104 protein-coding genes, 1 tRNA gene and 1 pseudogene (2 of these 106 running past the window's edge) are annotated in these 113,199 nt (G+C 64.7%); 47 read left to right on the forward strand and 59 right to left on the reverse strand.

The window, feature by feature from the left end:
- Together ACV229_RS18890 and ACV229_RS18895 are read right to left on the reverse strand one after the other, a co-directional pair.
- Window positions 1-860: the 5' portion of an MFS transporter gene (locus ACV229_RS18890; RefSeq protein ID WP_448084631.1), read on the reverse strand. 370 nt of this gene lie to the left of the window's left edge; the window shows 860 of its 1,230 coding nt (coding positions 1-860); its start codon is at window positions 858-860; its stop codon lies off the left edge, out of view.
- Window positions 857-2,068: a serine hydrolase domain-containing protein gene (locus ACV229_RS18895; protein ID WP_448084632.1), complete on the reverse strand. Its 1,212-nt coding sequence runs from the start codon at window positions 2,066-2,068 to the stop codon at window positions 857-859. The genes ACV229_RS18890 and ACV229_RS18895 overlap by 4 nt, the downstream gene beginning before the upstream one ends.
- 114 nt (window positions 2,069-2,182) lie before the next feature.
- Here ACV229_RS18895 and ACV229_RS18900 point away from each other — a divergent pair, with 114 nt between their 5' ends.
- Together ACV229_RS18900 and ACV229_RS18905 are read left to right on the forward strand one after the other, a co-directional pair.
- The gene (locus ACV229_RS18900; RefSeq protein ID WP_448084633.1) at window positions 2,183-3,073 is read left to right on the forward strand and encodes a LysR family transcriptional regulator; all 891 of its coding nucleotides are present in this window, start codon (window positions 2,183-2,185) and stop codon (window positions 3,071-3,073) included.
- 229 nt (window positions 3,074-3,302) lie between these two features.
- On the forward strand, window positions 3,303-3,491 hold the full coding sequence (locus ACV229_RS18905) for a hypothetical protein (RefSeq protein WP_448084634.1): 189 nt from the start codon (window positions 3,303-3,305) through the stop codon (window positions 3,489-3,491).
- Window positions 3,492-4,020: 529 nt separating this feature from the next.
- Here the strand turns inward: ACV229_RS18905 and ACV229_RS18910 are convergent.
- The 9 genes from ACV229_RS18910 to ACV229_RS18950 all read right to left on the reverse strand — a co-directional run bounded on the left by ACV229_RS18910 (window position 4,021) and on the right by ACV229_RS18950 (window position 12,663).
- Window positions 4,021-5,130 carry an ABC transporter ATP-binding protein gene (locus ACV229_RS18910; RefSeq protein WP_448084635.1) on the reverse strand — a complete coding sequence of 370 codons (1,110 nt, stop codon included), beginning with the start codon at window positions 5,128-5,130 and terminating at the stop codon, window positions 4,021-4,023.
- A gap of 52 nt (window positions 5,131-5,182) precedes the next feature.
- A complete protein-coding gene (locus ACV229_RS18915) occupies window positions 5,183-5,926 on the reverse strand; it encodes an HAD family hydrolase (protein WP_448084636.1) in 744 nt (247 codons plus the stop codon).
- A complete protein-coding gene (locus tag ACV229_RS18920) occupies window positions 5,923-6,774 on the reverse strand; it encodes a carbohydrate ABC transporter permease (RefSeq protein WP_448084637.1) in 852 nt (283 codons plus the stop codon). The genes ACV229_RS18915 and ACV229_RS18920 overlap by 4 nt, the downstream gene beginning before the upstream one ends.
- On the reverse strand, window positions 6,771-7,715 hold the full coding sequence (locus ACV229_RS18925; protein ID WP_448084638.1) for a carbohydrate ABC transporter permease: 945 nt from the start codon (window positions 7,713-7,715) through the stop codon (window positions 6,771-6,773). The genes ACV229_RS18920 and ACV229_RS18925 overlap by 4 nt, the downstream gene beginning before the upstream one ends.
- A gap of 123 nt (window positions 7,716-7,838) precedes the next feature.
- Complete coding sequence (locus ACV229_RS18930) at window positions 7,839-9,161, reverse strand: ABC transporter substrate-binding protein (RefSeq protein WP_448084639.1); 1,323 nt, start codon at window positions 9,159-9,161, stop codon at window positions 7,839-7,841.
- Between the two features lie 50 nt (window positions 9,162-9,211).
- Window positions 9,212-10,555 (reverse strand): D-tagatose-bisphosphate aldolase, class II, non-catalytic subunit, encoded by a 1,344-nt coding sequence (locus tag ACV229_RS18935; protein WP_448084640.1) that lies wholly within the window; start codon window positions 10,553-10,555, stop codon window positions 9,212-9,214.
- Window positions 10,543-11,499 (reverse strand): sugar kinase, encoded by a 957-nt coding sequence (locus ACV229_RS18940; RefSeq protein WP_448084641.1) that lies wholly within the window; start codon window positions 11,497-11,499, stop codon window positions 10,543-10,545. Before ACV229_RS18940 ends, ACV229_RS18935 begins: the two co-directional genes overlap by 13 nt.
- Before the next feature lie 82 nt (window positions 11,500-11,581).
- On the reverse strand, window positions 11,582-12,358 hold the full coding sequence (locus ACV229_RS18945; RefSeq protein ID WP_448084642.1) for an L-iditol 2-dehydrogenase: 777 nt from the start codon (window positions 12,356-12,358) through the stop codon (window positions 11,582-11,584).
- 14 nt (window positions 12,359-12,372) lie between these two features.
- Entirely contained in the window at window positions 12,373-12,663 is a 291-nt protein-coding gene (locus tag ACV229_RS18950) for a hypothetical protein (protein ID WP_448084643.1), read from the reverse strand.
- 6 nt (window positions 12,664-12,669) lie between these two features.
- On the opposite strand from ACV229_RS18950, the gene ACV229_RS18955 reads away from it, so the two are divergent.
- From ACV229_RS18955 to ACV229_RS18970, 4 genes are read left to right on the forward strand one after another with little or no spacing between them, the layout of a single operon-like run.
- A complete protein-coding gene (locus ACV229_RS18955) occupies window positions 12,670-13,131 on the forward strand; it encodes a Fur family transcriptional regulator (RefSeq protein ID WP_448084644.1) in 462 nt (153 codons plus the stop codon).
- 46 nt (window positions 13,132-13,177) lie between these two features.
- On the forward strand, window positions 13,178-14,107 hold the full coding sequence (locus tag ACV229_RS18960; RefSeq protein WP_448084645.1) for a metal ABC transporter solute-binding protein, Zn/Mn family: 930 nt from the start codon (window positions 13,178-13,180) through the stop codon (window positions 14,105-14,107).
- Window positions 14,104-15,003 carry an ABC transporter ATP-binding protein gene (locus ACV229_RS18965; protein ID WP_448084646.1) on the forward strand — a complete coding sequence of 300 codons (900 nt, stop codon included), beginning with the start codon at window positions 14,104-14,106 and terminating at the stop codon, window positions 15,001-15,003. The genes ACV229_RS18960 and ACV229_RS18965 overlap by 4 nt, the downstream gene beginning before the upstream one ends.
- The gene (locus ACV229_RS18970) at window positions 14,996-15,781 is read left to right on the forward strand and encodes a metal ABC transporter permease (protein ID WP_448084647.1); all 786 of its coding nucleotides are present in this window, start codon (window positions 14,996-14,998) and stop codon (window positions 15,779-15,781) included. Before ACV229_RS18965 ends, ACV229_RS18970 begins: the two co-directional genes overlap by 8 nt.
- A gap of 103 nt (window positions 15,782-15,884) precedes the next feature.
- Here ACV229_RS18970 and fghA read toward each other — a convergent pair whose 3' ends face one another.
- The 3 genes from fghA to ACV229_RS18985 all read right to left on the reverse strand — a co-directional run bounded on the left by fghA (window position 15,885) and on the right by ACV229_RS18985 (window position 19,877).
- Entirely contained in the window at window positions 15,885-16,733 is an 849-nt protein-coding gene (gene fghA / locus ACV229_RS18975; protein ID WP_448084648.1) for an S-formylglutathione hydrolase, read from the reverse strand.
- Between the two features lie 16 nt (window positions 16,734-16,749).
- Window positions 16,750-17,856 carry an S-(hydroxymethyl)glutathione dehydrogenase/class III alcohol dehydrogenase gene (locus tag ACV229_RS18980; protein WP_042586193.1) on the reverse strand — a complete coding sequence of 369 codons (1,107 nt, stop codon included), beginning with the start codon at window positions 17,854-17,856 and terminating at the stop codon, window positions 16,750-16,752.
- A gap of 419 nt (window positions 17,857-18,275) precedes the next feature.
- The gene (locus tag ACV229_RS18985; protein WP_448084649.1) at window positions 18,276-19,877 is read right to left on the reverse strand and encodes a xylulokinase; all 1,602 of its coding nucleotides are present in this window, start codon (window positions 19,875-19,877) and stop codon (window positions 18,276-18,278) included.
- Window positions 19,878-20,303: 426 nt separating this feature from the next.
- Between ACV229_RS18985 and ACV229_RS18990 the strand changes: the two genes are divergently transcribed.
- Together ACV229_RS18990 and ACV229_RS18995 are read left to right on the forward strand one after the other, a co-directional pair.
- Window positions 20,304-21,677 carry a nucleobase:cation symporter-2 family protein gene (locus ACV229_RS18990; protein ID WP_448084650.1) on the forward strand — a complete coding sequence of 458 codons (1,374 nt, stop codon included), beginning with the start codon at window positions 20,304-20,306 and terminating at the stop codon, window positions 21,675-21,677.
- A gap of 24 nt (window positions 21,678-21,701) precedes the next feature.
- Complete coding sequence (locus tag ACV229_RS18995; RefSeq protein WP_448084651.1) at window positions 21,702-22,064, forward strand: hypothetical protein; 363 nt, start codon at window positions 21,702-21,704, stop codon at window positions 22,062-22,064.
- On the opposite strand, the gene ACV229_RS19000 is transcribed toward ACV229_RS18995, so the two are convergent.
- The 3 genes from ACV229_RS19000 to ACV229_RS19010 are packed head-to-tail and all read right to left on the reverse strand — an operon-like array spanning window position 22,010 to window position 28,038.
- Complete coding sequence (locus ACV229_RS19000) at window positions 22,010-23,536, reverse strand: efflux transporter outer membrane subunit (protein WP_448084652.1); 1,527 nt, start codon at window positions 23,534-23,536, stop codon at window positions 22,010-22,012. The two genes, ACV229_RS18995 and ACV229_RS19000, sit on opposite strands and share 55 nt — an antisense overlap.
- A complete protein-coding gene (locus ACV229_RS19005; protein ID WP_448084653.1) occupies window positions 23,536-26,736 on the reverse strand; it encodes an efflux RND transporter permease subunit in 3,201 nt (1,066 codons plus the stop codon). Before ACV229_RS19005 ends, ACV229_RS19000 begins: the two co-directional genes overlap by 1 nt.
- Window positions 26,737-26,751: 15 nt before the next feature.
- A complete protein-coding gene (locus ACV229_RS19010; protein ID WP_448084654.1) occupies window positions 26,752-28,038 on the reverse strand; it encodes an efflux RND transporter periplasmic adaptor subunit in 1,287 nt (428 codons plus the stop codon).
- A 402-nt stretch (window positions 28,039-28,440) separates the two neighbouring features.
- Here ACV229_RS19010 and ACV229_RS19015 point away from each other — a divergent pair, with 402 nt between their 5' ends.
- Both ACV229_RS19015 and ACV229_RS19020 read left to right on the forward strand, forming a co-directional pair.
- Window positions 28,441-29,082: a TetR family transcriptional regulator gene (locus ACV229_RS19015; RefSeq protein ID WP_448084655.1), complete on the forward strand. Its 642-nt coding sequence runs from the start codon at window positions 28,441-28,443 to the stop codon at window positions 29,080-29,082.
- 65 nt (window positions 29,083-29,147) lie between these two features.
- Window positions 29,148-30,134 carry a helix-turn-helix domain-containing protein gene (locus ACV229_RS19020; RefSeq protein WP_448084656.1) on the forward strand — a complete coding sequence of 329 codons (987 nt, stop codon included), beginning with the start codon at window positions 29,148-29,150 and terminating at the stop codon, window positions 30,132-30,134.
- 60 nt (window positions 30,135-30,194) lie between these two features.
- On the opposite strand, the gene ACV229_RS19025 is transcribed toward ACV229_RS19020, so the two are convergent.
- The 6 genes from ACV229_RS19025 to ACV229_RS19050 form a co-directional block, all read right to left on the reverse strand.
- On the reverse strand, window positions 30,195-30,905 hold the full coding sequence (locus tag ACV229_RS19025) for a CoxG family protein (protein ID WP_448084657.1): 711 nt from the start codon (window positions 30,903-30,905) through the stop codon (window positions 30,195-30,197).
- 28 nt (window positions 30,906-30,933) lie between these two features.
- On the reverse strand, window positions 30,934-31,293 hold the full coding sequence (locus ACV229_RS19030; RefSeq protein ID WP_448084778.1) for a DUF427 domain-containing protein: 360 nt from the start codon (window positions 31,291-31,293) through the stop codon (window positions 30,934-30,936).
- A 141-nt stretch (window positions 31,294-31,434) separates the two neighbouring features.
- Window positions 31,435-31,872: a carboxypeptidase-like regulatory domain-containing protein gene (locus tag ACV229_RS19035; protein ID WP_448084658.1), complete on the reverse strand. Its 438-nt coding sequence runs from the start codon at window positions 31,870-31,872 to the stop codon at window positions 31,435-31,437.
- Between the two features lie 104 nt (window positions 31,873-31,976).
- Complete coding sequence (locus tag ACV229_RS19040; RefSeq protein ID WP_448084659.1) at window positions 31,977-33,461, reverse strand: DegQ family serine endoprotease; 1,485 nt, start codon at window positions 33,459-33,461, stop codon at window positions 31,977-31,979.
- A 208-nt stretch (window positions 33,462-33,669) separates the two neighbouring features.
- Window positions 33,670-35,007 carry an ATP-binding protein gene (locus ACV229_RS19045; protein ID WP_448084660.1) on the reverse strand — a complete coding sequence of 446 codons (1,338 nt, stop codon included), beginning with the start codon at window positions 35,005-35,007 and terminating at the stop codon, window positions 33,670-33,672.
- A 3-nt stretch (window positions 35,008-35,010) separates the two neighbouring features.
- Complete coding sequence (locus tag ACV229_RS19050) at window positions 35,011-35,673, reverse strand: response regulator (RefSeq protein WP_448084661.1); 663 nt, start codon at window positions 35,671-35,673, stop codon at window positions 35,011-35,013.
- Between the two features lie 243 nt (window positions 35,674-35,916).
- Between ACV229_RS19050 and dacB the strand changes: the two genes are divergently transcribed.
- From dacB to ACV229_RS19065, 3 genes are all read left to right on the forward strand, one after another.
- On the forward strand, window positions 35,917-37,449 hold the full coding sequence (dacB, locus tag ACV229_RS19055) for a D-alanyl-D-alanine carboxypeptidase/D-alanyl-D-alanine endopeptidase (RefSeq protein WP_448084662.1): 1,533 nt from the start codon (window positions 35,917-35,919) through the stop codon (window positions 37,447-37,449).
- A gap of 232 nt (window positions 37,450-37,681) precedes the next feature.
- Entirely contained in the window at window positions 37,682-38,599 is a 918-nt protein-coding gene (locus tag ACV229_RS19060) for a sterol desaturase family protein (protein ID WP_448084663.1), read from the forward strand.
- 98 nt (window positions 38,600-38,697) lie between these two features.
- A complete protein-coding gene (locus tag ACV229_RS19065; protein ID WP_448084664.1) occupies window positions 38,698-39,834 on the forward strand; it encodes an SGNH/GDSL hydrolase family protein in 1,137 nt (378 codons plus the stop codon).
- Between the two features lie 194 nt (window positions 39,835-40,028).
- Here ACV229_RS19065 and ACV229_RS19070 read toward each other — a convergent pair whose 3' ends face one another.
- From ACV229_RS19070 to pyk, 6 genes are all read right to left on the reverse strand, one after another.
- On the reverse strand, window positions 40,029-41,057 hold the full coding sequence (locus ACV229_RS19070; protein WP_448084665.1) for an L-threonylcarbamoyladenylate synthase: 1,029 nt from the start codon (window positions 41,055-41,057) through the stop codon (window positions 40,029-40,031).
- 11 nt (window positions 41,058-41,068) lie between these two features.
- On the reverse strand, window positions 41,069-42,262 hold the full coding sequence (locus ACV229_RS19075) for a 5-(carboxyamino)imidazole ribonucleotide synthase (RefSeq protein WP_448084666.1): 1,194 nt from the start codon (window positions 42,260-42,262) through the stop codon (window positions 41,069-41,071).
- 139 nt (window positions 42,263-42,401) lie between these two features.
- A complete protein-coding gene (purE, locus tag ACV229_RS19080; protein WP_448084667.1) occupies window positions 42,402-42,923 on the reverse strand; it encodes a 5-(carboxyamino)imidazole ribonucleotide mutase in 522 nt (173 codons plus the stop codon).
- Between the two features lie 19 nt (window positions 42,924-42,942).
- Window positions 42,943-43,833 (reverse strand): phosphoribosylaminoimidazolesuccinocarboxamide synthase, encoded by an 891-nt coding sequence (locus ACV229_RS19085; protein WP_448084668.1) that lies wholly within the window; start codon window positions 43,831-43,833, stop codon window positions 42,943-42,945.
- Between the two features lie 198 nt (window positions 43,834-44,031).
- Window positions 44,032-45,096: a class II fructose-bisphosphate aldolase gene (fba, locus tag ACV229_RS19090; protein ID WP_448084669.1), complete on the reverse strand. Its 1,065-nt coding sequence runs from the start codon at window positions 45,094-45,096 to the stop codon at window positions 44,032-44,034.
- A 274-nt stretch (window positions 45,097-45,370) separates the two neighbouring features.
- Window positions 45,371-46,807 carry a pyruvate kinase gene (pyk, locus tag ACV229_RS19095; protein WP_448084670.1) on the reverse strand — a complete coding sequence of 479 codons (1,437 nt, stop codon included), beginning with the start codon at window positions 46,805-46,807 and terminating at the stop codon, window positions 45,371-45,373.
- On the opposite strand from pyk, the gene ACV229_RS19100 reads away from it, so the two are divergent.
- Entirely contained in the window at window positions 46,806-46,934 is a 129-nt protein-coding gene (locus ACV229_RS19100) for a hypothetical protein (RefSeq protein WP_448084671.1), read from the forward strand. The genes pyk and ACV229_RS19100 overlap by 2 nt on opposite strands.
- Window positions 46,935-47,091: 157 nt before the next feature.
- Here ACV229_RS19100 and ACV229_RS19105 read toward each other — a convergent pair whose 3' ends face one another.
- The 3 genes from ACV229_RS19105 to ACV229_RS19115 form a co-directional block, all read right to left on the reverse strand.
- Window positions 47,092-48,288: a phosphoglycerate kinase gene (locus ACV229_RS19105; RefSeq protein ID WP_448084672.1), complete on the reverse strand. Its 1,197-nt coding sequence runs from the start codon at window positions 48,286-48,288 to the stop codon at window positions 47,092-47,094.
- 236 nt (window positions 48,289-48,524) lie between these two features.
- Entirely contained in the window at window positions 48,525-48,848 is a 324-nt protein-coding gene (locus tag ACV229_RS19110) for an AzlD domain-containing protein (RefSeq protein WP_448084673.1), read from the reverse strand.
- Window positions 48,845-49,600, reverse strand: coding sequence for an AzlC family ABC transporter permease (locus ACV229_RS19115; RefSeq protein ID WP_448084674.1), 756 nt, complete (start codon window positions 49,598-49,600; stop codon window positions 48,845-48,847). Before ACV229_RS19115 ends, ACV229_RS19110 begins: the two co-directional genes overlap by 4 nt.
- A 194-nt stretch (window positions 49,601-49,794) precedes the next feature.
- On the opposite strand from ACV229_RS19115, the gene ACV229_RS19120 reads away from it, so the two are divergent.
- The 6 genes from ACV229_RS19120 (at window position 49,795) to ACV229_RS19145 (ending at window position 54,343) form a co-directional block, all read left to right on the forward strand.
- Window positions 49,795-50,718 carry a branched-chain amino acid transaminase gene (locus ACV229_RS19120; RefSeq protein WP_124598203.1) on the forward strand — a complete coding sequence of 308 codons (924 nt, stop codon included), beginning with the start codon at window positions 49,795-49,797 and terminating at the stop codon, window positions 50,716-50,718.
- A 51-nt stretch (window positions 50,719-50,769) separates the two neighbouring features.
- Window positions 50,770-50,964 (forward strand): zinc-finger domain-containing protein, encoded by a 195-nt coding sequence (locus ACV229_RS19125; protein WP_006749970.1) that lies wholly within the window; start codon window positions 50,770-50,772, stop codon window positions 50,962-50,964.
- A 141-nt stretch (window positions 50,965-51,105) separates the two neighbouring features.
- Window positions 51,106-52,146: a lipopolysaccharide heptosyltransferase II gene (waaF, locus tag ACV229_RS19130; RefSeq protein WP_448084675.1), complete on the forward strand. Its 1,041-nt coding sequence runs from the start codon at window positions 51,106-51,108 to the stop codon at window positions 52,144-52,146.
- A gap of 114 nt (window positions 52,147-52,260) precedes the next feature.
- Window positions 52,261-52,707 carry a nuclear transport factor 2 family protein gene (locus ACV229_RS19135; RefSeq protein ID WP_448077259.1) on the forward strand — a complete coding sequence of 149 codons (447 nt, stop codon included), beginning with the start codon at window positions 52,261-52,263 and terminating at the stop codon, window positions 52,705-52,707.
- Window positions 52,708-52,734: 27 nt separating this feature from the next.
- Complete coding sequence (locus ACV229_RS19140; protein WP_448084676.1) at window positions 52,735-53,769, forward strand: hydrolase; 1,035 nt, start codon at window positions 52,735-52,737, stop codon at window positions 53,767-53,769.
- Complete coding sequence (locus ACV229_RS19145) at window positions 53,762-54,343, forward strand: DUF2946 family protein (RefSeq protein WP_448084677.1); 582 nt, start codon at window positions 53,762-53,764, stop codon at window positions 54,341-54,343. The genes ACV229_RS19140 and ACV229_RS19145 overlap by 8 nt, the downstream gene beginning before the upstream one ends.
- A gap of 111 nt (window positions 54,344-54,454) precedes the next feature.
- On the opposite strand, the gene ACV229_RS19150 is transcribed toward ACV229_RS19145, so the two are convergent.
- Window positions 54,455-56,149, reverse strand: a complete 1,695-nt coding sequence (locus ACV229_RS19150; RefSeq protein ID WP_448084678.1) for a M48 family metalloprotease — start codon at window positions 56,147-56,149, stop codon at window positions 54,455-54,457.
- 224 nt (window positions 56,150-56,373) lie between these two features.
- Here ACV229_RS19150 and moaC point away from each other — a divergent pair, with 224 nt between their 5' ends.
- From moaC to ACV229_RS19165, 3 genes are all read left to right on the forward strand, one after another.
- On the forward strand, window positions 56,374-56,862 hold the full coding sequence (gene moaC / locus ACV229_RS19155) for a cyclic pyranopterin monophosphate synthase MoaC (RefSeq protein WP_448084679.1): 489 nt from the start codon (window positions 56,374-56,376) through the stop codon (window positions 56,860-56,862).
- Between the two features lie 111 nt (window positions 56,863-56,973).
- Window positions 56,974-57,702, forward strand: a complete 729-nt coding sequence (locus tag ACV229_RS19160; protein ID WP_448084680.1) for a hypothetical protein — start codon at window positions 56,974-56,976, stop codon at window positions 57,700-57,702.
- Between the two features lie 254 nt (window positions 57,703-57,956).
- Window positions 57,957-59,159, forward strand: a complete 1,203-nt coding sequence (locus tag ACV229_RS19165; protein ID WP_448084681.1) for a hypothetical protein — start codon at window positions 57,957-57,959, stop codon at window positions 59,157-59,159.
- A gap of 107 nt (window positions 59,160-59,266) precedes the next feature.
- Here the strand turns inward: ACV229_RS19165 and ACV229_RS19170 are convergent, their stop codons facing one another.
- Window positions 59,267-59,617, reverse strand: a complete 351-nt coding sequence (locus ACV229_RS19170; protein WP_448084682.1) for a TonB family protein — start codon at window positions 59,615-59,617, stop codon at window positions 59,267-59,269.
- Between the two features lie 534 nt (window positions 59,618-60,151).
- Window positions 60,152-61,945, reverse strand: coding sequence for a PglL family O-oligosaccharyltransferase (locus ACV229_RS19175; RefSeq protein ID WP_448084683.1), 1,794 nt, complete (start codon window positions 61,943-61,945; stop codon window positions 60,152-60,154).
- Here ACV229_RS19175 and ACV229_RS19180 point away from each other — a divergent pair.
- Window positions 61,944-62,120 (forward strand): hypothetical protein, encoded by a 177-nt coding sequence (locus tag ACV229_RS19180; protein ID WP_448084684.1) that lies wholly within the window; start codon window positions 61,944-61,946, stop codon window positions 62,118-62,120. The two genes, ACV229_RS19175 and ACV229_RS19180, sit on opposite strands and share 2 nt — an antisense overlap.
- Before the next feature lie 43 nt (window positions 62,121-62,163).
- Here the strand turns inward: ACV229_RS19180 and ACV229_RS19185 are convergent, their stop codons facing one another.
- From ACV229_RS19185 to recA, 7 genes are all read right to left on the reverse strand, one after another.
- The gene (locus ACV229_RS19185) at window positions 62,164-62,757 is read right to left on the reverse strand and encodes a pilin (RefSeq protein WP_448084685.1); all 594 of its coding nucleotides are present in this window, start codon (window positions 62,755-62,757) and stop codon (window positions 62,164-62,166) included.
- A gap of 106 nt (window positions 62,758-62,863) precedes the next feature.
- On the reverse strand, window positions 62,864-63,577 hold the full coding sequence (locus ACV229_RS19190; protein WP_448084779.1) for a TerC family protein: 714 nt from the start codon (window positions 63,575-63,577) through the stop codon (window positions 62,864-62,866).
- A 167-nt stretch (window positions 63,578-63,744) separates the two neighbouring features.
- The gene (sucD, locus tag ACV229_RS19195; RefSeq protein WP_431820374.1) at window positions 63,745-64,626 is read right to left on the reverse strand and encodes a succinate--CoA ligase subunit alpha; all 882 of its coding nucleotides are present in this window, start codon (window positions 64,624-64,626) and stop codon (window positions 63,745-63,747) included.
- Between the two features lie 151 nt (window positions 64,627-64,777).
- Window positions 64,778-65,944 carry an ADP-forming succinate--CoA ligase subunit beta gene (gene sucC / locus ACV229_RS19200; RefSeq protein ID WP_017334083.1) on the reverse strand — a complete coding sequence of 389 codons (1,167 nt, stop codon included), beginning with the start codon at window positions 65,942-65,944 and terminating at the stop codon, window positions 64,778-64,780.
- Window positions 65,945-66,012: 68 nt separating this feature from the next.
- Window positions 66,013-66,627: a DUF2889 domain-containing protein gene (locus ACV229_RS19205; protein ID WP_448084686.1), complete on the reverse strand. Its 615-nt coding sequence runs from the start codon at window positions 66,625-66,627 to the stop codon at window positions 66,013-66,015.
- Between the two features lie 146 nt (window positions 66,628-66,773).
- Window positions 66,774-67,652, reverse strand: coding sequence for a recombination regulator RecX (gene recX / locus ACV229_RS19210; protein WP_448084687.1), 879 nt, complete (start codon window positions 67,650-67,652; stop codon window positions 66,774-66,776).
- Entirely contained in the window at window positions 67,652-68,722 is a 1,071-nt protein-coding gene (gene recA / locus ACV229_RS19215; RefSeq protein WP_448084688.1) for a recombinase RecA, read from the reverse strand. The genes recX and recA overlap by 1 nt, the downstream gene beginning before the upstream one ends.
- A gap of 191 nt (window positions 68,723-68,913) precedes the next feature.
- On the opposite strand from recA, the gene ACV229_RS19220 reads away from it, so the two are divergent.
- From ACV229_RS19220 to ACV229_RS19255, 8 genes are all read left to right on the forward strand, one after another.
- Complete coding sequence (locus tag ACV229_RS19220; protein WP_448084689.1) at window positions 68,914-69,633, forward strand: response regulator; 720 nt, start codon at window positions 68,914-68,916, stop codon at window positions 69,631-69,633.
- An 18-nt stretch (window positions 69,634-69,651) separates the two neighbouring features.
- The gene (locus ACV229_RS19225) at window positions 69,652-71,208 is read left to right on the forward strand and encodes a sensor histidine kinase N-terminal domain-containing protein (RefSeq protein WP_448084690.1); all 1,557 of its coding nucleotides are present in this window, start codon (window positions 69,652-69,654) and stop codon (window positions 71,206-71,208) included.
- 224 nt (window positions 71,209-71,432) lie between these two features.
- Window positions 71,433-73,091 carry an MFS transporter gene (locus ACV229_RS19230; protein ID WP_448084691.1) on the forward strand — a complete coding sequence of 553 codons (1,659 nt, stop codon included), beginning with the start codon at window positions 71,433-71,435 and terminating at the stop codon, window positions 73,089-73,091.
- A gap of 182 nt (window positions 73,092-73,273) precedes the next feature.
- Window positions 73,274-73,350, forward strand: a tRNA-Met gene (locus ACV229_RS19235).
- A 110-nt stretch (window positions 73,351-73,460) separates the two neighbouring features.
- Complete coding sequence (locus ACV229_RS19240; protein ID WP_448084692.1) at window positions 73,461-74,570, forward strand: transcriptional regulator domain-containing protein; 1,110 nt, start codon at window positions 73,461-73,463, stop codon at window positions 74,568-74,570.
- 121 nt (window positions 74,571-74,691) lie between these two features.
- Window positions 74,692-74,943 carry a helix-turn-helix domain-containing protein gene (locus ACV229_RS19245; RefSeq protein WP_448084693.1) on the forward strand — a complete coding sequence of 84 codons (252 nt, stop codon included), beginning with the start codon at window positions 74,692-74,694 and terminating at the stop codon, window positions 74,941-74,943.
- Window positions 74,943-75,968, forward strand: a complete 1,026-nt coding sequence (locus tag ACV229_RS19250; protein ID WP_448084694.1) for a hypothetical protein — start codon at window positions 74,943-74,945, stop codon at window positions 75,966-75,968. Before ACV229_RS19245 ends, ACV229_RS19250 begins: the two co-directional genes overlap by 1 nt.
- A 407-nt stretch (window positions 75,969-76,375) precedes the next feature.
- A complete protein-coding gene (locus tag ACV229_RS19255) occupies window positions 76,376-77,575 on the forward strand; it encodes a hypothetical protein (protein WP_448084695.1) in 1,200 nt (399 codons plus the stop codon).
- An 87-nt stretch (window positions 77,576-77,662) separates the two neighbouring features.
- Here ACV229_RS19255 and ACV229_RS19260 read toward each other — a convergent pair whose 3' ends face one another.
- Entirely contained in the window at window positions 77,663-78,658 is a 996-nt protein-coding gene (locus tag ACV229_RS19260; RefSeq protein WP_448084696.1) for a hypothetical protein, read from the reverse strand.
- A 185-nt stretch (window positions 78,659-78,843) separates the two neighbouring features.
- Here ACV229_RS19260 and ACV229_RS19265 point away from each other — a divergent pair, with 185 nt between their 5' ends.
- Window positions 78,844-79,170: a helix-turn-helix transcriptional regulator gene (locus tag ACV229_RS19265; RefSeq protein WP_448084780.1), complete on the forward strand. Its 327-nt coding sequence runs from the start codon at window positions 78,844-78,846 to the stop codon at window positions 79,168-79,170.
- Here the strand turns inward: ACV229_RS19265 and ACV229_RS19270 are convergent, their stop codons facing one another.
- The gene (locus ACV229_RS19270; RefSeq protein ID WP_448084697.1) at window positions 79,171-79,818 is read right to left on the reverse strand and encodes a hypothetical protein; all 648 of its coding nucleotides are present in this window, start codon (window positions 79,816-79,818) and stop codon (window positions 79,171-79,173) included.
- The gene (locus ACV229_RS19275; protein ID WP_448084698.1) at window positions 79,818-80,111 is read right to left on the reverse strand and encodes a hypothetical protein; all 294 of its coding nucleotides are present in this window, start codon (window positions 80,109-80,111) and stop codon (window positions 79,818-79,820) included. The genes ACV229_RS19270 and ACV229_RS19275 overlap by 1 nt, the downstream gene beginning before the upstream one ends.
- Before the next feature lie 990 nt (window positions 80,112-81,101).
- On the opposite strand from ACV229_RS19275, the gene ACV229_RS19280 reads away from it, so the two are divergent.
- From ACV229_RS19280 to ACV229_RS19295, 4 genes are read left to right on the forward strand one after another with little or no spacing between them, the layout of a single operon-like run.
- Window positions 81,102-81,386 carry a type II toxin-antitoxin system HigB family toxin gene (locus tag ACV229_RS19280; protein ID WP_333969256.1) on the forward strand — a complete coding sequence of 95 codons (285 nt, stop codon included), beginning with the start codon at window positions 81,102-81,104 and terminating at the stop codon, window positions 81,384-81,386.
- Window positions 81,387-81,388: 2 nt separating this feature from the next.
- Complete coding sequence (locus tag ACV229_RS19285; protein WP_186114503.1) at window positions 81,389-82,642, forward strand: ImmA/IrrE family metallo-endopeptidase; 1,254 nt, start codon at window positions 81,389-81,391, stop codon at window positions 82,640-82,642.
- Window positions 82,639-83,763, forward strand: a complete 1,125-nt coding sequence (locus tag ACV229_RS19290) for a beta family protein (protein ID WP_419692476.1) — start codon at window positions 82,639-82,641, stop codon at window positions 83,761-83,763. The genes ACV229_RS19285 and ACV229_RS19290 overlap by 4 nt, the downstream gene beginning before the upstream one ends.
- Window positions 83,764-83,818: 55 nt before the next feature.
- Window positions 83,819-84,964 (forward strand): DUF3800 domain-containing protein, encoded by a 1,146-nt coding sequence (locus ACV229_RS19295; protein WP_448084699.1) that lies wholly within the window; start codon window positions 83,819-83,821, stop codon window positions 84,962-84,964.
- Window positions 84,965-85,073: 109 nt separating this feature from the next.
- Here ACV229_RS19295 and ACV229_RS19300 read toward each other — a convergent pair whose 3' ends face one another.
- From ACV229_RS19300 to ACV229_RS19320, 5 genes are all read right to left on the reverse strand, one after another.
- Window positions 85,074-85,601 carry a hypothetical protein gene (locus ACV229_RS19300; RefSeq protein WP_448084700.1) on the reverse strand — a complete coding sequence of 176 codons (528 nt, stop codon included), beginning with the start codon at window positions 85,599-85,601 and terminating at the stop codon, window positions 85,074-85,076.
- 93 nt (window positions 85,602-85,694) lie between these two features.
- Window positions 85,695-87,443: a restriction endonuclease subunit S gene (locus ACV229_RS19305; protein WP_448084701.1), complete on the reverse strand. Its 1,749-nt coding sequence runs from the start codon at window positions 87,441-87,443 to the stop codon at window positions 85,695-85,697.
- Window positions 87,440-88,909, reverse strand: coding sequence for an N-6 DNA methylase (locus tag ACV229_RS19310; protein ID WP_448084702.1), 1,470 nt, complete (start codon window positions 88,907-88,909; stop codon window positions 87,440-87,442). The genes ACV229_RS19305 and ACV229_RS19310 overlap by 4 nt, the downstream gene beginning before the upstream one ends.
- Before the next feature lie 18 nt (window positions 88,910-88,927).
- Complete coding sequence (hsdR, locus tag ACV229_RS19315; protein ID WP_448084703.1) at window positions 88,928-91,249, reverse strand: EcoAI/FtnUII family type I restriction enzme subunit R; 2,322 nt, start codon at window positions 91,247-91,249, stop codon at window positions 88,928-88,930.
- A gap of 282 nt (window positions 91,250-91,531) precedes the next feature.
- Window positions 91,532-92,428: a hypothetical protein gene (locus ACV229_RS19320; protein ID WP_448084704.1), complete on the reverse strand. Its 897-nt coding sequence runs from the start codon at window positions 92,426-92,428 to the stop codon at window positions 91,532-91,534.
- 395 nt (window positions 92,429-92,823) lie between these two features.
- Here ACV229_RS19320 and ACV229_RS19325 point away from each other — a divergent pair, with 395 nt between their 5' ends.
- The 5 genes and pseudogenes from ACV229_RS19325 to ACV229_RS19345 all read left to right on the forward strand — a co-directional run bounded on the left by ACV229_RS19325 (window position 92,824) and on the right by ACV229_RS19345 (window position 97,167).
- Complete coding sequence (locus ACV229_RS19325; protein ID WP_448084705.1) at window positions 92,824-93,423, forward strand: recombinase family protein; 600 nt, start codon at window positions 92,824-92,826, stop codon at window positions 93,421-93,423.
- A gap of 98 nt (window positions 93,424-93,521) precedes the next feature.
- On the forward strand, window positions 93,522-94,076 hold the full coding sequence (locus ACV229_RS19330) for a hypothetical protein (RefSeq protein ID WP_448084706.1): 555 nt from the start codon (window positions 93,522-93,524) through the stop codon (window positions 94,074-94,076).
- Between the two features lie 14 nt (window positions 94,077-94,090).
- Window positions 94,091-95,239: a hypothetical protein gene (locus tag ACV229_RS19335; protein ID WP_448084707.1), complete on the forward strand. Its 1,149-nt coding sequence runs from the start codon at window positions 94,091-94,093 to the stop codon at window positions 95,237-95,239.
- A 38-nt stretch (window positions 95,240-95,277) separates the two neighbouring features.
- Window positions 95,278-95,755 (forward strand): annotated as a pseudogene (locus tag ACV229_RS19340) (recombinase family protein).
- A gap of 230 nt (window positions 95,756-95,985) precedes the next feature.
- The gene (locus tag ACV229_RS19345) at window positions 95,986-97,167 is read left to right on the forward strand and encodes a hypothetical protein (protein WP_448084708.1); all 1,182 of its coding nucleotides are present in this window, start codon (window positions 95,986-95,988) and stop codon (window positions 97,165-97,167) included.
- A gap of 36 nt (window positions 97,168-97,203) precedes the next feature.
- On the opposite strand, the gene ACV229_RS19350 is transcribed toward ACV229_RS19345, so the two are convergent.
- The 4 genes from ACV229_RS19350 to ACV229_RS19365 form a co-directional block, all read right to left on the reverse strand.
- Entirely contained in the window at window positions 97,204-98,100 is an 897-nt protein-coding gene (locus ACV229_RS19350) for a hypothetical protein (RefSeq protein ID WP_448084709.1), read from the reverse strand.
- Window positions 98,101-98,191: 91 nt separating this feature from the next.
- Window positions 98,192-99,229, reverse strand: coding sequence for a hypothetical protein (locus ACV229_RS19355; RefSeq protein WP_448084710.1), 1,038 nt, complete (start codon window positions 99,227-99,229; stop codon window positions 98,192-98,194).
- Window positions 99,230-99,280: 51 nt separating this feature from the next.
- Window positions 99,281-100,600 carry a tyrosine-type recombinase/integrase gene (locus ACV229_RS19360; protein ID WP_448084711.1) on the reverse strand — a complete coding sequence of 440 codons (1,320 nt, stop codon included), beginning with the start codon at window positions 100,598-100,600 and terminating at the stop codon, window positions 99,281-99,283.
- 500 nt (window positions 100,601-101,100) lie between these two features.
- On the reverse strand, window positions 101,101-102,450 hold the full coding sequence (locus ACV229_RS19365; RefSeq protein ID WP_448084712.1) for a fatty acid desaturase family protein: 1,350 nt from the start codon (window positions 102,448-102,450) through the stop codon (window positions 101,101-101,103).
- A gap of 202 nt (window positions 102,451-102,652) precedes the next feature.
- Here ACV229_RS19365 and ACV229_RS19370 point away from each other — a divergent pair, with 202 nt between their 5' ends.
- Together ACV229_RS19370 and ACV229_RS19375 are read left to right on the forward strand one after the other, a co-directional pair.
- Window positions 102,653-103,342 carry a hypothetical protein gene (locus ACV229_RS19370; RefSeq protein WP_448084713.1) on the forward strand — a complete coding sequence of 230 codons (690 nt, stop codon included), beginning with the start codon at window positions 102,653-102,655 and terminating at the stop codon, window positions 103,340-103,342.
- An 85-nt stretch (window positions 103,343-103,427) separates the two neighbouring features.
- Window positions 103,428-104,453: a hypothetical protein gene (locus ACV229_RS19375; RefSeq protein ID WP_448084714.1), complete on the forward strand. Its 1,026-nt coding sequence runs from the start codon at window positions 103,428-103,430 to the stop codon at window positions 104,451-104,453.
- Here the strand turns inward: ACV229_RS19375 and ACV229_RS19380 are convergent.
- Window positions 104,441-105,361 carry a hypothetical protein gene (locus ACV229_RS19380; protein ID WP_448084715.1) on the reverse strand — a complete coding sequence of 307 codons (921 nt, stop codon included), beginning with the start codon at window positions 105,359-105,361 and terminating at the stop codon, window positions 104,441-104,443. The genes ACV229_RS19375 and ACV229_RS19380 overlap by 13 nt on opposite strands.
- Window positions 105,358-106,209: a metal-dependent hydrolase gene (locus ACV229_RS19385; protein WP_448084716.1), complete on the reverse strand. Its 852-nt coding sequence runs from the start codon at window positions 106,207-106,209 to the stop codon at window positions 105,358-105,360. Before ACV229_RS19385 ends, ACV229_RS19380 begins: the two co-directional genes overlap by 4 nt.
- A 211-nt stretch (window positions 106,210-106,420) precedes the next feature.
- On the opposite strand from ACV229_RS19385, the gene ACV229_RS19390 reads away from it, so the two are divergent.
- From ACV229_RS19390 to ACV229_RS19400, 3 genes are all read left to right on the forward strand, one after another.
- Window positions 106,421-107,290: a fatty acid desaturase gene (locus ACV229_RS19390; RefSeq protein WP_448084717.1), complete on the forward strand. Its 870-nt coding sequence runs from the start codon at window positions 106,421-106,423 to the stop codon at window positions 107,288-107,290.
- Between the two features lie 76 nt (window positions 107,291-107,366).
- Window positions 107,367-108,884 (forward strand): GH3 family domain-containing protein, encoded by a 1,518-nt coding sequence (locus ACV229_RS19395; protein ID WP_448084718.1) that lies wholly within the window; start codon window positions 107,367-107,369, stop codon window positions 108,882-108,884.
- On the forward strand, window positions 108,878-109,993 hold the full coding sequence (locus tag ACV229_RS19400) for a Rieske 2Fe-2S domain-containing protein (protein ID WP_448084719.1): 1,116 nt from the start codon (window positions 108,878-108,880) through the stop codon (window positions 109,991-109,993). The genes ACV229_RS19395 and ACV229_RS19400 overlap by 7 nt, the downstream gene beginning before the upstream one ends.
- A 126-nt stretch (window positions 109,994-110,119) precedes the next feature.
- Here ACV229_RS19400 and ACV229_RS19405 read toward each other — a convergent pair whose 3' ends face one another.
- The 3 genes from ACV229_RS19405 to ACV229_RS19415 form a co-directional block, all read right to left on the reverse strand.
- Entirely contained in the window at window positions 110,120-110,380 is a 261-nt protein-coding gene (locus ACV229_RS19405) for a PAAR domain-containing protein (protein WP_448084720.1), read from the reverse strand.
- 22 nt (window positions 110,381-110,402) lie between these two features.
- Window positions 110,403-111,887 (reverse strand): type VI lipase adapter Tla3 domain-containing protein, encoded by a 1,485-nt coding sequence (locus ACV229_RS19410; protein ID WP_448084721.1) that lies wholly within the window; start codon window positions 111,885-111,887, stop codon window positions 110,403-110,405.
- 141 nt (window positions 111,888-112,028) lie between these two features.
- Window positions 112,029-113,199 carry the 3' portion of a T6SS effector phospholipase Tle3 domain-containing protein gene (locus ACV229_RS19415; protein ID WP_448084722.1) on the reverse strand. 1,019 nt of this gene lie beyond the right edge of the window, so only the last 1,171 of its 2,190 coding nucleotides appear in the window; its start codon lies beyond the right edge, outside the window — the gene reads right to left on this strand; the stop codon is at window positions 112,029-112,031.

The following is a 113,199-nucleotide window of genomic DNA, read 5'->3' on the forward strand; positions in this document are numbered from 1 at the left end:
GCGTGGCCGATCCACGCGCCCGTCAGCGCAATGCCGACCAGCGACGCGACGCCGAACGCGAACAGCACCGCGTCGACCTGCCCGCCCATCCGCACGCCCGCGAGAAACGGCGCCACGTAGGTATAGAGGATGTTGTGCGCAAGCACGTAAGCGAACATCACGGCGAGCACCGACTGCACGCCGGGCAGCCGCAGCACATCCAGCACGGGCTGGCGCGCACCGGCGGGCTGCCCCGGATGATCGGGCAGCCGCGTGCGCACCCACGCCATCAGCGCGAGCGCCGCCACCGTGATGCCGCCGAACGCGACCCGCCAGCCGAACGCGGCACCGAGCGCGGTGCCCGCCGGAATGCCGATCGACATCGCGACCGGCGCGCCGAGCATCGCGACCGCAATCGCGCGGCCGCGCAGCGCGTCGCCGACCATCCGGCTCGCGTAGCCGGCCAGCAGCGCCCACAGCAGGCCTGCCGACATCCCCGCGACGAAGCGCGCGGCGAGCGTGAGCGCGTAGTACGGCGACGCGGCCGTCAGCGCGTTCGACACGACGAAGCCGGCGAGCGCCGCGAGCAGCAGCCTGCGCCGGCGCAGCCCGCGCGTCGCGGCGACGAGCGGAATCGCCGCGACGATCGAGCCGAGCGCGTAGATGGTCACGAGCTGGCCGACCAGCGCCTCGGGCACGCGCAGATCGTGGCCCATCAGCGGCAGCAGGCCGGCGGGCAGCGCCTCGGTGAGGATCGTGATGAAACCGGCCGTCGCGAGCGCCAGCAGGTTCGCGACAGGCAGGCGTTCATCACGCTCTTCACGCTCATTGCGCCCTTCCGTACACGCGAGCCCGGCCGGCGTGGATGTCGCGTCGCTCATGCCGCCTCCCGTTCGCCGACGCCGTAAACCGCATCGCGCACATCGGCGACGAAGCGTCCGTGCATCCCTTCGTACAGCGTGTTGGTCAACGCGACGACCGTCAGCCCGGCCGCCCGGTCGACGAACCACGCGTGCCCGTACGCGCCGCCCCAGCGCCATGTGCCCGCGGGTTCCGGCGACTGCGCGGCAGCCGGATCGCGCAGCACCGAGAACCCGAGCCCGAAGCCGAATCCCGGCGCGGCCGGCAGGTCGTGCGCGCCTGGCTGCACGCGGCCCATCTCGTCGGTCCACGCGGTGTCCAGCCAGCCCGCGCGGCCAGTGCGCAACGCGTCGAGCAGCGCAAGGCAGTCGCGCGCGGTGCCGACCATGCCCGCGCCACCCGACGCAAAGGCATCCGCATCGAACGCGCGAGCCGGCTCGTAGCGAATGCCGACCGTGCCGTCGTACACCGGCGCGATGTCGAACGCTTCCATCCGGCGCGGCGCGCCGGAAGTGCTCACGTAAGGCGTCGCGAGCCGCGCGGCGTCGTGCGCGACGAACCCGGTGTCGGTCATGCCAAGCGGCGTCGTGACGAGCGCTGCGACTGCTTCGCCGAGCGGCCGCCCGTCGACCGCCTCGATCAGCGCGCCGACCACGTCCGTCGCCAGCGAATACGCCCACGACGTGCCGGGCGCGAACTGCAGCGGCACGCCGGCAATGCGCCGCAGGTTTTCGGCGAGCGTGATGTCCGCGCGGTCCATCCCGTCGGAGACGCCGGCGCGCGCGTACGGGCCGTCGCTGTCGGCTTCAAGGAAGCGGTAGCCGAGCCCTGCCGTGTGCGACAGCAGATGGCGCAACGTGATGCGCGCGGGCCCGCCATCGCTGCCGATCGGGCCGGGCAGCGGCGGACGGAACGCGGGCAGCCAGCGCGTCACCGGCTCGTCGAGCCCGATCCGGCCGGCCGCGACGAGCCGCATCGCCGCGGCCGTCACGATCGGCTTCGACACCGACGCGAGCCGGAACAGCGTGTCCTCGCGCATCGGCGTGCCCGCTTCCCGGTCGGCGAACCCCGCGGCGCGCGCATAGTGCAGTTCGCCGTGACGGGCGACCAGCACGACCGTGCCGACCACGCACTCGTTGGCGAGCGCGCGCTCGAGCGCCGCGTCGAGCCGCGCGCGCAACGCGGCGGCCGGTTCGTGTTCGTGCATGACGGCAGGCAGGGATAACATGGGATGACCTCGGAAGATGAACGAGCGCCCATCGTAGGAGGCCTGCCAAACAAGAAAAACTGGGCTAGAGTTCCGGACAATCCGGACATCGACGTCCGCAATCGGGAACCGTGAATGGAAAGTCTGAGCGGCTTCGTGGTGTTCGTTCAGGTCGCGGAAACGCGCAGCTTCGTCGCAGCCGGACGCGCGCTCGGGCTGTCCGCGTCGGCGGTCGGCAAGCGGATCGCGCGGCTCGAGACGCGCCTGAGCGTACGCCTCTTTCATCGCAGCACGCGCAGCATCACGCTGACGGCGGAAGGCACGCGCTTTCTCGAGCGCTGCCGGCGCGTGCTCGCGGAGATCGACGCGGCCGAACGGGAACTGACGCACAGCGCCGAAGCGCCGCGCGGACGACTGCGCGTGAGCCTGCCGACGATCGGCTCGCTGATGCTGCCGATGCTCGCCGACTTCATGACCGCGTATCCGGAGATCGAGCTCGACCTCGATTTCAGCGACCGGCTCGTCGACGTCGTCGACGAAGGCTTCGACGCGGTGATGCGCACGGGCCGGCCGTCGGATTCACGGCTGTCGTCGCGGCTGCTCGGCCATTTCCGCCAGTACCTCGTCGCGTCGCCCGGCTACCTCGAGCGGCACGGCACGCCGCGCACGCCGGCCGACCTCGCGGCGCACCGTTGCCTGCACTATCGCTTCCCGAGCAGCGGCAAGCTCGAGACCTGGCCGCTGATGACGCCGCTCACGCCCGCGGACACGCCGCCCGTCATCCCCGTGTCGATGGTCAGCAACAACGCGGAGACGCGCCAGTGCTTCGCGCTGCGCGGGCTCGGCATCGCATGCCTGCCCGAATTCTTCGTCCGCGACGCGCTCGACAGCGGCGCGCTGCGCGCGGTGCTCGACGAGCACGTCGACAGCCGCACGCCGTTCTACGTGCTGTGGCCGTCAGGCCGGCACCCGACGCCGAAGCTGCGCGCGTTCGTCGATCACGTCGCGAGCTGCCTGCGCCTCTGACGCGCGTGAGCGCACGCTGCGGTCACCGGGCCTGCCGGCCTCATTGGGCTTACGAAAAAAATGGCTCAAATACTATAGGCGACGAAATCCCGTTTCCACACAATCCAATGCACCCGGTTACGGCGTGCGCAGATGAACACCTCGGTTTTCACCTTCTTATCGGATAGAGCACCGTTCATTCAAGACTATTATCAGAATCAATTCCATGCGAATACTGGATACCGAGTCGATGAAGATCACGTCTGTCGGAATCACTGAACCGCAGTGCATCGCCGGCTTCACTGGAGCCGCCTGGATCCTAGTAGCATTCCTCATCAAATCCGCCTCCGGTGCCAACAACGTCGCAGCTCTCGGCACGAATGTCGGCGGGCTCGTTTGTCACGAACTGACGGCGGACTCCGAAGATGGCGACGGCTAGTACGCTATTTCTATCAGTGGTGATGGGAGTCGTCGCGCTATCCAACCTTGCGCCACGCGTGCTTCCATCAAAATTCGCTTCCTTGATCGTCTTGATCGTCGTAGTGGCGGAATTATGCGGAGTGATCGACCGTTTTGCGCCACATTGAGAGCGACGACCTGAATCGTATCGATAACAGGACCAACCGCCTCTATCGGCAGGTCGCTCCTGTCAACGTCATGCGACAACGACGTGCCCCACCAATACCCGTCTTCTACCATCGTTGGGTAAAAGAAAGCGAGCCCGGTTTCGAACTCCAGATCATCTGGAAATTTTAAGTTCGACACGCTGCTGAAGCGCCCGACGATCGCGCTCGCCGGTGGCCCGAAGAACCTCGATGCGGTGATCCCCGCGCTGCGCGTCGGCTGGCTGTTCGGGCTCATCGCCAACGAGACGTGGCGCACCCATCGCTGGACGTGTAGCCGACGCAGCGGGCGTCACCCGCTGCATGCGGCCGCGTCGAACCACCTGCGCTTCTACCCGCGCGCATTCACGCGGCCTTCGCGTGCGGGCTCAGGCGCCGGAACGCCTGCCCCTGCTCGTCGAACAGGTGGCAATGCTCCGGTTCCGCGAACACGTGAAGCCCCTCGCCCGTGCGGTACGTATCGAGCGGCGGGATCCGCGCGATCAGGCCGTCCGGTGCGACCGGCGACTCCGCGTACAGATACGCGGCATCGCCGAGCGATTCGACGGCCATCGTCTTCGCGTCGACGCCGAACGCGTTCGGCCCGACCTTCAGGTGCTCGGGCCGGATCCCGACCGTCACCGCCGCGCCGCGCTGCAATCCGGCCGCGTCGACCGACACGCGCTGCGTCGCGCCGCCGTCGAAGCGCACGAGCACCCCGCCGGCATCGACCGACTCGGCCGTGCCGCGCAGGAAGTTCATCTTCGGCGAGCCAATGAAGCCCGCGACGAACTGGTTCGCCGGCGCGTGGTACAGCGTGTTCGGCGTGCCGACCTGCTGCACGCTGCCGCCCGACAGCACGACGATCTTGTCCGCAAGCGTCATCGCCTCGACCTGGTCGTGCGTCACGTAGATCATCGTCGTCTTCAGCTCGTCGTGCAGCCGCGCGAACTCGAGCCGCATCTTCACGCGCAGCGCCGCGTCGAGGTTCGACAGTGGTTCGTCGAACAGGAACACCTTCGGCTTTCTCGTGATCGCACGGCCGATCGCGACCCGCTGCCGCTGGCCGCCGGACAACTGCTTCGGCTTGCGCTCGAGCAGGTGGTCGATGTGCAGGATCTTCGCGGCCTGCCTCACCGCCTGGTCGATCTCGGGCTTCTTCGCGCCGGCGAGCTTCAGGCCGAACGCCATGTTGTCGTACAGCGTCATGTGCGGATACAGCGCATACGACTGGAACACCATCGCGATGCCGCGCTTCGCGCTCGGCACGTCGTTGACCTTCGCGCCGTCGATCAGCAGGTCGCCGCTCGAGATGTCCTCGAGCCCCGCGATCATCCGCATCAACGTGGATTTGCCGCAGCCGCTCGGCCCGACGAACACGACGAATTCGCCGTCGGCGATGTCGAGGTTCACGTTGCGCAGCACTTCGTTGTCTTCGTAGCGCTTCGCGATGTTGCGCAGGAGCACGCTTGCCATGATTTGTCTCCGTTGAGTTCGTTTGATGCGCCGCCCGCGGGCGGCGCGTCGATTACTGCGGCAGCACGGCGCCCGTCGCCTGCCAGCGCGCGACGTAGCCGGGCAGCTCATGCATGTCCGCGAATACGTGGCGGGCGCCGATCCCGCGCAGCGCGTCGACCTGCGCGGGCGACGCGTGCCCCGCGCCGACGAAGCCGAGCACGGTCATCCCGGCCGCGGCCGCCGCGGTGATGCCGGTCGCGCTGTCCTCGACGACGAGGCACTGCGCGGGCGCGACGCCCAGTGTGTGCGCGGCGGCGAGATAGACGTCCGGCGCTGGCTTCGGGCGCGCGACGGCGTCCGCGCAGAACAGCCGCTCGCCGAAGAAGCGCTTGAGCCCGGTGCGCGCGAGCGCGGCCTCGACGTACGCGCGGTAGCTGTTGCTCGCGCACGCGATCGTCAGCGTGAGCGCATCAAGCGCCGCCGCGATGCCTTCTACGGCCGGCGCGGTCACCGCCGCGGCTTCGACCATGCGCCGGATCGCGTCGACGTCGGCCGCGGTCAGCACGCGGCCGGCCGCTTCGCTCGCGCCGGCGAGCACGCGCTCGATCCGCAGCCCGAGCAGCGGCATCACGGCCGGCCGCACGTCGACGCCGGGCCAGCGCGCTTCGAGCTCGTGCACCAGAACGTCGGCGGCCACCGCCTCGCTGTCGATCAGCACGCCGTCGCAATCGCAGATCAGCACGCTCCCGCCTTCGCCGGCAGCACCTTTGCCGGCCGCGCCTTCACCGGTAGCACCTTCGCCGGCCGCGCTCATTTGACCGCCCCGAATGTGAGCCCGCGCACGAGCTGCTTCTGCGACAGCCAGCCGACGATCAGGATCGGCGCGACCGCGAGCAGGGATGCGGCGGACAGCTTCGCCCAGAACAACCCTTCCGGACTCGAGTACGACGCGATGAACACCGTCAGCGGCGCCGCATTCGAGCTCGACAGGTTGATGCTCCAGAACGCTTCGTTCCACGACAGGATCACGAGCAGCAACGCGGTCGATGCAAGCCCCGGCAGCGCCATCGGCATCAGCAGGTAGACGATCTCCTGCCACGTCGACGCGCCGTCGATGCGCCCTGCCTCGAGGATGTCCCTCGGGATCTCGTTGAAGTACGTGAACGTCATCCACACCGCGATCGGCAGGTTGATCAGCGTGTACACGATCACGAGCCCCGATACGGTGTCGAGCAGCCCCGCGTTCTTCCACAACAGGTAGATCGGCACCAGCACGCCGACCGACGGCATCATCTTCGTCGACAGCATCCACAGCAGCACCTTCTGCGTGCGGCGGTTCGGGAAGAACGCCATCGCATACGCGGCGGGCACCGCGAACAGCAGGGAGATCACCGTGACGCCGGCCGAGATCAGCACCGAGTTCCACGCGAACCCGAAGTAGTTGCTGCGCGCGAACACCTCGCGGAAGCTGTCGAGCGTCGGGATGAAGAACAGCGTCGACGCGTACGCCTGCTGCTCGGTCTTGAACGCGGTGATCGCCATCCAGAAGATCGGGAAGAACAGCAGCAGCGCGATCAGCCACGCGAGCGCGCCGGGCAGCGCGCGCCGCAGCAGGTCGAGCACGGCCGGCGTGCGCCGGGTTTCGAGAGTCAGGTCGCTCATTTCTCGTACTCCCCCTTCAGGTTGCGCGCGAGCATCCGCACAAGGAAGAACGACACGACGTTCGCGACCACGACGGCGAGAATCCCGCCCGCGGACGCGAGGCCGACGTCGAACTGCTGCAGGCCGAGCGCATAGATCAGGTACGACAGGTTGGTCGTCGCGTTGCCGGGGCCGCCGCCCGTCGTCGTGTAGATCTCCGCGAAGATCGACAGCAGGAAGATCGTCTCCATCATCACGACGACCGCGATCGCGCGCTTCAGGTGCGGCAGCGTGATGTAGAAGAACATCGCGAACGGGCCCGCGCCGTCGATGCGCGCCGCTTCCTTCTGCTCCTGGTCGAGCGACTGAATCGCGGTGAACAGGATCAGGAATGCGAACGGCAGCCACTGCCACGCGACGATGATGATCACCGCGGTCAGCGGATAGTCGGCGAACCAGTCGATCGGCGTCATGCCGAGCGCGCGCATCGCGGTCGCGACGAGCCCGTACACGGGGTGCAGGATCATGTTCTTCCAGATCAGCGCGGACACGGTCGGCATCACGAAGAACGGCGCGATCGCGAAAAGGCGCGCGATGCCCTGCCCGTAGAACTTGCGGTCGAACAGCACGGCCATCAGCACGCCGCCGACCACGGTGATCGCGAGCACCGCGCCGATCAGCACGAGCGTGTGCCAGATCGCCGGCAGGAACGACGGATCAGTCGCGAGGAACCGGTAGTTGTCGAGTCCGGCGAAACCCTTCTGGTCCGGATTGAGCAGGTTGTAGCGCGAGAACGAGAACCAGATCGTCATCGCGAGCGGGATCGACATCCACAGCACCAGCACCGCGACGGACGGCGAGACGAGCCAGCTCGCGCCGCTGCGCGGGCGGCTCGGCGTTGGCGGCGACGACGAGTCGCCGGCCGACGCCGCATGGCTCAAGGGAAGACGTAAGTGACGCATGATCGGGACCACCTCCGATTGAAACGCGGGCGCGACCGCCTGCCCGCCTTGCTGCTTCGGTACGCGCGCCGCGCGCGAACGCGCGGCATTCGCTTCGTTACTGCTCAGCGTTACTGCTCCGCATTACTTCTGATAGCCGGCCTGCCGCACCGCGCGATCGGCCGCGGCCTGCCCGGCCGCGAGCGCCTGGTCGACCGTCATCTGTCCGGCCACCGCGCCCGCGATGCCCTGCCCGACGACCGTGCCGAACGACTGGAACTCAGGAATCCCGACGTACTGCACGCCCGTGTACGGCACCTTCTTCGCCGACGGGTCGTTCGGGTCGGCCGTCTCGATCGCCTTCAGTACGAAGTCGGAGAACGGTGCGGCCGCCTTGTACTCGGCGCGCTGGTAGGTCGACGTGCGCGTGCCCGGCGGCACCGACGCCCAGCCTTCATCCTTGCCGACCATCTCGATGTACTGCTTCGACGTCGCCCACGCGATGAACTTCTTCGCCGCGTCCTGCTGCTTCGACGTCTTCGGGATCGCGAGTGCCCACGCCCACAGCCAGTGCGAGCCCTTCGGCGTCGCCGCGACCGGCGCGGCCGCGAACCCGATCTTGTCCGCGACCTGCGACTGCTGCTTGTTGTAGAGCATCCCGGCCGCGACTGTCGCGTCGATCCACATCGCGCACTTGCCGGACGCAGTCAGCGTCAGGTTCTCGTTGAAACCGTTCGAGCTCGCTCCCGGCGGGCCGTCCTTCTTCAGCAGGTTCACGTAGAAACCGATCGCCTTCTTCCACTCGGGCGACGTGACCTGCGCGTTCCACTTGTCGTCGAACCAGCGTCCGCCGAACGTGTTGACGACGGTCGACACGTACGCCATGTTCTCGCCCCAGCCGGCCTTGCCGCGCAAGCAAATGCCGTAGATGCCGTTCGACTTGTCGGTCAGCTTGTCGGCAAACTCGGCGATCTGGTCATAGGTCGGCTGGTCGGGCATCTTGAGGCCCTTCGCCGCGAACAGGTCCTTGCGATAGAACGTCATCGAGCTTTCGACGTAGAACGGCAGCGCGTACAGCTGGCCGTTGTACGACAGGCTGTCGCGCGCGGTCTTGATCACGTCGTTCAGGTCGTATTCGGCCGGCAGGTTCGTCATCGGCGCGAGCCAGCCGCGCTTGCCCCATTGCGGCGTCTCGTAGGTGCCGATCGCCATCACGTCGAACTGGCCGCTGCCCGTCGTGATGTCGGTCGTCGCGCGCTGGCGCAGCACGTTCTCCTCGAGGATCACCCAGTTCAGCTTGACGTCGGGGTTCGCTTTCTCGAACGCCGGCGACAGCTTCTTCAGCTCGATCATGTCGGGGTTGTTCAGCGTAGCGATCGTCAGCGTCGCCGCGTGCGCGGCCCAGCCGGCGGTCGCGAGCGCGGCTGCGGCGAAACAGCGTGCGGCGGTGGGCATCTTTCGTTGCATGGCTTGTCTCCTGAGTGTTGTCGGTTTGTCGTCAGTCGAAGGACGGCCGGTCATCCCGGCCGCTGCATTCCGCACGCGCGCGCATATCGTGCGATCACGTCGCGTATCCGGTGCCGGACCCACGCGCGCGGGTCCGCTGCGAGGGCGCCCGTGCGGCGCGCCGCATAGACGTCCGGCAGCCACTGCGCAACGAGCGTCTCGGGCACGGGCTGCCGCGCGAGGTTGCCGAACAGCCGCTCGACGGCCGCCGCGACGGCTGGCTGCAGCCAGTAGTAGCGAATGCGGTCGCTGTAGCTGAACTGCCGCGCGAGGTGCTGTGCGGATTCGTCGCCACGGTAGTACGGCGCCCAGTGTTCGGGCTGCGCGCGCATCGCGTCGTCGACGACATCGCGCAGTCGCGAGCGCTGCGCCGCGTCGCCGATCAGCGCGTCCTCGATGAACGTGAGCGCGAACAGCGCCTCGCGCAGCGCGAACGTCAGCGCGGGGCCGACCTTCAGGATCGCGAAATGGTCACGCACGAGCGCGCCGAGCGCGGCTTCGGTCTGGTAATCGGTCGAATGCGCCTCAAACACCAGGCGCGGCATGCGCAGGATGCTCGCGCCGAGTGCCGCGGCCTGCGCGCTGTCGTAGTCGAGCACGTGGCGATCGTCGAAATCGACGCCCGGCTGCGCGACGATCGCGACGACGCGCGTCCACGCGTCGTCGAGGCCGTACGCCGCGAACGCCGCGCGGTGCGCGTCGAGCGTCGCCGCAATGCTGTCGGTGCGCGTCACCGCGATCCGCGCGATCGCATCGCCGTCGCCGCTCGTTTCGCCGCCGGGCGTCGGCACCTCGGTGCCGATCACGTAGACGGGCGTCACGCCGGCGCGCTGCGCCGCATCTTCCGCCGCGCGGCACAGCGCCGCCGCGCGCGCGGCGATCGTGCGGTCGTCGAGCGGCGCCGCGTCGTCCGCGCAGCGCATGCTCGCGTCGAGATGGATCTTCGCGAAGCCCGCTTCGACGTAAGCGGCGACCATCGCCTGCGCTTCGCGCATCGCGTCCGCGGCACGGCGGTGACGCCACGGGTTCGGGCCCAGATGGTCGCCGCCGAGCACGAGCGCGGACGATGCGAGCCCGCAGCGCGCGGCGATCGCGTCGACGTCGCGCCGGAAATCGGCAGGCGTCATCCCCGTGTAGCCGCCCTGATGGTTCACCTGGTTGCAGGTCGCCTCGATCAGCAGCGCCGATCCGTCCGTGCGCGCGGCCTCGCACGCAGCTTCCAGCACGAGCGCGTGCGCACTGCACACTGCATAGATGCCGCGCTGCGCGTCGGTGCGGTTCGCATCGAAGATCATGCGCAACACGGCTTCCGCATGCGCGGTGCGCGGGCGTTCGACGGTCGTCAGGCCGGGCATGCTACACCTCGCGCTGTCAAGAAGCGGTCGATCTCCGCGACGCTGCTGTTGCCCTCCATCGGCCCGCGCCGCGTGACCGCGATCGCGCCCGCGGCGTTCGCGCGGCGCAGCGCGGCGTCGATCGGCAGCCCGTCGACGAGGCTCGCGACCAGCGTGCCGCCGAAGCAGTCGCCCGCGCCCGTCGGGTCGCGTTCGTCGACCGGATACGCGTGCGCATCGACGCGCGTCGCGCGATCGAACGCGACGCTGCCGGCCGCGCCGCGCTTGAGCACGACGCGCTCGAGCAGCGGATGGGTCGCGAGCAGCCCCGCGATCGCACGCTCGGCCGGCTGCGGGCCGCAGAAGAACGGCAGGTCGGCCTCGCTCGGCAGGAACAGGTGGCACGCGGCGAGCATGTCGTCCAGTGCCGCGCGCATCGGCGCGAAGCTCAGCATCTCGGGCCGCACGTTCGGATCGAACGAAATCCTGGCGCCCGCGCGCGCCGCTTCGATCACGCCGCGCTTGATCGCCGCGATCGCGGATTCGCTTGTCAGCGACGAGCCCATCACGTGGAAGTAGCGGCAGCCGTCGAACATGCGCGCGTCGAGGTCCGCGGCCTCGAGGCATGCGGCCGCGCTCGTCGCGAGATTGAAGACGAAGCTGCGCGAGCCGTCGTCGCGGTACGCGACGAACGCGGTGCCGGTCGGCCGCGCGACGCGGCGGATGCAGCCGACGTCGACGCCGTCGCGCGCGAGCCGCGCGACGATCGCGTCACCGAACGCATCGCGGCCGACGCAGCCCGCATACGCGACGCGCGCGCCGAGCCGCGCGGCCTGGTCTGCGAAAATTGCAGGCGCACCGCTCGGGAACGGGCCTTCGAACGCGCCGGGCGCATCGAAGCCCTGTCCTCGCTCGGCGGCGACGAATTCGGCCAGCAGTTCGCCGGCGGCGACGATCGCAGCCATTATGCGGGCCCTCTCATGACGGCTGCGCCGGGAGCCGGCGAATGGGGCGAACGGGGTGAACGCGGGAGCCGTTTCATCGGTGTCAGCTCATCCAGTTGCCGCCGTCGACGTTCAGCGTCTGGGCGGTGATGTAGTCGGCATCGGCCGACGCGAGGAACAGCGCGGCGCCCGTCAGGTCGGCGGGCAGCCCCATCCGGCCGAGCGGCACGGCCTCGCCGACGAGCCGCTTCTTCTCGCCGAGCGGCCGGTTCTCGTAGCGCGCGAAGAGGGCATCGACCTGCTCCCACATCGGCGTGTCGACGACGCCCGGCGCGATCCCGTTCACGTTGATCCGGTGTGGCGCGAGCGCGAGCGCCGCCGACTGCGTATAGCTGATTACCGCGGCCTTCGTCGCGCAGTAGTGCGAAACGAGCGCCTCGCCGCGACGACCGGCCTGCGACGACATGTTGACGATCTTGCCGCCGCGCCCCTGCTCGACCATCCGCTGCGCGACGGCCTGCATCAGGAAGAACAGTCCCTTCACGTTGACCGCGAACAGGCGGTCGAACACGTCCCAGGATTCGTCGAGGATCGGGCGCATGTCGAACAGCGCCGCGTTGTTGAACAGGATGTCGACGCCGCCGAACCGCTCGACCGCGGTCGCGACGATGCGCGCGATGTCGTCGCGGCGGGTGACGTCCGCCGTCACCGCGACCGCGCGGCCCGGGTTGGCTTCGATGAGCCGAGCGAGCGACCCGCCGGCCGGTTTCACGTCGACGAGCACGCAGCGCGCGCCCTCTTCCAGATAGCGCTGCGCGACCGCTTCGCCGATGCCGCTCGCGGCGCCCGTCAGGATCGCGACCTTGTCCTGCAATCTCACTGGCTGTCTCCGGTTCATTCTGCGTTGTGCGACGTGCCGACGGGTGAGCGAATGCTCGCGGCACGAATAATTGCTCTGCCTGCGATCAAATGATCGGATACGGAACCGGGGCTGTCAAGGCGAATCAGGCCGGTTTCGATGATGCAGTGCGGCAGAACGATGCCGGTCGAACGGGCCGAGAGGCCGGCGGGACAACGGTAGCGGGACTGGGTGCGGCGCGAATGGACATGAACGTGACGGGCGGCCGCATGCGCGAAGGGCCGATACGTTATATCATCGCGATATCTTTGTTTCATCGCCTGCATTGCGCCATGGCTACTTCCTCGTCAATCGCCGACCGGCTGTCCCGCGCCGACGCGTTCGCCGCCGAGCACGGGCTCGCGTGGACGCCGCTGCGCCGGCAAGTCTACGAACGCGTGCTCGCCGCGCAGCGCCCGATCGGCGCGTACGACCTGCTCGCCGAACTCGAGCCGCAACGCGGCCGCGTGCCGCCCACGACCGTGTATCGCGCGCTGGATTTCCTCGTCGAGCACGGCTTCATCCACCGGATCGAATCGAAGAACGCGTTCTTCGCCTGCTGCGAGATCGGCGTGCCGCACGAAGGCCAGTTCCTGATCTGCGAATCCTGCGGCGAGACCACCGAGATTCCGGGCGGCGACCTCGCGAAGCAGCTGTCCGCGAGCCCGCCCGCGCACGGCTTCGAGGTTCACCACCAGGTCGTCGAATTGAGCGGCCTGTGCGGACATTGCAAGACCAAGCCGGCGCAGCGCTGACGCCGATCGCGCGGCCCCGCGCCGCACCTTCCCGACGAGGAGTTTGATGTCCATTGCCCTGAAGCACGCTTCGCTGCGCGCCCCGTTGCCTGTCGCTTCGCGCCCCCTTCGCTGGCTCGCCGCCGGCCTGGCTGCGCTGTCGCTCGCCGTACCCGCGCTCGCGCAAGCCGCAGCCGTCAACGTCGTCGCCGCCGAGAATTTCTACGGCGACGTCGTATCGCAGATCGGCGGCCGCCACGTCGCCGTGACGAGCATCCTCAGCAATCCCGACCAGGACCCGCACCTGTTCGAGGCAAGCCCGAAGACCGCGCGCGCGCTGCAGCAGGCGCAGCTCGTGGTCTACAACGGCGCCGACTACGATCCGTGGATGGGCAAGCTGCTCGCGGCGTCGAAGCAGGCGAAGCGCACGACGATCGTCGTCGCGGACCTGGTCGGCAAGAAGGCCGGCGACAACCCGCACCTGTGGTACGACCCGGCGACGATGCCGGCCGCCGCGCGCGCGATCGCGGCCGAGCTCGGCCGCGCGGACCCCGCGAACAAGGCCGAATACGATGCGAACCTGCAGAAGTTCGTCGCGTCGCTGAAGCCCGTCGACGACAAGGTCGCCGCGCTGCGCACGCAGTACAAGGGCGTGCCCGTGACGGCCACCGAGCCCGTGTTCGGCTATATGTCCGACGCGATCGGTCTCGACATGCGCAACCAGCGCTTCCAGCTCGCGACGATGAACAACACCGAGGCCAGCGCCCAGGACGTCGCCGCGTTCGAGAACGACCTGCGCAAGAAGCAGGTGCGCGTGCTCATCTACAACAGCCAGGCCGAGGAGCCGATGACGAAGCGGATGCTGAAGATCGCCCGCGACGGCGGCGTACCGACCGTCAGCGTCACCGAGACGCAGCCGGCCGGCAAGACCTTCCAGCAATGGATGGCCGGCCAGCTCGACGCGCTCGCCAAGGCGCTTTCCACCGGCAGCAAATGACCCGCAATCCACACGCACTCGACCTCGATCGCGTCACGCTCGAACTGGGCGGACGCACGATCCTGCGCGACGTCAGCTTCTCGATCGAACCCGGCGAATTCGTCGGCGTGCTCGGCCCGAACGGCGCCGGCAAGACGACGCTGATGCGCGCGGTGCTCGGCCTCGTGCCGGTCTCGGGCGGCACGCTGCGCGTTGGCGCCGAGCCGGTCGCGCGCGGCAATCCGTCGATCGGCTACATGCCGCAGATCCGAAGCGGCCTCGCGAACCGCCGGATGCGTGGCTACGACTTCGTCGCGATGGCGGCCGACGGGCACCGCTGGGGCCTGCCGCACACGAACGCCGCGACGCGGCACGACGTCGATCGCGTGCTCGGCCTCGTCGACGGCCGCGCGCTTGCGCGCCGGCCGCTGTCGGAGCTGTCGGGCGGCGAGCGGCAGCGCCTGCTGCTCGCGCAGTGCCTGCTCGACAGCCCGAAGCTGCTGCTGCTCGACGAGCCGCTGATCAGCCTCGACCCGAACCACCAGCGCGGCGTGGTCGAACTCGTGCGCCGCGTGCAGCGCGAGCTCGGCATCACGGTGCTGTTCTCCGCGCACGAACTGAACCCGCTCCTCAACGCGCTCGACCGGGTGCTGTATCTCGGCAACGGCGTCGCGGCGCTCGGCACGGTCGACGAAGTGATCACGAAGCCCGTGCTGTCTCGGCTGTACGGCTCGCCGATCGACGTGATGCGCGTGAACGGCAAGATCTTCGTGATGTCCGGCGACGTGGAAGTCGAGAAGCACGACCACGAGCATGAAGGCGACGAGGACGGCCACGGCCACGCGCACGGCGGCCACGGCCATCATCACCACGGACACGCGCACCCTCAGTCGAGCGGGCAATCACACGATGTTTGAATACGATTTCATGATCAATGCCTTCGCGGCATCGGGAATCGTCGCGGTGCTCGCGGGCATCGTCGGCTATTTCCTGGTGCTGCGCGGGCAGACCTTCGCGGGCCACGCGCTGTCGCACGTCGGCTTCACCGGCGCGACGGGCGCGGTGCTGCTCGGCATCTCGCCGATCTGGGGGATGGTCGGCTTCACGCTCGCGGCCGGGATCGGCATGGGCGCGCTCGGCGAGCGGCTCGCGGGGCGCGACGTCGCGATCGGCGTGACACTGTCGGTCGCGCTCGGCTGCGGGCTGCTGTTCCTGCATTTCTACACGTCGTTCGCGACGCAGGTGACGGCCCTGCTGTTCGGCAACGTGCTCGCGGTCAGCCACGACACGCTCGCGGTGCTCGCCGGGATCGGCGCGGTGAGCCTCGGCGCGCTCGCGCTGATGGCGCGGCCGCTGATGTTCGCGTCGCTGCAGCCGGAGCTCGCCGAAGCGAAGGGCGTGTCGCTGCGCACGGTGTCGGTGCTGTTCCTCGCCGTGTGCGCGCTCGCGGTCGCGGCGGCGACGCAGATCGTCGGCGTGCTGCTCGTGTTCACGCTGCTGGTCGGCCCGGCCGCCGCCGCGCAGAACGTGTCGACGCGGCTGTCGACGGGCGTGCTGCTCGCCGCGCTGTTCGCGCTGTTCGAGGCGTGGGCCGGCATCGCGCTCGCGTATCACACCGATTGGCCGACGAGCTTCTGGATCACCGCGCTGTCGGCGCTCGTGTACGGCGCGAGCCTGTTGCGGCGCAACGGCTGATGCACGCGGCGGGATCACGCCGCGCACCATGAAAAACGCCGGCGTGCCCGAAGGCAGCGCCGGCGTTTTTTATTGCCCGGTCCGCGCGCCGCGGATCAGGCGTTCATTGCGCGAGCACCCGCGCATGATGCGCGATGTGATCGGCGATGAACGTCGAGATGAAGTAGTAGCCGTGGTCGTAACCCGCGTGGCGCCGCAACGTCAGCGGCTGGCCTGCCTTCGCGCAAGCCGCCTCGAACACGTCGGGGTTCAGCTGGTTCGCGAGGAACTGATCGGCGAGCCCTTGATCGACGAGGATCCCTTCCGCGAACTTCCGCGCATCCGCCCGCGCGACGAGTTCGCTCGCGTCGTAGCGCTTCCACGCATCGCGATCCGCACCGAGATACCCCGACAACGCCTTCTCGCCCCACGGGCAGCGCGTCGGCGCCGCGATCGGCGCGAACGCCGACACCGAGCGGTACACGTCCGGGTTGCGCAGTGCGAGCACGAGCGCGCCGTGCCCGCCCATCGAGTGGCCGAAGATGCCGAGCCGTGCGCCGTCGATCGGCAGTTCGGCCGTCACCGTCTCGCGCAGCTCGTCGACGACGTACGAATCCATCCGGTAATGCGTCGACCACGGCGCTTCGGTCGCATCGACATAGAAGCCCGCACCGGCGCCGAAGTCCCACGCATCGGTCTCGCCCGGCACGCCCGCGCCGCGCGGGCTCGTGTCGGGTGCGACGAGCGCGAGCCCGTGCTGCGCCGCATACTGCTGCGCACCGGCCTTGATCGCGAACGTCTCCTCGGTGCAGGTCAGCCCCGCGAGGTAGAACAGCGCCGGCACGCGACCGTGCGCGGCCTGCGGCGGCAGGTACACCGAGAACTTCATCGGCAGGCCGATCGCCTTCGAGTCATGGCGATAGAAGCGCTGCTCGCCGCCGTGGCACGCGTGTGACGAAATGAGTTCGAGCATCGTTGACGCCTCGCGATCAGTACAGCACGACCGAGCGGATCGACTCGCCCTTCTTCATCAGGTCGAAGCCGTCGTTGATCTTCTCGAGCGGCAGCGTGTGCGTGATCAGGTCGTCGATGTTGATCTTGCCTTCCATGTACCAGTCGACGATCTTCGGCACGTCCGTGCGGCCACGTGCGCCGCCGAACGCCGAGCCCTTCCACTCGCGGCCCGTCACGAGCTGGAACGGCCGCGTGCTGATCTCCTCGCCGGCCGCCGCGACGCCGATGATGAACGACTGGCCCCAGCCCTTGTGCGTGCACTCGAGCGCCTGGCGCATCAGCTTCACGTTGCCGACGCATTCGAACGAGTAGTCCGCGCCGCCATCCGTCAGCTGCACGATATGGTCGACCACGTTCTCGACCTCGTTCGGGTTGATGAAGTGCGTCATCCCGAACTTCTTCGCGAGCTCGACGCGCTTCGGGTTGATGTCGACACCAATGATCTTGTCCGCGCCGACCATCTTCGCGCCCTGGATCACGTTCAGCCCGATCCCGCCGAGGCCGAACACGACGACGTTCGCGCCCGCCTCGACCTTCGCCGAGTACACCACCGCGCCGACGCCCGTCGTCACGCCGCAGCCGATGTAGCAGATCTTGTCGAACGGCGCGTCCTCGCGCACCTTCGCGACCGCGATCTCCGGCACCACGATGTAGTTCGAGAACGTCGACGTGCCCATGTAGTGGAACAGCGGCTTGCCATCGAGCGAGAAGCGCGACGTCGCGTCTGGCATCAGGCCCTTGCCCTGCGTCGCGCGGATCTTCTGGCACAGGTTCGTCTTGCGCGACAGGCAGAACTTGCACTCGCGGCATTCGGGCGTGTAGAGCGGAATCACGTGATCGCCCTTGCGCACGGTGCCGACGCCGGGGCCGACGTCGACCACGACGCCCGCGCCTTCATGGCCGAGGATCGCCGGGAAGAGCCCTTCCGGATCCGCGCCCGACAGCGTGTAGTAGTCGGTGTGGCAGATCCCCGTCGCCTTCACCTCGATCAGCACTTCGCCCGCGCGCGGCCCTTCCAGGTCGACTTCCTCGATCGTCAGCGGCGCACCGGCCTTCCACGCAATCGCGGCTTTCGTCTTCATCGTGTGACTCCTATCAAGTGTGTCGGCCCGAGTTGGCGCTTTAGCGCTTACTCGGGCCCCATGCTTCGCGGTCGGCCCGAGTTGGCGCTTTAGCGCTTACTCGGGCCCCATGCTTCGCGGTCGGCCCGAGTTGGCGCTTTGGCGCTTACTCGGGCCCCATGCTTCGCGGTCGGCCCGGGTTGGCGCTTTGGCGCTTGCCGACCGGAGTGGGTGCTTCAGCACTTGCTCCGGTCCCGCGCAAAGCGTACTCAGGCCCCACGCAAAGCCGGGTTGGCCACGCCACGCATCGATACGCGCGGCACGGCGAAAGAAAAACGTGCTCGCCATGATGGCCGATCGCCGCGCGCGCCGCGTGCGGGAAACAGCCGTCCGGCTGCCTGTATGCGTCATCGATGACGCAAAACGACAAGTGCCCGAGTTTAAACACCTGTCGCGAACCACGCATCCGTTCGCGTGTACAGATCGACGAAACGTGCGTACCGCGCCGCCAGCGCGCGGTCGCCGGACGGTGCGGCGGCCGGCGATGCGGCGGGCGCGAGCGTGCGCAGTTCGCTTTCTCGCCAGTGTCCGATCGCGACGCCGGCCAGCAGCGCCGCGCCGCGGGTCGCCGCATTCGGGCAGTCGACCGCGTCGAGCGACGCATCGAGCGCGTCCGCGAGCAGCTGACGCCAGCGCGGATCGACCGAGCCGCCGCCGGCGAGCCTCAGCGATGCGACCGGCGCACGCGCGGCGGTCTCGCTTTCGTCCCGTGCCGACGCGCGCGCAGCATGCGACCCCGAACAGCGCGCAGCGAACGTCGGATCGCCCGCTGCACGCGCGGCCGATGCACCGTCGCCGCCGGACGGATCGCCCGCTCCCGGATGGCCGGCCCCCGGACGGCCGTATCCCGGATGGCCGCCCCCCCGAATCGCATCGAGCCCTGCGCGCAACGCGAACGCGACGCCTTCGAACGCCGCGCGCATCATCGCGCCGCGCGTGTCGCCGAGCCCGAGCCCGAGCCAGCCGCCGCGCGCATCCGGATTCATCCACGGCGAGCGTTCGCCGGTCAGGTACGGCAGGAAGCACAGCCGTTCCGAAGCGGGCTGCGCGAACGCGTCGTCGTACGCGGCCGGCCAGTTCGTGTAGCCGAGCCAGCCGCGCACCGCTTCGAGCGCGAGCCCGACGTTCTGCATCGCCGCCATCGTGTAGTACCCGTCGCCGGCTGCCGCACGGTAGCGATGCAGGCCGCGCCGCGCGGCCGGCAGACGGTCCGCGAGCACGACGATCTGCCCGCCGCTGCCGGTCGTCAGCAGTGCGTCGCCATCCGCGACGAGACCGCTGCCGAGCGCCGCACACGCGGTGTCGGCCGCACCGGTGGCAAGCGGCACGCCGGCCGGTAGGCCAAGCGCGGCGGCGGCAGCGGCGCCAAGCAGGCCGCAGTGCGCGCCCGATGCGCGCACCGGCGCGAACAGCGCGTGCGGCAAGCCGAATGCATCGAGCCGCGCGGTGTCCCATGCGCCGTCCGGCGTCGCGAGCGCGGTCGCGCATGCGTCGCTCGGATCGGCCGCGACGTCGCCGCCGAGCGCGATGCGCAGCCAGTCCTTCGGCTGCACGGCCCAGCGCGCCGCACGCAACGCCGCCGGTTCGTGCGCGGCGACCCAGCGCAGCAGCGGCCCGGCCATCCCCGGCGCGACCGGGTTCGACGCGTCGGGCCAGTCGTGCGCGTCGGCATGGCGGGCCGCACGCGTATCGGGCCAGAGCAGCGCCGGCCGCACGGGACGGCCGGCCGCGTCGATCAGCGCGACGCCGTGCATCTGTCCGGAGAAACCGATCGCCTGCACCTGCGCGCGCTCGTCCGCAGGCAGCCGCGCGGCGGCGCGCACGAGCGCCTGCCACCACACGTCCGGCGCGATTTCCGCCCAGCCGGGCTGCGGCGACGACAACGAATAGGGTTCGCTCGCGACCGAGCGTTCGACGCCGTCGGCGTCGAGCGTGACGAGTTTCACCGAGCCGGTGCCGAGATCGATTCCGAGCAAGCGCATGACGAAGCGACGATATGAAGTGAAGGAGTCTGATGATAGCGGGATCGGCAGTCGCGCCCCGTTAATTCCGTCCGATAGCGACATCGACGACGGCTGCCGCCAACAGGTTGCACGCACCGCCGAAAATCCGCGTTCACGGGTTAACCCGTGGCGATTTTTCGCGACCCGAAATGTCCATTATTCCCGAACCGCGATACACACCATAAAGCCACCTATATTTGACAGGGGGGCCGAGGCTATTTTGAAGGGCTATAAAACCGGGAAACCTCACTCCTGCGGCAGATCCCCGATGCTCGACACCCTGCTCCATGCCGAATTGGCATATCGAACCTGCAAAGAACGGAATAGAACCCAGTGCTCTTGTTGCGAGGTGGCATTGCGCATAACTTCGTACCACCCTGAAAACAAGATCATGGAGTGAGACAGATGCAATCGAACACGGTCCATCCGTGCGATGAAGTGTTGCCGACCGGCAAGCTCGTAACGCTTGGTCTTCAGCACGTCCTCGTCATGTACGCCGGCGCGGTCGCCGTGCCGCTCATCGTTGGTGGCGCGCTCAAGCTGCCGAAAGACCAGATCGCGTTCCTGATCAGCGCCGATCTGTTTTCGTGCGGCATCGCCACGCTGATCCAGACGCTCGGCCTGTGGATCTTCGGCATCCGCCTGCCCGTGATCATGGGCTGCACGTTCGCGGCGGTCGGCCCGATGGTCGCGATCGGCACGAACCCCGGCCTCGGCATTCTCGACATCTTCGGCTCGACGATCGCGGCCGGCATCATCGGCATCGTGCTCGCGCCGATGATCGGCAAGCTGCTGCGCTTCTTCCCGCCTGTCGTCGTCGGCACGGTGATCTCCGTGATCGGCCTGTCGTTGATGGAGGTCGGGATCAACTGGGCCGCGGGCGGCGTCGGCAATCCCGACTACGGCAGCCCCGTGTACCTCGGCCTGTCGCTGCTCGTGCTCACGCTGATCCTGCTGATCAACAAGTTCGGCCGCGGCTTCATCGCGAACATCTCGGTGCTGCTCGGCATCGTCGCGGGCTTCGCGATCGCGTTCGCCATCGGCCGCGTGAACACGGACGGCGTCGCCCTCGCGCCGTGGGTCGGGTTCGTGATGCCGTTCCACTTCGGCTGGCCGCATTTCGATCCGCTGTCGATCGCGACGATGGTCACGGTGATGTTCGTCACGTTCATCGAATCGACCGGGATGTTCCTCGCGGTCGGCGACATGGTCGAGCGTCCGGTCGACCAGCAGACGCTCGTGCGCGGCCTGCGCGTCGACGGCCTCGGCACGCTGATCGGCGGCATCTTCAACTCGTTCCCGCATACGTCGTTCTCGCAGAACGTCGGCCTGATCGGCGTGACGGGCGTGAAGAGCCGCTACGTCTGCGCGACGGGCGGCGTGATCCTGGTGCTGCTGGGCCTGTTCCCGAAGATGGCGCAGGTCGTCGCGTCGGTGCCGCCGTTCGTGCTCGGCGGCGCGGGGATCGTGATGTTCGGGATGGTCGCCGCGAACGGCGTGAAGGTGCTGTCGAAGGTCGACTTCGTGAACAACCATCACAACCTGTTCATCGTCGCCGTGAGCATCGGCATGGGTCTCGTGCCGGTCGTGTCGCCGCACTTCTTCTCGAAGCTGCCGGCCGCGCTCGCACCGATCCTGCACAGCGGCATCCTGCTCGCATCGGTGACGGCCGTGATCCTGAACATCGTGTTCAACGGCGTGAAGGGCGAGAAGGAAGCGAAGTGCGACATCCGCCGCGCGGGCCACGATTTCGACGGGCGACCGGTCGACCTGCACTGATCACTGACGCGCGGATCGCGCCGCTTGACGGCGCGCCGTTCGATCGACGAAAGCGCCACGGACAGCCCGTGGCGTTTTTCGCTGTGCGCCCCGCTTGCAGGTGACGGCGCGACATTCGGCATCGAACCGCCGGTCATGCGAACGACGGCATCACGTTGCGCGGGCAACGAATTCGCGTCGATGCGCCCGCGCAAAAGAAGAAACGCCACGGACTTGCGTCCGTGGCGTTGTCGCTTGCAGCTCATGGCATGCGTGCCGCGCGACATTCCGCGCACACGACACCTGCGGGATCAACGCCGACGGTCGGCGACCGTGGCGGTGATCCGTCGCGCTTACCCGTTCGTCGCGGCGGCCGACGCCGGCGCGGGCGCCGCCGCCTTGTCGTAGTCGACCGGCTGATCGGCCGGACGCGGCGTCTCGCCGGCCCGCTCGATCCAGCCGCCGCCCAGCGCGCGATACAGGTCGACGAGGTTGGTCCAGCGCGCGAGCCGCGCGTTGATCAGCGTCTGCTGCGCCACGTACAGGGAGGTCTGCGCGGTCAGCACCGACAGGTAGCTGTCGACGCCGTTCTTGTAACGCAGGTCCGACAGATCGAAGCGGCGCTGCTCTGCGTGCTCGTTGCGCTCGAGTGCGGCGATCTGCTGGTCGTACGTGCCGCGCGCAGCGAGACCGTCCGACACTTCGCGGAATGCCGACTGGATCGCCTTCTCGTAGTTCGCGATCTCGATTCGCTTCTGCACATGCGCGAGGTTCAGGTTCGCGATGTTCTGCCCGCCCTCGAAGATCGGCATCGTGATCTGCGGCGCGAACGACCACGCCGCGGTGCCGGCCTTGAACAGGCCGCCGAGCGTCGGGCTCGCGGTACCGAACGCACCCGTCAGCGAAATCTTCGGGAAGAACGCCGCGCGCGCCGCGCCGATGTTCGCGTTCGCGGCCAGCAGGGTCTGCTCCGCCTGCATGATGTCCGGACGGCGCGTCAGCAGATCCGACGGCAGGTCGGCCGGCACGTCCGTCAGCAGATTCTGCGCGTCGAGCGGCATGCCCGGCGGCAAGTCGTCCGGCAGCGGCTCGCCGATCAGCAGCACGAGCGCATTCACGGCCTGCGCACGGGCACGCGCCTGCGCCTGCTGGTTCGCGAGCGCCGTCTCGACGACCGTCTGCGCCTGGCGCAAATCGAGTTCCGTGCCGGTGCCGTTGTCGAACTGCAGCTTCGTCAGGTCGTACGACGCCTGTGCGGTCTTCAGCGTGTCTTCCGTGACCTTCAGCAGATCGTCGGTCGACAGCAGCGTCAGGTACTGGTCCGCGACTTGCGACACGAGCGAGATTTCCGTCGCCTGACGCGCATACGCGGTCGCGAGGTACTGCGCGAGCGCCTGGTCCTTCAGGCTCTGCACGCGGCCGAACAGGTCGAGCTCCCACGACGCCGACAGGCCGACGTTGTAGCTGCGCGAGATGTACGGCACCCCGATCGTCGAGAGGCCCTGCGGAATGCGCTGGATGCTGCCGCTGCCCGTGGCGTCGAGCGTCGGGAACAGGCCGGCGCGCGTGATCTGGTACTGCGCGCGCGACGCCTCGATGTTCAGCACCGCGACCCGCAGGTCGCGATTGTTCTTCAACGCGATCTCGATCAGCCGCTGCAGGCGCGGATCGACAAAGAACTCGCGCCAGCCGATGGCGGTCGCCGCCTGGCCGTTCGCGCTGCGCGCGCCGGCCGCAGCGGCCGGCTGCGTCGCATAGACGCCGCCCGACGGGAACGTCTGCGCGACGGGCGCGTCGGGCCGCTTGTAATGCGGCGCCATCGTGCAGCCCGTGGCAAAGAGCGCGACCGCGATTGCAGTCAAAGCATGTTTTTGCATCATCACTGCCCCTTCTTCTCGTCGTCGCCGTGGTCGCCCTTGTCCGCCTGGTGCAGGTGATCCTGCGCAAGACGCAACGCCTCGTCGACGTCTTCCTTCTCGCCGCTGAAGATCCCGCGGATCTTCACGAAGAACATCGGGATCATGAAGATCGCGAGGAACGTCGCCGTGATCATCCCGCCGATCACGCCCGTGCCGATCGCGTGCTGGCTCGCCGAACCCGCGCCGTTGCTGACCGCGAGCGGCATCACGCCGAGAATGAACGCGAGCGACGTCATCAGGATCGGACGCAGCCGCAGGCGCGCCGCTTCCAGCGCGGCCTCGATCGGCCCCATCTTCTCCGTCTGCTGCAGTTCGCGCGCGAACTCGACGATCAGGATCGCGTTCTTCGCGGACAGGCCCACCGTCGTCAGCAGGCCGACCTGGAAGTACACGTCGTTCTCGAGGCCGCGCATCGTTGCCGCGAGCAGCGCACCGATCACGCCGAGCGGCACGACCATGATCACCGAGAACGGGATCGACCAGCTTTCATACAGCGCCGCGAGACACAGGAACACGACGAGGATCGAGATCGCGTACAGGATCGGCGCCTGCGAACCCGACTGGATTTCCTGGAACGACAGGCCCGTCCACGAATAGCCGACGCCTTCCGGCAGCTTCTTCGCGAGCGATTCCATCGCCGCCATCGCCTGGCCGGTCGACTTGCCCGGTGCGGCCTGGCCCTGGATTTCCATCGCCGAGATACCGTTGTAGCGCTCGAGCTTCGGCGACCCGTAGGTCCAGTGGCCGGTCGCGAACGCGCCGAACGGCACCATCCCGCCCGTCCCGTTGCGCACGTACCAGATGTTCAGGTCGTCCGGCGTCATCCGGAACGGCGCGTCGGCCTGCACGTACACCTTCTTGATCCGGCCGTCGGTGTCGAGGAAGTTGTTCACGAAGCTCGACGCCCATGCGATCGAGAACGTCTGGTCGATCGCCGACGCGGTCACGCCGAGCGCGTTCGCCTTCTCGCGGTCGATCTCGACCTTGTACTGCGGCGTGTCGTTCAGGCCGTTCGGACGCACGCCCTGCAGCGTCGGATCCTTTGCCGCCATCCCGAGCAACTGGTTACGTGCCGCCATCAGCGCGTCGTGGCCGACACCCGCGTTGTCCGTCAGCTCGAAGTCGAAGCCGGCGGCGGTGCCGAGTTCCGGAATCGACGGCGGGTTGAACGGAATCACGAGCGCGTCCTTGTAGCCCGCATAGCGGCCGAACATCCGGCCGATCAGCGCCTGAACCTTCTGGTTCGCATGCTGACGCTGTGCGTAATCCTTCAGGCGGACGAACACGAGACCCGAGTTCTGGCCGCGGCCCGCGAAGCTGAAGCCGTTGACCGTGAACGCGGATTCGACGATTTCCTTCTCGTCGTTCAGCAGGTAGTTCGAGATGTTCTCGAGCGTCCTGCCGGTGGTTTCCTGCGTCGAGCCGGACGGCGTCTGCACGATCACGAACATCAGGCCCTGGTCTTCATCCGGCAGGAACGACTTCGGCAGGCGCACGAACAGCAGGCCGACCGCGACGATCACGACCAGGTAGATGATGAGCCAGCGGCCCGAGCGCTTGATCACGTGGTGCACGCCGACGTGATACTTGTCGCGGCTCTGGTTGAACGTGCGGTTGAACCAGCCGAAGAAGCCCTTCTTCTCTTCGTGATGCCCCTGCGGAATCGGCTTCAGGATCGTCGCGCACAGCGCCGGCGTCAGAATCAACGCGACGAGCACCGACAGCACCATCGCCGACACGATCGTCAGCGAGAACTGACGGTAGATCGCACCGACCGAGCCGCCCGAGAACGCCACCGGCACGAACACGGCCGACAGCACGAGCGCGACGCCGACCAGCGCGCCGGTGATCTGGCCCATCGCCTTCTTCGTCGCCTCCTTCGGCGACAAGCCTTCCTCGGCCATCACCCGCTCGACGTTCTCCACGACCACGATCGCATCGTCCACCAGCAGACCGATCGCGAGCACGAGACCGAACATCGACAGCGTGTTGATCGAGAAGCCGACGAGCGACATGATCGCGAACGTGCCGAGCAGCACGACCGGCACTGCGATCGTCGGGATGATCGTTGCCCGCAGGTTCTGCAGGAACAGATACATCACGAGGAACACGAGCACGATCCCTTCGAGCAGCGTCTTGACCACTTCCTCGATCGACAGGCGCACGAACGGCGTCGTGTCATACGGATACGAGACGACCAGGCCGTGCGGGTAGTACTTCGACAGTTCGTCGATCTTCGCGCGCACCGCCTTCGCGGTCGCGAGCGCGTTCGCGTTGGTCGCGAGCTGGATACCCAGCGCAGCGGACGGACGGCCGTTGTACTTCGTGTCGAAGTTGTAGTTCTCGCCGCCGAGGCCGATCTTCGCGACGTCCTTCAGGCGCACCTGCGAGCCGTCCTGGTTGACTTTCAGCAGGATGTTGCCGAACTGCTCGGGCGTCTGCAGCAGCGTCGACTCGGTGATCGTCGCCTGCAGCACGGTGCCCGGCACGGCCGGCGTGCCGCCGATCTGGCCGCCCGCGATCTGCACGTTCTGCGCGCTGATCGCGCTCGTGACGTCCACCGGCGTGAGGCCGTAGTTGTTCAGCCGGGTCGGGTCGAGCCAGATCCGCATCGCGTACTGCGAGCCGAACAGCGTGACGGTACCGACGCCGTTGAGCCGGCTGATCGGGTCCTTCACGTGCGACGCCACGTAGTTCGCGAGGTCGTACTTGTTCATGCTGCCGTCTTCGGACGTGAAGGCGAGCACCAGCAGGAAGCTGCTGCTCGATTTCGTCACCGACAGGCCGAGCTGCTGCACGACCTGCGGCAGGATCGGCGTCGCGAGCGACAGCTTGTTCTGCACCTGGACCTGCGCGATGTCGGCGTTGGTGCCGGGCGCGAACGTCAGCGTGATGGTTGCCGTGCCCGAGTCGTCACTCGTCGACGACATGTACAGGAAGTTGTCGAGACCGCTCATCTGCTGCTCGATCACCTGCGTCACCGTGTCTTCCACCGTCTTCGCGGAAGCGCCCGGGTAGTTCGCGGTGATCTGGATCGATGGCGGCGCGATCGTCGGATACTGCGCGATCGGCAGCGTGAAGATCGCTGCGACGCCGGCCAGCATCAGGATGATGGCGATCACCCATGCAAAAATCGGGCGATCGATAAAAAACTTTGCCATGAAACAGGCTCCCTATTATTGCGCGCCCGACGCTGCGGCGGGCGAAGCCGCGGCGGCGCTTGCAGGCGCGGCACCCGATGCGGCGGCATTCGATGCGGCAGCGGACGATGCCGCAGCCGGCGCAACCGGCGCAGCAGCGGCGCCCGATGCGGCGCCCGGCGCCGCCGCGAGCTTCGCCGGCACGGTCTTCACGGTCGCGCCCGGACGCACCTTGTCGATGCCCTGCACGATCACGCGGTCGCCCGCTTGCAGCCCGCCTTCGACAACCCAGTTCTGGCCCTGCATGCCGGTCGTCGTCAGCTGACGCGGCGCAACCTTGCTGTCCGCACCGACCACCATCGCGACCGCCTGACCCTTCTGGTCGTGCGTGACGCCGATCTGCGGCACCAGGAACGCGTTCTCATTCACGCCTTCCTCGATCCGTGCGCGCACGAACATCCCCGGCAGCAGCACGCGGCCCGGGTTCGGGAAGATCGCGCGGATCGTCACCGAGCCCGTCGCCTGATCGACCGTCACGTCCGAGAACTGCAGCTTGCCCGGCTCCGCATACGTCTTGCCGTCTTCCAGGATCAGCGATACCTTCGCCGCGCCCGGGCCGCTCGTCTTCAGCTTGCCGCTCTGCACGTCCTGACGCAGCTTCAGCCCGTCGAGGCTCGATTGCGTCAGGTCAACGTAGACCGGGTCGAGCTGCTGCACAGTCGACATCAGCGTCGCCTGGCTCGCCTGCACGTAGGCGCCCGGCGTGACCTGCGAGATGCCGACGCGGCCCGTGATCGGCGAGACGACGTCCGTGTAGCCGAGGTTGATCTGCGCGGTGTCGACCGCTGCCTTGCCGGCTGCGACGTCCGCCGCGGCCTGCCCTTGCGTGGCCACCGCGTTGTCGTAGTCCTGCTTGCTGACCGCGTTCGCGGCGACGAGCACCTTGTAGCGCGCCACGAGCGCGTTCTGCGTCGCGAGGTTCGCCTGCGCCTTCGCGAGCGTCGCCTTCGCGCTGTTCAGCGCCGCGATGTACGGGGCCGGGTCGATCTTGTAGAGGCGTTGGCCAGCCTTGACGTCGCTGCCTTCGGTGAATTCGCGGCGCAGCACGATGCCGTCGACCCGTGCGCGCACTTGCGCGACGAGGAACGCATTGGTGCGGCCCGGCAGTTCGGTGAAGACCGGCACGGTTTCCGGCTGGACGGTGACGACGCCGACTTCCGGCGTTTGCGGCGGCGGTGCCGAATCTTTTTTCCCGCACGCGGCCAGGAAAACGGCAGCCGTCGCGACAGTGATTAAGCGGTATGGAACCCGTTCGACGCGCATGGAGCGACCTCTGTGTGTAACCAATGGAATGAGTGCAGCGCCCGACAGGGGCGCAACACGGATGCGCCTCACGGCGCTGATCGAACACCTGAATTACTGGACTGCTAGATACAGCAAGCGGCACGAAACCACTGTGCCGACGAGACGCCGCGAACTGCGGACTGGTACTTTGGCGGGAATCAGCAGAGTGGGATATTAACTGATTGCCACTTTCGTCATTCGATCGTAGGGTGGCATTGTATATACATTCACGAATGTATGTAAAATGACCCTCTTCCTGCCGAGACCGCCAAGTCTTACGAATTGTTACCAGCCGCAAGGATAGCCCGTCTGCGCGGCTGCGGCGAGGGTGCAATCCCTATTACTGTTCAGTCCCACCGATCGATCCATTCAGGCCTGCACATGGTCAGACGCACCAAGGAGGAAGCGCTTGCGACGCGCAACAGCATCCTCGACGCCGCCGAACACGTCTTTTTCGAGAAGGGTGTGTCGCACACGTCGCTCGCCGACATCGCCCAGCACGCCGGCGTCACGCGCGGCGCGATCTACTGGCATTTCGCGAACAAGGCCGAACTGTTCGACGCCATGTTCGACCGCGTCTTCCTGCCGATCGACGAGCTGAAGACGATGCCCGCCGACGCGCCGGGCGGCAATCCGCTCGACAAGATCCGCAAGATCCTGATCTGGTGCCTGCTGGGGGTCCAACGCGACTCGCAGCTGCGCCGCGTGTTCAGTATCCTGTTCATGAAGTGCGAGTACGTCGCGGACATGGAGCCGCTGCTGCAGCGCAATCGCGCCGGGATGAGCGAGGCGCTGCACGCGATCGACGCCGATCTCGCGGTGGCCGTGCGGCAGAAGCTGCTGCCCGAGCGGCTCGACACCTGGCGCGCGACGCTGATGCTGCATACGCTCGTCAGTGGTTTTGTGCGCGACATGCTGATGCTGCCCGGCGAAATCGACGCGGAACGGCACGCGGAAAAGCTCGTCGACGGCTGTTTCGACATGCTGCGGTACAGCCCGGCGATGCTGAAGGACGAGGATTGATGCGCGCCGGCGGCCCAATTTCCATTCTTCGATAAAATCGGGCCATCCATCTTGCGGAGCCCGCCATGGCCACCGTCTCGCCGCCTACCGTCGTCGCCGCGATCGCGTTCGACGGCATCAGCCCGTTCCACCTGTCGGTACCGTCGGTCGTGTTCGGCAGGGAGCGCGATGCGGCCGCAACGCCCGTGTTCGACTTCCGCGTGTGCTCGCCGGACCCCGGCCCGCTCGCGACGACAGGCGGCTTCACGATCTCGGCGCCGTTCGGGCTCGACGCGCTCGACGACGCGCAGATCATCATCGTGCCGAGCTGGCGCGACCCGGACGAGACGCCGCCGGCGGTGCTGCTCGATGCCGTGCGTACGGCCGCCGACCGCGGCGCGCTGCTCGTCGGGCTATGCCTCGGCGCCTATGTGCTCGCCGCCGCCGGCCTGCTCGACGGCCGCCCGGCGACGACCCACTGGGCATGGGCCGACGACTTCGCGAAGCGCTTTCCGCGCGTGAAGCTCGATCCCGACGTGCTGTATGTCGACGACGGCAACCTGATGACGTCGGCCGGCACCGCCGCGGGGCTCGACTGCTGCCTGCACGTGGTGCGCCGGCGTTTCGGCACCGATGCGGCGAACCAGATCGCGCGGCGCCTCGTGATTCCGCCGCACCGCCAGGGCGGGCAGGCGCAGTACGTGCCGCAGCCGGTCGCCGCGCACCCGCGCGATGCGCGGCTCGCGGGCCTTCTCGACTGGGTACGCGCGCATCTCGACGCCGCGCACAGCGTCGATTCGCTCGCCGCACACGTGCTGATGAGCCGGCGCACGTTCACGCGCCACTTCCGCCAGGCGACCGGCACGACCGTCACCGCATGGTTGCAGGCCGAGCGGCTCGCGCGCGCGCAGCATCTGCTGGAAACCACCGGACAATCGATCGACGCGATCGCGCAGGCGGCCGGCTACGGGTCGAGCGTGTCGCTGCGCCAGCATTTCGCAAGCGCGCTCGGCACGTCGCCGTCGGCATATCGGCGGGAATTTCGCGGCGCGGCGTTCGACGCGCGCGGATGACGGCCGCCGGGCCGCTGCACCGGCAACGGCCCGGCGGCGGCCCGGCGGCGGGATGGACGTTCAGCCGCCGTTGAACCAGCGTGCCGCGTAGAGCAGCAACGCGATGAACACGATCATCGCCGCCCATGCCCACACGGGCAACGTGCCTGACGCGCGATGAGGGAGCGCGCTGGCCGAGCGCCCGGTCAGCGCGCCGCCGAGATGCTGCAACGGTGGACGCTTCAACGCCCCCGCCAGCGCCGCGGGCCGCAGGAACACGTACTGGCGCCGCGGCGGGCTCGTGCGCGCAAGGTTCGGCGCAAGACCGTGCTTGGCCTGCACGACCGCGCAGAATTCGCTGAAGAAATCGTCGGCCCATTCGTGCAGCGCGTTCTCGATCTGCCGCACCGGCAGTTCGGTGAGCGGCCCGGTTGCCGTCGCCCACACCACGTACTCGATGCGCGTGGCGTCCGCATCGTCCGACTCCGGAAACAGCACGATCTCGATCTGGCCACGCAGCGCGCCGATGCCGTCCGCGCGCGCCTTGAAGCTCAGGGTCCGGCGCGGCTGCCCTTCCGCATCGCCCTGCTCGCACGCGACATGCGCACGCACGTCGTAGCGCGCACGCAGCGGACCGAGCGGGACGGTCAGCGTCAGCGCGTACTCGCCGTGCGCGAGCGCCGCGAACGATTCGCAATGGTCGAAGCTCGCGCGCAACAGCGCGATGTCCTCCAGCGCCTCCGTGACGACCGACGGCGCAAGCGGGATGCGTAATGCGTCGTTCAGTTCCATGATGCCTCCCCGATGAACGCTCGCCGCGTCAGGACGTTTCGACCAGACTGTCGACCCGCGCGGCGTCGAAGGCGACATAGCGCGCAAGCGCCCTTGCCTCCTCCTCCGGTTCCTCGTAACTCCATGCGGCGTTTTCGATGACGCCGTCTTCGGTCTGCAAATCGAAGTAGCTCGCGTAACCCTTGATCCCGCCGACGGCCGTCGAAGCCGACCGCACGAGCCGATGCATGTTGACATCGGTGCGCGGGAGGTAGTGGACGTCCGGCACGCCGGCCTCGCGCACGGTCAGCGCGCCGACGGAATCGGCGTACGTAATCCCCTGGTGGATCACGCGCACGCGATGGCGGTTCGGCACGATTTCGAAGCGAGGATCGGCTGGGTCGGACATCGTTCTCCCCTGCGGACGGCCCGGCAGGCGAGCCAGGGCGGGCACCACAAACGAAAAAGCCACGGCGCGAACGCCGCGGCTTTCATTATGGGCGAAAGTCGCACGAATTGCGCGACCGCGGCTATCGCCGCATGACATCGATTATTTCGCGCTCCACGTGAATGCCTGCTTCGTGCCACCCTTCGCGCCGACGGTCACGTCGTGCGCCTCGTCCTTGCCCTGGTATGACGCTTTGACCGTATAGCGGCCCGGCGGCAATTTCACGAGCATGTATGGCCCGTGCGCGTCGGTGCTCAGCACTTCGGCGCCCTTCGCGTCGGTGATCCGCACATGGACGTCGGCGACGAATTCGCCGCCCGCGCCCGTGAAGCGCAACGCGAGCGGCCACGCCGGTTCGTTGCGCTGGAACGCGGTCGACTCGTCCTGCCCGACGCCACCCGACACGAAGGTCACGTCGCCCTGTTGATGCACGGCGGGCAAGCCGTCCGACTGCGCGTACGCGCCGGTCGTGCCGGCCGCGATGCCGGCGGCCAATGCCACGGCGATCGCGAATCGGGACAGTCTGCGTGGATGTTGCATGGCGCTCTCCTTTTGGGTCGCAAGCGCTGCCGGGCACCACGGTGCGCGAAGCGGACCGCGCCGCCGCGCCCGGCCTGAGGCCTGTTTCCGCCGGTAAGCGCCGGTCAGCTCAGGTCGACCGGCACGAAGATCTGCGCATTATCACGCTGGATCAGCAGCGCCAGGCTGTTGCCGGCGTTCTTCACCGCGTCGCGCAACTGCTCGGGGCTCGTGACCGGCCGGCCGTTCACCGCGAGGATCACGTCGCCCGGCTGGATGCCCGCGCTCGCCGCGGGGCCGCCGGCCTGCTGCACGATCAGCCCGTGCGACAGCTGCGTTGCACTGCGCTCCTGCGGCGTGAGCGGCCGCACCGCGACGCCGAGGCGCCCCTGCTCGACCGGACCGCCGTCGTTCGACGCGATCTTGGCGTCCGTCATCGAGCCGAGCGTCACGCTGACCGTCTTCTTCGACTTGTCGCGCCAGATCTCCAGCTCGGCCTTCGCGCCAGGCTTCAGGCTCGCGATCTGCGACGGCAGCGTCGTCGAATCGGCGACAGGCGAACCGTTCACCGACAGAATCACGTCGCCCGGCTGCAGCCCCGACTTCGCGGCCGGGCCGCTCGGATCGACCGAGCTGACAAGCGCGCCGTCAGGCTTCGGCAGCCCGAACGAGCTGGCCAGCGTCTGGTTCAGCCCCTGCACCGCGACACCGAGGCGACCGCGGCTCACGTGGCCGGTCTTCACGAGCTCGTCCTTGACCTTGATCGCCTCGTTGATCGGGATCGCGAACGACAGCCCCTGGAAGCCGCCCGTCTGCGAATAGATCATCGAGTTGATGCCGATCACCTCGCCGTTCAGGTTGAACAGCGGGCCGCCCGAGTTGCCGGGGTTGACCGGCACGTCGGTCTGGATGAACGGCGTGTAGTTCTCGTCGGGCAGCGCACGCGACTTCGCGCTGATGATGCCGGAGGTCACCGTGTTGTCGAAGCCGTACGGCGAGCCGATCGCGACCACCCACTGGCCGACCTTGCTCTGCGCCGGATCGCCGATCTTCACCGTCGGCAGCCCGCTCGCGTCGATCTTCAGCACCGCGACGTCGGACTGCTTGTCGGCGCCGACGACCTTCGCCTTGTATTCGCGCTTGTCGGTCAGCTTCACGGTGACGACGTTTGCGCCGTCGATCACGTGCGCGTTGGTGAGGATGTAGCCGTCCGGGCTGATGACGAACCCGGAGCCGAGGCTCGCGCTCGGCTGGTCGTCCGGCTGCGCGTCGCCGCCCATGCCGGGCACCTGGCCGTAGAAGTGCTTGAAGAACTGGTAGAACGGGTCGCTCGGGTCGATCGGCAGCTGCGGCTGCGGCACGCGCCGCGACACCTGCTTCACGACGTGCTTCGCGCTGATGTTCACGACCGCCGGGCCATAGGTCTCCACCAGCCCGGAGAAGTCCGGGATGCCGGTTTTCGCGGCCGCTTCGGCCGGCATCAGCGCGGCCGCCTGCGCGGGCGAGATGATCTGCGGATCGGCATGCCGGGTGCCCGCGACATAGCCGGCGGACAGCGCGGCCGCCACGGCGACCGCAACGGCACCACGCGCAAGGAATCGGGTGTTCATCGTAGGACCTCCTCTTTTGTTACATCGCAGCGTAACGGCGCTGACTTAAAGGAGGCTTAATCGGCATCGGTCGCCATTAATCGGCCTCGAGCGGGGATCAAGCGGGGCATGAACAGCATGATCGGCCCGTCTGCACGGCATCGGCGCGCCGGTCCGCCGCCGGCGCCCGCCACCCGGGGATCGATCCGGGATCCCCGGCCAGACGGCCTCAGACGGCCGCGGGCGCCTCCGCCGGCACCTCGGCGTCGCGAAACACGACGCTGACGAGCAGGCCGCCCGCCGCCGCGTCGCCGAGCGACACCGTCGCGCCCTGCTGCGTCGCGACACGCTTGACGATCGCGAGCCCGAGCCCGCTGCCCGACACGTCGGTGCGGGCGCGCGCGGCGCTGTCCCGGTAGAAGCGGTCGAACACGCGCTCGCGCTCGTCGGCCGGAATGCCCGGCCCGCTGTCGCCGATCTGCACGCATGCGCGGCCGGCCGCGTCGCGCGTCAGCGACACGTCGATGCGGCCGCCGTCCGGCGTGTACTTGACCGCGTTGTCGAGCAGGTTGCCGAACATCACGCGCAGCGCGGCGACATCGGCGACGACCTTTGCCGGCTGCGCGTCCTCGAAGCCGAGGTCGATGTGGCGCCGCTGCGCGAGCGGGGCGTGCGCGGCCACGCACTCGACGAGCAGCGTCTGCAGGTCGATCGCCTCGCGCACCGTGCCGCCGTCCGGCTCCGCGCGGGCCAGCGCGAGCAGCTGCTCGGCAAGGCGCGTCGCGCGCGTCACGCCGTCCTGCAGATCGACGAGCGCCTCGCGGCGCGATTCGTCGTCTCTTGCGCGGGCGACGAGTTGCGCCTGGATCTGCACGGCCGCGAGCGGCGTGCGCAGTTCGTGCGCGGCATCCGCGACGAACGCCTTCTGCGTGTCGAGCGCGGCCGACAGCCGCGCGAGCAGCCGGTTCAGCGCCTGCACGAGCGGCTGCACCTCGAGCGGCAGCGGCGAATCGGGCAGCGGATCGAGCGCCTCGGGCCGGCGCGCCTCGACCGCGCGGGTCACGCGGCGCAGCGGCGCGAGCCCGCGCCCGACGATCATCCACACGGCCGCGCCGAGGAACGGCAGCAGCACGATCAGCGGCCACAGCGTGCGCAGCGCGACGTTCGCCGCGAGCCGGTTGCGCACCGACACCGGCTGCGCGAGCTGCACGACGTTGTCGCCGACGATCGCCCCGTACACGCGCCATTCGCCGCGGTCGGTGCGCTCGGTCGAGAAGCCGAGCTCGGCGCGCGGCGCGATCGGCGCGCGCGGATGCGAGAAGTACATCAGCACGCCGTTGCGGTTCCAGATCTGGATCACGATGCCTTCGTCGCCGTTGGTGCGCGAGCCGAACACCTGCGAGAACGGCTCGGACGGCAGCGCCGCGGCGATTTCCTGCAGCTGGTAGTCGAACAGCTCGTTCGCCTCGGCGAGCGCCTGCCGGTAGATCAGCCAGCCGGCGAGACCGACGCCCGCGACGACGATCGCCAGCAGCCAGATCAGCAATTGATGACGGATCGACCTCACGCGTCAGCTTTCCTTGACGACCATGTAGCCGAGCCCGCGCACGTTGCGGATCAGGTCCGAGCCGAGCTTCTTGCGCAGCGCGTGGATATAGACCTCGACCGTGTTGCTGCCGATCTCCTCGCCCCAGCCGTACATCTTCTCCTCGAGCTGGCTCTTCGACAGCACCGCGCCCGGCCGCGCGAGCAGCGCCTCGAGCAGCGCGAACTCGCGCGCCGACAGCGCGACGGGTGCGCCGTCGAGCGTCACCTGGTGCGAAGCGGGATCGAGCGTCAGCGTGCCGTGGCGGATCAGCGACTCGCTGCGCCCCGCCTGGCGGCGGATCAGCGCGCGCATCCGCGCGCCCAGTTCGTCGAGATCGAACGGCTTGACGAGGTAGTCGTCGGCACCCGCGTCGAGGCCCTTCACGCGATCGGCGACCGCGTCGCGCGCAGTGACGATCAGCACCGGCAGCGCCAGCCCGCGCGCGCGCAGCGTGCGCAGCACGTCGATGCCGTCGCGCTTCGGCAACCCGAGGTCGAGCAGCAGCAGGTCGTACGTTTCGCCGCCGAGCGCGGTGAGCGCCGCGTCGCCATCCTGCACCCAGTCGACCGCGCAGCCGTCCGAGCGCAGCGCCTTGCGCACGCCCTCGGCGATCATCCGGTCGTCTTCGACAAGCAGTATCCGCATCTGGGTCGGCATCCATGGGACGAGTGAAACATGCCGACCATTGTAGCGCCGCGAATCGCGCACGCGGCACCACGGGTGACGCGGCGGGTCCGCGCGGGCTTGGCGCGGGACGGTCGGTCCGGGCGACTGCCTGTCCGGCCACGCTGATGACGATTTCATCAGGCATGTCCGCACTTGTCTCTACAATGTGCGCTTTGGCGCCGCGCGCGCCTCGTCCGTACCCCCGCTTTTCCGTATTCGTCCATGCCGATTTCCGCCCTTTCCGCCCGGCTCGCGCCGCGCGCCCGCCTCTGCCTGCGCGCCGCCGCCGTCCTAGCCACCTGTACCGCCCTCGCCTTCGCGCCGCCCGCGCAAGCCCGCAAGAAGCCGCACAAGGCACCGCACAAAACGGCCGTCCTGTCTCCTGCCGCGCGCGCCGCCGGACTTCCGCCGTCCGTGCTCGTCGCGCTGCAGCGCGCGAAGGTGCCCGCGTCGGCGATGAGCGTCGTCGTCGAGCGGGTCGGCGATCCGGAGCCGCTCGTCGCGTGGAACGCGAGCCGCCCGATGCTGCCCGCGTCGACGATGAAGCTCGTCACGACCTTCTCGGGACTGTCGATCCTCGGCCCCGATTTCCGCTGGCGCACGACCGCGTACGCGGACGGCCCGGTCGACCCGGACGGCACGCTGCAGGGCAACCTCTACGTGAAGGGCACCGGCGACCCGAAGCTCGTGCCCGAGGAGCTGATCGACCTCGTCGACAAGATCCGCAAGGCCGGCATCAAGCGCGTGAACGGCGGCCTCGTGCTCGACAAGAGCTACTTCGCGGCGTCGACGCGTGACCTGCCGGCATTCGACGACGATACGAGCGCACCTTACAACGTCGGCCCGGACCCGCTGCTGTACGCATTCAAGGCGGTGTCGTTCACGGTGACGCCCGGCGACGACGGCAAGGTCGCGGTCGACGTGCTGCCGCCGCTCGCGAACCTGTCGATCGACAACCAGCTGTACGAGGGCAACGGCTCGTGCGGCGCGGCGGCGTCGGCCGCACGCCCGACGCTGACGGCCGGCGACGGCATGCTGACCGCGTCGTTCGCGGGCGACGTCCCGCTGCGCTGCGGCGCACGCACGACGAACCTCGCGATCCTCGACCACACGACGTTCTTCGCGCGCGGCTTCCTCGCGCTGTGGCAGCAGGACGGCGGCACGATCACGGGCCCGGTCAGCGAAGGCAAGGTGCCGACGACCGCGCGGCCGGTCGCCGTGCACCAGAGCCCCGTGCTCGGCAGCATCGTCTACGACATCAACAAGTTCAGCAACAACGTGATGGCGCGCAACCTGTTCCTGACGATCGGCGCGGTGACCGGCAAGCCGCCCGCGACGCCCGAACAGTCGAGCCGCGCGATCCGCGCGTTCCTGCAGAAGAGCGGCATCGAGATGCCGGAGCTCGCGCTCGACAACGGCTCCGGCCTGTCGCGCGACGAGCACGTGAGCGCACAGTCGCTCGCCGCGCTGCTGCAGGCCGCGAACGCGAGCCCGGTCGCACAGGCGTTCATCGATTCGCTGCCGATCGCCGGCATCGACGGGACGATGAAGAACCGGCTCACCAGCGCGGGCGTGCTCGGCAACGCGCACATCAAGACCGGCACGCTGCGCGACGTACGCGCGATCGCCGGCTACGTCGCGGGCGCGGACGGCCAGAGCTACGTCGTCGTCAGCTTCATCAACGACGAACACGCGGAAGCCGCGCGCGCCGCGCACGACAGCCTGCTCGAATGGGTGTACGCGGGCACGCACTGACCCGAGGCGGTCGCGTGCGGCTCGCGCGCGGCCGGACCTCAATAAAACGGGGCCACACCGCCCGGCCCCGCACGGCGCGGCTTCGGTAGAAACCCTGTCCTCAGAGGGAACCCTCTACGCTCCCCCCTCGCCTAGCGCGACCCGATTGCGTAGGCTGTTGGCCTGACCAATATTGAAAATCGGGCCGAACGCCCGGCCTCAAGGCTTGCAGGGGAAAGGAGGAGACACGCCCATGCGATTCGACGTCGAATTGCTACTGCTCGCGCTGGCGCCCGTCTTCCTGCTCTGCATCGGCTGGGAAGCCTGGCACCTCGCCCGCACCCGTCCGCAGGACGCCGTCTACGGCTGGCGCGACACGCTGTGCAACGCGGCGCTCGCGCTGATGCACCAGGGCGCGGACAAGATCGCGTGGCTGTTCGTGATTCCCGTGTACGCGTACTGCTACCGGCATTTCCGCGTCTTCACGTGGCAGGACGGCTGGCTGTCGTTCGCCGTGCTGTTCGTCGGGCAGGACCTGCTCTACTACGTGTTCCATCGCGCGAGCCATCGCGTGCGCTGGCTGTGGGCCGCGCATGTCGTGCACCACTCGTCCGAGCGGATGAACTTCTCGACCGCGTTCCGCCAGAGCCTGATGTACCCGATCGCGGGCATGTGGCTGTTCTGGCTGCCGCTCGCGTTCCTCGGTTTCCCGCCGCAGCAGATCGTCGGCATCGTGCTGATCAACCTCGCGTTCCAGTTCTTCGTCCACACGCAGGCGATCGGCAAGCTCGGCTGGCTCGAGTACGTGTTCAACACGCCGTCGATCCACCGTGCGCATCATGCGCGCAACGCGCGCTACATCGACCGCAATTACGCGGGCGTGCTCGTGATCTGGGATCGCCTGTTCGGCAGTTTCGTCGAGGAGACCGCGGACGATCCGCCGAAGTATGGGATTGTCGAGCGGCTCGGCTCGAACAATCCGCTCGTCGCGACGTTCCATGAATGGGGGGCGATGGCCGCCGATGCGTGGCGCGTCGCGGGGTGGCGCAACAAGCTGCAGGCGGTTTTCGGTCCGCCCGAGTGGGCGAGCGCTTATCATGCGCAGATCGACGAGGCCGCCGTGGACGACCCGCGTGCCGTGTCCCCGATGGCCGCGAACCGACAGAGCTAGACCCATATCAATTTCAGCCAACGGCCGCCGCGCGACCCGAACCTGAGCGGGCACGGCAGATGACAGACATCAGGCCATATCTACGAGGAGATCGATCGATGCAACAACAACGACACGCACCGTCCCGCACCCGCCAGCGCCTGCTGCGCACCGCGCAACGCGCGATCGCCGGCGCCGCGTTCGCGCTGCTCGCCGCATGCGGCGGCGGCGACGACAACAGCAGCAGCGCGTCCAATACGCCGCCGTCCGGCGTGAAGATGCAGATCGTGTCGTTCGGCGACAGCCTGTCCGACGCCGGCACGTATTCGCAGATCCTGCTTGGCTTCGGCGGCGGCCGCTTCACGACCAACCCGGGCCAGGTCTGGCCGCAGCTCGTCGCGACCTATTACGGCGACACGCTGCAGCCGGCCAACCAGGGAGGCTTCGGCGTGCCGCTGCAGGCGACGGGCGGCCTCGGCTACGCTCAGGGCGGCGCGCGCGTCACGCAGCAGCCGGGCATCGGCCACGCGGACGCGAGCGTGCCGAACTCGGCCTATGCGCAAGCCACGACGATGCCGATCGCCGACCAGCTCAAGCAGTACCTGACGCAGCACGGCAGCTTCAACGCGGGCCAGATCGTGCTGCTCAACGGTGGCGCGAACGACATCTTCTATCAGGCGCAGGTCGCGCAGGCGCAAGGCAACACGCCAGCCGCGCAGCTCGCGGCAGCCCAGGCGATCGGGCTCGCCGCGCAGCAGTACGCAGGCATCGTCCAGCAGATCGTCGCGGCGGGCGGCACGCACGTGTTCGTGTCGAACATGCCGGACATCGGCGGCACGCCGCTGGCAGTGGCAGGCGGCACGCAGGCGGCGTTCACGCAGCTGTCGGGGCTGTTCAACCAGACGCTCGTCGCGACGCTGCAGGCGCTCAAGGTCGACACGACCAAGTACGTGCTGCTCGACATTTTCACGTGGCAGGACGGCATCACGGCCAATTACCAGGCGAACGGCTTCACCGTGTCGAATACGGGCACCGCGTGCAACCTGCAGGCGATGATCAACGCGGCGAAGGCGTTCGGCGAGCCGATGCCGTCGGCATTCGGTTCGTCGCTGTTCTGCTCGCCGCAGACCTACACGACCGCGAACGCGGACCAGACCTACATGTTCGCCGACACGGTCCACCCGTCGACGCACATGGGTCAGCTGACCGCACAGTTTGTCGAGAAGCAGATCGCGGCGACCGGCGTCGGCAAGTAAGCACCGCGTCCGGTCCGCGCAGCAGCTGCTGCGGACCGGACGGCGGACGCTTCGCGCCTGCGAACGCGACCACAAGCGAAAACGCCCGACCGGGTTCACCGGTCGGGCGTTTGTTTTTCCGATCCCGACGCGTCGCACAATGCGTGCTCGTCGGCGAGCGACCTACGGCGTCGGCACGTGTGTCGCTGCCGCGATCACCCCTGCGCTTCGAACGCCGCCGCCGCGCGGCCGAGACGATCGTTGACCGCGATCCATTCGACGGTATCCGGCAGCTTCTCGACGAGGATCCGCGCGACGTCCGCGCGGTCGAGCGTGCGCAGCATCCCGTACAGCTCGCGCGCATAGACCTGGGGATCTTCCGGTGCCGCGACGAAGTGCACGCCGGCGGCCTGCGCCCAGCGGCCCGCGCACGATGCGCGAGCGACGAGCGCGACCCGCTCGCCCGCCGCCTGCGCGGCCGCGAGCAGCGGCTCCAGAGCATCGAACGGCAGCAGTGCGAGCGGCGTGCGCGGCGCGTAGTGTGCCTTCAGCGTGCCGGACGCGCGCGGCGCGGTCGCGTCGCTGCCGTCCGGCAGCAGTGGCGCGCGGCCGAGCACGTCGGCGATCTGCTGCGGTGTCACGTGGCCGGGGCGCAGCAGCGCCGGGAAGCCGCGCGACAGGTCGAGGATCGTCGATTCGATGCCGACTTCCGACGGCCCGCCGTCGAGCACGTGCACCGTCTCGCCGAATTCGTCGCGCACGTGCTGCGCGGTCGTCGGGCTCACGTGCCCGAAGCGGTTCGCGGACGGCGCCGCGACCCCGCCGTGCCCGCCGCGCCGCGCGCTGAACGCGGCCAGCAGCGCCTGTGCGACCGGATGCGACGGGCAGCGCAGGCCGACCGAGTCCTGCCCGCCGCTCACCGCATCCGGAATGCGCGGATGGCGCTTCAGGATCAGCGTCAGCGGGCCGGGCCAGAACGCATCGATCAGCTTCTGCGCATCGTCGGGCAATTGCTCGACCCAGTAGCCGGGATCGCCGCCCGGCGGCAAGTGCACGATCACCGGATGATTCGCCGGCCGGCCTTTCGCCGCGTAGATGCGCGCGACGGCGTCGGGATTCGCCGCGTCGCCGCCGAGCCCGTAGACGGTTTCGGTCGGAAACGCGACGAGCTGCCCCGCATCGAGCAGCGCGGCGGCGGCGTCGATCTGCGCGCGCGTCACGGACTTCGGAAGATCGGTGGACATCGGCACGGCCCTCAGTCGAGCGGCACGCGCAGCAGCTGCGCGCACGCGGTGGCCGCGCCGAGCGCTTCGTCGCGCGTCGCGGCCGTGAAGTTCACGTGGCCCATCTTGCGGCCGACGCGCGCGTCCTCCTTGCCGTACAGGTGCAGATGCGCGGTCGGCATCGCCGCGACCTCGTCCCACGGCGGCGTGACTGCCGCATTCGCGCCGCCGTCCGGGAACCACACGTCGCCGAGGATGTTCAGCATCGCGGCCGGCGAATGCTGGCGCGGGTTGCCGAGCGGCATGCGCGTCATCGCGCGCACCTGCTGCTCGAACTGGCTCGTTGCGCACGCATCGACCGTGTAGTGGCCGGAATTGTGCGGGCGCGGCGCCATCTCGTTCGCGACGAACGAGCCATCTTCGAGCACGAAGAATTCGACGCACAGCACGCCGACGTAGCCGAGCGTGTCGGCGATCCGCACCGCGGCCTGCTGCGCCTTTTCGGCGAGCGTCGCGTCGGCGGCCGGCGCCGGCACGACCGTCAGCGACAGGATGCCGTTGTGGTGCGTGTTCTGCGCGAGCGGGAACGCGGCCGAACGGCCGTCGGCGCCGCGCGCGATCAGCGCCGACACCTCGTACTTCAGCGGCAGGCGCTTTTCGAGCACGCACGCCACGCCGCCGAGCGCCGCATGCGCATCGCGCGCCTCCTGCGCGGTGCGCACCCGCACCTGCCCCTTGCCGTCGTAGCCGAGGCGCGCAGTCTTCAGGATGCCCGGCAGCACCGCGTCGAGCGCGGCATCGTCGAGCGCGGCAAGCGCCGCCGCCGATTCGATCACGACGTGCGGCGCGACCGGCACGCCGGACGCCTCGATGAACCGCTTCTCCGCGATCCGGTCCTGCGCGACCGCGACGCAGCGGCCGGCCGGCGCGACGAACGTCGTGCGCGCGAGGAAATCGAGGCTCGCGGCCGGGACGTTCTCGAACTCGGTCGACACCGCATCGCACAGCGCCGCCAGTTCGGCGAGCGCCGCTTCGTCGTCGTACGCCGCGCGCAGGTGGCGGTCGGCGACCGCGCCGGCGGGGCTCGTCGGATCGGGATCGAGCACGGCGACGCGATAGCCCATCGATTGCGCGGCGAAGCAGAACATGCGGCCGAGCTGGCCGCCGCCGACCATGCCCAGCCAGGCGCCGGGCAGGATCGGGGAAGTGGATTGAGGAGTGGTCATGTCAGTGGTCGGTCACGGCGGGCGTCGCGCCCGCCGCAGTGAGGACAATGCGGATCGACGGTCCTTTGGCGGCCGTTTCCCGGGCCGCGCGTTCCGGGGTGGCGCCCCGGGGAGCCGCCCCCGGGAAGCCATGCCGCCGTCATTCCAGCGGCGGTAGCACCATCGCGTGCGCGGCTTCGTTCTGGCGCACGCGGAACGCGGCGAGCCGGTTCGCGTAATCGGCCGACGCGCCGGACAGGATCGATACCGCGAACAGCGCCGCGTTCGCCGCGCCGGCCTCGCCGATCGCGAAGGTCGCGACGGGCACGCCCTTCGGCATCTGCACGATCGAGTGCAGCGAATCGACGCCCTTCAGGTACTTGCTCGCGACCGGCACGCCGAGCACGGGCACCGTCGTCTTCGCGGCGAGCATGCCGGGCAGGTGCGCGGCACCGCCCGCGCCCGCGATGATCGCGCGCAGGCCGCGCTCGCGCGCCTTCTCCGCGTAGTCGAACATCTCGTCGGGCATCCGGTGCGCGGACACGACCTTCGCCTCGTACGGCACGCCGAACTCCTGCAGGATCGCCACGGCGTGTTTCATCACGTCCCAGTCGGAACTGGAGCCCATCAGCACGCCGACGAGCGGCGCGCTGTGCGTGTGGGCGGTCTGGACTTCACTCATTTCGTGTTCCCGTCGATGCTCAGGCGAGCGGCTGGCCGGTGATGCGCTCGAGCGCTTCCTGGTACTTCGCGGCCGTCTTCTCGACGACGTCGGCCGGCAGCGCCGGCGCCGGCGCCGTCTTGCCCCACGGCTGCGTCTCGAGCCAGTCGCGCACGAACTGCTTGTCGAACGACGGCGGGTTCGTACCGACCTGGTACTGGTCGGCCGGCCAGAAGCGCGACGAGTCGGCCGTCAGCACTTCGTCCATCAGGTACAGCTTGCCGTGGTTGTCGAGACCGAACTCGAACTTCGTGTCGGCGATGATGATGCCGCGCGTCGCCGCGTAGTCGGCCGCTTCCTTGTACAGGCGGATCGAGATGTCGCGAATCGTTGCGGCCAGCTCGGTGCCGATGCGGCGCTCGGTTTCCTCGAACGTGATGTTCTCGTCGTGTTCGCCCATCTCGGCCTTCGCGGCCGGCGTGAAGATCGGCTCGGGCAGCTTCTGCGCGTTCTGCAGGCCTTCCGGCAGCTGGACGCCGCACACGGCGCCCGTCGCCTGGTATTCCTTCCAGCCGCTGCCGGCCAGGTAGCCGCGCACGACAGCCTCGATCATGATCGGCTCGAGGCGCTTGACGACCACGCCGCGGCCCTTGACCTGCTCGACCTCGTCGGCCGCGACGACCGCTTCCGGCGTGTCGCCCGTCAGGTGGTTCGGGACGATGTGCGCGAGCTTGTCGAACCAGAAGTTCGCCATCTGGTTCAGCACGCGGCCCTTGTTCGGAATCGGCTCGCCCATGATCACGTCGAATGCCGACAGGCGGTCGGTCGTGACGATCAGGAGCTTGTCGTTGCCCACCGCGTAGTTGTCGCGGACCTTGCCGCGACCGAGGAGCGGCAGCGAGCGGAGCGTGGATTCGTAGAGGGTAGACATCGTCTTTTCGCAGATAAGGAGCCAAACAAAAAGGGAAACGCCGTTCCCCGTGGCTGGCGGGAACGGCGGCCTTGCGATACTTCGGCGAGCGGCCGGGCAACAAGGCCCGGGCGGCGCCGGCCGGCCCTTTTTCGGCCGGCGGGACGGTCACGGCCGGCGGACGTCCGCCGGCCAGCTGCCCCGGATCGTACTACAGTCTCAGCGCACGACCTGCGCGAGCGCGCCGGATTTGTACTGCTCGGCGATCTTGTCGAGCGAAACCGGCTTGATCTTGCCGGCCTGGCCTTCGCAGCCGAACGCGAGATAGCGGTCGACGCAGACCTTCTTCGCCGCTTCGCGCGCGGGCTTCAGGTAGTCGCGCGGATCGAACTTGCCCGGGTTCTCGAACAGGTAGCGGCGGATCGCGCCGGTGATCGCGAGGCGCAGGTCGGTGTCGATGTTGATCTTGCGCACGCCGTGCTTGATGCCTTCCTGGATTTCCTCGACCGGCACGCCGTAGGTTTCCTTCATGTCGCCGCCGAATTCGCGAATCTCGGCCAGCAGTTCCTGCGGCACCGACGACGAGCCGTGCATCACGAGGTGCGTGTTCGGGATGCGCGCGTGGATTTCCTTGATGCGCTGGATCGACAGGATGTCGCCCGTCGGCTTCTTCGAGAACTTGTACGCGCCGTGCGACGTGCCGATCGCGATCGCGAGCGCATCGCACTGCGTGAGCTTCACGAAGTCGGCGGCCTGCTCCGGATCGGTCAGCAGCTGCTCGCGGGTCATCGTGCCCTCGGCGCCGTGGCCGTCTTCCTTGTCGCCCTTCATCGTCTCGAGCGAGCCGAGCACGCCGAGTTCCGCCTCGACCGTCACGCCGATCGAGTGCGCCATCTCGACGACCTTGCGCGACACGTCGACGTTGTATTCGTACGACGCGACCGTCTTGCCGTCCGCCTCGAGCGAGCCGTCCATCATCACGCTGGTGAAGCCGCTGCGGATCGCCGCCATGCAGACCGCCGGCGACTGGCCGTGATCCTGGTGCATCACGACCGGGATGTGCGGGTACGACTCGACCGCCGCTTCGATCAGGTGGCGCAGGAACGGCTCGCCCGCGTACTTACGCGCGCCGGCCGACGCCTGCATGATCACGGGTGCGCCGACCTGGTCCGCCGCCGCCATGATCGCCTGGACCTGCTCCAGGTTGTTCACGTTGAAGGCCGGCAGGCCGTAGCCGTGCTCTGCCGCGTGGTCCAGCAATTGACGCATTGATACGAGAGGCATTGTGGAACTCCTTGGAATGAAAAGCGGTGCGCCCTGTGCGCCGGCGCGGCCTGGCCCCATGGAACCCTGCGGTGGACCGGCGCGGCTGGGCGTCGAATAGCGGCATTTTATCGCGAAGCGCCTCCGATTCCGACCGCCCGGCGGCGCTCACTCGCATTTTGTTACGTTCGCACGGCACAATACGGACAAAATAAAGAAAAAAACCGCGCGGGGAATCGACCCCGCGCGGTTTTCGGCAAAACCAGTGCCCGATCGAATCGGGCCGCCAGCCGGCTCAGTAATGCTCGCCGACCCGCACGATCTTCAGCGTGTTGGTGCCGCCCGCCTGCCCCATCGGCTCGCCGACGGTCAGCACGACCATGTCGCCGCGCGCGACGTAGCCGCGCTGGACGATCAGCTCGAGCGCCTGTTGCAGCGCGCCGTCGCGGTCGCTGTTGAAGTCGACGTGCAACGGCGTGACGTTGCGGTACAGCGCCATCGTGCGCTCGCTGCCGACGCGCGGCGTCAGCGCGAAGATCGGCACGTGCGTGTAGTGGCGCGACATCCACAGCGCGGTCGCGCCCGATTCGGTCAGCGCGACGATCGCCTTCGCGCCGAGGTGGTACGCGGTGAAGAGCGCGCCCATCGCGATCGACTGGTCGATCCGCGTGAACGTGCGGTCGAGGAAATCCTTGTCGAGCTCCACATGCTCGGACTTCTCGGCCTCGACGCAGATGGCCGCCATCGCCTCGATCGTCACGACCGGGAACTTGCCGGCGGCCGTCTCGGCCGACAGCATCACCGCGTCGGTGCCGTCAAGCACCGCGTTCGCGACGTCCGACACCTCGGCGCGGGTCGGCACCGGCGCGTGGATCATCGATTCCATCATCTGCGTCGCGGTGATCACGAGCTTGTTCGACTCGCGCGCCATCCGGATCATGCGCTTCTGCAGCGCCGGCACGGCCGCGTTGCCGACCTCCACCGCAAGGTCGCCGCGCGCGACCATGATGCCGTCGGACGCATCGAGGATGCTCTGCAGGGCGGGAATCGCCTCGGCGCGCTCGATCTTCGCGATCATCTTCGGCTTGATGCCGTACGGCGCGCCCGCGATGTTCGCGAGCTGGCGCGCCATTTCCATGTCGGTCGCGTTCTTCGGGAACGACACCGCGACGAGGTCCGCGCCGAGCGACATCGCGGTGCGGATGTCCTCCATGTCCTTCGCGGTCAGCGCCGGCGCCGACAGCCCGCCGCCCTGCCGGTTGATCCCCTTGTTGTTCGACAGCTCGCCGCCCACCTTGACGACCGTATGAATCTCCTCGCCGAGCACGCGCTCAACGGTCAGCACGATCAGGCCGTCGTTCAGCAGCAGCACGTCGCCCGGCTTCAGGTCGCGCGGCAGCTCCTTGTAGTCGAGGCCGACGCGGTCGTCGTTGCCGAGCTCGCAGCCCGCGTCGAGAATGAACGGCTGGCCCGGCACGAGCATCGTCTTGCCGTTCTCGAACTTGCCGACGCGGATCTTCGGCCCCTGGAGGTCCGCCATGATCGCGATCTCGCGGCCGACCTTGCGGGCGGCCTCGCGCACCATCTCGGCGCGCTGGCGGTGATCATCGGCGGTGCCGTGCGAAAAATTGAGCCGCACGACGTCGAGGCCCGCCTGCATCATCTGCAGCAGAATCTCCGGCGAACTGGAGGCCGGGCCGATCGTGGCGACTATCTTGGTGGCGCGCTGCATGAAACTCCTCATCTGGATCAAGGTGGATGCGCTGGGTGAAACGCTGCGAGAGCCGGATGCGGCGGGCCCAGCGGCGGCCGCTCCGGGGGGCGTGCCGGTGCTGGCGCCCGGCATCGCTTTGTTCTGAATCTCGTGGTGCTGCGTGGCCGCGTCGCCGGCGGCCGCCGACGCGCGCGGGGCTGTGTTCGCCCGCGCGGGCGCGCGTTTGCGCTTGCCCGCGCCGGCCGCCGGCTCCGCCTTCGCGGAGCGTGCGGCCGTCGTCACCCCTGCGCGCGCCGCCACGCTCAGGCCGCCCGCGTTTCGAGCACTTCCACCGCCGGCAGCTTCTTCCCTTCGAGGAATTCGAGGAAGGCGCCGCCGCCCGTCGAGATGTAGCTGACCTGGTCGTGGATGCCGTACTTCGCGATGGCCGCGAGCGTGTCGCCGCCGCCCGCGATCGAGAACGCGGACGATTTGGCGATCGCGTCGGCGAGCGTCTTGGTGCCGTTGCCGAACTGGTCGAACTCGAACACGCCGACCGGGCCGTTCCAGACGACCGTGCCGGCCTTCTCGAGCTGGCTCGCGAGCGCCTTGGCCGTTTCCGGCCCGATGTCGAGGATCATGTCGTCCGCCTCGATGTCGGCGACCTTCTTCACGGTCGCGGCGGCCGTCGGCGAGAATTCCTTCGCGGTGACGACGTCGGTCGGGATCGGCACCGACGCGCCGCGCTTGCGCGCTTCGTCGATGATCGCCTTCGCCTCGCCGACGAGGTCGGCTTCCGCGAGCGACTTGCCGATCGGCAGGCCGGCCGCGAGCATGAACGTGTTCGCGATGCCGCCGCCGACGATCAGCTGGTCGACCTTCTCCGCGAGCGACTTGAGGATCGTCAGCTTGGTCGACACCTTCGAGCCGGCGACGATCGCCACCAGCGGGCGCGCCGGGTTGCCGAGCGCCTTGCCGAGCGCGTCGAGTTCAGCGGCGAGCAGCGGGCCCGCGCACGCGACCGGCGCGTACTTCGCGATGCCGTGGGTCGTCGCTTCCGCGCGGTGCGCGGTGCCGAACGCATCGTTCACGTAGACGTCGCAGAGCTTCGCCATCTTCTGCGCGAGCTCGTCCGAGTTCTTCTTCTCGCCCTTGTTCACGCGGCAGTTCTCGAGCAGCACGACCTGGCCGGGCGCGACGTTCACGCCGTTCTCGACCCAGTTCGCGATGAGCGGCACGTCCCGGCCGAGCAGCTCGGCGAGGCGCTTCGCGACCGGCGCGAGCGAATCTTCCGGCTTGAACTCGCCTTCGGTCGGACGGCCGAGGTGCGACGTGACCATCACCGCCGCGCCGGCGTCGAGCGCGGCCTGGATGGCCGGCACCGACGCGCGCACGCGGGTGTCTTCGGTGATGTTGCCGTGGTCGTCCTGTGGGACGTTCAGGTCAGCGCGAATGAAAACGCGTTTGCCGGCGAGCTGGCCGGCGGCGATCAGGTCGGTAAGACGCTTGACTTGGCTCATGTTGGACAGATTGAAGTAGTGGATGGGGAAAGGGGGATGACGCAACACGTGCGCGGGCTGCCGCGAGAGGGCGCCGGATGCGGGCCGTGGCTAGCGGTTCCGCATGACGCGCACGGGTAAAAAATCTGGAACGGGCATTCTAGCCGATCCGTCCGGCCGACTGCCCGCGCGACGGCGAATTCCGCCTATTTGGGATGACGCGGAGTATTGCGACGCAACAATTGCCTGCTTTCATGTCAGACGATCAGCCGCAACACGGTAAATACGACCATTCCGACGACGATCGTGCCGAGCATGCTGCGCCGCCACATGAACCACCCGAAGCCGGCGAGCGCCGCATAGAACTGATGATTGGCGAGCGAGAACGACAGCCCGGCCGGCGTTTCGAGCACGTCGGGCAGCACGACGGCGGCGAGCGCCGCCGCGGGCGCGTAGCGCAGCGCGCGCTGCACGCGCTCGGGCAGCACGCTGCGCTCGCCGCCGATCAGGAACAGCGCGCGCGTGACGGCCGTGACGAGCGTCATCCCGACGATGACGATCCAGATCCCGGCGGTGCTCATTCGACCTCCTTCTGCTGCACCGTCTCGGTGCGGATGCGCCGCCAGTCGGCCCGCTCGACGAAGAAGTCGGCGGTGCAGCCGGCCGCGAGCGCGGCCAGCACGGCAAGCGGCAGCGCGAGCCGGTACGGCAGGTCGAACGCGACGAGCGACACGACGCCGGCGACCGCGACGGCGGCGAGCGTCGAGCGGTTCGCGACCGCCGACACCATGATCGGGATCAGCGCGAGCGTGCCGGCGAGTTCGAGCCCCCAGCTCGCGGGGAAGAAGCTCGCGAGCAGGATCCCGGCGAGCGACGACACCTGCCACGACAGCCAGCTCGACAGCGCCATCCCCCAGAAATACGCCTCCTTGCCCGGCACGTGGCCGTTCGCGAAGCCCTGTTTCTGGAACAGCAGGTAGATCACGTCGCCGTTGAAGTAGCCGATCGCGAGGCGCCGCCACAGCGGCAGGTAGGAGAAATGGGGGGCGAGCCCGGCGCTGAAGATCACGAAGCGCGTGTTGACCATCGCGGCCGTGAGCAGCACGGTCCAGATTGGCAGCTTCGCGGCGAGGAGCGGCAGCACCGCGAGCTGCGACGAGCCCGCGTAGACGAGGAGCGACATCGCGCTCGCCTGCCCGATCGTCATCACCGACTTGCTCATCGCGATGCCGGTGACGAGCCCCCAGGACAGGATGGCCATCAGCGTGGGCGAATAATCGCGCGCGCCCTGGATCAGCGCGAAGCGGTCGGTGGCGGACAATCGAGCGAGCATGGGAAAGCGCCGCGGCGGGCGGATTGCCGGGGCGCCGGCGCCTCCTGCCGGCCTGCCCCGTCGTTATTGGAATCGGTGCCGGACGATTATAGCCCCGCCCCCTCGCCGACCGACCGGGTTGTCGCCAAAAGACGCTAAAATATGCGTCTTTCCGGCTCAACGCTGCACACAACCGCACCCGACAGGAGAATCCTATGTCAATGGCCGACCGCGACGGCAAGATCTGGATGGACGGCAAGCTGATCGACTGGCGCGATGCCAAGATCCACGTGCTGACCCATACGCTGCACTACGGCATGGGCGTCTTCGAAGGCGTGCGCGCATACAAGACGGCCGACGGCAGCACCGCGATCTTCCGCCTGCACGAACACACGAAGCGCCTGCTGAACTCCGCGAAGATCTTCCAGATGGACGTGCCGTTCGACCAGGAAACGCTCGAAGCCGCGCAGCGCGACGTCGTACGCGAGAACAAGCTCGAGTCGTGCTACCTGCGCCCGATCATCTGGGTCGGCTCGGAAAAGCTCGGCGTGTCCGCGAAGGGCAACACGATCCACGTCGCGATCGCCGCGTGGCCGTGGGGCGCGTACCTCGGCGAGGAAGGCCTCGCGAAGGGCATCCGCGTGAAGACGTCGTCGTTCACGCGTCACCACGTGAACGTGTCGATGGTGCGCGCGAAGGCGTCGGGCTGGTACGTGAACTCGATCCTCGCGAACCAGGAAGCGACGGCCGACGGCTACGACGAGGCGCTGCTGCTCGACGTCGACGGCTACGTGTCGGAAGGCTCGGGCGAGAACTTCTTCCTCGTGAACCGCGGCAAGCTGTTCACGCCGGACCTGTCGTCGTGCCTCGACGGCATCACGCGCGACACGATCATCACGCTCGCGAAGGATGCCGGCATCGAGGTGATCGAGAAGCGCATCACGCGCGACGAGGTCTACACGGCCGACGAGGCGTTCTTCACCGGCACCGCCGCTGAAGTCACGCCGATCCGCGAGCTCGACAACCGGACGATCGGCAGCGGCGCGCGCGGCCCGGTCACGGAAAAGCTGCAATCGGCGTTTTTCGATATCGTGTCGGGCAAGAACGCGAAGTACGCGCACTGGCTGACGAAGATCTGAGCGCGCGCCGCACGCGAATGCCCCACAAAAGAGTGACCAAGAGAAAGACTCATGAGTGAAATCAAGGAAATGCCGCTGGTCGAGCTGACGGCCAAGGATCTTCCCGCCTACTGCCCGAACCCGGCGATGGCACGCTGGAGCGCGCACCCGCGCGTCTTCATCGACGTGTCGCACGGCGAGGCGCGCTGCCCGTACTGCGGCACGCGCTACAAGCTGCGCGACGGCGAAGTCGTCAAGGGCCACTGAGCCCGCGCGGCCCGGCCTGCGCGGACTGTCGTCCTGCATGGCGGCGTGGCCGGCTGACCGGCACGCCGCCCTTTCCCATTCTGGCAACCCGAACGCGGCGCCCGTGCGCCGTGTTTCATTACGACATCGGAAATCGACCTGATGCGTCGAGCGCTGGTTATCGCACCGAACTGGATCGGTGACGCATTGATGGCGCAGCCGCTCTTTGCGCTGCTGAAGAAACTCCATCCCCGCATCGCGATCGATGCCGTCGCACCCTCATGGGTCGCGCCGGTGCTGGAGCGCATGCCGGAGATCCACGATGTCTACGCGACCGATCTCGCGCACGGCAAGCTGCAGCTGCTGCGCCGCTGGCAGCTCGCGAGCGACCTGCGCGACAACGGCTACGACGCGGCGTACGTGCTGCCGAATTCGCTGAAGTCCGCGGTGATCCCGTGGCTCGCGAGCATCCCGCTGCGGATCGGCTACACGGGCGAGCACCGCTACGGGCTGTTGAACGTGCGGCATGCGAATCCGGACAAGGCGCACGGCGAGCGGCCGCCGATGACGGGCCACTACGCGGCACTGGCGTACGCGCCGGGCGCGAAGCTGCCCGAGTCGATGAAAACCCTGCCCCCGCCGCGCCTCGACGCCGACCTGAATGAAACGGCGCGCGTGTCCGCACGTTTCAATCTCGATACGCGGATGCCGCTCGTCGTGTTCTGCCCGGGCGCCGAATACGGCCCGGCGAAGCGCTGGCCGCCCGAGCACTTCGCGTCGCTCGCGAAGATCGTCCATCAGTCTTTCCCGTATACGCAGATCGTCGCGCTCGGCTCGCAGAAGGACGCCGCGGCCGCGCAGGCGATCGCCGAGCACGCGCCGCACGTGCGCAACCTGTGCGGGCAGACGTCGCTGTCCGAGGCGTGCGCGCTGATCGCGCGCGCGAACGCGGTCGTCACCAACGATTCGGGGCTGATGCACGTCGCCGCCGCGCTGCGCCGGCCGCTCGTCGCGCTGTACGGATCGACCGATCCGCGTCATACCCCTCCGCTGTCGGAGCTGGCGAAGGTACAATGGTTGCATCTCGAATGCAGTCCCTGCTTCGAGCGCGAGTGCCCGCTCGGCCACCTGAAGTGCCTGCGCGAACTCGGCCCGGAGCAGGTATTCGGCGATTTGCGCGGCATGCTCGTCGGGCAGCGCTGACCCTTTCCGGCAGCGTCGCACGACGTGCGCCGGGCAATCCGATTCACCGGTGTGCGGCGGCCTCAGGGCCGCCGTGCTGAATACGGCGCGCGACGCGCGCGAGAGACAAACCCGATGCCACGTTTTGCCCGCCTCTTCGAAGCCGCTGCCGATACGCTCAACGCCTACTACCAGGCCGTCGCGGATGCCAATCTCGACGCGCTGATGGCGCTGTGGATCGACGAGGATTTCGCCAGCTGCATCTGGGCGGACGGCGCGCATCTGCATGGCCTCGACCAGATCCGCAGCGGGCTCGGCGCACGGCTGTCCACGCAGCCCGTGACGATCGAGCCGCTCGACATCCGTGTTTACGACAGTCTCGGCACCGTCGTCTACACGATTGCCGAAGCGCATCAGCAGGCCGACCTCACTGCCGAGCCCGACATGGTGTTCGCGACGTACGTGATGATTCACGAACGCGGCGAATGGCGCATCGCGCACATCCATGCGAGCCCGATCCCCGAACAGGCGGCCGGGCAGTTCGCCGCCAAGATCCGCCACGGGCAGGGCCCGCTGCATTGAATGACTTGACGAAGACGCGGGGCGATCATGAGTACGGCTTCTCCGCCCACATCGCTTGCCGGGGCACACGCCCCTGACGACGACGCATTGCGCTATCGGGCACCCTACTGGCTGCCGAACAGCCACGTGCAAACCATCGTGCCGGCGCTGTTCGCGCGACGACCGGTTGTCGCCTACCGGCGAGAGCGATGGGAAACGCCCGACCACGACTTCATCGATCTCGACTGGGTCGCGCATCTCGACAGCGCGGCGCCGCCGCCCGACGCGCCGCTGTTCGTGCTGTTCCACGGCCTCGAAGGCAGTTCCGGTTCGCACTACGCGCTCGCGCTGATGGCCGCTGCGCGCGCGAAGGGCTGGCACGGTGTCGTCCCGCACTTCCGCAGCTGCAGCGGCGAGATGAATCGCAAGCCGCGCTTCTATCACCTCGCGGACAGCGCCGAGGTCGACTGGATCCTCAGGCGCCTCGCCGCGCAGCATCGCGGGCCGCTCGTCGTGGCCGGCGTGTCGCTCGGCGGCAACGTGCTGTTGCGCTGGCTCGGCGAGCACCGCAGCGACACGTCGATCGTGCGCGCCGCCGCCGCGATCTCGACGCCGCTCGACGTGCACGCGGGTGGTCGCGCGCTGTCGCAGGGTTTCGCGATGATCTACACGCGCAGCTTCCTGAAGTCGCTCAAGCGCAAGGCGCTCGTGAAACTCGACCAGTTTCCGGGCCTGTTCGACCGCGAGGCGATGTTGAAGGCCGTGACGATGCACGACTTCGACGACATCGTCACCGCGCCGCTGCACGGCTTCGCCGACGCGAACGACTACTGGACGAAGGCGACGACCCGCCCGCTGCTGCCCGCGATCGACGTGCCCACGTTGATCCTCAACGCCCGCAACGACCCGTTCCTGCCCGCGTCGGCGCTGCCCGGCCCGGCAGACGTGTCGCCCGCCGTCGAGCTCGACCAGCCCGCGGACGGCGGCCATGCGGGATTCATGACCGGGCCGTTCCCCGGCCGGCTCGACTGGTTGTCGGTGCGGGTGTTCGGCTACTGCTCCAAATTCGTCGACCATGGATGACATCGTCAAGCAGGCGCTCGCCAAATGGCCGGACGTGCCGCATTGCACCGGCTGGCTGCTGCTCGACCGGCGCGGCGACTGGCGCCTGCGCGACGACGCCGCGCAGGCGGCCGGCGAGCTCGGCTCGCCGATCCGCCACACCGCGCTGATCGCGTTCATCAACCGCAACTACGAAGCCGACGAGCATGGCCAGTGGTTCTTCCAGAACGGGCCGCAGCGCGTGTACGTCGAACTCGCGTATACGCCGTGGGTCGTGCGGCTCGCCGAACGCGACGGGCAGCTCGCGCTCGCCGACCACGCAGGCCGGCCGTTCGAGCCGCACGAAGCGTGGCTCGACGATGCGGGCGGCGTGCTGTTTCGCGACGCCGGCACGACACCGCGTGTCGCCGCGCTGCACGATCACGACCTCGGGCTGTTCGCCGACCATGCGGATCTCGACGCGTCGCCGCCCGTGCTGCGCTGGCGCGACGGCCGTGCGCTGCCGCTGCTCGCCATCGCGCGTGCCGACGTGCCCGCGCGCTTCGGCTTCGTCGCGAGCCCGGCCGCGCGCGCGGCCGCGCGCGATGCGCGCTGACTCGGCCGCCAGCCCCGCCCGCAATCGGTATTCGAGACGTGTGCCCGATGGGAGCCCCGATCGCCGACCTTCCTGCAGCCGGCGCACGCCGCGCCCGCGCGCGACCGTTCGTCAGCTCCGGCCGTTCTTGTCGTCTTCGCGCTCTTCCTTGTAGCGCGCCTCGAATTCGAGCAGGCGCGCGCTGATCATCGACTGGTCGTAGAACGTCACGTCCTTCGCGTCGCGCGCTTCCTTCAGCTGACGGATCGCCGACGGCCACGCGCCGTCGAGCGCGAACTTCTCCGCCAGCGCGCGGCGCCGCGCGGACACGTCGCCCTTGCCGTCGCTCGCCTTCGCGAGATAGTCCCACCAGTCCGGCTGCTCCGGATCGGCCTTCGTCTGCGTACGGGCGAGCGTCTGCGCGTCCGCGAAGCGGCGCGCGGCCAGCAGCGCCTGAAGGTGCGCGACGATCGCCGCGTGCGACGCGGGCCAGCGCCGCTGCGCGAGCGCCGCGAGCCGCACCGCGTCGTCGGTCCGGCCCGCGCGGCGCGCGAGGTCCGCGGCCAGCACGTCGAGGCTCGGCGAGCTCGTCGCGGGATCGTCGTCGCGGCGCGCCCGCGCGTCGAACGCGGCGCGCGACGCCGCGAGCGCCTGGCCTGCCGCGTCGTACTGGCCGACCAGCGTATCCGCGAGCGCGATCCCGTACCAGTTCGCGGCGACGTTCGGCGCGGTGCGGTCGTCGATCTCGAGCTGCATCCGCCGCGCCTCGGCCGCGATGTCGGTCGGCGCGCGATTCTGCAGGATCTGCAGCCGTGCGCGCACGAATCCGTATTCCGGCGACTGGCGCGGCTGGCGGTACGGCGCGCGCCGCGCGCGGTCCTCCATGTCGGCGATCCGCTCGCCCGTCAGCGGGTGGGTGCGCGCATAGGCCGGCACGCCCGCGTCGCCCATCGACGCCCGCTCGAGCCGCTCGAAGAAGCCCGGCATCCCGTACGGGTCGTAGCCCGCGCCCGCGAGCAGCTGGAAGCCGACGCGATCGGCCTCGTGTTCCGCCGTGCGCGAGAAGCGCAGCTGGTGGTCAACCGCATACGCCTGCCCGCCCAACGCGATCGCGCTGCCGAGGTCGCCGCTTCGCGCGAGCACGCCGGCCAGCACGCCGAGCAGCATCGTCGCGAGCGCCGTGTAGCCGGTCTTCTCGCTCGCGCCGATCATGCGCGCGATATGTCGCTGCAGCACGTGGCCCATCTCGTGGCCGACGACCGACGCGAGCTCGGATTCCGTCTGCGTCGTGACGACGAGCCCGCTGTTGATGCCGATGAAACCGCCCGGCATCGAGAACGCGTTGATCTGCGGGTCGCGCACCGGGAACAGGTCGAAGTCCGGCATGTAGCCGCCGATGAAGCGCGCGGCCGCTGCGGCCGCAAGCCGCGCGGCCATCCCGTTCAGGTAGTCGCGCACGAGCCAGTCGTCGAGATAGTCGGGATCGCGCCGCACCTCGCGCATCACGCGCTCGCCGAGCTTGCGCTCGGCCTGCGGCGTCAGCGCGCCGCCGGAGCCGTCGCCCAGATCGGGCAGCTGCAGCGCCTTCAGCGGCGCACGCAGGCTCGGTGCCGCGCCCGACGCGCCGTCGTTGCCGGAGAACCGGCTCTCGGCGCCGCCGTACGTGCCGAACACGCCGGGCGCGATGCCGGACGGCACGGTGGAGATCGACGGCGAACCGGCAGGCGCCGCCTCGAGCGGCGCAGCAGCCGTGCGTTGCGCGAAACCGCCGGACGGCAGCGCGAGCGCAACCGACAGCAACGCGGCAAGCAACTGTTTGACACGCATGGCAGGATTGTCGCGACGCCGTTCCGCGCGCTGCGCACGCATCGCGGCGATTGGTATGAATATCGTGGGCATTGTACCGGCGGCGCACCCGCTGTCCCGCGCGGATCGGTCATGATCTGCGCTCCGCCGCGGCGAACGCCACTGCTATGATAGGCGCCCGTTAAAGCCATGGATGGGACCGAACCGGGCGCCGAAGCGCCGGGGTCGATCGACAGGAGCACGACATGTCAGGACTTACCCACTTCGATGCCGCCGGCCACGCGCACATGGTCGACGTCGGCGGCAAGCAGGAAACGCAGCGCATCGCGGTTGCGCGCGGCACGATCCGCATGCTGCCGGCGACGTTCGAGCTGATTCGCGACGGCAAGGCGAAAAAAGGCGACGTGCTCGGCGTCGCGCGGATCGCGGCGATCCAGGGCGCCAAGCGCACCGCCGACCTGATCCCGCTGTGCCATCCGCTCGCGCTGACCCGCGTCGCCGTCGATTTCGAGCTCGACGACACGCTGCCGGGCGTGCGGTGCGTCGCGCAGGTCGAGACGTTCGGGCGCACGGGCGTCGAGATGGAAGCGCTCACCGCGGTGCAGGTCGGGCTGCTGACCGTGTACGACATGTGCAAGGCGGTGGATCGCGGGATGGTGATCACCGACGTGAGCGTCCGGGAAAAGCGCGGCGGCAAGTCGGGGGACTGGAAGGCCGAGGACACCGACCGCTGATCGGCCGCCGTGCGCCGCCCCGCACGATGTTGCGCAGGCGGCGCACCGGCGCGCAACCGCAGTAACGGCGGCAACCCGCAAGAACCACAACAACAACCGATGAGAGATCCGATGCAAGGGCCGAAACCGGCACGCGCGATGCGCGGCGCGCTGTCCCTGCTGCTGTCCGCGTCCGTCTGGTACGCGCCGCCGTCCGCGCATGCGCAACGCGCCGACGATGCCGCGTCGCGCCTCCAGGCGCTGCTGACCTGCGCGCCAGGCGCCCATTGGCCGTCACCGAAAGAACGCGTCGCGCTGCGCAAGGCCGGCGCGTCGATCCTCGGCTTCGCGGGCGACGGCCGCGTGTACCTCGACGACCGGCACGACGACGGCGACGACGAGTGGACCGACATGCGGTTCCGGTTTGCGCGACCGCTGACGCTCAACGGCATCCCGTTCAACGTCGTCTATCTGGAACGGATACGCACCGGCGATACGCGCGATGACGACGACGTGATCGCCTACGCGCCCGCCAACGGCGACGACGTCCGCACGTTCGCGAGCGCCCACCGCATGTCGACGGTACCGAAACCGCTACCCGGAGAAATGGATATCGTCGGCGACGTCGGCTATATCGGCGACGGCCCGCGCGCGGGATTCGACGCTGCGTACTTCGCGTGGACGAAGCCGCTGTCCGCGCGGCAAGCCCGCACGTTGCACGGCACCGCCAATAACGATCTTCCGAAGCCTCACCGCTTTCCCGGCCTGCACTTTGCCGGCGTCATCGACAACGCGCCCGGAAGCTTTGCGTTCGGCTGCAAGACGTTCGGTCCCGGCCCGTCGGACATTGACGGGCTGTAGTCCGCCGGGTTGGCTGCCGGAACGAAACGTCCGTCACGATCGAGTTGCCAGCTGCCCTCAAGAGGTTTCCTTCAGTGCGAGGGACGGTTGGCGAAAACCGGATGCCGGAATCGCCCGGACCGCCACGTCGCGCGACCGATGCGCGCGCATCAGGGAACGCCTGACTGCGCGACGAGCAACCGGCGCTTGCCGCCAGACCGACACGCGGGCCCTGACGCCCCACACCACCCTGCTACGAATGGAGAAAGTGTTCAATGAAGAAGACACTGAAACGCGCCGCACTCATGCTGTCTCTCGCCTGCGCCGCGCCGGCCATCGCGCTTGCCGCCGGCGCCTGCCCCACCGCGGACACTGCCGCGCGTGCGGCGCTCGACGCGCAGCATCGGCTGCAGCAGATCCCGAGCCCGCAAAGCGACGACGGCGGCGAAGACGTCACGCCCGCGCAGCGTGACGCGATCCGCGCATACAAGCAGGCGCTCGTCGCCGCGATCGACGCGCGGCTCGCGTGCAGCGACGAACACGTCGAGCCGGCAGCGCTGCAACGCACGCTTGTCGCCGCGCTTGGCCCCGCCGCGAAACCGGCACCGCCGAACGACAGCGCATCGCCGTTCGGGAGCGATCCGACGGTCTACGTCGAACGCGCGGCCACGCCACGGCCGCTCATCCTCGTACGCGCCGGCTTCAGCGTCGCCTGCGGCGACGACAACCTGCTCGCCGGCTATGCGTGGGACAACGGCGGCTGGCGACGGGTGCTGCGCTGGCAGAGCGGCGACCTCAAGGACGTCTCCGACGCATACGGCAGGGGCTTCGAGTTTGCGGCACTGCCGGGAGGTCAGGTCGTCGCGGTGCACGGCACGCCCTGGTGCACGTCGACATGGACCCACTTCGTGGCCGACGTGATCGTACCGGCAAACGGCGCGGCCCCTCAGCGCACGATATTCCGGATAAGCGAAGACTATTGGCTCTCGGAGGACAACTTCCGGCTGAAGGCGCGCCCCGACGGATTCGATTTGCGCGCGATGGTTCACTCGAACGACTTCGACGTGATGTGGCGGCCGGGCATCTTCCGCTATCGCGTAGACGGCGATACTGTCCACCGCATCCAGCCCGCCGCCGCGAACGGCCGGGATTTCGTCGACGAATGGCTGAAAGTCGATGACGCGCTCGCGCGCGAATGGAGCGACCCGGCTGCCGCAGCCGCCGCACTGAAAGCGCGGCAGGCCCTCAACGAGCAGATCAAGGGGCCGCACATGTCGCTCGATTACGGGCCGGTGCGCGGCTGCACGGCCGCGAAAGATCGTTATCAGGTCGAGATCGGGTTGACCGGCAAGTCAGGGCAAAGCGTCGGAAAACGTTACGCTTTGATTCGCCAGGAGCCGAACGGCTTCACGATGCTCGCGTTGCGCGACACGCCGGAGCCGACCTGTCGCGGCGCCAACCTGATGGCGAAGCATTGAACGCCGGGGCGGCCCGACGGCCGCCCCGGCATTTTTGCGGCCGGTGGCCGCGCGTCCCCGCGGCCCACACTGTGTCGTCGTTTCCCCGTGCAGTGACGCCGCGACGGTCACTCGCCGCGGCCCGGCTCGAACACGAACGGCTGCGTCAGCAGGAACGGATTCGCGGCGGCCCCCGTCTGCGTGCAGGTCGCCCGCGACATCGCGTCGATCGCGGCGCGATCCGCCGCGGCATTGCGGCTGCTCGTCGTCACCGTGACGTTCTGCGCCTCGCCGGACGTCGTCATCATCGCCCGTACGAGCACCGTCGCGCGGCGCGTGAGCGGCTTTGCGGTATCCGGATAGGTGGCGCGCGGAATGTGGCACGTCAGGCTGCTCTCCTGCGACGACGACAGCATTGCGCAGCCGGAGAACAGCGCGGCGACGACGGGCAGGATCAGGTAGGTCGGGCGAATAGCCATGGTCGAATGTCGTTATTCAGCGTTCTGTCAGGACGCACCGCGCGCCGGCTGCCAATTGCCGATCGCCGGACTGCGCATGCGCGCCGTGCGCCGCGGCCCTCCGATCGGCGCCCCCGTGACGGCCGCGCGGCCGGCCTCTGCGCCGCCGCGATCCTGCTCTCAGGTTCTCGAGTTCGAAACCCGCACCCGCGCCTTGCCGAACGGACGCGCGCGGAATGCTGACGCTTGCGCGCATTGTGCACGTCCTTCCCCGGCGGCGGCGTCGATTTGACAATGCTTGACGGTGAATGCGCGGCCGGCCGCCCGGAATCAGTCCGATACGCGACGTAATCGCCGCCGCGGGCTCGTCGTCGGGCAACGGCCGCCGCGCGCGCCTCGTTCGTCGACGGCGTGGACCATGACGGCCCACGCGGATCATGCCCGGTCGTCGTGATCCGGCTCGGCGATCATTGCGAGCCGCGATGGTCCGGGCGATTCACGCGTCGTCGTCATCCGGCTCGCATGTCGTCTGCCGACGACGACGGCCCGGGTGCGTCACTCCGAGTCGTCGTCGTCATCCGATTCGTCGAGCGCGTCCGCCGACACTTCTCCGTACTTCGCGACCAGCGACGCCTTGAACGCCTTCAGCGATGGATGCTCGTCGCACAGCTTGTACAGCGCCGCGAGCTGCGGCGGCCAGTCCTTCAGCTCCTTCGCGAACACGTTGAGGCGTGCGACCGTGTCGAGCGCGTCGGCTTCGCGGCCGTCCAGCGCCTGCAGCACCGCATAGCGGCGCAGCACCGTTTCACCGGGCAACAGCGCGATCGCGCGCTCGTGTGCGGCGAGCTTCGCCGGCAGCCCGTCGTGCGAGATCGTGAGCAGCGTCGCCGCGCCGTAGTCGCCCCACGCGCCGAACAGCAGCGACGGCGCGTCGCGATACTGCGCGGCCGGATTGCTGCCGTAATACAGCACTTCCGCGCGCTGGTAATCGCGCAGCACCGGCAGCGTCGCGGCGAGGCCGCCGAGCGACAGCACCGCGAACAGCCCGAACGCCGCGCCGCCCGCCGGCACGATGCGCAGCGGCTTCACTTCGAGCAGGCCGATCACGAACATCGCCGGCAGCAGGAAGAACATGTACTGCTGCGGATACTCGACGAGCGCATGCATCAGCAGGATGCCGATCAGCGCGAAGCCGAACACGCGCACGCTCGTCTGCGGCGCGCGCACTGCGCGCACGAACCAGAGCACGAGCGTGACGGCCAGCACGCCGAGGCCGATCGCGCCGGACTTCGCGAGCAGGTCGATGAAGATGTCGTGCGAATTGTTCGCGATCTCGACGCCGCCGAGCGTGCGGGCCAGTGCGAACTGATGCGACGGGAATTCGCCCCAGCCGACACCGAGCACCGGATGCCCGCGGAACATCGCGATCCCGTATTTCCACAGCGCGAGACGCGGTGCGATCTGCCCGGCGTCGCGCATCCGGTCGGCCGCCGACTCCGCGAGATTCAGGTGGAAATGCACGTTCGCCCAGCGCACGCCGCCGTTCACCGCAACGAACACGGCGACGAGCAAGACCGGCATCAGCCACGCACGCGCATTGCCCGGCGCACCCGGCTCGCGGCGCGCTTCGACCCGCGCCATCCAGAAGCCGGCGACCACCATCACCGCAACCTGCAGCCACGGCCCGCGCGACACGGTCAGCGCAAGCCCCGTGGACAGCGCGACGGACAACGCGAGCCATGCCCAGACCGCGAGGCGGCGGGTCTGCACCAGATACAGCGCGCCGGCGAGCGCGAACGCGATATAGGTCGCCAGATGGTTCGCCTGCGCCATGTTGCCGTATGGCCGGCGGTCCACCGCGATGTTGTAGATCACGACGAACGGCGACAGCGCCGATTCGAGCCGGAACAGCTGAACGATCTGGCAGAACACCGCGAACACGCCGCCGATCAGCAGCGCGCCCGCCATCATCCGCGCGACCGATTCCGCGAGCCCCTCGCGCGCGAGCACATAGCCCGCCTGCATCGCGACCAGCGCCGCGCCGAGATAGCCGATGGCCAGCCAGTTCATCGACGGCACCCGCAGCGGCATCAGCGCGATCTGCGCGAACAGCACCGCGGCGAAACCGAGCGGCGCGACGAACGCGGCCGGCGCGGCGAACGGCGCCGCCTGACGGTTCGTCCGCGCGAGCAGGATCACCGTCGCGCCGAGCAGCAGATACAGCACCAGCGCGGAAAACTCTGAATAAAAGGTCGGGATCGGGTACGTGTGATTCGTGATCGCGTAGGGCACGATCAACGCGACAGCCAGCGCGACGAGCGGCAACGAGCGGGTAAAAGAAGAAGGCATGAGCAAACCGGATGTCAGCAACCGGCGCACTATACAAAACTTTCCCCGCTCTGTGCGGCGCATGCGCGCCGGACGTGCCGCCGCGGCGCGGCGCGACCGGCGCGGCAAGCCCGGCGGCGACGGGAACATCCGCTTGCCGCCCGCCCCCGCCCGCCCGGCTTTTCGCCCGCAATGACCGCTTTCGCCTGCTTTTCCGCCGCTATCGCTCGCTATGCCCGCTATGCACGGCACTCCGCCGGCGCGTACTTCGCCGGCAGCGTCGCACCGTCGGCCGGCACGGGCCCCGCCCCGGGCGCCGGCAGCGACGATGCCGACTTGCCCGCGGCGAAACACTCCCACGTGATCGCGCCGGCCTGCGTCGCCCCCTTCTTGAGCGCCACGCGCGCGGTCGGCGCGTCGGCCTTGTCGGGCGCCGACGGCACCAGCACGAGCGTGTTCGAGCCGGCGGCTGCGACGCGCGCGCTGAAGGCGACCGAAATCTGGCCCGTGTCGTCGTCGATCCGCACCGACTCGACGTTGCGGGTCGCGGCCGGCGCGCTGTAGCCGCCGCCGAGCCCCGCACCGCTCGCCGCGTTGTCCGCGACCGCAAGCCGCGCGGACGACGCGAGCGCGAGCCCCTCGCCGACCCGCGAACGCGCGAGGTAATCCTGGTACGCGGGAATCGCATACGCTGCAATGACGCCGACGATCGCCAGCACGATCATCAGCTCGATCAGCGTGAATCCGCACGGACGCCAGCGCGGCGGGCGGCGCGTTCGCTGCAGGTCGGCGGTGAGACGGCGGAACAGGGATACGGAAAAGGCTTCGAACATGACAGGCTCCGGAAACGAAAAACGCCTGCCGGAAAGGCAGGCGCTTCGATCGTAGCCAGCGGGCCGCGCGGCCGGCAGTCGGCCGGACGGCCAACGCGTCGATGCATCAGTGCGAGCCGGACGCCCCCGACGCATGGCGGCGCTTTTTCAGCGCAGTCCCGGCCGCCACGACGAACAGCGCGCCGGCGACGCTCGCGCCGTAGATCGCGGCCGGCGTGTCGAGCAGCGGCCAGCGGTCGCCGGCCGGGTCGTTCACCATCAGCCCGCCCGCGATCCAGCCGAGCAGGGCCGCACCGAGCGTGACGACTATGGGGAAGCGGTCGAGCATCTTGAGCACCAGCGTGCTGCCCCACACGATGATCGGCACGCTGACGACCAGCCCGAAGATCACGAGTGCGAGCCGGTGGGCAGGATCGGCCTGCTCCGCGGCGCCGGCGATCGCGATCACGTTGTCGAGGCTCATCACCGCGTCGGCGATCACGATCGTCTTCACGGCCGCCCACAGCCTGTCGGTCGGCTTGATGTCGTCGTGCGCGTCGGCGGCGGGCGCCATCAGCTTGATGCCGATCCACAGCAGCAGCACGCCGCCCGCGAACTTCAGGAACGGCACGTCGAGCAGCACGACCGCGAACGCGATCAGCGCGACCCGCAGCAGGATCGCGCCGGCGGTGCCCCAGATCACGCCGCGCAGGCGCTGGCTCGCAGGCAGGTTGCGGCATGCGAGCGCGATCACGACCGCGTTGTCGCCGCCAAGCAGGATGTCGATGACGACGATCTGGAACACGGCTCCCCAGTGGAGCGACGTCAGGTATTCGAGCATGCGCGGGAGCAGGGAGGGGAATCGGCCCGCCGGATGCGGGTACGGATACGGGCGCGGGTTCGCGACCCCACGCATGATGCGCGCCGAATCTTACGAAAACATTGCGCGAGCATAACAAAAAACGCCGGCTGGGCCGGCGTTTTCTGCAGGACGTTGCGTCGCGGAAATTACAGCGCTGCCTTCAGCAGGCGGCCCATTTCCGACGGGTTGCGCGTGACCGTAATGCCGCACGCTTCCATGATTTCCAGCTTCGCTTCGGCCGTATCCGCACCGCCCGAGATCAGCGCGCCGGCGTGGCCCATGCGCTTGCCCGGAGGCGCCGTGACGCCCGCGATGAAGCCGACGACCGGCTTCTTCATGTTGTCCTTGATCCACTGCGCGGCGTTGGCTTCGTCCGGACCGCCGATTTCGCCGATCATCACGACCGCATCCGTGTCCGGATCGTCGTTGAACATCTTCATCACGTCGATGTGCTTCAGACCGTTGATCGGGTCGCCGCCGATGCCGACTGCCGACGACTGGCCGAGGCCCAGTGCCGACAGCTGCGCGACCGCTTCATACGTCAGCGTGCCCGAACGCGACACGACGCCGATGCGGCCCTTGCGGTGGATGTGGCCCGGCATGATGCCGATCTTCAGTTCGTCCGGCGTGATCGTGCCCGGGCAGTTCGGCCCGAGCAGCAGCGTCTTGCGGCCTTCGCGGCGCATGCGGTCCTTCACTTCGATCATGTCGCGCACGGGGATGCCTTCCGTGATGCAGATCGCGAGATCCAGATCGGCTTCGACCGCTTCCCAGATCGCAGCAGCAGCGCCTGCCGGCGGAACGTAGATGACCGACACGGTCGCGCCGGTTTCTTCCTTCGCTTCCTTGACGCTTGCGTAGATCGGAATGCCTTCGAAATCTTCGCCGGCTTTCTTCGGGTTCACGCCCGCGACGAATGCTTCGCGGCCGTTTGCATATTCACGGCAGGCGCGCGTGTGGAACTGACCGGTCTTGCCGGTGATGCCCTGCGTGATGACCTTCGTGTCCTTGTTGATCAGAATCGACATGTATTTTGACCTCTGTTCGATTGGCGTCGCGTGCGAACCGCGCCGCCATGCGTGTTCAATGAAGCGCCAAGAAAACGCCGGGCCGCCCCAAGTTTTCTTGACCCCCTCGGGGGGCCTGGCGCGCAGCGCCAGGTCTGGGGGCGCTTCTTATTTACTTGCCTTCGGCAGCCGCGACGACCTTCTGCGCAGCTTCTTCCATGCTGTCCGCCGAGATGATCGGCAGGCCCGAATCGGCCAGCATCTTCTTGCCGAGGTCCTCGTTCGTGCCCTTCATGCGCACGACGAGCGGCACGTTCAGGTTCACGGCCTTCGAACCGGCGATCACGCCTTCCGCGATCACGTCGCAGCGCATGATGCCGCCGAAGATGTTCACGAGGATCGCCTTCAGGTCCGGGTTCTTCAGCATCAGCTTGAACGCTTCCGTGACCTTCTCGGTCGTCGCGCCACCGCCGACGTCCAGGAAGTTCGCCGGTTCGCCGCCGAACAGCTTGATCGTGTCCATCGTCGCCATCGCGAGGCCTGCGCCGTTCACGAGACAGCCGATGTTGCCGTCGAGCGAGATGTACGCGAGGTCGAACTTCGACGCTTCGATTTCGGCCGGATCTTCTTCGTCCAGATCGCGGTACGCGACGATTTCCGGATGACGGAACAGCGCGTTCGAGTCGAAGTTGAACTTCGCGTCGAGTGCGATGACCTTGCCGTCGCCGGAGACGTTCAGCGGGTTGATTTCAGCCAGCGACGCGTCGGTTTCCCAGAATGCCTTGTACAGGCCTTGCAGGATGGCACGCGCTTGCGGAATCGAAGCAGCCGGCACGCCGATCTTCGCGGCGAGGTCGTCGGCCTGGGCGTCGAGCAGGCCGGTCGACGGCTCGACGATGACCTTGTGGATCAGTTCCGGGTGCTTTTCGGCAACTTCTTCGATGTCCATGCCGCCTTCGCTCGAACCCATCAGAACGATCTTTTGCGACACGCGATCAACGACGAGGCTGACATACAGTTCCTGCTTGATGTCGGCGCCTTCTTCGATCATCAGACGGTTGACTTTCTGGCCTTCCGGACCGGTCTGGTGCGTGACGAGCTGCATGCCGAGGATCTGGTTCGCGTATTCGCGAACCTGCTCGATCGACTTCGCCACCTTCACGCCGCCGCCCTTGCCACGGCCACCCGCGTGAATCTGAGCCTTCACGACCCAAACCGGGCCGCCGAGCTCTTCCGCCACCTTGACGGCTTCGTCAACCGAGAACGCCGGCTTGCCGCGCGGTACCGCGACTCCGAATTTCCGCAGGATTTCCTTACCCTGGTACTCGTGAATCTTCATGCGTGATTCCCTTCAGTCTGAGAGTTGGATGAAAAGTCGCTTAAGACGCTTCTTCGAATGATTTCCGTTCATTCCTTCGTGCCGTCCCGGACGGGCATGTCCGGCTCCGGCCGGCTCGCGCCATACCAGCGCGGGTAAAACTGCTGCACCACCTCGCCGTCGAACCGCAGCGCCTGGCAGCGGCCGAGCTGGAACGGCGGCTCCGCCTGTGCGGCGTCATGATCCGGCCCTTCGCCGCCCTCCTCCCGCACGTTCCACACGTCGCCGGCGAACGCCTGGATGGCCGCCGTCGGCAGCACGGCGCACAGCTCGGTGAGATGGGAACAGCCCGCGACACCGGACAGAAGCCGGGTCGCATCGCGGCGGAAATTGCGGAAGAGATTGAGCCCGACGAGGGCCCGGTAGGCGGGATTGGCGGATTGGCAATGACCGGGATATGGCACCCATTCCGACGACGACTCGGCGTCGACGACATTGAGGTCACGATCGATGGTCACGCGCAGCCAGAGTTCGTGGATCGGCAGGCCGTTGGGCCGGATGCCCGACGCAAGCGCGACATCGCGCGGCTTGTGGTCGGTCAGGCAGGCTTCGATGTCCCACAAGCCGTCGCCGCGCTCGTAGGCTTCCGCTCGGATTGCGCGTCGATGTCGCAACTGACGGGGCACGGGCTCGGATAGCGGCATGCTGGAGGTTGAGGCCGAAGAGGAAAACCCGTGGATTTTAGCATATTGAGTATTTGAGGCAGCCTGACGCGACGGCGGGTATTCCCGCCTGCCGGGAAGCGGTTGCATTGCAGCAAAATCGCGCGTTGCGCGCGCGCCCGCTGCGCTCAGTCGTCACCGAAGAATTCGTCGCCGCACTTGAGCAACTTCACGATGGTCGCGCTCGAGAAGCCGCGCGCCGCCAGGAAGCGTGCCTGCTTCGCGCGCTCGGCGGGCGTTTGCGGCAGCGCACCGAATTTCTTGCGCCAGACTGCCTGCGCACGCGCCCATTCGGTCTCGCGCAGCTGCGCGCCGACCGCTTCGACAAGCGTGTCGCCGACCGCGTGGCGCTTCAGCTCGTTGACGATCCGCGCGGCCCCGACCCGCGACGCGCGGCGATGCACGAGGCTCTCGGCGAAGCGCGCGTCGGACAGCCAGCCGTCCTGTTCCAGCGCGTCCAGCACCGGCTCGACGGATTCGTCCTCGCCCACAAAAGGCGCGAGCTTCCGCGCGAGCTCGGCGCGGCTGTACTCGCGCCGGGACAGATAGCCGAGCGCGCGGCCCTTCAGCGAACGGGCGGGTCTCGACGATGACGATGACGATGACGATGACGACGCACGCGCCGACGCGCCGGTCTCCGCCTCGGCGACGGCGCCGGACGATCGGCGTGTGCGACGCGGACTCTGGCTCGTGCGGGTATAGACGTCTTCCGGGGCCGCGGCAGACGCCGCAGACGCGCGATCGCGCGGGAAGCCGATGCCGGACACGCGGCGGCGCGCCCGGTCGTGCGAATCGAACGATTCGTCGTCGTCGAACGGGTCGTCCGGTGCAGTCACCTGAAACGAAACGAGGGCATCGTCGGATGCCCTCGTCGCGGTGCGGCTCACGGGATGCGCTGCGGACCGCCGGCTGGCGCCGGGGGACGCGGCACGCCGCCCGGAGCCGCCCGGCGCATCGCGCGCGTCGTGCTCCGCCGGCTTGCCCGTGTCATCCCGGCGCCTGACCATCACTCTTCTTCGCCCATCGCCTCGGCTTCGTTATCCGCGCCTTGCGGCATCGCGGCGACGCCGAGCGATTCGCGAATGCGGTTCTCGATCTCGAGCGCGATTTCCGGATTCTCGCGCAGGAATTCACGCGCGTTGTCCTTGCCCTGACCGATCTTCTCGCCGTTATAGCTGTACCAGGCGCCCGCCTTGTCGACGATCTTCGCCTGCACGCCGAGATCGATGATCTCGCCCTGACGCGAGATGCCTTCGCCATACAGGATGTCGAAGATCGCTTCGCGGAACGGCGGCGACACCTTGTTCTTCACGACCTTCACGCGGGTTTCGTTGCCGATCACCTCGTCGTTCTTCTTGATCGAGCCGATCCGGCGGATGTCGAGACGCACCGACGCATAGAACTTCAGCGCGTTGCCGCCCGTCGTGGTTTCCGGGTTGCCGAACATCACGCCGATCTTCATCCGGATCTGGTTGATGAAGATCACCAGGCAGTTCGTGCGCTTGATCGTGCCCGTCAGCTTGCGCAGCGCCTGCGACATCAGGCGGGCCTGCAGGCCCGGCAGCGAATCGCCCATCTCGCCTTCGATTTCGGCCTTCGGCACGAGCGCCGCGACCGAGTCGATGACGATCATGTCGATCGAGCCCGAGCGCACCAGCGCGTCGGTGATTTCCAGCGCCTGCTCGCCGGTGTCCGGCTGCGAGATCAGCAGTTCGGGCACGTTGACGCCGAGCTTCGACGCGTACTGGACGTCGAGCGCGTGCTCGGCGTCGATGAACGCCGCGGTGCCGCCGAGCTTCTGCAGCTCGGCAATGACCTGCAGCGTGAGCGTGGTCTTGCCTGACGATTCCGGACCGTAGATCTCGACCACCCGGCCGCGCGGCAGGCCGCCGACGCCGAGTGCGATATCGAGGCCCAGCGAGCCCGTGGACACGACCTGGATGTCCTCGGCCGCCTCACCGTCGCCCATGCGCATGATCGACCCTTTGCCGAACTGCTTCTCGATCTGCGCGAGCGCGGCGGCCAGCGCCTTGCTCTTCTCGGCAGTCAGCCCGGAGCCTTTCTTGCTATCTTCCATGAATCGTCCTTTGCTATGATGAGCAGCGTCTGATATAGGCGCGCCGGTTTTCAAGCCGCTGCGCACGAATGCAGACACTGTATAAAAAAACAGTGTTTTATGCAAGCCCGCGATGTGGGCCGCACGATACACGAACCACTTCGGAGACAGCCGCGCCGGCGCAAGCCCCCTGCCGGCCCCGGTTACGCAACATGCGAATTCTCATCGCCGAAGATGACAGCATACTCGCGGACGGCCTCACCCGGTCACTCCGCCAATCGGGCTATGCCGTCGACCACGTGAAGAACGGCGTCGAGGCCGACACGGCCCTGTCGATGCAGGCGTTCGACCTGCTGATCCTCGATCTCGGCCTGCCGAAGCTGTCGGGCCTCGAGGTCCTGAAGCGCCTGCGCGCGCGCAACTCCAACCTGCCCGTGCTGATCCTGACCGCCGCCGACAGCGTCGACGAGCGCGTGAAGGGCCTCGACCTCGGCGCCGACGACTACATGGCGAAGCCGTTCGCGCTCAACGAGCTCGAAGCGCGCGTGCGCGCGCTGACCCGGCGCGGCGCGGGCGGCGGCCCGACCGTCGTGCGCCACGGCTCGCTCGCGTTCGACCAGGTCGGCCGCATCGCGTATGCGAACGATCGCGTGCTCGACCTGTCCGCGCGCGAGCTCGGCCTGCTCGAGGTGCTGCTGCAGCGGATCGGCCGGCTCGTGTCGAAGGAACAGCTCGTCGACCACCTGTGCGAATGGGGCGAGGAAGTCAGCAACAACGCGATCGAAGTCTACGTGCACCGGCTGCGCAAGAAGATCGAACCGAGCGGCGTGCGGATCGCGACCGTGCGCGGCCTCGGCTACTGCCTCGAGAAAGCCGCCCCCGCGCCGGAAGCGGCGGCGTCCCAGCCCGCGGCCGCCGGCACGCCGCGCTGACGGCCGGCCGTCGCCGCCATGGCCACGCCGGCCCACCCCCACCATCCGGTCGGCGAACCCGCGTCCGCCGCCGACGCCGCGCGCGACGCGCGCTACGAGAACCCGTTCGCGCCGCCCGACGAAACCGAGGCCCCCGAAACCGCGCGCCCGCGTTCGCTGTTCGGCGAGATCCTCGACTGGATGCTCGCGCCGCTGCTGCTGCTGTGGCCGATGAGCATCGCCGTCACGTATCTGGTCGCGAAGACGATCGCGAACGGCCCGTTCGACCGCGCGCTCGAGACCAACGCCTACGTGCTCGCGCGACAGATCCATCCGGTCAACGGCGTCGCCGAGCTGACGCTGCCGCAGGCGACGCGCGACTTCCTGCGCGCGGACAACGTGGACAGCGTCTATTTCCAGGTGCTCGGCACGCGCGGCGAGCTGGTCGCAGGCGAGGCCGACCTGCCGCTGCCGCGTGACGAGGATCGGCCGCCGCCGGGCGTCGTCGTGTTCCGCGACGACCTGCTGCGCGGCAACGACGTGCGCGTCGCGTATACGACCGTCGCGCTGCCGCAGGCGAGCGGCGCGCAGCCGGTGCTCGTGCAGGTCGGCGAAACGCTCGACAAGCGCAACGCGCTCGCGAACGACATCATCAAGGGCGTGATCCTGCCGCAGTTCGTGATCCTGCCGCTCGCGATCCTGCTCGTGTGGTTCGGGCTGTCGCGCGGGCTTGCGCCGCTCAACGCGCTGCAGGCGCACATCCGCGCGCGGCGGCCCGACGACCTGTCGCCGGTCGAGGCGCAGCGCGCGCCGCCGGAGATCGAGCCGCTCGTCACGTCGTTCAACGACCTGCTCGCGCGCCTGGAACAGAACATGGCGCTGCAGAAGCGCTTCATCGCCGACGCCGCGCACCAGATGAAGACGCCGCTCGCCGGGCTGCGCACGCAGGCAGAGTTCGCGCTGCGCCATGAAGTGCCCGCGGACGTGCAGCGCTCGCTCGAACAGATCGCGACGAGCTCCGAGCAGGCCGCGCGGCTCGTCACGCAGTTGCTCGCGCTCGCGCGCGCCGAGAACCGCGCGAGCGGGCTGATGTTCGAGCCCGTCGAGATCGCGACGCTCGCGCGGCGCGCGGTGCGCGACTGGGTGCAGGCCGCGCTCGCGAAGCGGATGGACCTCGGCTACGAAGGCCCGGCCGATGACGACGACAACGCGCCGCTCGACGTCGACGGCAATCCGCTGATGCTGCGCGAGATGCTCGGCAACCTGATCGACAACGCGATCCGCTACACGCCCCGCGGCGGGCGCATCACAGTGCGTGTGCGCGCGGATCGGCCGGCGCGGCTTGCGTACCTCGAGGTGGAGGACACCGGCCCCGGCATCCCGGCCGCCGAGCGCGAGCGCGTGCTCGAGCGCTTCTACCGGATCCTCGGCCGCGAAGGCGACGGCAGCGGCCTCGGGCTCTCGATCGTGCGCGAGATCGTCGCACAGCACGGCGGCACGCTGGCGCTCGACGATCACGTGTACCAGGCAATGCCGCGTCTTGCGGGCACGCTCGTGCGCATCACGCTTCCGTTGCACGAACCGGCTCCGGAGTAACCCTGACGTGCGCCGCAGCATCGCGTCGCGACGACGCGGATTGCGCGCATTTGCGCACCGTTCGGACAGCGATCGAGCCGCGAAGCCCGCCATTCACCGCGGGTTAACATGGAACCGTTTTGTCCGTGCGAGTCAGTGCGCCGTAAGTTTGCCCGCCAATAATCGTCGACAGGTTCGCCCCCAAGGCGGCCGCATATCTATATCAAGAGACTTGGAGACGATTCATGGCAACGTTAGGCGGGCAAATTTCGCACGCGCCGATGACGGGCGAAGAGAAGAAGGTGATCTTCGCGTCGTCGCTCGGGACCGTGTTCGAGTGGTATGACTTCTATCTGGCCGGATCCCTCGCGGCTTACATCAGCAAGAGCTTCTTCTCCGGCGTCAACCCGACGGCCGCGTTCATCTTCACGCTGCTCGGCTTCGCCGCCGGCTTCGCGGTGCGTCCGTTCGGCGCGATCGTGTTCGGCCGGCTCGGCGACCTCGTCGGACGCAAGCACACGTTCCTCGTGACGATCGTGATCATGGGCATCTCGACGTTCGTGGTCGGCTTCCTGCCCGGCTATGCGTCGATCGGCATCGCCGCACCGGTGATCTTCATCGCGATGCGGCTGTTGCAGGGCCTCGCGCTCGGCGGCGAATACGGCGGCGCGGCAACCTACGTCGCCGAACACGCGCCCGCGAACCGGCGCGGCTTCTACACCGCGTGGATCCAGACGACCGCGACGCTCGGCCTGTTCCTGTCGCTGCTCGTGATCCTCGGCGTGCGCACCTTGATCGGCGAGGAAGCGTTCGGCACCTGGGGCTGGCGCGTGCCGTTCGTCGCGTCGATCCTGCTGCTCGCGGTGTCGGTGTGGATCCGGCTGCAGCTGAACGAATCGCCGGTGTTCCTGCGCATCAAGGCGGAAGGCAAGACGTCGAAGGCGCCGCTGACCGAAGCGTTCGGCCAGTGGAAGAACCTGAAGGTCGTGATCCTCGCGCTCGTCGGCCTGACGGCCGGCCAGGCGGTCGTGTGGTACACGGGCCAGTTCTATGCGCTGTTCTTCCTCACGCAGACGCTGAAGGTCGACGGCGCCAGCGCGAACATCCTGATCGCGATCGCGCTGCTGATCGGCACGCCGTTCTTCGTGTTCTTCGGTTCGCTGTCGGACAAGATCGGCCGCAAGCCGATCATCCTCGCGGGCTGCCTGATCGCCGCGCTGACCTACTTCCCGCTGTTCAAGGCGCTCACCCACTACGCGAACCCGCAGCTCGAGCTCGCGACGCAGAAGGCGCCGATCACCGTCGTCGCCGATCCGGGCACCTGCTCGTTCCAGTTCAACCCGGTGGGCACGTCGAAGTTCACGAGCTCGTGCGACATCGCGAAGAGCGCGCTCGCGAAGGCCGGCCTGAACTACGAGAACGTGGCGGCGCCGGCGGGCACGGCCGCGCAGATCAAGGTCGGCGACACCGTGATCGACACGTATGACGGCAAGGCGGCCGACGCGAAGGCGAAGGGCGCCGCGTTCGACAAGACGCTCGCGACCACGCTGAAGGCGGCAGGCTACCCGGCGAAGGCCGATCCGGCGCAGCTCAACTGGCCGATGACGATCGTGATCCTGACGATCCTCGTGATCTACGTGACGATGGTCTACGGCCCGATCGCCGCGATGCTGGTCGAGATGTTCCCGACGCGGATCCGCTATACGTCGATGTCGCTGCCGTATCACATCGGCAACGGCTGGTTCGGCGGCTTCCTGCCGGCGACCGCGTTCGCGATCGTCGCAGCGAGGGGCGATATCTATTCTGGGCTGTGGTATCCGATCGTGATCGCGCTGGTCACGTTCGTGATCGGGCTGCTGTTCGTCAAGGAGACGAAGGACTCGAATATCTACGCGCAGGATTGAGGTGGCGGGCGGCGGTCGACGCCGCTCTTCGGGAGCCGGGCCGGGTAGCGGACAGCGGATGCGGACAACCTGTGCCGCGGCCCCTCCCGGCAGACCCGGAACGGAGTGCCAGCAACTTTTTTCGAGAAATATGAAAAAAGGTGTTGACACCCCAATGGGACATCGACATAATTCAGGTCTTCGGCGAATTAGCTCAGTCGGTTAGAGCGACGGAATCATAATCCGCAGGTCCGGGGTTCGAATCCCTGATTCGCCACCATATTTTTCAAGGGCTTAGCGCATGCTAAGCCCTTTTTCTTTGCTACGCCGCCGGAGCGTTGCTACCATTTTGCTACCATCTGGATCGATTTCCATAAGGAACCGCTCTCGATGGCAACCCACTCCGTCCCCGCTGAACACCGCCTCTTTATCGCCCGCGCCGACTGGCGCGACGAGAGTCAGTATCCTCCGCCCAATCTTCTAGACCCATCTATCTGGTCTTGGGAACTCTTGCGACGCAACTACGAATACGCGCAAGAGTTTGCTCGGTTGCAGCCGCTCTATGCGGACGTTCCGGCGACACCATTCCCAATGGACTCGCTTCTCCACTACGTCAGCGATCCGCCTCCCGAGCGGGAGGATGTGGATTACAAAACCTACAGGGAGCGACATTCGAGGCACATCATCTACCCGATTAGGGACCATGTCCGGAAGAGTTGGGGAATAAACGTCTTGGTAGACCCGAACAGCGACTTCACGACGGTCATCGACCGCTCGCGAATTTATGACAAGAACAACAAGATAGCCTGGCTATTCGCATGCAACACGGCAGACGCCATCAATTCTCCTACTACGGTGCTGGTGAACAAGCATGGGCTTACAAGGACCTCAGCATTCACAACGGCACACGAAGTTCTGTTCAGGATAACGCTCACCGGTAATCTGGACGAGCAGATTGAATCGTTGCGACGCCAAATTGCTACGTTCTTCGACGGTGGCAATCGCAATGGTGATTTCACGTTCACGGAGTACATCGACGTTTCAGATAGCCCGACGGCGAGGTACTCCCAAGAACATCATCGCCCAATAGACGACCAAGATGAATTATCGTCGTACACGCCAGGCATTGCAGCATCAAGCTCGATGTGGAACTGGAAGCCCGTCCGGCTGAAGTCCCTTCACTACGTGGTACGTATGGCCGACGTCTTTGCGTCTCTGGAGCAAGGTGCATTTCTACCGCAACTCGAACAAGCGGGCATCCGTTCCAACGACGTACGCCTCATCGCCGAACTCTGCCGCGACTTCGAGAGACTTCCATACGACGGTCTGTACGAGCCAATGAGTCGCGTGCTTGCGCAATTCTTCGACCTCCATCCGCTCGGCAAAGACGCTCGTGACGCCGACGCGAAGACAATCTTACGTTGGCTTGAGATGGCTGTCGCACTCGTCGCGGAACGTGACTACCTGCACGTGGCTCGAACGAATGCGCACACTTCTTGAGAAGGCAGAACGCCACAATCATCGCTCTCGCGGAATTTTGGTCCCCTCCCCAAACGCCTGGAACAGGTAAAGACCTCCCGATACATTGGCCACGTTCACTCAACTTCAACAGGAGCCGAACGTGACCACGAAGACCCTTCAAACCTCCCCGCTGCTCAGCAGCCTTCTGCATGAGTTTCTAGACGACCGCGCACTCGCCGAACTGCTCAACATCTCCGAGAAAACGCCTGCGCAGTGGCGATTCACTGGCAAGTTCACCGACGAACTCCCGTTCTACAAATTCGGTCGCTGCGTGCGCTATCGCCGCGAAGACGTTGAGGCGTTCATCGAGAAGAGCCGCATCGGCGGCATCAACATGGCGGAGGGTGCGTAATGCCGTTCAAGAAACCCTCCACGCCTGCCGCAGTGGAAAGCCAGTCGCCCCAAACAGCACACGCCCGCACTTCGAACACCAAGAAGGCCCGCGTAACCGTGATTGATGCGCTCCGCAAATTCCTCAAACCGACGTTGACCGGGCTAACGGTACTGGTGGTCCCCGACAAGCATCTGGTCCGCGACGCTCGCGCTGCCATCGAAGCGCAATACATGAACTTCGGCGAGGTTGCCGACATCCCCGCTCCCGACGCCGAGTTCATGTGGTCCTTACACTCCGGCACGCTGCAGGCAATGGACGAACTCGAGGCGCTTGCGGAACTCGAGAAACTGTCCGATACCGCGATCGAGCGTTCCTTCTACCCCTACGGCTCGCGCCCGAATTTCAACTTCTGCAGCGACGAAGGGTTGAATACGCTACTGCCCATCATCGAGGACGCTGAAAACGGCTGGGTGACACTCGCCCAGTCCTGCGATTCGTTGTCGCCCGAACACCTGATTGCTGGGATGTGCCAGATTCGGGCTACGGCAGAGAAAGCCGAGGCTTATGTGTTGCTGATTATCGTGTGTCCAGGTAAAGAGCGGGTGCCCGGCATTCGAGATTTCTGCGACGAGTATCTCGAAGTTGACGCATGCGAGCCGGACCCCGGCGCGCATCTCGCCTTCTCTATCGAAGCGTTGCGACTCGCAGACATGCATGGGCTCGGCTACGGCAAGGTGATCTGCAACGTCACGCTGACCGATGACGGTTACTTGCGGACGTTCGAGCCGTTCATCTCCACGTCGCTGCGTGATCGCTTCATTTGGAAGTTGCGCGCCTCGGGCAAATCACTCGCTGAAATCGGCGAATTGGTCGATCTGCACAAGTCGAGCGTGAAGCGTTGTCTCGACGGAATGCGTCCGGTTCGTCGCCAGAAACTGTCCGATGAGGAGATCGCCCAGCACCTCGACGCGCTCGATGTCGACGGAGGTTCTGTCGACAAGTCGACCAAGTTGCCGGACGAGGACACGGAGGACTTCGCATAAGCGTTGTGCAGCCTGCACGCAACTTATGCAACCGACGCAACGCTGGAGAGGAAAGTCGCTCACTTACCCTCTCCGGCCCGGATCGGCGCCTGCATCGTCGATCTTGCATGAGGCATCGGCATTAGCCGGGAGGGACTAATAAGAGAGTAACTCCCTACTATCTATCTATATATATAGCAGCCGACTCGCAGCTCCGCCGCGAAAGCGCTGCAACTTACCCTCTCCGAGAAAACTGTAAAGCATTGGGCATCGTCGCCGTGCCTGCTCGCGCACTTCAGGATGTCTGCCCTTGAAAATCGAATAGGCATCCTTAACGAACGGTCAGTGAACGCGCATCATCGCACGGTCAAGATGCACTTGATCCGTTCAAAAGAAAGCTTGCTCAACAGATTATCGAAGGAACCTTCATGAAGTTACGTATCAAGACACCGATTCCGAAGCGACCTTTCGTCGACGGCCTTCGCTTCGTGTTGCCGTGGGCTGCTAATCCCGGTGACAATCACCAACTCATGTTCGAGCGCGCCCGCCGTCGCATTCAGGCCGAGATCGAGAATGGTACATGCAAGGGCACATTCGCCAACCGCGGTCGTTATCGCTTCGTCTTTTCTATCCCTCTGTCGGGCGAATTTGCTGCGACTGTCTGGATCGGAGCGCGTGATCCTGTTCGTCAGAAAGGCGGCATCTCCGTATCGCTGAACCCGGCAAAGCTCGAACCCGGTGACGTGGAGCATTTCCACGAAGTAATGGCACGCATCGTCGGCCGCGCCTACAAGGGTCTGCTGCGTCAAGCTCTGATCAACCGCATAGATTTCGCCGTCGATATCGTGCATGCGCACCTCGATCGCATGCTGGTCTCGTATCTGTATGCGCAGCAGTTCACCGTCTTCGGCAAGACCGTCAAGAAAGGGGTTGTCGAGACCTACAACTTCGGGAGCGAAAAGAGCCCTTATATGACGGCCGTCTACGACAAGAACCTTGAGCGCCGTCACCGAGCAATTGAGGCCATCGCAAAGCACGGTCTGAACAGCGAACCGCTGAAAGCATATTTCATCAAGCAGTTGGATCAACTGCATGGTGCTCCGCCCGTCGTTCGCGTCGAAGTCCGCGGCATGCAGTTAAAGGGACTGCCTCTGCGCGATCTGCACAAGATGGGGAACAGGTTCGATCGCTTCGCGTTTGCCGATCTGAACGCAACGGGCAAACCGCTTCCGAAAAGGCTGGGAGATGCCTTCGTGTCGCTGTGCCGCGATCGCGGCGTGAAGGCGGCGCTCGCACACTACAAGGGCACGCCGAATGCGCGCAAGGTGAACACGTTCTGGCGTTCGCGCCGCGCAAGCTGGTGGACGCCGAAGCCGATGATGGAGCAGGCCCTTGAGGCATTGCGTCGCAGCGGAATCTTCCCCCTCGAAGCGTTCGCGCCGAGCAGCGACGAGCGCGATGCGCCGCCGCTCAAGGTGACCCGTTCACGCACTGATCCAACTGCCTCCGCGAATGATGACGTGAAGTTCAAGCGTACCGGTCGCGATCTTGAGAAGCGTCGCAAAGTGGAGCGGATCGGCCTGGAAAGTACCGAGCGTCGCCGTGATCGCTACGGGCGGATCGCCTGACGGCGACATGCTCGTTTGCGATGCTGCCCATTGACGGGCGAGCAGGACGCGGCCGCGTCCTGCTCGCCCGCCTTCACCGACAGAAGTTCAGAACTTCGGCGTGGATGCCGTTGCTGAGCGCGTCTGGATTTGCTCCTTTGCGAACGCAGCTACCGGTTCTGCCCACTGCGCGACCAGGAACTGTGACTCCTTCGGCAACGCTGGATTTGCCGTCAGCGCAAGGTCGAATGATGGGCTGGAACCACACTCCCCATCGGCAAGATTCGCGACGAGTAGCGTTCCGTCTGGATTCGTCCAACGCAGTCCGTACACGGTGTCGGCGGGATGGCATGCAACCCATTGCTTCACCTCCTGATCCTTAACGGCAACGCTCTTACTAACCGCTTCGCTGTTATTGATACCAAACATCTTCGCGCGGCTTTCGATGCCCGCTACCGCACTCTTGTGATCCGCTGCGAGTTTTTCGCGTGCGCCAATCACACTGGAGGGATTTCCGTACCTTTGTTCGAGCGCAACGCGAAACGCATTGCCGGGTTGCAGCGAGTTGGTGACATCGGCTGCGCCTATGTGTTCTTCGACACTGACCACCACGGATTTCGGTAGCCCTGCAGGCCGCGCACTCGCCCTCAATGTCGCCAAAGTTACCGTGGAGCCGCGCGCTGAGAGTCGGGTGATTACCACATTCTGCGTCGGGGCCAACTGGCGCATGTCATTTTCGACGGCGTTAGTCATGCCGACGGGCGATCCCGTCGTTAATTCCGGTTGGGCGCAAACATCACCGAGCTTGATGTTTCGGAGCGCAAATGCCGACAGGAGCTGACTGGTTGCTGGCCGGTCGCAGCCGAACAACGGACCAAAGAGAGGATTTCCGGCGGAGGCCACCGTTCGCGGAAGGCCGGTACCCGGATGAGGGGCGGTGGGTTCCGCAAGCGGTGCTGGGGCCGATTGCTGTTGCGACTGGACCTGCTGTTGGGCGGCGGGCGGGACCGAATGGATCACGCCAAGAATCTGGTTCATCTGCGCGTGAGCAACGACGGGTGCAACGGCCACCAGAACGGCAGCTGAGATTCGCGAGAGGTTCATGGTCTATGGTTTTCTCGATTGTGTTCGTAACGGACGGCGGTCCGGTCGCGCCGGACATGCTCCATACCTGGCTTCCTTGGGACTCCCCGGCTCTCCCGGAGCGCGAAAAGTCTATCGTTAACGATGTTTATAAGCATCAGTTAATAGATGCTTTAAGAGCGTGGTTTCATATGCATCATGTCCGCATGCTTTGCGGCATGAGCGAGAAATCGAAAATCCGTGACCGGCGTAGTCCCGTGGCAACCGCAGTGGGCGAGCGGGTCAAGGCGTGCCGGATAGAAGCGGACAAATCGCAGGAAGAACTGGCGTATGAGGCGTGTCTGGATCGCACTCGCGTCAGTGCCATCGAGCGCGGGGTCGCCAACCCTACGGTCGAGACGCTGGCGACCATCTGTCATGTGCTCGGCATAACGCTGTCGGACCTGTTCGAGCCGCTGAGACTTGCACTCAAGCCATCCGGCGAGCACCGGACTGGTGAAGCGCCGCGACCGAGACGCAGGCCGTTGCGGTAGCTACGGCGGCGTTCCGCCTCGGATCGACATCGCGCCCGCGAGTACTACCTTGCGGCGCTCGAACGCCGTCACATATTGGGCGTATTCGTCCTTCGTGCCGCGTCCTGTTGCCCACGTTAACCGCGCGTTGTAAACGGCGAGGACTGGCTCGGCCTCCGCAGAATCGATCAGCAGCAGCGTGTGTCCTTTGAAGGCCCGACCGATCAGTTGCGCCTCGACACCGACGACAAGCACGGCATGCAAGGTCGCCCGATGCAATTCGCGCCACGTTACGATCACCGGTCGTCCATGTAGCACTTCGCGCTCACTGAATCGGAGAACGTGCGCATGCGCTCCTTCGAAGACGGCAGGTCGCAATCCCCAGTTGAGCTCCCGGATTAGCGTTTGCAGTTCGTCCAGCGAAATTCCGGTGTGCCAGAACGGTGTCGCTTTTCTGACATATTCGGCTTCGCGACTACTTCGCCGCGACAACGCACGTAGCGGGTTTGTCACGCACCCATGCATCGCGAGCGCCATTGCTGCCGCATGCAAGGCGCACGTCGAATCGAAACTGCCCTGGAAACTGAAGGTCGAAACGTTCGAACCAACAATCGTGAGTCGTCGTCCGGGCATCAACGCGGGATGAAGTTTCTGCACGGTGAACTCCATCAATATTCCTCCGGCAAGATCAGGGTCGTCACGCGCCGATCAGCCTCGGTGATGATCCATACTCGCTCACGCCTATCGCCCAGTTCATAGGCCGAAAGAAGGCGCGTTCCGTTCGTAACGGCCAGATCGTTTGAGCGAGCATCGGCGAGGCAGACGGCTCCCCAGTCCCCGCGCCGATGCCTACGCAATAGCTCGGCCGCGTTGGTGCCGGTTCGGTCGAGAAGGTCGAGCGCGCCGGGCGTCGCCATCGTTCGGCCGAGAGAGAAAAGCGGTGTAGGATTTTTCCTGTTCATGATCAGGCATCCAAAATGATTCAGGCGAAGTCCATCCCCGGATGGATATCCGGTGAAAAGCGCAGCAGGTGAGGAAAGCTGAAACGCGAGGCTACTGCAGAGCGTTTCAAGAACGTGACGATGCTGCGGGTGGGATTTGCAAGGCGCGTCGGTGCGTAGCGCTCAGGCGGTGGAGAAAATCACGCAGGCAACGGGAGGTCGGCACGTCGGGAGCCGAGTTTGGCCAGAACATGGGCAGAAATCACCCAAAAACACTGGTCTGGCAGAAGAAATGTAGCACAGACCGGCCAGACAAGCCAAAGGGGCAGATCAAGATTGCGCAAGTCGGTAATTTCTACCCATTTTGCCCATTTTGGTGACTTTCGCTCGCTCTTCCGACATCGGGAATCCCCCTCCGGCCCGCTTTCCGGCCCGCTGGCGGCTTCGTGCGACCCGGGCAAGGGTTACCCGATGGCCCCGGCCCGTCGGGCGCTATCAGAGCCGCACTTCTCAAGTAGAAAGCTTTGTAATGTGCGGTGCGCCGCAACAATCGACATCTCCAGGACGTTTCGGGGGCCGGATCAGTGCATTTTGCTCATTTTTTAAGCAAATTGGCCCGTTTCAGGCGCTTGGCACTCCGAAACGCGTGGCGAAATGCCGCCACAAGCCGCTTCACAGTCAAGACTTGGCGTCGGCGGGGTCAATGAGTGGATATTTTGAGCCTGCCCGACCGCGCGGCGATCTGATGCGGTGCCGCTCACGCCCATTACCAACTCGACCACCTGTCCCCAGATTGCCGACTTGGATAACCCGGTCATTGAGCAGCACGGACAGGTGGTCGAGGCGCGCCCTCAGACGGACAAACACTTCGCTTCGCTCGACGGTAAGTGGCTGCGAGACGCTGGTATCATCAGGCCGCTGTTGACAGTTGGTCCCAATATGGGAACAATATGAAATGTTCCCAGGAAGGGATCAAAAGGGAGGTGACGATGTCAACGGAGAAGCTGCATCATGAGAGTCATTGGGCTCGGCGTGCTAAGCGCCTTTTGTGACGAGCACGCCGACTGCCGAAAATGGGTCTCGAATTGGATTCAGGACGTCAAGCAGAGCACGTGGACGACAACACACGACATCAAGTTGCGCTACCCATCAGCCAGCTTTCTCGCGGAGAACATCGTGATCTTCAATGTTCGAGGAAACAGCTACCGGCTTGAGACGCAGGTTGCATTCGGTACTGGGGTAGTTGCGGTGAAATGGATCGGCACTCACGCCGAATACGACAAACGGAAGTTTTAGAAATGAAGTACAAAGTTCTCAGGACAGAAGACCAGCACCGAGAGGCACTCGAGGAGGCTGAACGTCTCGTCGCGTTCGATCCAACGCCTGGATCGCCCGACGCTGAACGTCTGGAACTGTTGACGCTTCTCATCGAGGACTACGAAAAGCGTGCATTTTCTTTCGAAGCTCTCGATCCTCTCGATGTCATTGAATTCCGAATGGCAGAGCAGGGATTGCGCCAAAGGGACCTAGTCCCTATGATCGGCAGCCGCAGTCGGGTATCGGAGGTTCTTGCAGGCAAACGCCCGCTCACCGTTCAAATGATCCGCTCTCTGTCGGTCGGCCTCGGAATCCCTGCCGATGCGTTGATTGGGGCTGAGCCGAGCCGAGCCCCTAGGATCGCTGATCAAACCTCACTGGCGATCGACTGGAAGCAGTTTCCCTATGGCGAAATGGAACGCCGCGGCTGGTTCAAGGGGATTCGAGTAGCCGGTGCGACGAATGAAGATCGATTGCAATCGTTCCTGAAGCAAGTGGTACCGAAAGAGCCAGCGGAGGTGCTTTTCCGCCGACGCTTCCAAGGAATCGAGATAGACGAAAACTCGTATTACTCCACGCTGGCGTGGTCGGCGCGAATTCTCATGCGGGCTAGAGAGGCCGGTGAATCGCTGCCGCAATTTGATCCGGCAAAAATCACTACCGATACGCTGCGCGACCTTGCCCGCCTTAGCTGGCTGGACAACGGTCCGAGGCTTGCCGTCGAGTTCTTAGCAAAGCTTGGCATTGTCGTCATCGTCGAACAACGGCTACGTAATGCTGTTTTGGACGGCGTGGCTCTCATGTCCGAGACAAGGCGGCCAATTATCGGCTTGACGCTACGGATAGACCGGATCGACTATTTTTGGTTTACATTAATGCATGAGGTCGCGCACGTTTGGCGACACTTAAATGATTCAAGCGAAGCGTTTATCGATAGGATCGAGCGTATCGCGAGTGCTGAACGCACGACAGAATCGAAAGAGAACGAGGCAAACAGAATCGCGCGCGACGCGTTTATCAAGCGCGCGGTTTGGGAGCGGAGCCCGGCTCGGCTCGCTCCATCGCGGGAAAGCATCCAGACGCTCGCGGACCAATTGCATATCCATCCGGCCATCGTCGCCGGTCGAGTGCAGTTCGAGACGGGGCAATACAACCAGTTTCGCGAGTTTTTGGGCCAAGGCGAGGTGCAGAAGCACTTCGAGGACGCTTTTCCTGATGCGGGGAACGAAACATGAAGTCGCCGGTATACGTGCCCATTGTGAAGGGCAAGCTGTACGACGTGATGGCTGTCGGTGCGCTCTCAAGTCAAGAGCGTAACATCACGAAGCCGCTCATTGAGACGATGCCCATCAATCCCAAGAAGCCTGCTGTCGATGAGCACGTCCACAAGTTTTGCCAGTACATTAGGAAGCACGTACCGCTCGGTGAGCTTTTTGTCGACTTTTATGGCCTGATGCCGGACGCATGTGCGCCCGATGGCACCAACGCAACGATCTTCGGGTATCAACTCCTCAAGGGCCTGGGACGGTACGCAACCCCCGTTTACGGGCTTGAACGAAACGATGAACTGTGGATTCCGCTGAAAGACGTGGTTGCGAGTTTCAACAAAGGGTTCGCGTTTCGGCTTCGCCGGGATGATCTCGCCGAGGACTTAGTCGACGAAACATGGAGTTCCATCGTCGAGCGATCGGCCCAAATGGGCCTCAAGGAAGATGCGGTCGATTTGATTCTTGACTTCGCGAGTCTGCCGGACGCTGACACGGCTGGAATCGAAGAAGCTGTGATTTCTTTCCTCTTTCACAATCCACGCGTGAGGCGCTATCGCAGTATCGTCGTCGCTGCATCGTCTGCTCTTCGGACCGTGGGTGATGTCGAGAAGGATGGCGTGAGCGAAGTGTTGCGTAGCGAACTTCACTTGTGGTCTCGCCTGTGGAACGACATGCCCGATGATGTCAAACCCGTTTACGGCGACTACGGTGTAATTCATCCCGACTTCAGCGACATCGGGCCAAATAAATACATGAATGCCAAGATTCGCTATACCGTTGGCGACAAAATTGTGTACTTCCGAGGTCATGGTCTCTTACACCCTGTGAAGGATTACAACCAGTACTACGACCTGGCCAAAAAGGTGGTAACTGACATCCGGTATCGCACGCGGAAGTATAGCTTCGGCGACAGCTACATCGATGACTGCGCTCGCAAACTTGGCAAGCCCGGTGCGCCAGGTACTTGGGTAAGAGCTGACATGAATCACCACGTGACGTATGTCGCAGAGCAAGTGGATCGGCTGGTCAAAGTGTTCGCTTCATTGCCGAACCCGGCGGATGCCGCTGCGCTGCTGACTGCGGTCTGACTGCGAACTCCATTGTCCAGAGAAGAATGGCGGGGGCGGTTATACGGGGGACAGCGTGTACTTCTATATTGACGAATCCGGGCATACAGGACCCAACCTGTTTGATCCGGCACAACCAATGCTGTACTACGGAGTACTTTCAAGTCGCGTAAATCTGGATGTGGTTGCGGTAGAGAAAGTTCACGCAATACGGCGGCGCCTAGGAGTGCCTCGGTTGCATGCAGCCGAACTTGGCATCGGGCGCTTGATGGACGTAGTTCCTCACGTGCTCCCTCTTGTAAAACAATTTGACATCCGTTTCGACGTCTATCGAATAGCCAAGCCTGATCACGCGATCATTTGCTTTTTTGACCAAGTCTTCGATCAGGGAGTGAACCCGGCGGTCACCTGGACCGGTTACTGGACACCTTTGCGATACGTCATCCTCATAAAGCTCGCCGCGCTCTTCGACGAGGACTTAGCTAGATCGGCGTGGGAGGCGCGCATTACCCCCAAGGACGATATCGCCTTTCCCATCTTGCAACGAGTCTGCCGCGAGCTCAGGAGTCGCATTGATCGCCTGCCTGACGCGCGATCGAGACAGTTGATCGGCGACGCGTTAGCGTGGGTGGACGCAAATCCGGGCGAGATTTCCTACAACGTGTCGAGCAAGAAGGACATTCTTCAGGTGACGCCCAACGTGGTCGGATTCCAGTCTGTGGTGCACGGGATTGCAAGTCGACTTCGGAACATTAAGACGCGGGCTTCGCGCATCATCGTCGACCAGCAATCACAGTTTAATAGCGCACAGCGCACGCTGGCCGATTTCTATCGCAGTTCGCGTGGCTTCAAAGCACCTATGGGTCCCGGGCTGCCTACGGTGGACCACACGCACGTTCCAGATGTGCCACTCGAATTTTTGGCCTCCACGAATAGTTGCGGCCTCGAGCTTGTTGACGTGCACTTGTGGGTATTCAAGCGCGCGATGGAGGGCGCAGACCTACCGCCCAAAGTCGGTGCCCTGGTACGTGCACACATGCACCGATCCAAAACCGATGAGATTTCGATAAGCGCGATTGCGCACCGCTGGTCAAAGTGGTTTAACGAAATCCCAGAGATTGAAGAGATGTCACCGGAAAAAATCGAACGAGCGAAACAAATCATCAAGATCGACGAAGAGCGAAGACTCAAGGCAATGGCAGGAAACCAGTCGCCGCGCTGACAAGGCTTGAAGTTCGTCAGCTGCACATATGATCTACTGGGAAGCGGACCGCGTGATTGTTGTCAGCCGTGCGGAGGCTGACCACGGTGACACGGACGAGCTTTTCATTTCATTGGACTGCCGGGGTACCGTTTGCCTCAAGCGCAAGCTCCGCCGCACTCAGGGACGAAAAGCCCCCGACTCTATATGACTGCGGAAGCTGCTTTTTTGTGTAACGACGGATGCCGTCTTGATGAGGTTTCTTTCTTAACACAACCTCACTCGGTATGTTGTAGATGATCCATCTACCCGACACGTCGGTAGGCCTCAAAGCGCTGTCTGGACCGAGGACCACGATCAGCCTATCGTATGCCTCAGGATTTCCCAAATCGACAGTCGTGCTTGTGCCTCCGCTGAATTTCACTTGGCATCGGAGGCCTTGGATAATGCCGTCGTGACCCTCTTGCTTTTTACTTTCAGCAAGCTCCATCTTCAGGAAATTGCAGCAAAGAAATTCGGCAATATCTCCAAGGTACTTGCCGGACCTGACCACACCCAACTGTTTCAAGTCATCTACTGCCGAAAAGAAGGCATCGATAGCCTTCTCTTGCTGATCGGCAACCGGCAGCTCATGTTGAATCCGTCCCCGCTCTGTCATGGCTCTATCCCTCGTACCCTCTTCATCATGCGAGTCCTGCGACAACCGTATACACCAGGTCCACTCGGTTATCTCGGAAGTCTCCCACTGCACTTAAACCACCGCCAGCACATCGCTTTCATAGTCGAGCGACTCGGTTAGAACGGCCTGCTGAACCAAAGCTGTCGCGAAACGCGATTGACATATTTGTTGGTCAAGCAGACGCTTACGCAGCCCATCACATAAAGCGCGCAAGCCTTCGACGCATGCAACTATGCGCGCTTGCTCTTCCACTGGAGGAATAGGAATCGGCATACTAACAACTGCACCCTGATTAATTTTTGGCATGGTCCCTTGGGTACCCGTGGCCTTTCCCTTGAAATACTCTCGTCCGAAACAGGAATTCAAGTATGCGTGCACATAGTGAACGTTGATGTCGCCGGATAGCCGCAAGCGCATCATCAAATCTGGGAACATGAAAAGATCGTCTTCCAGGTTGTAGACGGCAGCTATGCCAACGTAGTCCAAAGAGTTCGCTCGCTGTATCAGCAAATCACCCCTCTTTAGGAAATATTGCCTCGCTGTCGCGACAGGGAGGTCGACGAATTTAAAGCAGTTCTCTTTGAAGTAGCCTTTTGTAGTTGCGCTGAGGGTCAAGCAACGTACACCTGCCTGGGTGGGCGACGGTTTCGGCGAATGTCCATTGTTCGGGCCATTGAGCGTCAGCTCTCCGAGGGATTGCCATGCCCAGTGCGCAGGCACCTCAAACGGTCGAGCATCTTCCTGGATTTCTATGCTAACGCCACTCGGCTTGCGTTTTCCAGCCGGAATCAAAGTGTCTTTTTGCAGACGAACGCGACTTAGTAATGCGCCAACTGGCTTGTCATTTGAGCTAGCCGTCGACAGCAACCCACGCACTGCGAGCCGCAAAATGGTTTGCTCAAGTGCGTCCACCGCCTCCGGTCGGTCGAGCAGCAGATCGAAATGCGCCGAGACGCGATTCCAGTTTTCGGCGAGCGCGTGGGGTGATTCGCTCGCGGCCAACGCATCAAACACCGTGGAGACGAGCCGTGCGTGCTGATCCGCATCTAGGCGCCCTCGTGCTTCCAATTCATCGCACAGGCGCGTCAGCTCCTCGACTTTGGCTACGATGCGTGCCTGTTCGGGAAGTGGGGGCAAAGGAAACGGGACGCTCTCGAAATATTGTCGTGGAAGACGCTTTTGACCTGCCGAGCCCGTCATGACTTTTTCGCCATTGCGTAGAAATTCGGGCGTTTTGAGGAAAATCAGAACATATTCGGGCCTTACCCCGCCGAGGGGACGCACAACGTGAAGCTCGGTCGTGCCAGCACCAATGCCGTTGGTAAGATTCCTAAAGACTGTAGATTTGCCGTTTTCGAAGCACGGCGTGATCTTGGCAACGCCAACATCGCCTTCTGCAAAGTGCGTAAACCCCGACTTCACATCCGACCATGGCCGCACCTCAACGGTATGCGGGACAGCCAGCGCCGCCGGGATGGAACTCATCTGCACGAACGAAACACGCACGTTTTCATCGGCGTTGTTCCGTGGGCTGATTACACCAATCTCGGATAACGACGTCCACGCCCAGCTATCAGGAAGGTCACTAGCCTCTGCTGGCCGATCTGAAGGGGAACCAAGAGTTCTTCGCCGACCCTTGTCGTTCAAGACAAGCTTCTGCTTCTCCACGGCGATTCGATCGAGCAGTACAGTGGCAGGCTCATCTAATGCGTTTTGCGGCACGAGTCTGCCCTGCACGGCTAACGAAAGAATCAGCTCACGCATGCGTTTCACCCCTTCGGGGGCGGTGGCTAACTGCTGAAATCCGTCGACCAGATTCACACTCGCCCCTCCAACGCATCGACCAGAATACCCTTGAGTTGATCGCGCAGTGCCTGAACTTCAGCAGTGAGTCGCTGATACTGCGTCAGCAGTTCATCTGGGTCGTGACTCACTTCCTCTGGCCTATGGGGATTCTTCTGGTCGAGGTTGTATCCGTTCCCCCTCAGCGTATCGATGCTGACTTTCCATGCGAACTCGTTCTCGACGCGTCCCGCGAAGCCATCCTGCTCGTTGCCCCACCATTCCTTTTCCGGCTCAAATTCTTCGATGCGGATCGGCTTTGTCTTCGAGTAGTTTTTGTACCCGGCAGGATAGGGATGCTCGTAGTACCAGACCTCGCGCGTCGGTATCCCTTTCGTGAAGAACAGCAGGTTCGTCTTGATGCCGGTGTACGGTGCGAACACACCGTTTGGCAAACGCACGATCGTGTGCAGGTTGCATTCGGTGAGCAGCTTTTCCTTGATCCGGCTCTTCACGCCTTCGCCGAACAGGGTACCGTCCGGCAACACGACCGCCGCCCGCCCGTTATGCTTCAGTAGCTCGATGAGTAGCACAAGGAACAGGTCGGCCGTTTCACGCGTACGCACGTCTGCCGGAAAATTGGTTTCAATGCCGGGCTCTTCTGTGCCGCCGAACGGAGGATTGGTCAGGATCACGTCAACTAGATCGCGATTGCCGTAGTCGGCCAGCGGACGCGACAGCGTGTTGTCGTGACGAATCTGTGACGGCACCTCGATGCCGTGCAGCAGCATATTGGTCACGCAGAGCAAATGCGGTAACTGCTTTTTCTCGACGCCGCGGATTGAATTCTGTAGCACCACATCGTCATCGACGTGCTTGCGCTGGGCTTTCAGGTGCTCAATCGCGCATGCAAGAAAGCCGCCGGTGCCGCACGCAGGGTCGAGCAAGCGTTCACCGAGCCGGGGATTCAACTGATCGACCATGAATTGCGTCACGGCACGCGGCGTGTAGAACTCGCCAGCATTCCCCGCACTCTGCAAATCCTTGAGGATTTTTTCGTACAGGTCATTGAACTGATGCCGGTCCGCACGGTTGTTGAAGTCAACGTCATTGATCTTGTTGATTACCTGACGCAGCAACTGGCCCGACTTCATGTAGTTGTACGCGTCGCCAAATACTTCGCGCACGACAAAGCCGCGCGCATTGCGCTGCTGATCGGCGTCCAGCTCCTTTAGCGTCGGAAACAGATCGTCATTGATGAACGTCAACAGCTCGTCGCCAGTGATGCCCTCGGGGTCCGCCGCCCAGTTTCGCCAGCGCAGCCGGTCCGGTAGCGGCGAGCGGAATCCGTCGCGCATCAATTCAAGCTCCGTTTCCTGATCGTCGAAAATCTTCAGGAAGAACAGCCACGTCAGCTGCGAAATGCGCTGCGCGTCGCCATCGACACCCGCGTCCTGACGCATGATGTCCTGTATGGACTTAATGAAGGTGGAGCTGATAGTCATGAATACGTTGTTAATGCGTTACTGATAGAGAGCGCGTTCAAGTTCGCGCAGTGCGGCCTGATACTGGGCACGACCGCCGAATGCACTGATGATCTCGACCGGCGATCCAAGCTGGTCAAGTGGGGTCAACTTCAAGACCTCGGGCTGTTCGATGTTCTCGATCCCGTCGTCGGCGTATTTGTCCAGCAGCGCCTGAAGGACCTTGCGGGCCGTGTCGCTATATTTTCCAAATGCGTCGCGTTTTTTCACGCGCTCGGCACGTTCACGGCGCGTGAGCGGCTTCTGTCCAAATGCAATGTGGCAGATCAGATCAAACGGGTCCAGCTCCTTGCCAACCTCGCGTGCCAGCTCATCAAACAGGATGCCGTGTTCCTCCAGCTCTGAGATTATCGCCTGTTTCCGGTCGGCCTCACTCCACGCCTGCAGAAATGCATCGAGTGAGACGAAGCGCTTGCCAATCTGGATGCGCGTGAAGTCGCGCAGCGACTCGGTGATCAGCTTGCCGTCCGAACCCAGGTATTGGACACGCTCGTTGACAACATAGACAGGTACCTCGTCGACCACATACCGGACACGTTCATCGCCACCCGGAGGTAATGGGTCTCCTGCGTGTCCGTCGATACCCGGGGTCTCGTTTTCATCCTCGGGGGGCGTGACCGGCGCATCGGGCTCCGGCTCAAAAACCACTACTGGGTCACCATCAAACGCGGGATCGGCAAACAGTTCTGTCGCTTTTTTGAAGTCAAGAATCGTGAACCAAAGCTTCCCATGCTCTTCATCGATTCTTGTTCCGCGCCCGATGATCTGCTTGAACTCGGTCATCGAGTTGATCGTTCGGTCGAGCACTACCAACCGGCAGGTTTTCGCGTCCACACCGGTCGTCATCAAACGCGATGTAGTCGCGATAACCGGGTAGACCTTACGCGGATTAATAAAGTTGTCGAGCTCGAGCTTGCCTTCCGCGTTGTCGCCCGTGATCTGCATGACGTACTTCGGGTTGCTGGCGGCGAGATCAGCATTGGCGTTAGCGAGCGCCTGGCGCATTCGCGCAGCGTGATCGATGTCTTCGCAGAACACGATGGTCTTCGCCATTCGGTCCGTCGCCTTCAGAAATTCCGTGATGCGCCGGGCTACCGCTTCATCGCGTCGCGTCAAAACCAACGACTTGTTCATGTCTGACTGGTTGTAGATGCGGTCCTCAATGATTTGCCCAGATTTGTCGATCATGCCCTGCGTAGGTCGCCAGCCGAGGTCCTTGTCGAGATCGACCCGGATCACCTTGTACGGGGCGAGGAAGCCATCCTCGATGCCCTGTCGCAGCGAGTACGTGTAGACGGGTTCACCGAAATAGGTGATGTTCGATATCTCGGCCGTTTCCTTGGGCGTCGCCGTCAGGCCAAGATGGGTTGCGGAGGTAAAGTAGTCAAGAATTTCGCGCCATGCAGAATCCTCGGCGGCACTTCCTCGGTGACACTCATCGATCACAATTAGGTCAAAGAAATCCGGGCTGAACTCCCGGTAGACGTTCTGCTCTTCCTCGGTTCCCGTGACGGCCTGATAAAGCGACAGATATATCTCGTACGACTTGTCGATCGTGCGATTTTCGATCTTGGTCATCGCGCCGCCGAATGGCTTGAAGTCGTTGACCTTGGTTTGATCTACGAGGATGTTGCGGTCAGCAAGGAACAGGATGCGCTTTACTGCACGGGCTTTCCACAGACGCCAAATGATCTGGAAAGCCGTGAAGGTCTTGCCGGTACCGGTCGCCATGACAAGGAGGATGCGCTGCTGCCCCTTGGTCACAGCCTCGATCGCGCGATTCACCGCGTTCAATTGGTAGTAGCGGGCGGTCTTGCCGGGGTGGTAATCCTGCGAGTAGACGGGGGCGGCTTCCGGCGCAATGCCTTTCCATGCGAGATAACGCTGCCAGAGCACGTCCGGTGACGGGAATTCGTTGATGCCAATCTCGCGTTCGAGGACGCCATCATGCATGGTCCGGTCGTGCCAGAGGAATCCGTCGCCGTTGCTCGAAAACGCAAATGGAACGTCCAGCATGTCGGCATATGCGAGCGCCTGCTGGATACCGTCACGCACTGAATGCTTGTTGTCCTTCGCTTCGACTACTGCGAGCGGGATACCTGGCTTGAGATACAGAACATAGTCAGCACGACGGATAGTCTTTTCGTCACGACGGGCTTTATTGCCACGCACTATGACACGGCCATCGGTCAGCGCGACCTCTTCCCGAATCTGCAGCTGAAGGTCCCACCCGGCCTCGATGAGGGCGGGAGAAATGAACTTGCTGCGGATGTCCTGCTCAGATAGCGATTTTTTGTCCATGTTCTTCCGGCTTTCTGGCTACCCGGGACCGTCCGAATTCGCCTACAGGTGACTGTAACTCAAAGTGTGTCGACAGCGTTATGAAGCAAGCGGCGTAATCTTAGTACTGAACCCAGGGCAGTCGCGCAGCGTCGGGTATGCTGACTAAGCGAAATCTGCCGGTGCCCCTGCATAATTCGGTGAATGTGAATATCCTGCTCGGCAATGCGATCGCCGGTCTCGGCGATCGTGAAGACCGAACTGGCGGTTCGGTTTTCGCCCAGGTACATGCTTATGACCGGCTCAGTTGTCCGGAATCAGTATCCCGTTTTGGTATTTGTAACCCGCTATCTCGAGCCTCATCGCGTCCTGTATATTATTGTCAGGAACTGCTCGCGCATTGTACCAATCTCCGATGTAATCATAGTAATCGTCAATTTCATATTGATCGAGTCCAATCATATCGGGAGATATGATCGAATTTTCGAGTCGAAGTTTTTCCGTGAGGTTGATTTGATGATTAGCCGCCATATCGGACAGCGTGCGCATGCAAACTTGGTAGCTGTGTCTCCCGCTATCGTGCTTGAGCATCGTGAGGACATGTGTATACCGACCGGTGCGCAATGGCGTGATGATTTCGTTCAACTCGTTGCCTCGTATTGCCTTAACCTGGATGCCACCCGGTCTCGTGGAGTCGATATATGTTGCTGGCTCGTGTTCTCCTGTATCGGGATTCGGCCGTATGAACTGAATATCAAATTTGTCTTGCGGCGCGTAAAAGTGCGGAAATGCATTTTTTGTGGAAATGAATCCAGTGCCGATCGCTACAAATTGCTCTATAAACTCCATTCTGGTGCGACTCCTACCAGTGCACCATGCAAAGGCATTCCTGCCAACACCGTTCTTGTCGTCGTTGAAGCGCCGGACGCAAAAAGCCTCAAAAATATGGCCGACAAGGCTGTGCACTGGGAGGCGTGACTGAAACATTAGTTGCCCTTGCCCATCGAGGACTAGGTGCCCCGTCTCCAGGCCGTCGGCGACTAGCTTGTCGCCATAGCGGTCTTTGAGAATCACTCGCTTGACATCCGGTGAGATTGCGGGATGCCGAGGATCAAGTAGTCCGACTGGTACGCCGGTACGAATTGACGATGCCGAAGAACTATTTGAGACTTCGTCAGCGAGAATGATTAGCTCTGTCATGCCTATCGGTCCTCTTCCCGAATCTGCATCTGAAGGTCCCACCCGGCCTCGACGAGGGCGGGAGAAATGAACTTGCTGCGGATGTCCTGCTCAGATAGCGATTTTTTGTCCATGTTCTTCCGGCTTTCTGGTTTCGCTTTCGGGTGGCGACGGCGTAAGGCGTAAGCGACTGAATTTCGAGACGTGTGGTCAGTATTATGAAGTAAGCGGCGCACAGTCAGTATCGAACCGGGGGCAGTCGCTACGCTTGGGATGCTGACCAATGCTCCCCGGCTCATTTGGGTACACCGCAACGAGCCAAGCGCCGGAGCGTATGAGCTTGGATCAACAGGATCAACCAGTTATTTGATCCATGCTATAATTGATCCATCAATTTATATGATCCACGTAAAATCATGCGCAAGCTCTATTACGGGCGGATTTCGACCACGGACGGCCAGTCCTCCGCGAGCCAGTACGAAGACGCTAGAGTCCACGACGTGCAGGACAAGGATGTTTTCATTGACGAGGGTGTGAGCGGCTACCACGTCGCTCCTGACGAGCGGGAGCAGTGGAGAAAAGCTGAGCACGACCTGCGGCACGGCGGCATTCTCATCGTGCGCTGGCTCGACCGCATCAGTCGCCGCTACGACGAGCTACATCGGACCATGCGTCGGTTGATGGACCTGGGAGTTCGGGTTGAGTGCACGCTCAATGGGATGGTATTCGACGGAAAAGCCAAAGACCCCATCGAGAAAGCGACGCGTGATGCGATTCTGGCGTTCATGGCCGCGCAGGGCGAAGCCGACTATCGGAACCGGGCAGAGATGCAACGTCGTGGTGTGGCGATCGCGAAGGCGGATGGGAAATACAAGGGGCGAGCACGATCCCACGACTATGCTGCCATCAGGTCATGGCGCGCCGAAACCGGCGCGAGTATTCGGGAGACTGCGGAGAAGTTCGGTGTCGGAACGGCAACGGTAAAGCGGGCGTGTGCGGAGCGCATGTCGTCTTAGTTGGTCGACAACCGCGAAAAACGATGTGGCCGACAGTCTTGCGATTCGGTATATAGTCATTCGCAACGAACACATTCAACACCAATGCTGACCGCGTCATGGACGCGCAATGCACATTAACTCCGGGGGCAGCGATGGATCGGATAGTCAAGCCAGGACTGGATGTACAGGGAGGTAAAGCCGTCAGCAAAGCCGGGAGTCAATCAACTGATAGCCGTAGTGACCGGTTACTAAAGTATATCCAGCCCGACGTTGCCGGATTTTACGCGGTAGCGCAAGGAGCGATACACAGCTATGACAAGGCTCCGCTTTCGGCTCTTCCCACATACGACCTCGCACTCATCGTTTTCGTCCTTTGCCTGACCGCATGCTATTGGCTTCTTCGACGTCAGTTCGTGCAAAAAGGCATAAACGGCTCGACCCGTCACAAGATGCTGTTGCCCCAGCTCGCCGTCACTTGCATTGCATTTGCAATCTGGTCTTACGCGATAAACTCATTCCTTTGGGATAAATATTACAATTCAGCAGTGGCATTGATATTAAGCGGAGCCTTCATTTTGTTTGCAGGCGACTATCGGCCGAAAATTAGCCTTGATGAAGCCCGGAAGCATGGGTTTACTGCAAAAGACCCTAACGCGAAAAATCCACAATAGACAAGGAGCACCGAATGCTGGCGCAACTGGAATTTTCCCGCAGCAGCGAGTTTCAGGATTTTCTGCGTGCCTTGTTTGGTTATGAGCGTATCAATCTAGAGCTGGTACAGGGCGTAACCATTGATTTTCACCCTCTCTGGCTTTTGATGTGGGACGCGCACCAGAGAACCGGCTCCGACATAGAACACTATGACTTTTACTGGCCTCTGAACGAACTCGCACGTCAAAGGCCGAGATTCGCTACACGCCCTAATCCAAACTGGCGACCGGGCGCATGGAAGAATTTCAGTCAACGACAAGGGAAAGGACTAGATGAGCCTTTCATTGTCAAAATATGCATCACACCGGGAGGGGACAGCGTTAGTCGCAATGAGCTTTACGCTTTTGCGGATCAGCAGAAGGCCTTTTTTTGCACCGTCGAAGAGCGACCTGTTGCACGTGCAGCGGCCAGCGTACAAGGGAGCACCAGTATGATGGCAAATGAGGATGGTACCCTGGGTGGCTTCCTCAAGGATCAAAACACCGGCAAGATTTTCGGTGTAACCTGTGCGCATGTTGCGACCACTCCAAACACGCAAGTGAACCTAACGGATGTTGGCGGGACCACCTACAACAATGCTGGAACGGTTACTCATACCACTTATAACAATTTAGTCATTACCGGAGCACGAGGCTGCAATAATACAATCACCTGGCAAAGCGATCACGTCGACATTGCCTTGTTCGAACCAGACGCTCATCATGCGCCGCAAAACACAGTCTCAGCAATCGGTTTAATTGACGCCATTTTCGACTGCTCACAGTTTGACTCCGGAACGGATGTTGTAATGAGGGGGGCTGCATCCGGAAAACACACTTATCAGGTAGGCGCCTTTTGTGCGATTTATAGAGTCCTTTTTAACGACGGTAATTTTCGTTGTTTCAACAATATTTTCCAGATCACAAGTTCGAGTGGACGCTCCCCCTGGCTTCCGCAGAAAATTGCAATCAGGCCAGCAGCAGGTGACTCGGGCGCTTGGGTTTGTGCCGACAGCGTTTCGGGTAACTACGCGTACTGCGGAACGCTTATCGCGGTCGACGACTTCAGTGGATATGCATGCTTTGCGCAGGCAGTACGGGAGTGGGCAATTGATAAACACAATATCGACCTCGTTCCGTTCTGACGCCTGTCTTCTCGACGAGGTGATCTGCTTTAGTTGCCGTGCAGATTTGCAGATCAGGGGCCGCGCACGAAGAGTGGCACAAAGCCGAACACGCTCTGCGGCACGGTGGCACTCTCATCGTGCGCTGGCTCCACCGGATCAGGCGCCGCTATGACGAACTGCACCGGACCATGCAGCGGCTGATGGCGCTGGGCGTGCGCGTCGAATGCACGCTCAACGGCATGACGTTCGATGGGCGGGAGACAGACCCGATCCAGAAGGCGACGTGCGATGCCGTACTCGCGTTCATGGCGGCGCAGGGTGAGGCCGACTACAAGAATCGCGCCGAGATGCAGCGCCGGGGGTGTCGGGATCGCGAAGGCCGAAGGAAAATATAAAGGGCGAGCTCGATCACACGACTTTGCCGCAAGAGACGCATGGCGGGCCGAGAGCGGTGCCAGCATCCGAGAAACGGCCGAGAAGTTCGGAATTGGCACAGCAACCGTTAAACGGGCGTGGGCGGAGCGCGACGCCTGAACCGCTGCAGTACCGTAGGTGTCCGATTTCCCCACAGCATGCCCGTTGCTATCGTCGGCGCTGGTCCAGCGTGGATTTGACACAAAAGTATATTTCAAACGAGCATCAACTTCGCCGCGCATATGCCGAACACCAGTTCTCGTAGCTGCATCTACTGCAATCAGGACCGTCAGTTCACAGACGAACATATGTTTCCTGCTGGTCTCGGCGGTGACGATCGGCGATATCTGTTGAAAGGCCTCGTCTGCGGACACTGCAACACCAACGTCTTTTCGAAGTTGGAAGCACGGTTCATGAGGTCATCTCCCGCTGCAATTGGCAGAATTTTCTTGCAGCATCATGGCCGTGGAAAGGGGAAAAAAGCCAGCATCCCTACAATTGACACGCGCACCGCTACGATCATCCTACCTGAGCACGGTCCGATAGAGGCTGAAGTAGCCGCCCGCGGCAAACCCGTCGCCCTATTGCAACTCGTCTTTCTTGGCGACGGACAAGTCAAGCTCGCTGGCGGAGATCACACTCCAGTCGCAGATTTTTTAGAATCGTTACGTCTGGCGATCAACGAAAAAGTCACGCTCGTTGCGAAGCGAGCAGACTCCGAAAGTGCCACATATCACGCAGAACACTATATTTGGGACGGCGATGGCTACAGGTTCGTAGGAAACGAAATACTCTCCAAACCACCGACTACCTGCGTGTGGCGAGAGCCACTCACGGTTCCACCTCAAACCGATGATGCGGGTCGAAAGCCCACGCTTTATCAACGCACCGCGGGCCAAGTGGTACTGCGTCTATCCGATCACCAAGAGGCGGCCTCCCTACTTACTCAAACGCGAAAGGCAACAAGTCAACTGCCGCAATCGGTGCAACCGGACTTCGAACCACTAGCCAACCCCGTAGTGCAGTTGTCGCTCTCAATGCAAATGAACGACTACGGGCGCGTCTTAGCGAAGATCGGAGTAAACCTCGTTGCGCACGTATTCGGGGAACGTTACGTTCGTCATCATGCGTTCAACCGCATCAAGCGCGCGGTCCTGACGGATTCTGTACCGATCGCAGTCCAATCTACAGAGGCTGGAAAAGCGTTTAACGGAGTACCGCATGATCGTCACGTTATGACGTTGGTACATCAAAAGAGCCGCGCAGGACGCTTTCACATGGCATTGTTAATCCGGCTTTATGGTGCCTCGACCTTCGTCCATCTTTCGTCCAATGCGCTGCGGCCGCCTATTGAAGACCCAGTTGTTTTCGTCATTGACTATAACGCACATCGTATCGAACAGCTGACAACTCGCCAGTGCGTTATCGCCTATCCACCAACGATTCCGGAACAGGAAAGAAAGTCATACACATGGGCATCAATCTTCGGCGCACCGCTAAAGCTCGATTTCGCATCTCTTCGGGAGTTATGATCTGAATGATATTGGCTAAATTCCCAGGCAGATCGCTTACTCTTCAGGAGTGACAGCACTGCCATATTGCGCTGGTGTTCTAGTTGCCGCTTTCGTGATTACCGCGGCCGCCATAGTAAGTAGGAAGGCCGCGTCCGATCGACTGTACCGTTCCGTGCACCCTTCATTGTCAACGTGATGCGCGGGATGCGCGTAATGCCGCACTGCCTCCCGGATCATCTGCTCACGCTGAAGCGTCGACATGCTCGCCTTCTGCTTCTGGTACAGCGACGTTGCTACCCGCGTGGCATCGTCATCGCCAAGAATTTTCTGCGCGCTTTCGATGGCTAAACGGCTCCGCGCGACGACTGCGTCGTACTCGCCACTAGCCAGATACCTATTCGCTTGATGCAGGAACTCGATGGCTGGGCGTAACGGGGCCGCTTCGTTGCCAACGGGAAGGTGGACCCCAAGCACAATCACATCGCCATGACCAAGCTCATTGAGAATTCGCGCCCAATCGCTGAGGTTCGCCCTATAAGAGATATCATCGGTGATGGCTTGCTGACCGTATTGCGAAGAATATCCCGATGCCACAATGGTCAGCTTCAGATCGACGTTTCCACCCTTTCGCGCATCTTCGATAGCGAGCAATTGCGTGTCACTCAGAGCAATGGAAAAGGTGTGATGGACAACGCCGCCGTTGGGGCTAGGAGCCAGATAAATCGGAAGATCGGGATGGACACGCCCCAACTCGCTGGCAATTCCGGAGAAGAATCGCAGGCTCAAAACTCCCCATAGCACGTTCGCACCAATCTGCGTTTCGTCGGTCGCCCATGGCGTTTTATGGAACTCTACATTTAGGCGAAGGGCACTTACGCCCAAACCGCGCGTGCCGTTGATGTTGGTGATTCGAGCATCCGCAATAACTCGCGAATTATAGTTCAGGCTCATGCCGTTGCCCCGTGTGGTATTAATTGGTCGCCGGTTCGTCTTCAAGCGGCACCAGTCTTGCCTCAAAGTTTGCGGCAAGGGGCGCCTTCGTCTATCGATGTCTGGAGACACCCTGGAAAAATGCGCACGGCATGTCAGGACTGAGAAAGGACAGCGGGTTCAGCGGGCCAAGCACATACTCTGGCTGCGCATCGGCAAACACCTGTACTGCTCCCTCTGATGCATCGTGCGCCCATACAACCAGGCTGTTTCGAGCCGCGTCGTCAAAGCCCTCGACAATGGATATGATCGCTGCCGTCCCGAGACAAGCTGGCACTGTGAAGCGGACCTGCGTCGCACCTCGGTCAAGGGATATGTAGACAACGTGATCATGCAGTTTAGTCGTCGATCGCAGGAGGCGGCTGTAATCCAGGTACTGCTGCCCTCTCCCGAAGATCGTCACGTTGTAGAGAAACCCTTCCCGCCCAGAGATTGGCACTTTCCATTCGCCCCAGGGCATCGCCAACACCTCTACGGTGACTGTGAAACGCTCACGCGAATCAGCCGAACCGATCCGAGCCCATGCGCCATCAGTTGTTTGCCTCCACGGAATAAGATCAAGAGGCAGAAAGTGTGCGACAACTGGATCGTCGCTTTGTGGCAGCACGGGATGTGGATTGTTGTACGACGTAACAAAGCGCCAAAAACCCTGATCGATGTCGCGCAAAAACTGCACGACGCGAGGGAGATCATCACGATGGAGCGACCTAAAGTGAGCGACCCGGTGACGAATGGCGAGAACCTCTTCGAGCTTTGCATCCCAGATAGTCTTTGGAGGCATGTACGCTTCGAACAGCCGCCAGTGATCCGAAATCACGCGCTTCAACTCTGAAAGTTGGACAAAGCTTAAGACGTCATCCTCCGGCGTGGGCATATGGGTCATGCGCTTGTCGTTGTCTTTAGGCATCTTAGCTTTGGCGGCATTGATTTTTGATTCCCATGAGTCGCCATCGAGCGCGCGAAGCTGAACATAGACAAGTCGACGCAACCATGTCTCGAATTGCCACAGATGGGCGTAGGTTTCAAGAACCTGCGGCGAGAGTTCAGAAACACCGAACAACGGTTCCGCGCTGTCATTGTCGTCTTGCATGGTGCCCTCCACTCGGTATCCGAAACTTGGCCTCAGCTCAACGCGATGAGCCTACTCGTCGTCGGAAATTTCCTCATCGATCCGCTTTTCGCTATTCAAACCGGCCGCCGCGAACATCGCACTCGCCGCCGTTTCCATCGAGTTCCGAACAGGCTCGAGCCAGAGACGCGCATAGATTGCCGTCGTCTGCGTCGACTTGTGGTTCAGCGACCGGCCAATCACCGACAGGTTCGCGCCGGTCCCGGCTTGCCACGACCCCATCGTGCGGCGAAGATCGTGCAGCCGAAGATCGGCAATGCCAGCCTTGTCGAGAATGATCTTCCACGCCTTCTTCGGCTCAACCAGATGTCCCGACTCGCCCGCTCCCGGAAATACGAACTCCGAGTCGGAGCACGCCGTCGAATTCTTCCGAGCCTCGAGGATCACAATCGCGTCTGGTACAAGCGGCACCGATTGCGGCGTTCCGTTCTTCGTTTCCCGGATGCGCCACTCACCCCGCTCCAGGTTCACATCATTCCAGTTCATTGCGAGCACGTTGCTGCGACGCGCGGCGGTCAGCAGGCTGATCAGTATATAGTCGCGCACCGTCGTATTCGGATACGCCAACACCTGCTCAAAGAACTTCGGCAATTCGTCCGGCTGAAGGAATCGGTCGCGGCTCACCTCACTATGCTTGCGGATGCCTTGACACGGATTGATCTGGTTCCAGATGCCCCATTCAATTGCCTTGCCGAAGATGCTGCTGACGAGCGCGAGCACCCGGTTGGCTGTCACCCTATGGCTCTTGCTGATCTTTGCGAAGAGCTGCGCGACTTCCGCCTTCGTGATTTCCGACAACCTGCGCGACGCGAGGTTGATCCCGTCCTTATTGTTCGAAAGATACTTGTCGAACTTCTGCTTGTCCTCGTCCGCCGTCTTCTTGTGCGGGACGCTGTGGTTCTTGTGGTACTGGTCGAACAGATCGCCGAAGGTCATCTCCGCGCGGCGGGCGCGCTTCAGTTCCGCCGGGTTCGCGCCGCCCGCAATGTCCGAGATCAGCGTCACGGCCATTGCTCGCGCCTTATCCACCGTCAGATCGGGATAGCGCCCGATTTTAATCCGCTCCGGCTTACGATTTACTTTCCGATACAGGATGAACGTCTTGATGCCGCTCGGGCCGACGCCGATTGCCAGACCGCTCACCTTCGTATCGTAGTAGTACTTCCATGGCGCTCCCTTCGCGGGCACCGGCAACGCTTCGATCGCCGCTTTCGTGAAGTTCAGGGGCTCCTTGTCCGCCCGTTCCTTTTTGCCGTCTTCGCTTATCATTGCTACCCCTTTGCTACCATGCACGTCGTTTTTGCTCGACGCGAAAATTTCAAAGAGCAGCAATTTTACATGAAATCAATAGCTTATAATCTTCATCGAACTCCACAAACCCCGAAAACTAAAAGACCCCGAGAATCATAATCCGCAGGTCCGGGGTTCGAGTCCCTGATTCGCCACCAAATGCGAAAGCCCGGTAGATCTTTGATCTACCGGGCTTTTTCATTTTGGCTTTGCGGATCGTCCGCGAGCCTCCCTCTTTTCCCTATCGCGACACTGGCGATGACTCGCGTGCTCTGCTCGGCACCGAAGAGATTTCGTACTCGCGCTTCGTAGCGGACACGTGCAGCGGTCGACCCGCTACCCGATCAACAGGAATATCCCGGCATGCCGTAGTCCGTATCGTGACGGCGCCCCCACCACGACAGATACGCATTGTTCTCGCCGCGCGCTACGCGCATGCCCCATCCACATGGACCGGGAATTCGAGTCACTGAAGAAAAGCGACGTCGCACTGCTTCCCAGCCGCACGCTGAAGGATCAGCCGCACGGCTATCGCCTCCCTCTTATCGCCCTCGGTCCGGCGCCCCGGACCAGAGCAGCGCCGGCAACTGCCGCGACGACAGGATCGGCTCGCCAGGCGCACGCAACGCAGGCAGGCGATGCCACGGCACGTTGGGTTCGCGATGATGCTGCTGGTGGTAGTTGATGTTGTATGGCCAGATGAAGAAGCGCCCGCATAGCCCGACACGCCACGAATAAGTCCAGTCGTACCAGCCAGGCGTAACACCTGGCCCACCGCTGTGTTCTGCAATGCTTCGGACTTTCTGCAACAGCGCGCCGATCGTGACGAGCGGAACGAACCAGAGCGCCGCGATCGTCAGCAGTTCGCGTACCGTGCATGCATACCCGAGCGGCGCAAGCAGGACGCCCCACGTCACGACTGCCGCGAGTAACGGCAGCGTCATGGACGCGCCGCGCCCGTTCGCGCGGCGGTACGCGCGCATGTTCTTCACCATGTTGACCACGAGCAGGTCGCCAAGCAATTGCCGAGCAAGCGGCAACGCATCGAGCGGCTCAAACTTCCATGGCTGCGCGTGATACAGAAAATTCCGTTCGGGATCCTGCGAAGTTCCGACGTGCCGGTGATGCGCGAGATGCAGCGGCCGGTAGAACTCGATGGGCACGAGTCCCGGCACGCCGATCGCGACGTTGATCAGGTAGTCGTTCGTGAAGCGGCGGCGGCTCACGTGGAAGTGCGTCGCGTCGTGATACAGGATGAACAGCGCATGCTGCCGGGTGGCGACAACGACGGCCGCAAGCAGGTAGACCGCCCAATGGCCTGCAGCCAGCGCGATCCGCACGGTGACGACGATGCAGAGCCATTCGAGGAGCAACGCGCCAACCGTGCGCAGGTCGACGTCGAGACGTACGAGCGCTGCCGTCACACCGCCCACCCCCATACCGAGTACGACGCCCGCGAGCATGTCCGCGAGCAGATGTTGTCCGGTTGTCAGGACCGTGAGCGCCAGCACGGCACTCCACGCGGCGTAGTAGCGCGCGGCCCGTGCACGCAAGGCAAACAGCAGCACGGTGACTGCGACGGGCAACGCGACATGCCCGCACGGGCTTGCGGCGAGCGGCGTGTCGATCCGGTACAGCCACGCGAGCCATCCGCTCGGGACTGGCGGCCGGATCACAGCGGTTGGCCAGAACACGTGGCAGACGAGGCAGAGGCCGGCGGCAAACGCACCCGCAAAAAATGCCGGTGGCAGCCAGTCCCGGCGCCGGCCGAACCAGACGATCGACGGCATGACGAGCGCGTAACTCAGATACAGCGGCACGCTGGCAGGCACGAGCGCGACGAACGCGTCGTACGGCCCCGGACGCAACAGGCGCACGGGGGCCAGCGGCATATGCGTGACCCAGAAGTACAATGCGCCCGATACGACGACGTAGATTGCGAGCCAGCGCCATGCATCGGGTGCGGGTTGTGAGGCCGAGACGGAGGCATGAGGCGTGGCGCGCATGAGAAAAAGGGGGCGGCTCGATCGAGTATGATGATAAATCGTTTCGGCCTGCATGAATAACGACGCCATGCCGCTTCAAGCCAGTTCCATGACGCGTGCGCAGCTGCGCGACGTCGACGTTGCACAGATGTATGCGCTCTATTCGACCTGCTATCGGGACACGCAACTCGAGCGCTTCGAACGCGATCTCGACGACAAGACGCATTGCATCGTCATGCGTGACGACACGGGGCAACTGCGCGGCTTTTCCACGCTGAAGCTGTACGACCAGCCGTGGCGCGACAAGACGCTGCGCGTCCTGTTTTCCGGTGACACGATCGTGGACCCGGCATGCTGGGGCAGCCAGCAGCTCGCGTTCAGCTGGATCCGGCTTGCGGGCGAGCTCAAGCGACTCACGCCCGGCGTGGCGCTCTACTGGTTTCTGATCTGCAAGGGACATCGCACGTACCGATACCTGCGCGCGTTCGCGCGTGACTTCGCACCGCGCTTCGACCGTCCGACCGCGCCTTCGACCCAAGCGCTGCTCGATCATCTCGCGGTCGAGCGCTTCGGCCGCGCATACGATTCCGTGTCCGGCGTACTCAGCTTCCCGGTGCCGCAAGGCCGCCTCGCACCAACTCTCGCAGACGTGCCACATGCGCATCAGCGACTGCCGGATGTCGCCTACTTCCTCGAGCGCAACCCGCATTACGCGCGCGGTGACGAGCTTGTCTGCCTGTGCGAACTAACGCCGGAAAACCTGAGGCCGATGGCAAGACGGATCTTCACCGGTGAATGAGCAGGTGACGCGCATCCGGCCGGCAACGGCGGCCGACAACGAGCAGCTCCTCGCGTTTCAAACGCGATATGCGATGCGCGGCGGGATGCCACTGCGCTTCGACCGCGCGCCGGACTATTTCGCACTGCACCGCTGTCATTCGGACGACTATCGCACGTGGCTCGCAGAAGGCGACGCCGGACAAGTCAAGGGAATGGCGAGTCTGGTCGTCCGCGACGGTTATCTGGCCGGAAACGCGCAGCGTATCGCTTATCTCGGCGACCTGCGCATCGCCCCCGATCGCCATCTGTCACGCACATGGACCGGCTATGTACGTGATCGCCTCGCCGAACTGGCCGCGCATGACGGCGTCCACCATACGTATTGCTGCGTGATTCGCGATAACCGGTTGGCAACCCAATCGCTGTTCGGTACCGGCAAACCGGACCGGCTCGGATTCCGGCATTGGCGCGGCTACAGCAACGTGTCGATCTATGCACGTCGCCCCGCTGCCCGGCGTATCGACCCAGTCACGGTGACGAATGCGTCGGCAGCGGATGCCGACGCGCTACGCGCGTTCCTGGACCGTGAATCGCGCGCGCAACCCTTCGGTTGCATCTTTACCCGGGCTGAATTCGAGCGTCGCCTGTGTACCTGGCCGGACTTCGGGATCGAGTCATTCCTGGTGGCACGCGACGCGGAGCGTCGCATCGTGGGATGCGTCGCGCCATGGGACGCGGGGCGCATCAAGCGCATCGTACTGGAACGACTGCCGTGGCAACTCGGCGCACTGCGTCGCGGCATCAACGCGGTCGCACCATTGCTCGGTCGCCCCCCGATCGCAGCGCCCGGTCATGCGCTGCGGGACATCTATCTGACCCATCTGCAAGTGAGCAGGCGCGACCCGAGCGTCGCGCAGGCGCTGCTCGACACGGCCTGGCAACGGTTGCGGAGCCGCTATGCGTTGATCCAGCTGTGCCTGTACGACCATGATCCGCTCTGGTCCGCGCTGCGCGGCTACCGGTATACCGCGCTCCCGATGGACCTGTACACGCTGTCCGCACCGGGTGTGCCCCCGCTCGATCTGGGTGACGGTGAGCAAGTGCCCGGTTTCGAGATCTACCTGGTCTGAGCGCCAGCGGGGACGGTCGGCCGCGTGGCATCGAGGAGCGCGACGAGCGCGAGCCAGAACCTCCCCGCGTCGAATCCCGCGCCGCCGAGAACCGGCTGGCCGTGGTCGAGATGCGGCAGGCACACTTGCGGCATGCCGCGAATCGTCTGGTGGTCGAGATAGAACTGCCCGTCGTGCGCACACCCGGGACGGTAGCGATCCAGGCGCGGGTGATGCGCATCGAAACGGGATTGACGCTCCACCGACCAGCTCACGACGTGTACGCAGTGCAGGTCGGCGGGCAGTGCCGATAGCAGGTTCGCGATTCCGGGATCACGGCCGCTGCCGATGTCACGCGAGCCGGCGTGCAGCCAGCGCGTACGCATCAGCTTGCCCGCGGTCCAGCGCAACCACGCAGGTTCGATGCGCGCGCCGCACCGCTCAAGCAGAGCGTCGACGATTGCGCTCGGGCCGACGGGCGGCTGAACGAGCGCGATGCCGTCGCAACGCGCGCGCAACCCGGAATCGGCGTGCAGCGCCGCCAGCGCATCGAGCCCGCCCTTGCTGTGGGCGAGGATGATGAAGCGGGTGCCGGCCGGCAAGCGTGCTTGCAGCACCCGTGCGATATGCCGCCCCTGTTCGGCGACGCCGCGCGATGAACGGACCGGCACGCGCAGAACCGAATGGCGCGCAGCGCGCAGCGCGCGCGCCGCATGCCGGAAACACGCGGGAATCCATTCTGAATAGAGTCCGGCAATCAGCACGATGACAGTGTCCGCGCGCGCCACGGCGCCGGGCGCCTGCCAGCAGTCGACGAAGCGCGCTGTCCGGTCGAGTGCCGCGGGCGGACGTTCGAACGGCGTCGACGGGTAGTGCCGCCGCCAGTCGTCGAAACCGTATGGTAGCCAGACGGGACGCGGTGCGATCATGCGGACTCCGTCGCCGTGCCGGCCGCCGCGAGCGCAGCGCGGGCTGCTGCAAGCGTTGCCGGGTTGCCGATCCGGCTGGGGTGAAAGCGCGGCGAGAACCACGCCAGCCAGGCGGGCAGCACACGCGTGAACACACCTGGTGCACCGAACAACCACCAGCCGAGCCGGGCCCAGCTCCGCCAGTTGCCTGCGTCGCGATCGGCGGTGGCGAGACGAATCATGAAATAGCCAAGATCGACGACGAAACACGCGGAGACGCCGAGCATCGCCGCCGTCCGCATGCAGTAGCGCTTGATGGGTGCGCCACCGCACGCGCGGAACACATCGAATGCGACAGCCTTGTGCTCGATTTCCTCCACCGCATGCCACTGCCAGATCGTGGCCATCGACTTGTCGGCGCCGTCGAGAATGGCCGGATCGCGCAACAGGAGATCGGCGAGAATTGCCGTGTAGTGCTCGAGGCACGCAGTGAACGCGAGACGCAGCAGTGGCGACGCGACGCGTTGGCTGTGTTGCTGCCTTCGCCGCATGATCGCTTCGAGCGCGTCGACGGGCATGCCCTGACGAGCCAGGCGGCGGTTATACGCACGATGTTCGCGGATATGCGTCGCCTCCTGATACAGGAACGCATCCACCTGCGCCGCAAGCGCGCCGCCGGCCGGAAGCGCGTCGCGGTAATGCCTGACGCTGTCGACAAAAAATTTCTCGCCAAGCGGGAACATGATCGAGAACGCGTCGAAGAAACGGGTCACGCGAATCTGTCCGCGATACCAGTCGCGCGGGATGTCGTCCGCAAAGTGGAAGCGCGGATCGCGCCGACGGATGTCGGCCGCGTCATCGAAGGGCAAGTACTTTGCGTCGTCGGGGCGACCTGTGGGCATGGCGTGGAGCGATCATGGCGGTAACGCGTGCGGACGGCGGGCGCGCGTATTGTTCGGCGGCGGCGATCGAGGGTATCCTCTGCCTCGATGCCACAATCCATGTTCGAATTGTATGTTCGTTGCCGATGCATGCGCCACCGATAATCATTCGCCGCGTTTCGACCGGCTGAATCTTTGTGTGCTTGCACTGCAGAGCTTCGCGTGGGCCGGCATCCTGACGTGGATGTCGCACGTCAGCAGCCCGTTCAGATGGCTGGCGCTCGTGCCGTTCTGCCTGATCATGCAGGGTGTGTTCTCGATGATGCACGAGACGTTCCACGGTTTTGGCCATCGGCGCTCGACGATCAACTACCTGATGATGTGGTGGGCATCGGCAATGTTCGGTGCGGCGGCTACGCTCATTCACGTGAATCATCTCGGTCACCACGTACGCAACCGGACGCTCGCGGAGCGGGTGGATTTCGTCGAGCCGGACGCTTCGCTGTGGCGCAAGCGGATCGAATACTACTCGGCGATCGTCGGCGGAATCTGGTTCGCGAGCTTCATCGGCAGCGTCGTCCTGGCCGCGCTGCCCACCCGCATCCCGTCCGGCTGGGCAAAGTACGGGCGCGACAACACGTATGCGGCTGCATTCAGGGATTTCGATGCCGCCGATTTCCGGCGAATTCGTTACGAAGTCATCGCAGGCGTGGCCGCGTGGGCCGCGTTCGGCTTTCTACTTGATTGGCGACCGCTCGACCTAGCGATCGCCTATCTCGCGTTCGCGTTTTCGTGGTCGTCGCTGCAGTGGGTCTATCACATGCATACGCCGCTGGACGTGATCGAAGGCACCTACAATTTGCGCGCACCCGCGCTGGTTCGCTGGGCATTCCTCAACTTCAACTACAACCTCACGCATCACCGGCATCCGAGCCTGCGCTGGCAGGAACTGCACGCGCGTTCCGATCCCGGTGAAACTCGGCCGCTGTGGTATGGCTGGCTGCATGTGTTCGAGCCGCCGCGCCACTTGCCGAGCGATTTGGCTCAGCTCGACAAGACCTATTTCTGACGGGGGGACGCTCGTGCATGCACAGGACGCGTGGGCCGCATTCGCCACTTCCGCGAGGCCCGTCCACGATGCGTGGATGACGGCGCTTGACGCACCGGCCGACGCGCAGGCGACGTATCTTGCACGCCTGCTTGCCGCGAATCGGAACACGGCATTCGGCGCTGCGAACGGATTTGCCGATATCGCGAACCCGGCGCAGTTTCGCGAACGCGTGCCCACGACGACGTATTCCGACATGCGTCCATGGATCGATCGCGCACTCCGCGAATCCGGCCCGATCCTGACCGCACGGCCACCGCGCTTCTTCGAACGCACGAGCGGAAGCAGCGAACGACAGAAGCTGATTCCATACACGCGCGAGTTTCTCGACGAACTTCAGTTCGCGCTGATCGTCTGGCTCGCCGATCTGTACCGTGCGGTGCCGGACGTCGCAAAAGGACGTGCGTACTGGTCGATGTCCCCGCCGATGCAGGCACGCGAGCGCGCTGCCAACGGCATTGCGATCGGATCGGAAAGCGATCTCGATTACCTGGCCGACAGTGCGCTCGTCGATCTGCTGCCGACGCTCGTCGCGCCGTCGCTGTCGGGGGACCGCAACGCATGGCGCAACGAGACCTTGCGAGCGCTGATCGCCGCCGACGATCTCGCGTTCATCAGCGTGTGGAGTCCGACCTTCCTGACGAGCCTGCTCCGTCCTCTTTTCGACAACGCCGAACCACGGCGCCGCGACACGCTCGCGTTCCTGTTCGACAAATTGCCACCGGCGCGCGTGACGGCACTGCGGCGCGCGCTCGATGACGGACATTGTGGCCCGCTGTGGCCGCGGCTTGCCGCACTGAGTTGCTGGACCGATGGTCCGAGCGGACGCTACGCAGCGCATGCGCGAACCTTGTTCCCGCAGGCCGCGCTGCTTCCGAAAGGCCTGTTTTCCACCGAAGCGGTGGTGAGCCTGCCGTTCGGCGACGATGCCGGCTGCCCGCTCGCGATCCGCAGCCACTTTCTGGAGTTCCTGCTCGACGACGGCACCGTCGCAGGCGTCGAGGAATTGAAGCCGGGCGACACCGCCGAAGTGATGATAACGACAGGAGGCGGCCTGTACCGCTACCGGCTCGGCGACCGGGTGCGTGTGACGGGATATTCGGGGCGCACGCCACGCGTCGCATTCGTCGGGCGGGCCGGCGCGCAAAGCGATCTGGTCGGCGAAAAACTGGAAGAAAACTATCTGGCTGCTTCGCTCGCAGAGGCGCTTTCGCCAAGCGACGACGGATGCGTGTTTCCGTGCGCGGATGCCGATCCGCCGCACTATATGCTGCTGTTCGCAAGCAGCACGCGAGATGTCGCCGCCGCGCGCGACGCGCTCGAACAAGCACTCGCACGCACTTTTCACTACCGGCACGCGCGCGCGCTCGGACAACTCGGCCCGCTGCGCGCGGCGCGCGTACCGGGCGGCGCCGCGCATCTGGCCGATCTCGTTCAGCGGGCGCACGAGTGCGCAGGCATCCGGGCCGGCGATGTCAAGCCGCGCGCGCTGATCGGCCGGGCCGCGGTCGCGATCGCGCTGCGCGCGTCAATCGAGGATGAATGGTCATGCTGAACGTTTCCGCTGCGACGACATGCGCTCCTTGCCGCGAGCCGACGCCCGACGCCGAGGCATTTGGCGCCTGGACCGAGCACTGGTACGTCGCATGCACCGAAGCGGAACTGAAGCGCGGCAAGCCGTTCGCCACGCGAATACTCGGCCTCGGCATCGTGTTGTTCCGGACGACCGATGACGAAATCGTCGCGCTCGTCGATCAATGCGTGCATCGCGGTACCAGATTGTCGGCCGGCCGGATCGTCGACGATTGCGTCGTGTGCCCCTATCACGGCTGGCATTACGATCGTCACGGCAGCGTGACGCGAATTCCGAGTATCGACGGTGCGAGCGGACCGCCAACGGGCGCGACCTATCCGTATCGACAGCGCACGCTACCGGTGCTGACGCAGCACGGGCTCGTCTGGGTCTACCGTGGACGAGGCGACTCCGCCTTGAAGCGGCCGTTCGACATGCCGCACTACGGCGAGCGCCCCTGGCAGTCGTACTACATGGTCAATACGTTCGACGGCGATCTAGGCGCGCTGGCCGAGAACTTCATGGACGTCCCTCACACGGTGTTCGTGCACGACCGGATTTTCCGTTCGGCGAGCGGCCGGCGGCTGCGTGCGACTGTCGAACTCAAGCATCAGCGTGTCGAGGTGACTTATCACGACGACGGTGACAAGATCGGCATGCTCGACTGGCTGACCAATCCGGCGAAAGAACCGCTGCGGCATACCGACCACTTCCATGCACCGAATGTCACGCGTTGCGACTATCACTGGGGCAGTCGCTCGAGTTTCCTGATCATCAGCCAGATCACGCCGCTCGACGCACGCCGGTCGCGCGTCTATACATACATTGCCTATCGTTTCGCATTGCCGGTCGCGGTGCTGCGCGCGCTGAAACCAATGCTGCACCTCTACACGCATTCGGTGATTCGGCAGGACGTGCGGATCATGCGCGCGCACCGCGAGGGGCTCGACAACGCGGCCGGCTTCACGCCGTCCAGCGTGCGTGCCGACGTGGTCCACGTTGCGATCGGCCGGCTGCTGGCGGCCGCGCAACGCGGCGAGCCATTGCCGGACGAGCAATGCGGCACGAAAACGATGGAGTTCATCATCTGAGTGCTGAGGGGCCGGTCGGGCGGTGTTCCGGCCGGTTCAATCGGTCGCACAATTCGACGCCGGCCACCCGCGAGTATCTCGCCTGGATCCATCGGCACGACAGATGCGCCCGGTGCCCTGCTTCCTTTAACCGCCTGTTTGATTCTGGCTCGCAATCAGGCGGGCTCCACATGCCAGTTCGTCGCCGTCGCACGCGGCGGCCTGCCCATCGAAACGTGCGTTGCCCGACACCTTCGCGATACAGGTCAGGCCGTGAATCTCGCAGATCGCGGGATCGTACAGGCGGGCGATTGCCCGCCCCTTGATCCGCGAGTTCGGCGCTCCGGACACCACACGCCCTCCGTGGCTGTGGACATCACCTTCGACGATGTATCGTTTTTGGCCCATAGCGTCTTGATCCGGACACGCTCTAGAAATCCCAGCTGAATGTCTGGGGATGCGCCTGACGCGATGCCGCGTCAGGCGGCGTCAACATGACGATCGTTGCATGCAAGGGATCCCGCAAGTTGATCAACGCACTCGTCTTGCCGTCGCCGTAGTCCATCATCAGCGCCAGCGCAATCTGGACCCATGTCGAGCTCGTCCCTGTATCGCCCCCGATGCGACGCTGCATGTCGAATGCGTCTTTGGGATCATCCAGATCCAGATGTTGCGGATTATCGTGCAGCGACTGGACCAGCAGCGCCAGATTGCTCGTCGATGCACCCGTGTCGTAGAACATCCGCCCCGGCTGGTCCCCTGGCGCGAGCGTGCCCAGTGCCTGTTGCCAGCCGGCCCGAATCTTTTCGATCCGCTCGCCCTTCTTCAGTGGCTCGCCGTGTCCGTTGCTGAGATCCACCCGGACCGGCCGATGCAGATTTGCCAGGACCGGCCACTTGTCGTACTCCTTCAACTGCCATGTTGTCCATGGAATCGGCACCCACGGATTCGGCTTGAAGCCGTCGGGCATTTTGAGTCCGGCCGTATTCCAGAATTCCGGCAGCTTCGTCTGCCAGTAGTCCCATGGCATTTCCTTCTCACCCTTCTTCCAATATGCCTTTTGCAGGGTCCAGAAGTAGTTCCACAACTTGATCACGTCGTACTGCGTTTTGGTGTTGTCGATTGCTTCCGGCGCATCGACGGCGTACGGACGAATCATCCGGTCAACACGATCCTTCCGCGTCACAAGAAGCGCGACGTAACTATCCGGATTCTTCGGCACAAAATTGCCGTCCTTCGTCGCCAGCTCCAAATAATCTGCGCCGGGCGTCCCCAGATAGGATCGCGTATTAATCCCATCCTCGATCAGCAGCACTACTGCCGGCAAATTTGGCTCCTTATCGAAGAATGCAAATACTTTCGAAATTACATCATCCCCATGATCGGAGTGAATTTCATCAAGCCTCACATACAGCGTATTGCCAATACCCGCGCCATTATCTGCGCTGCTGATGTGATTTGCCATCCGATCAGCATCAGGATCACGCCAGTTTCGCGGAGGACCCGCCACTATCACGGGAATTGGCCAATAATCGACCCACCCACGCAACGTATAACCAAATACATTGTTTTCGCGTTTATGCCCGGCAAAGCTGCGATCACTACTCGACCACGAGTATTCCTTCGGGTCTTGCGACAACAAGGTTCCGTTGATACCGGCCTCATCCAGCCGCATCAACAGAGCTCGTTGACGGAAGCGATCGACAGTGACACCAAAGCGCCGGATTTCCAGGGTGAAACGCGGATCCTGTGTTGCAGCTCCGACCGCAGCTGCAGCGCTCGCATCAGAAGTCTGCACGATGGCCGGGCCGTCTTGACGTGCCGAATCGTTGCGCAACCACTCGCCATAGGCAAAACTGGCTCCGCCGGCGAGCAATAACGGCGGCAAAATCAATAAAAACAAGCGTCGAAGCATCGTGACATCCCCTCCAAACAAGTAACCACTTCTAATGATAATTTCAAACACTGCAATCCACAGTAGCATTAGGATCGCAAGCGAGAGGAGGAATATTCGTGTGGGCGACGGACGCGTAATGGGTGTCGTTATCATGGCGCATCAATATGTCAATGTATTTGACTGTGTCCCATTCATTTTTTCATCGCTTCGTTCTTTCCGGGTTTCGCTAACCACGCCTACTGGAAAAGTCTTGGGAACAACACCCTCAGACGGAAAGACTCCACTTTCGTAGTAGTCGCAGTTTGCGGCCACTATGTCGGACGTTATTTTGTCGAGCTTTTCCCCAAGCTTCCTTTCAGCGTTGACGATGTCGCTGATTGGAAGTCTCCAATCAGCGATTGTCCTCAGAAGTTTGGCCCAGGCGGGATTGTCGATCGCGCGCGCCTGGCCGAGGGACACATCGAAAGCCGTGGCGCAACGATGATTTCTGCGGCCGCTCATGACGGCCGAGTGATACGAACTTTCGGACTGGTGGTTGTTCATCAGACGCACCTTGGCTTCGTTGAGCGATTCCTTGCGATAGACAACGATCTGTCCGGGCGAGGGCGGAACGGTTGGCACCACGGCGCCGACCTTGCATTGGTCGTCCGGCTCCATGCCCGCATTCAGCGACTGCTCCACTTCTGCAGCCGTCGGGAATTTTCCGTCCTCGGCCATCGGCCATGCAATGGTTTGCGCGGGCAGTTGCTGCAATGCGCCTTCGCCACTATTGGTGCTCAACGCGATTTCCGCTTCGAGCTGGTCGATGGACTGCTTGCCGGGGGCATGCTCGCCCGGGTTCTTTTTCGACAGCGCGTTGTTCTCCGTTCCGGGTAGCACATTGCCCTCCATCTCGGGATCGAACGGGGGAGTCAACGCCTCGCCATTGATGTTGCGTTCGGTTCCGACAGATATCGGCGCTGATTTGACCCATGTGGTGAAACCGCCTGGCAGGCCATGCGAGGATTCGCCATCCTCGCGCATGATGAATTGACCTGGCGGCGTACCGACCTGGACGGGTTTGCCCTCGCGCAAGCGTCGGGTGAAGACTCGTTGAAGAAAGGTCTTCGACAACAGGTTGACATTTTCCGGCCGACTGCCTGCAGGTGAGGCGCACACGTCGATGGCGTCCGGCAAGCCAGAGGAGCCCATGCCGTTCACGCCTCGAAGCCCGACGGTCGCATCCTCCGGGCTGAAATACATATAGACTTTGCCGCGGTTGTCTCGCTCGGCGAACACCACGCATTCGTTGCCTTGCGGTCCGCTCAGGCGCGTCGCTTGTGTCGGGTCC

The sequence above is a fragment of the Burkholderia sp. MR1-5-21 genome (genome assembly GCF_053427715.1).

Excerpts from the sequence above, each read along its gene's own strand:
- ACV229_RS18895 (WP_448084632.1), bottom strand. The coding sequence starts at position 2,068 with ATGTTATCCCTGCCTGCCGTCATGCACGAACACGAACCGGCCGCCGCG.
- ACV229_RS18900 (WP_448084633.1), top strand. The coding sequence starts at position 2,183 with ATGGAAAGTCTGAGCGGCTTCGTGGTGTTCGTTCAGGTCGCGGAAACG.
- ACV229_RS18905 (WP_448084634.1), top strand. The coding sequence starts at position 3,303 with ATGAAGATCACGTCTGTCGGAATCACTGAACCGCAGTGCATCGCCGGC.
- ACV229_RS18910 (WP_448084635.1), bottom strand. The coding sequence starts at position 5,130 with ATGGCAAGCGTGCTCCTGCGCAACATCGCGAAGCGCTACGAAGACAAC.
- ACV229_RS18915 (WP_448084636.1), bottom strand. The coding sequence starts at position 5,926 with ATGAGCGCGGCCGGCGAAGGTGCTACCGGTGAAGGCGCGGCCGGCAAA.
- ACV229_RS18920 (WP_448084637.1), bottom strand. The coding sequence starts at position 6,774 with ATGAGCGACCTGACTCTCGAAACCCGGCGCACGCCGGCCGTGCTCGAC.
- ACV229_RS18925 (WP_448084638.1), bottom strand. The coding sequence starts at position 7,715 with ATGCGTCACTTACGTCTTCCCTTGAGCCATGCGGCGTCGGCCGGCGAC.
- ACV229_RS18930 (WP_448084639.1), bottom strand. The coding sequence starts at position 9,161 with ATGCAACGAAAGATGCCCACCGCCGCACGCTGTTTCGCCGCAGCCGCG.
- ACV229_RS18935 (WP_448084640.1), bottom strand. The coding sequence starts at position 10,555 with ATGCCCGGCCTGACGACCGTCGAACGCCCGCGCACCGCGCATGCGGAA.
- ACV229_RS18940 (WP_448084641.1), bottom strand. The coding sequence starts at position 11,499 with ATGGCTGCGATCGTCGCCGCCGGCGAACTGCTGGCCGAATTCGTCGCC.
- ACV229_RS18950 (WP_448084643.1), bottom strand. The coding sequence starts at position 12,663 with ATGCAGGCGATGAAACAAAGATATCGCGATGATATAACGTATCGGCCC.
- ACV229_RS18955 (WP_448084644.1), top strand. The coding sequence starts at position 12,670 with ATGGCTACTTCCTCGTCAATCGCCGACCGGCTGTCCCGCGCCGACGCG.
- ACV229_RS18960 (WP_448084645.1), top strand. The coding sequence starts at position 13,178 with ATGTCCATTGCCCTGAAGCACGCTTCGCTGCGCGCCCCGTTGCCTGTC.
- ACV229_RS18965 (WP_448084646.1), top strand. The coding sequence starts at position 14,104 with ATGACCCGCAATCCACACGCACTCGACCTCGATCGCGTCACGCTCGAA.
- ACV229_RS18970 (WP_448084647.1), top strand. The coding sequence starts at position 14,996 with ATGTTTGAATACGATTTCATGATCAATGCCTTCGCGGCATCGGGAATC.
- fghA (WP_448084648.1), bottom strand. The coding sequence starts at position 16,733 with ATGCTCGAACTCATTTCGTCACACGCGTGCCACGGCGGCGAGCAGCGC.
- ACV229_RS18980 (WP_042586193.1), bottom strand. The coding sequence starts at position 17,856 with ATGAAGACGAAAGCCGCGATTGCGTGGAAGGCCGGTGCGCCGCTGACG.
- ACV229_RS18985 (WP_448084649.1), bottom strand. The coding sequence starts at position 19,877 with ATGCGCTTGCTCGGAATCGATCTCGGCACCGGCTCGGTGAAACTCGTC.
- ACV229_RS18990 (WP_448084650.1), top strand. The coding sequence starts at position 20,304 with ATGCAATCGAACACGGTCCATCCGTGCGATGAAGTGTTGCCGACCGGC.
- ACV229_RS19000 (WP_448084652.1), bottom strand. The coding sequence starts at position 23,536 with ATGATGCAAAAACATGCTTTGACTGCAATCGCGGTCGCGCTCTTTGCC.
- ACV229_RS19005 (WP_448084653.1), bottom strand. The coding sequence starts at position 26,736 with ATGGCAAAGTTTTTTATCGATCGCCCGATTTTTGCATGGGTGATCGCC.
- ACV229_RS19010 (WP_448084654.1), bottom strand. The coding sequence starts at position 28,038 with ATGCGCGTCGAACGGGTTCCATACCGCTTAATCACTGTCGCGACGGCT.
- ACV229_RS19015 (WP_448084655.1), top strand. The coding sequence starts at position 28,441 with ATGGTCAGACGCACCAAGGAGGAAGCGCTTGCGACGCGCAACAGCATC.
- ACV229_RS19020 (WP_448084656.1), top strand. The coding sequence starts at position 29,148 with ATGGCCACCGTCTCGCCGCCTACCGTCGTCGCCGCGATCGCGTTCGAC.
- ACV229_RS19025 (WP_448084657.1), bottom strand. The coding sequence starts at position 30,905 with ATGGAACTGAACGACGCATTACGCATCCCGCTTGCGCCGTCGGTCGTC.
- ACV229_RS19030 (WP_448084778.1), bottom strand. The coding sequence starts at position 31,293 with ATGTCCGACCCAGCCGATCCTCGCTTCGAAATCGTGCCGAACCGCCAT.
- ACV229_RS19035 (WP_448084658.1), bottom strand. The coding sequence starts at position 31,872 with ATGCAACATCCACGCAGACTGTCCCGATTCGCGATCGCCGTGGCATTG.
- ACV229_RS19040 (WP_448084659.1), bottom strand. The coding sequence starts at position 33,461 with ATGAACACCCGATTCCTTGCGCGTGGTGCCGTTGCGGTCGCCGTGGCG.
- ACV229_RS19050 (WP_448084661.1), bottom strand. The coding sequence starts at position 35,673 with ATGCGGATACTGCTTGTCGAAGACGACCGGATGATCGCCGAGGGCGTG.
- dacB (WP_448084662.1), top strand. The coding sequence starts at position 35,917 with ATGCCGATTTCCGCCCTTTCCGCCCGGCTCGCGCCGCGCGCCCGCCTC.
- ACV229_RS19060 (WP_448084663.1), top strand. The coding sequence starts at position 37,682 with ATGCGATTCGACGTCGAATTGCTACTGCTCGCGCTGGCGCCCGTCTTC.
- ACV229_RS19065 (WP_448084664.1), top strand. The coding sequence starts at position 38,698 with ATGCAACAACAACGACACGCACCGTCCCGCACCCGCCAGCGCCTGCTG.
- ACV229_RS19070 (WP_448084665.1), bottom strand. The coding sequence starts at position 41,057 with ATGTCCACCGATCTTCCGAAGTCCGTGACGCGCGCGCAGATCGACGCC.
- ACV229_RS19075 (WP_448084666.1), bottom strand. The coding sequence starts at position 42,262 with ATGACCACTCCTCAATCCACTTCCCCGATCCTGCCCGGCGCCTGGCTG.
- purE (WP_448084667.1), bottom strand. The coding sequence starts at position 42,923 with ATGAGTGAAGTCCAGACCGCCCACACGCACAGCGCGCCGCTCGTCGGC.
- ACV229_RS19085 (WP_448084668.1), bottom strand. The coding sequence starts at position 43,833 with ATGTCTACCCTCTACGAATCCACGCTCCGCTCGCTGCCGCTCCTCGGT.
- fba (WP_448084669.1), bottom strand. The coding sequence starts at position 45,096 with ATGCCTCTCGTATCAATGCGTCAATTGCTGGACCACGCGGCAGAGCAC.
- ACV229_RS19100 (WP_448084671.1), top strand. The coding sequence starts at position 46,806 with ATGAAACTCCTCATCTGGATCAAGGTGGATGCGCTGGGTGAAACGCTG.
- pyk (WP_448084670.1), bottom strand. The coding sequence starts at position 46,807 with ATGCAGCGCGCCACCAAGATAGTCGCCACGATCGGCCCGGCCTCCAGT.
- ACV229_RS19105 (WP_448084672.1), bottom strand. The coding sequence starts at position 48,288 with ATGAGCCAAGTCAAGCGTCTTACCGACCTGATCGCCGCCGGCCAGCTC.
- ACV229_RS19110 (WP_448084673.1), bottom strand. The coding sequence starts at position 48,848 with ATGAGCACCGCCGGGATCTGGATCGTCATCGTCGGGATGACGCTCGTC.
- ACV229_RS19115 (WP_448084674.1), bottom strand. The coding sequence starts at position 49,600 with ATGCTCGCTCGATTGTCCGCCACCGACCGCTTCGCGCTGATCCAGGGC.
- ACV229_RS19120 (WP_124598203.1), top strand. The coding sequence starts at position 49,795 with ATGTCAATGGCCGACCGCGACGGCAAGATCTGGATGGACGGCAAGCTG.
- ACV229_RS19125 (WP_006749970.1), top strand. The coding sequence starts at position 50,770 with ATGAGTGAAATCAAGGAAATGCCGCTGGTCGAGCTGACGGCCAAGGAT.
- waaF (WP_448084675.1), top strand. The coding sequence starts at position 51,106 with ATGCGTCGAGCGCTGGTTATCGCACCGAACTGGATCGGTGACGCATTG.
- ACV229_RS19135 (WP_448077259.1), top strand. The coding sequence starts at position 52,261 with ATGCCACGTTTTGCCCGCCTCTTCGAAGCCGCTGCCGATACGCTCAAC.
- ACV229_RS19140 (WP_448084676.1), top strand. The coding sequence starts at position 52,735 with ATGAGTACGGCTTCTCCGCCCACATCGCTTGCCGGGGCACACGCCCCT.
- ACV229_RS19145 (WP_448084677.1), top strand. The coding sequence starts at position 53,762 with ATGGATGACATCGTCAAGCAGGCGCTCGCCAAATGGCCGGACGTGCCG.
- ACV229_RS19150 (WP_448084678.1), bottom strand. The coding sequence starts at position 56,149 with ATGCGTGTCAAACAGTTGCTTGCCGCGTTGCTGTCGGTTGCGCTCGCG.
- moaC (WP_448084679.1), top strand. The coding sequence starts at position 56,374 with ATGTCAGGACTTACCCACTTCGATGCCGCCGGCCACGCGCACATGGTC.
- ACV229_RS19160 (WP_448084680.1), top strand. The coding sequence starts at position 56,974 with ATGCAAGGGCCGAAACCGGCACGCGCGATGCGCGGCGCGCTGTCCCTG.
- ACV229_RS19165 (WP_448084681.1), top strand. The coding sequence starts at position 57,957 with ATGAAGAAGACACTGAAACGCGCCGCACTCATGCTGTCTCTCGCCTGC.
- ACV229_RS19170 (WP_448084682.1), bottom strand. The coding sequence starts at position 59,617 with ATGGCTATTCGCCCGACCTACCTGATCCTGCCCGTCGTCGCCGCGCTG.
- ACV229_RS19180 (WP_448084684.1), top strand. The coding sequence starts at position 61,944 with ATGAGCAAACCGGATGTCAGCAACCGGCGCACTATACAAAACTTTCCC.
- ACV229_RS19175 (WP_448084683.1), bottom strand. The coding sequence starts at position 61,945 with ATGCCTTCTTCTTTTACCCGCTCGTTGCCGCTCGTCGCGCTGGCTGTC.
- ACV229_RS19185 (WP_448084685.1), bottom strand. The coding sequence starts at position 62,757 with ATGTTCGAAGCCTTTTCCGTATCCCTGTTCCGCCGTCTCACCGCCGAC.
- ACV229_RS19190 (WP_448084779.1), bottom strand. The coding sequence starts at position 63,577 with ATGCTCGAATACCTGACGTCGCTCCACTGGGGAGCCGTGTTCCAGATC.
- sucD (WP_431820374.1), bottom strand. The coding sequence starts at position 64,626 with ATGTCGATTCTGATCAACAAGGACACGAAGGTCATCACGCAGGGCATC.
- sucC (WP_017334083.1), bottom strand. The coding sequence starts at position 65,944 with ATGAAGATTCACGAGTACCAGGGTAAGGAAATCCTGCGGAAATTCGGA.
- ACV229_RS19205 (WP_448084686.1), bottom strand. The coding sequence starts at position 66,627 with ATGCCGCTATCCGAGCCCGTGCCCCGTCAGTTGCGACATCGACGCGCA.
- recX (WP_448084687.1), bottom strand. The coding sequence starts at position 67,652 with ATGGTCAGGCGCCGGGATGACACGGGCAAGCCGGCGGAGCACGACGCG.
- recA (WP_448084688.1), bottom strand. The coding sequence starts at position 68,722 with ATGGAAGATAGCAAGAAAGGCTCCGGGCTGACTGCCGAGAAGAGCAAG.
- ACV229_RS19220 (WP_448084689.1), top strand. The coding sequence starts at position 68,914 with ATGCGAATTCTCATCGCCGAAGATGACAGCATACTCGCGGACGGCCTC.
- ACV229_RS19225 (WP_448084690.1), top strand. The coding sequence starts at position 69,652 with ATGGCCACGCCGGCCCACCCCCACCATCCGGTCGGCGAACCCGCGTCC.
- ACV229_RS19230 (WP_448084691.1), top strand. The coding sequence starts at position 71,433 with ATGGCAACGTTAGGCGGGCAAATTTCGCACGCGCCGATGACGGGCGAA.
- ACV229_RS19240 (WP_448084692.1), top strand. The coding sequence starts at position 73,461 with ATGGCAACCCACTCCGTCCCCGCTGAACACCGCCTCTTTATCGCCCGC.
- ACV229_RS19250 (WP_448084694.1), top strand. The coding sequence starts at position 74,943 with ATGCCGTTCAAGAAACCCTCCACGCCTGCCGCAGTGGAAAGCCAGTCG.
- ACV229_RS19255 (WP_448084695.1), top strand. The coding sequence starts at position 76,376 with ATGAAGTTACGTATCAAGACACCGATTCCGAAGCGACCTTTCGTCGAC.
- ACV229_RS19260 (WP_448084696.1), bottom strand. The coding sequence starts at position 78,658 with ATGAACCTCTCGCGAATCTCAGCTGCCGTTCTGGTGGCCGTTGCACCC.
- ACV229_RS19265 (WP_448084780.1), top strand. The coding sequence starts at position 78,844 with ATGCTTTGCGGCATGAGCGAGAAATCGAAAATCCGTGACCGGCGTAGT.
- ACV229_RS19270 (WP_448084697.1), bottom strand. The coding sequence starts at position 79,818 with ATGGAGTTCACCGTGCAGAAACTTCATCCCGCGTTGATGCCCGGACGA.
- ACV229_RS19275 (WP_448084698.1), bottom strand. The coding sequence starts at position 80,111 with ATGAACAGGAAAAATCCTACACCGCTTTTCTCTCTCGGCCGAACGATG.
- ACV229_RS19280 (WP_333969256.1), top strand. The coding sequence starts at position 81,102 with ATGAGAGTCATTGGGCTCGGCGTGCTAAGCGCCTTTTGTGACGAGCAC.
- ACV229_RS19285 (WP_186114503.1), top strand. The coding sequence starts at position 81,389 with ATGAAGTACAAAGTTCTCAGGACAGAAGACCAGCACCGAGAGGCACTC.
- ACV229_RS19290 (WP_419692476.1), top strand. The coding sequence starts at position 82,639 with ATGAAGTCGCCGGTATACGTGCCCATTGTGAAGGGCAAGCTGTACGAC.
- ACV229_RS19300 (WP_448084700.1), bottom strand. The coding sequence starts at position 85,601 with ATGACAGAGCGGGGACGGATTCAACATGAGCTGCCGGTTGCCGATCAG.
- ACV229_RS19310 (WP_448084702.1), bottom strand. The coding sequence starts at position 88,909 with ATGACTATCAGCTCCACCTTCATTAAGTCCATACAGGACATCATGCGT.
- hsdR (WP_448084703.1), bottom strand. The coding sequence starts at position 91,249 with ATGGACAAAAAATCGCTATCTGAGCAGGACATCCGCAGCAAGTTCATT.
- ACV229_RS19320 (WP_448084704.1), bottom strand. The coding sequence starts at position 92,428 with ATGACAGAGCTAATCATTCTCGCTGACGAAGTCTCAAATAGTTCTTCG.
- ACV229_RS19325 (WP_448084705.1), top strand. The coding sequence starts at position 92,824 with ATGCGCAAGCTCTATTACGGGCGGATTTCGACCACGGACGGCCAGTCC.
- ACV229_RS19330 (WP_448084706.1), top strand. The coding sequence starts at position 93,522 with ATGGACGCGCAATGCACATTAACTCCGGGGGCAGCGATGGATCGGATA.
- ACV229_RS19335 (WP_448084707.1), top strand. The coding sequence starts at position 94,091 with ATGCTGGCGCAACTGGAATTTTCCCGCAGCAGCGAGTTTCAGGATTTT.
- ACV229_RS19350 (WP_448084709.1), bottom strand. The coding sequence starts at position 98,100 with ATGAGCCTGAACTATAATTCGCGAGTTATTGCGGATGCTCGAATCACC.
- ACV229_RS19355 (WP_448084710.1), bottom strand. The coding sequence starts at position 99,229 with ATGCAAGACGACAATGACAGCGCGGAACCGTTGTTCGGTGTTTCTGAA.
- ACV229_RS19365 (WP_448084712.1), bottom strand. The coding sequence starts at position 102,450 with ATGCCGCTGGCCCCCGTGCGCCTGTTGCGTCCGGGGCCGTACGACGCG.
- ACV229_RS19370 (WP_448084713.1), top strand. The coding sequence starts at position 102,653 with ATGACGCGTGCGCAGCTGCGCGACGTCGACGTTGCACAGATGTATGCG.
- ACV229_RS19375 (WP_448084714.1), top strand. The coding sequence starts at position 103,428 with ATGCCACTGCGCTTCGACCGCGCGCCGGACTATTTCGCACTGCACCGC.
- ACV229_RS19380 (WP_448084715.1), bottom strand. The coding sequence starts at position 105,361 with ATGATCGCACCGCGTCCCGTCTGGCTACCATACGGTTTCGACGACTGG.
- ACV229_RS19395 (WP_448084718.1), top strand. The coding sequence starts at position 107,367 with ATGACGGCGCTTGACGCACCGGCCGACGCGCAGGCGACGTATCTTGCA.
- ACV229_RS19400 (WP_448084719.1), top strand. The coding sequence starts at position 108,878 with ATGCTGAACGTTTCCGCTGCGACGACATGCGCTCCTTGCCGCGAGCCG.
- ACV229_RS19405 (WP_448084720.1), bottom strand. The coding sequence starts at position 110,380 with ATGGGCCAAAAACGATACATCGTCGAAGGTGATGTCCACAGCCACGGA.
- ACV229_RS19410 (WP_448084721.1), bottom strand. The coding sequence starts at position 111,887 with ATGCTTCGACGCTTGTTTTTATTGATTTTGCCGCCGTTATTGCTCGCC.